The sequence below is a fragment of the Embleya sp. AB8 genome (genome assembly GCF_049739465.1).
Taxonomy (GTDB): domain Bacteria; phylum Actinomycetota; class Actinomycetes; order Streptomycetales; family Streptomycetaceae; genus Embleya.
Map to the genome: position 1 here is coordinate 1 of NZ_JBMHHY010000033.1, position 115,343 is coordinate 115,343.

Annotated in this window: 75 protein-coding genes and 5 pseudogenes (1 of these 80 running past the window's edge); 56 read left to right on the forward strand and 24 right to left on the reverse strand. The window is 71.4% G+C overall.

The window, feature by feature from the left end; all coding sequences use genetic code 11:
- From ABIA38_RS37330 to ABIA38_RS37350, 5 genes are all read left to right on the forward strand, one after another.
- A partial coding sequence (locus ABIA38_RS37330) for a non-ribosomal peptide synthetase (protein ID WP_424643421.1) occupies positions 1-2,916 on the forward strand: 2,916 nt, incomplete at its 5' end.
- Complete coding sequence (locus tag ABIA38_RS37335; RefSeq protein WP_424643422.1) at positions 2,913-7,901, forward strand: amino acid adenylation domain-containing protein; 4,989 nt, start codon at positions 2,913-2,915, stop codon at positions 7,899-7,901. The genes ABIA38_RS37330 and ABIA38_RS37335, both read left to right, overlap by 4 nt.
- Before the next feature lie 55 nt (positions 7,902-7,956).
- Positions 7,957-8,691, forward strand: a complete 735-nt coding sequence (locus tag ABIA38_RS37340) for a thioesterase II family protein (RefSeq protein ID WP_424643423.1) — start codon at positions 7,957-7,959, stop codon at positions 8,689-8,691.
- A 199-nt stretch (positions 8,692-8,890) separates the two neighbouring features.
- Positions 8,891-9,829, forward strand: coding sequence for an ATP-binding cassette domain-containing protein (locus ABIA38_RS37345; protein ID WP_424643424.1), 939 nt, complete (start codon positions 8,891-8,893; stop codon positions 9,827-9,829).
- Positions 9,826-10,587 (forward strand): ABC transporter permease, encoded by a 762-nt coding sequence (locus ABIA38_RS37350; RefSeq protein WP_424643425.1) that lies wholly within the window; start codon positions 9,826-9,828, stop codon positions 10,585-10,587. Before ABIA38_RS37345 ends, ABIA38_RS37350 begins: the two co-directional genes overlap by 4 nt.
- On the opposite strand, the gene ABIA38_RS37355 is transcribed toward ABIA38_RS37350, so the two are convergent.
- Positions 10,571-13,714, reverse strand: coding sequence for a BTAD domain-containing putative transcriptional regulator (locus ABIA38_RS37355; RefSeq protein WP_424643426.1), 3,144 nt, complete (start codon positions 13,712-13,714; stop codon positions 10,571-10,573). The two genes, ABIA38_RS37350 and ABIA38_RS37355, sit on opposite strands and share 17 nt — an antisense overlap.
- A gap of 379 nt (positions 13,715-14,093) precedes the next feature.
- On the opposite strand from ABIA38_RS37355, the gene ABIA38_RS37360 reads away from it, so the two are divergent.
- The gene (locus ABIA38_RS37360) at positions 14,094-15,332 is read left to right on the forward strand and encodes a cytochrome P450 family protein (RefSeq protein WP_424643427.1); all 1,239 of its coding nucleotides are present in this window, start codon (positions 14,094-14,096) and stop codon (positions 15,330-15,332) included.
- 1,175 nt (positions 15,333-16,507) lie between these two features.
- The gene (locus ABIA38_RS37365; RefSeq protein ID WP_424643428.1) at positions 16,508-17,434 is read left to right on the forward strand and encodes a phytanoyl-CoA dioxygenase family protein; all 927 of its coding nucleotides are present in this window, start codon (positions 16,508-16,510) and stop codon (positions 17,432-17,434) included.
- 761 nt (positions 17,435-18,195) lie between these two features.
- On the opposite strand, the gene ABIA38_RS37370 is transcribed toward ABIA38_RS37365, so the two are convergent.
- Positions 18,196-19,104, reverse strand: coding sequence for a putative nonproteinogenic amino acid hydroxylase (locus tag ABIA38_RS37370; RefSeq protein WP_424643429.1), 909 nt, complete (start codon positions 19,102-19,104; stop codon positions 18,196-18,198).
- 480 nt (positions 19,105-19,584) lie between these two features.
- Between ABIA38_RS37370 and ABIA38_RS37375 the strand changes: the two genes are divergently transcribed.
- The 11 genes and pseudogenes from ABIA38_RS37375 (at position 19,585) to ABIA38_RS37425 (ending at position 46,066) form a co-directional block, all read left to right on the forward strand.
- A complete protein-coding gene (locus tag ABIA38_RS37375) occupies positions 19,585-19,851 on the forward strand; it encodes a phosphopantetheine-binding protein (RefSeq protein WP_424643430.1) in 267 nt (88 codons plus the stop codon).
- Positions 19,848-21,095: a cytochrome P450 gene (locus ABIA38_RS37380; protein WP_424643431.1), complete on the forward strand. Its 1,248-nt coding sequence runs from the start codon at positions 19,848-19,850 to the stop codon at positions 21,093-21,095. The genes ABIA38_RS37375 and ABIA38_RS37380 overlap by 4 nt, the downstream gene beginning before the upstream one ends.
- On the forward strand, positions 21,092-21,829 hold the full coding sequence (locus ABIA38_RS37385) for a thioesterase II family protein (protein ID WP_424643432.1): 738 nt from the start codon (positions 21,092-21,094) through the stop codon (positions 21,827-21,829). The genes ABIA38_RS37380 and ABIA38_RS37385 overlap by 4 nt, the downstream gene beginning before the upstream one ends.
- 52 nt (positions 21,830-21,881) lie before the next feature.
- Complete coding sequence (locus ABIA38_RS37390) at positions 21,882-24,986, forward strand: type I polyketide synthase (protein ID WP_424643433.1); 3,105 nt, start codon at positions 21,882-21,884, stop codon at positions 24,984-24,986.
- Between the two features lie 45 nt (positions 24,987-25,031).
- Positions 25,032-30,641 (forward strand): annotated as a pseudogene (locus ABIA38_RS37395) (SDR family NAD(P)-dependent oxidoreductase); the annotation flags it as partial.
- Between the two features lie 9 nt (positions 30,642-30,650).
- Complete coding sequence (locus tag ABIA38_RS37400) at positions 30,651-37,250, forward strand: SDR family NAD(P)-dependent oxidoreductase (RefSeq protein ID WP_424643434.1); 6,600 nt, start codon at positions 30,651-30,653, stop codon at positions 37,248-37,250.
- Between the two features lie 2 nt (positions 37,251-37,252).
- On the forward strand, positions 37,253-40,375 hold the full coding sequence (locus tag ABIA38_RS37405) for a type I polyketide synthase (RefSeq protein WP_424643435.1): 3,123 nt from the start codon (positions 37,253-37,255) through the stop codon (positions 40,373-40,375).
- Between the two features lie 178 nt (positions 40,376-40,553).
- On the forward strand, positions 40,554-43,802 hold the full coding sequence (locus ABIA38_RS37410) for a non-ribosomal peptide synthetase (RefSeq protein WP_424643436.1): 3,249 nt from the start codon (positions 40,554-40,556) through the stop codon (positions 43,800-43,802).
- Positions 43,803-43,852: 50 nt separating this feature from the next.
- Positions 43,853-44,614 carry a thioesterase II family protein gene (locus ABIA38_RS37415; RefSeq protein WP_424643437.1) on the forward strand — a complete coding sequence of 254 codons (762 nt, stop codon included), beginning with the start codon at positions 43,853-43,855 and terminating at the stop codon, positions 44,612-44,614.
- 258 nt (positions 44,615-44,872) lie between these two features.
- A complete protein-coding gene (locus ABIA38_RS37420) occupies positions 44,873-45,130 on the forward strand; it encodes a hypothetical protein (RefSeq protein WP_424643438.1) in 258 nt (85 codons plus the stop codon).
- Positions 45,131-45,202: 72 nt separating this feature from the next.
- Positions 45,203-46,066, forward strand: coding sequence for a DUF4097 family beta strand repeat-containing protein (locus tag ABIA38_RS37425; RefSeq protein WP_424643439.1), 864 nt, complete (start codon positions 45,203-45,205; stop codon positions 46,064-46,066).
- A gap of 57 nt (positions 46,067-46,123) precedes the next feature.
- On the opposite strand, the gene ABIA38_RS37430 is transcribed toward ABIA38_RS37425, so the two are convergent.
- Positions 46,124-46,636, reverse strand: a complete 513-nt coding sequence (locus ABIA38_RS37430) for a hypothetical protein (protein WP_424643440.1) — start codon at positions 46,634-46,636, stop codon at positions 46,124-46,126.
- 895 nt (positions 46,637-47,531) lie between these two features.
- Here ABIA38_RS37430 and ABIA38_RS37435 point away from each other — a divergent pair.
- Together ABIA38_RS37435 and ABIA38_RS37440 are read left to right on the forward strand one after the other, a co-directional pair.
- Positions 47,532-48,326, forward strand: coding sequence for a phytanoyl-CoA dioxygenase family protein (locus ABIA38_RS37435; protein ID WP_424643441.1), 795 nt, complete (start codon positions 47,532-47,534; stop codon positions 48,324-48,326).
- A gap of 88 nt (positions 48,327-48,414) precedes the next feature.
- A pseudogene (locus ABIA38_RS37440) lies at positions 48,415-48,855 on the forward strand (DUF6309 family protein); the annotation flags it as partial.
- 57 nt (positions 48,856-48,912) lie between these two features.
- On the opposite strand, the gene ABIA38_RS37445 reads toward ABIA38_RS37440, so the two are convergent.
- Positions 48,913-49,659 (reverse strand): SDR family oxidoreductase, encoded by a 747-nt coding sequence (locus ABIA38_RS37445; RefSeq protein WP_424643442.1) that lies wholly within the window; start codon positions 49,657-49,659, stop codon positions 48,913-48,915.
- A gap of 112 nt (positions 49,660-49,771) precedes the next feature.
- Here ABIA38_RS37445 and ABIA38_RS37450 point away from each other — a divergent pair, with 112 nt between their 5' ends.
- Together ABIA38_RS37450 and ABIA38_RS37455 are read left to right on the forward strand one after the other, a co-directional pair.
- Positions 49,772-51,115 carry an aspartate aminotransferase family protein gene (locus tag ABIA38_RS37450; protein WP_424643443.1) on the forward strand — a complete coding sequence of 448 codons (1,344 nt, stop codon included), beginning with the start codon at positions 49,772-49,774 and terminating at the stop codon, positions 51,113-51,115.
- A gap of 161 nt (positions 51,116-51,276) precedes the next feature.
- A complete protein-coding gene (locus tag ABIA38_RS37455; protein ID WP_424643444.1) occupies positions 51,277-52,626 on the forward strand; it encodes a VWA domain-containing protein in 1,350 nt (449 codons plus the stop codon).
- A 66-nt stretch (positions 52,627-52,692) separates the two neighbouring features.
- Here the strand turns inward: ABIA38_RS37455 and ABIA38_RS37460 are convergent, their stop codons facing one another.
- From ABIA38_RS37460 to ABIA38_RS37470, 3 genes are all read right to left on the reverse strand, one after another.
- Positions 52,693-54,465 (reverse strand): caspase, EACC1-associated type, encoded by a 1,773-nt coding sequence (locus ABIA38_RS37460; protein ID WP_424643445.1) that lies wholly within the window; start codon positions 54,463-54,465, stop codon positions 52,693-52,695.
- On the reverse strand, positions 54,462-54,824 hold the full coding sequence (locus ABIA38_RS37465) for an effector-associated constant component EACC1 (protein ID WP_424643446.1): 363 nt from the start codon (positions 54,822-54,824) through the stop codon (positions 54,462-54,464). The genes ABIA38_RS37460 and ABIA38_RS37465 overlap by 4 nt, the downstream gene beginning before the upstream one ends.
- Positions 54,825-54,930: 106 nt before the next feature.
- Entirely contained in the window at positions 54,931-55,356 is a 426-nt protein-coding gene (locus ABIA38_RS37470) for a RidA family protein (RefSeq protein WP_424643447.1), read from the reverse strand.
- Between the two features lie 173 nt (positions 55,357-55,529).
- Between ABIA38_RS37470 and ABIA38_RS37475 the strand changes: the two genes are divergently transcribed.
- Positions 55,530-57,878 carry a terpene synthase family protein gene (locus ABIA38_RS37475; protein WP_424643448.1) on the forward strand — a complete coding sequence of 783 codons (2,349 nt, stop codon included), beginning with the start codon at positions 55,530-55,532 and terminating at the stop codon, positions 57,876-57,878.
- A gap of 651 nt (positions 57,879-58,529) precedes the next feature.
- Here the strand turns inward: ABIA38_RS37475 and ABIA38_RS37480 are convergent.
- The 4 genes from ABIA38_RS37480 to ABIA38_RS37495 are packed head-to-tail and all read right to left on the reverse strand — an operon-like array spanning position 58,530 to position 62,704.
- Complete coding sequence (locus tag ABIA38_RS37480) at positions 58,530-59,147, reverse strand: GTP-binding protein (RefSeq protein WP_424643449.1); 618 nt, start codon at positions 59,145-59,147, stop codon at positions 58,530-58,532.
- Entirely contained in the window at positions 59,128-59,574 is a 447-nt protein-coding gene (locus ABIA38_RS37485; protein WP_424643450.1) for a DUF742 domain-containing protein, read from the reverse strand. Before ABIA38_RS37485 ends, ABIA38_RS37480 begins: the two co-directional genes overlap by 20 nt.
- The gene (locus ABIA38_RS37490) at positions 59,571-60,026 is read right to left on the reverse strand and encodes a roadblock/LC7 domain-containing protein (RefSeq protein WP_424643451.1); all 456 of its coding nucleotides are present in this window, start codon (positions 60,024-60,026) and stop codon (positions 59,571-59,573) included. Before ABIA38_RS37490 ends, ABIA38_RS37485 begins: the two co-directional genes overlap by 4 nt.
- A complete protein-coding gene (locus ABIA38_RS37495; RefSeq protein WP_424643452.1) occupies positions 60,023-62,704 on the reverse strand; it encodes a nitrate- and nitrite sensing domain-containing protein in 2,682 nt (893 codons plus the stop codon). The genes ABIA38_RS37490 and ABIA38_RS37495 overlap by 4 nt, the downstream gene beginning before the upstream one ends.
- Positions 62,705-62,913: 209 nt before the next feature.
- Here ABIA38_RS37495 and ABIA38_RS37500 point away from each other — a divergent pair, with 209 nt between their 5' ends.
- The 5 genes from ABIA38_RS37500 to ABIA38_RS37520 all read left to right on the forward strand — a co-directional run bounded on the left by ABIA38_RS37500 (position 62,914) and on the right by ABIA38_RS37520 (position 66,849).
- Entirely contained in the window at positions 62,914-64,113 is a 1,200-nt protein-coding gene (locus ABIA38_RS37500) for a helix-turn-helix domain-containing protein (RefSeq protein WP_424643453.1), read from the forward strand.
- 106 nt (positions 64,114-64,219) lie between these two features.
- The gene (locus tag ABIA38_RS37505; protein ID WP_424643454.1) at positions 64,220-64,441 is read left to right on the forward strand and encodes a hypothetical protein; all 222 of its coding nucleotides are present in this window, start codon (positions 64,220-64,222) and stop codon (positions 64,439-64,441) included.
- A gap of 43 nt (positions 64,442-64,484) precedes the next feature.
- Positions 64,485-64,847 carry a DUF2203 domain-containing protein gene (locus tag ABIA38_RS37510; RefSeq protein ID WP_424643455.1) on the forward strand — a complete coding sequence of 121 codons (363 nt, stop codon included), beginning with the start codon at positions 64,485-64,487 and terminating at the stop codon, positions 64,845-64,847.
- 122 nt (positions 64,848-64,969) lie between these two features.
- Entirely contained in the window at positions 64,970-66,055 is a 1,086-nt protein-coding gene (locus ABIA38_RS37515) for a WD40/YVTN/BNR-like repeat-containing protein (RefSeq protein WP_424643456.1), read from the forward strand.
- A gap of 131 nt (positions 66,056-66,186) precedes the next feature.
- Complete coding sequence (locus tag ABIA38_RS37520; RefSeq protein WP_424643457.1) at positions 66,187-66,849, forward strand: HAD family hydrolase; 663 nt, start codon at positions 66,187-66,189, stop codon at positions 66,847-66,849.
- A gap of 46 nt (positions 66,850-66,895) precedes the next feature.
- Here the strand turns inward: ABIA38_RS37520 and ABIA38_RS37525 are convergent, their stop codons facing one another.
- On the reverse strand, positions 66,896-67,891 hold the full coding sequence (locus ABIA38_RS37525) for an aldo/keto reductase (protein ID WP_424643458.1): 996 nt from the start codon (positions 67,889-67,891) through the stop codon (positions 66,896-66,898).
- Positions 67,892-68,161: 270 nt separating this feature from the next.
- Between ABIA38_RS37525 and ABIA38_RS37530 the strand changes: the two are divergent.
- A pseudogene (locus ABIA38_RS37530) lies at positions 68,162-68,602 on the forward strand (MFS transporter); the annotation flags it as partial.
- Here the strand turns inward: ABIA38_RS37530 and ABIA38_RS37535 are convergent.
- Entirely contained in the window at positions 68,551-68,838 is a 288-nt protein-coding gene (locus ABIA38_RS37535; protein ID WP_424643459.1) for a zinc ribbon domain-containing protein, read from the reverse strand. The pseudogene ABIA38_RS37530 and the gene ABIA38_RS37535 sit on opposite strands and share 52 nt — an antisense overlap.
- A 56-nt stretch (positions 68,839-68,894) precedes the next feature.
- Here ABIA38_RS37535 and ABIA38_RS37540 point away from each other — a divergent pair, with 56 nt between their 5' ends.
- Positions 68,895-69,203, forward strand: coding sequence for a hypothetical protein (locus tag ABIA38_RS37540; protein WP_424643460.1), 309 nt, complete (start codon positions 68,895-68,897; stop codon positions 69,201-69,203).
- 79 nt (positions 69,204-69,282) lie between these two features.
- Here ABIA38_RS37540 and ABIA38_RS37545 read toward each other — a convergent pair whose 3' ends face one another.
- Positions 69,283-69,861: a DivIVA domain-containing protein gene (locus tag ABIA38_RS37545; RefSeq protein WP_424643461.1), complete on the reverse strand. Its 579-nt coding sequence runs from the start codon at positions 69,859-69,861 to the stop codon at positions 69,283-69,285.
- Positions 69,862-70,100: 239 nt separating this feature from the next.
- Between ABIA38_RS37545 and ABIA38_RS37550 the strand changes: the two genes are divergently transcribed.
- The 4 genes from ABIA38_RS37550 (at position 70,101) to ABIA38_RS37565 (ending at position 84,587) form a co-directional block, all read left to right on the forward strand.
- Complete coding sequence (locus ABIA38_RS37550; RefSeq protein WP_424643462.1) at positions 70,101-71,270, forward strand: Dyp-type peroxidase; 1,170 nt, start codon at positions 70,101-70,103, stop codon at positions 71,268-71,270.
- Complete coding sequence (locus tag ABIA38_RS37555; RefSeq protein ID WP_424643463.1) at positions 71,267-72,067, forward strand: family 1 encapsulin nanocompartment shell protein; 801 nt, start codon at positions 71,267-71,269, stop codon at positions 72,065-72,067. The genes ABIA38_RS37550 and ABIA38_RS37555 overlap by 4 nt, the downstream gene beginning before the upstream one ends.
- A 558-nt stretch (positions 72,068-72,625) precedes the next feature.
- The gene (locus ABIA38_RS37560; protein WP_424643464.1) at positions 72,626-84,094 is read left to right on the forward strand and encodes a LamG-like jellyroll fold domain-containing protein; all 11,469 of its coding nucleotides are present in this window, start codon (positions 72,626-72,628) and stop codon (positions 84,092-84,094) included.
- On the forward strand, positions 84,072-84,587 hold the full coding sequence (locus ABIA38_RS37565; protein WP_424643465.1) for a hypothetical protein: 516 nt from the start codon (positions 84,072-84,074) through the stop codon (positions 84,585-84,587). Before ABIA38_RS37560 ends, ABIA38_RS37565 begins: the two co-directional genes overlap by 23 nt.
- Positions 84,588-84,746: 159 nt before the next feature.
- Here ABIA38_RS37565 and ABIA38_RS37570 read toward each other — a convergent pair whose 3' ends face one another.
- Positions 84,747-85,538 (reverse strand): GNAT family N-acetyltransferase, encoded by a 792-nt coding sequence (locus tag ABIA38_RS37570; RefSeq protein ID WP_424643466.1) that lies wholly within the window; start codon positions 85,536-85,538, stop codon positions 84,747-84,749.
- Between the two features lie 221 nt (positions 85,539-85,759).
- On the opposite strand from ABIA38_RS37570, the pseudogene ABIA38_RS37575 reads away from it, so the two are divergent.
- The 5 genes and pseudogenes from ABIA38_RS37575 to ABIA38_RS37595 form a co-directional block, all read left to right on the forward strand.
- A pseudogene (locus ABIA38_RS37575) lies at positions 85,760-85,983 on the forward strand (aldehyde dehydrogenase family protein); the annotation flags it as partial.
- Positions 85,939-86,502: pseudogene (locus ABIA38_RS37580) on the forward strand (aldehyde dehydrogenase family protein); the annotation flags it as partial. The pseudogenes ABIA38_RS37575 and ABIA38_RS37580, both read left to right, overlap by 45 nt.
- A 232-nt stretch (positions 86,503-86,734) precedes the next feature.
- A complete protein-coding gene (locus ABIA38_RS37585) occupies positions 86,735-87,529 on the forward strand; it encodes a hypothetical protein (RefSeq protein WP_424643467.1) in 795 nt (264 codons plus the stop codon).
- Positions 87,526-88,212, forward strand: coding sequence for a hypothetical protein (locus ABIA38_RS37590; RefSeq protein WP_424643508.1), 687 nt, complete (start codon positions 87,526-87,528; stop codon positions 88,210-88,212). The genes ABIA38_RS37585 and ABIA38_RS37590 overlap by 4 nt, the downstream gene beginning before the upstream one ends.
- 397 nt (positions 88,213-88,609) lie before the next feature.
- Complete coding sequence (locus tag ABIA38_RS37595; protein WP_424643468.1) at positions 88,610-89,005, forward strand: ATP-binding protein; 396 nt, start codon at positions 88,610-88,612, stop codon at positions 89,003-89,005.
- A gap of 103 nt (positions 89,006-89,108) precedes the next feature.
- Here ABIA38_RS37595 and ABIA38_RS37600 read toward each other — a convergent pair whose 3' ends face one another.
- Complete coding sequence (locus ABIA38_RS37600) at positions 89,109-89,945, reverse strand: undecaprenyl-diphosphate phosphatase (protein ID WP_424643506.1); 837 nt, start codon at positions 89,943-89,945, stop codon at positions 89,109-89,111.
- Between the two features lie 247 nt (positions 89,946-90,192).
- On the opposite strand from ABIA38_RS37600, the gene ABIA38_RS37605 reads away from it, so the two are divergent.
- From ABIA38_RS37605 to ABIA38_RS37620, 4 genes are all read left to right on the forward strand, one after another.
- On the forward strand, positions 90,193-90,678 hold the full coding sequence (locus ABIA38_RS37605; protein WP_424643469.1) for a GntR family transcriptional regulator: 486 nt from the start codon (positions 90,193-90,195) through the stop codon (positions 90,676-90,678).
- A complete protein-coding gene (locus tag ABIA38_RS37610; RefSeq protein ID WP_424643470.1) occupies positions 90,675-91,709 on the forward strand; it encodes an ABC transporter ATP-binding protein in 1,035 nt (344 codons plus the stop codon). Before ABIA38_RS37605 ends, ABIA38_RS37610 begins: the two co-directional genes overlap by 4 nt.
- The gene (locus ABIA38_RS37615; RefSeq protein WP_424643471.1) at positions 91,706-92,662 is read left to right on the forward strand and encodes an ABC transporter permease subunit; all 957 of its coding nucleotides are present in this window, start codon (positions 91,706-91,708) and stop codon (positions 92,660-92,662) included. The genes ABIA38_RS37610 and ABIA38_RS37615 overlap by 4 nt, the downstream gene beginning before the upstream one ends.
- 335 nt (positions 92,663-92,997) lie before the next feature.
- Entirely contained in the window at positions 92,998-93,708 is a 711-nt protein-coding gene (locus ABIA38_RS37620; RefSeq protein ID WP_424643472.1) for an alpha/beta fold hydrolase, read from the forward strand.
- Between the two features lie 117 nt (positions 93,709-93,825).
- Here ABIA38_RS37620 and ABIA38_RS37625 read toward each other — a convergent pair whose 3' ends face one another.
- A complete protein-coding gene (locus tag ABIA38_RS37625) occupies positions 93,826-94,362 on the reverse strand; it encodes a hypothetical protein (protein ID WP_424643473.1) in 537 nt (178 codons plus the stop codon).
- Between the two features lie 298 nt (positions 94,363-94,660).
- On the opposite strand from ABIA38_RS37625, the gene ABIA38_RS37630 reads away from it, so the two are divergent.
- Positions 94,661-95,092 (forward strand): DUF3995 domain-containing protein, encoded by a 432-nt coding sequence (locus tag ABIA38_RS37630; RefSeq protein ID WP_424643474.1) that lies wholly within the window; start codon positions 94,661-94,663, stop codon positions 95,090-95,092.
- Positions 95,089-95,493 carry a VOC family protein gene (locus ABIA38_RS37635; protein WP_424643475.1) on the forward strand — a complete coding sequence of 135 codons (405 nt, stop codon included), beginning with the start codon at positions 95,089-95,091 and terminating at the stop codon, positions 95,491-95,493. Before ABIA38_RS37630 ends, ABIA38_RS37635 begins: the two co-directional genes overlap by 4 nt.
- A gap of 107 nt (positions 95,494-95,600) precedes the next feature.
- Here the strand turns inward: ABIA38_RS37635 and ABIA38_RS37640 are convergent, their stop codons facing one another.
- The gene (locus ABIA38_RS37640) at positions 95,601-96,365 is read right to left on the reverse strand and encodes a ZIP family metal transporter (RefSeq protein ID WP_424643476.1); all 765 of its coding nucleotides are present in this window, start codon (positions 96,363-96,365) and stop codon (positions 95,601-95,603) included.
- 572 nt (positions 96,366-96,937) lie between these two features.
- On the opposite strand from ABIA38_RS37640, the gene ABIA38_RS37645 reads away from it, so the two are divergent.
- From ABIA38_RS37645 to ABIA38_RS37655, 3 genes are all read left to right on the forward strand, one after another.
- Positions 96,938-97,144, forward strand: a complete 207-nt coding sequence (locus tag ABIA38_RS37645) for a hypothetical protein (RefSeq protein ID WP_424643477.1) — start codon at positions 96,938-96,940, stop codon at positions 97,142-97,144.
- Between the two features lie 296 nt (positions 97,145-97,440).
- Positions 97,441-99,528, forward strand: a complete 2,088-nt coding sequence (locus tag ABIA38_RS37650) for a hypothetical protein (protein ID WP_424643478.1) — start codon at positions 97,441-97,443, stop codon at positions 99,526-99,528.
- A gap of 84 nt (positions 99,529-99,612) precedes the next feature.
- Positions 99,613-100,086: a cupin domain-containing protein gene (locus ABIA38_RS37655; RefSeq protein ID WP_424643479.1), complete on the forward strand. Its 474-nt coding sequence runs from the start codon at positions 99,613-99,615 to the stop codon at positions 100,084-100,086.
- 94 nt (positions 100,087-100,180) lie between these two features.
- Here ABIA38_RS37655 and ABIA38_RS37660 read toward each other — a convergent pair whose 3' ends face one another.
- The gene (locus ABIA38_RS37660) at positions 100,181-100,723 is read right to left on the reverse strand and encodes a CGNR zinc finger domain-containing protein (protein WP_424643480.1); all 543 of its coding nucleotides are present in this window, start codon (positions 100,721-100,723) and stop codon (positions 100,181-100,183) included.
- A 239-nt stretch (positions 100,724-100,962) separates the two neighbouring features.
- On the opposite strand from ABIA38_RS37660, the gene ABIA38_RS37665 reads away from it, so the two are divergent.
- On the forward strand, positions 100,963-101,781 hold the full coding sequence (locus ABIA38_RS37665; RefSeq protein WP_424643481.1) for a DMT family transporter: 819 nt from the start codon (positions 100,963-100,965) through the stop codon (positions 101,779-101,781).
- 23 nt (positions 101,782-101,804) lie between these two features.
- On the opposite strand, the gene ABIA38_RS37670 is transcribed toward ABIA38_RS37665, so the two are convergent.
- The 3 genes from ABIA38_RS37670 to pip form a co-directional block, all read right to left on the reverse strand.
- Positions 101,805-102,587, reverse strand: a complete 783-nt coding sequence (locus ABIA38_RS37670) for an alpha/beta fold hydrolase (protein WP_424643482.1) — start codon at positions 102,585-102,587, stop codon at positions 101,805-101,807.
- Positions 102,588-102,649: 62 nt separating this feature from the next.
- Positions 102,650-102,781, reverse strand: coding sequence for a hypothetical protein (locus tag ABIA38_RS37675; RefSeq protein WP_424643483.1), 132 nt, complete (start codon positions 102,779-102,781; stop codon positions 102,650-102,652).
- Positions 102,778-103,605, reverse strand: a complete 828-nt coding sequence (pip, locus tag ABIA38_RS37680) for a prolyl aminopeptidase (protein WP_424643484.1) — start codon at positions 103,603-103,605, stop codon at positions 102,778-102,780. Before pip ends, ABIA38_RS37675 begins: the two co-directional genes overlap by 4 nt.
- 360 nt (positions 103,606-103,965) lie before the next feature.
- Between pip and ABIA38_RS37685 the strand changes: the two genes are divergently transcribed.
- The gene (locus tag ABIA38_RS37685; RefSeq protein ID WP_424643485.1) at positions 103,966-106,047 is read left to right on the forward strand and encodes a restriction endonuclease; all 2,082 of its coding nucleotides are present in this window, start codon (positions 103,966-103,968) and stop codon (positions 106,045-106,047) included.
- Between the two features lie 214 nt (positions 106,048-106,261).
- Positions 106,262-108,499, forward strand: a complete 2,238-nt coding sequence (locus ABIA38_RS37690; RefSeq protein WP_424643486.1) for a primosomal protein N' — start codon at positions 106,262-106,264, stop codon at positions 108,497-108,499.
- Between the two features lie 430 nt (positions 108,500-108,929).
- Here the strand turns inward: ABIA38_RS37690 and ABIA38_RS37695 are convergent, their stop codons facing one another.
- Both ABIA38_RS37695 and ABIA38_RS37700 read right to left on the reverse strand, forming a co-directional pair.
- Positions 108,930-110,174, reverse strand: a complete 1,245-nt coding sequence (locus ABIA38_RS37695; protein WP_424643487.1) for a hypothetical protein — start codon at positions 110,172-110,174, stop codon at positions 108,930-108,932.
- Positions 110,171-110,779 carry an RNA polymerase sigma factor gene (locus ABIA38_RS37700; protein ID WP_424643488.1) on the reverse strand — a complete coding sequence of 203 codons (609 nt, stop codon included), beginning with the start codon at positions 110,777-110,779 and terminating at the stop codon, positions 110,171-110,173. Before ABIA38_RS37700 ends, ABIA38_RS37695 begins: the two co-directional genes overlap by 4 nt.
- A gap of 144 nt (positions 110,780-110,923) precedes the next feature.
- Between ABIA38_RS37700 and def the strand changes: the two genes are divergently transcribed.
- From def to ABIA38_RS37725, 5 genes are all read left to right on the forward strand, one after another.
- A complete protein-coding gene (gene def, locus ABIA38_RS37705; protein ID WP_424643489.1) occupies positions 110,924-111,469 on the forward strand; it encodes a peptide deformylase in 546 nt (181 codons plus the stop codon).
- Between the two features lie 6 nt (positions 111,470-111,475).
- On the forward strand, positions 111,476-112,408 hold the full coding sequence (gene fmt / locus ABIA38_RS37710) for a methionyl-tRNA formyltransferase (RefSeq protein WP_424643490.1): 933 nt from the start codon (positions 111,476-111,478) through the stop codon (positions 112,406-112,408).
- 5 nt (positions 112,409-112,413) lie between these two features.
- The gene (locus ABIA38_RS37715; protein WP_424643491.1) at positions 112,414-113,808 is read left to right on the forward strand and encodes an RsmB/NOP family class I SAM-dependent RNA methyltransferase; all 1,395 of its coding nucleotides are present in this window, start codon (positions 112,414-112,416) and stop codon (positions 113,806-113,808) included.
- Between the two features lie 229 nt (positions 113,809-114,037).
- Positions 114,038-114,739: a hypothetical protein gene (locus tag ABIA38_RS37720; RefSeq protein ID WP_424643492.1), complete on the forward strand. Its 702-nt coding sequence runs from the start codon at positions 114,038-114,040 to the stop codon at positions 114,737-114,739.
- Between the two features lie 144 nt (positions 114,740-114,883).
- Positions 114,884-115,343, forward strand: partial view of a class I SAM-dependent methyltransferase gene (locus ABIA38_RS37725; protein ID WP_424643493.1) — the 5' portion only. 314 nt of this gene lie beyond the right edge of the window; the window shows 460 of its 774 coding nt (coding positions 1-460); the start codon lies at positions 114,884-114,886; its stop codon lies off the right edge, out of view.

Sequence of the window (115,343 nt, forward strand, 5' to 3'; positions counted from 1 at the left end):
GAGACGGCGACCCTGCCCTGGCGGTACCTGGACCTGACCGCGGCCGACGAGGCGGAACGCACCGACACCTTCGAGCGATTCCTCGAACAGGACCGCGCCACCCACTTCCACGCCGACACCCCACCACTGATCCGCCTGGCCCTCGCCGTCCTCGAACCCGACCGGCCCGAACTCGTGCTGACCACGCACCATGCGCTGTTCGACGGCTGGTCCACCCCAGTGCTGATGCGGGACCTGCTGCTGCTCTACGCCGCCGACGGCGATCCGGCCGGGCTGCCCGCGACCCGCGACTACGGCGAGTTCCTCACCTGGCTCGTCCGGCAGGACCGGGACGAGGCGGCCCGGGCATGGGCGGCCGAACTCGACGGGATCGAGGCGCCGACCCTGCTTGCACCCGACGCGGCGGGCGCGGACGACGAGGGTCGCGATCAGGTCGACATCGTGCTCCCGCCCGACGAGGCGCGTGAACTCACCCGGCGGGCCGCCGAGTTGGGCATCACCGCCAACACCCTGGTGCAGGGCGCCTGGGCGCTGCTGCTCGGTCGGCTCACCGGCCGCCAGGACGTGGTGTTCGGCACCACCGTCTCCGGGCGCCCGCCCACCGTGACGGATGTCGAGTCGATGGTCGGGATGTTCATCAACACCCTTCCCGTACGCGTCGCATACGCGCCCGGCGACACCGTCGCCGAGGTCCTCACCCGGCTGCAGAGCCGGCAGGCCGGCCTGGTCGAGCACCACTACCACGGGCTCGCGGAGATCCAACAGTCCGTCGGCCTGCAGCCGCTCTTCGACACGCTGGTCGTCTTCGAGTCGTACCCGATCGACCGGGAGGGCCTCAGCGCCGCCACGGACGCTGCGGACGGGATCGCCTACACCGGCCTGCGCCCGTCCGCGGGCAACCACTACCCGCTGTGCCTGATGGCGGCGGCCGATCCGGACCTCCAGCTCGTCATCCAGTACGCGCCGAGTGCCTTCGACCGGGACACCGTGGAGATGTACGCGGCCCGCCTGGTCCGCATCCTGCGGCAGCTGGCGGCCGGCCCCGAGCTGCGGGTCGCGCAGGTCGACATCCTGGAGCCGGCCGAACGCGGCCGACTCCTCGCCGACTTCGCCGACCCGGCGGTCCCGCCCCGGGACGCCACGCTCACCGGGCTCGTCGAGGCACAGGTGGCGCGGACCCCGGACGCGGTCGCGGTGATCGCCGCCGGCGAGTCGCTCACGTACGCCGAACTGGACGCCCGCGCCGAGCGGCTCGCGGTCGAGCTGGCCGGGCGCGGGGTGGGCCCGGAGATCGTGGTCGGCGTGGTCCTGCCACGCACGGTGAATGCGGCCGTGGCCCTCCTGGGCGTGCTCAAGGCGGGCGGGGCCTACCTGCCCGTCGACCCCGCCTACGCCGGCGCCCGGCTCCCGTACATCCTTCCCGGCGCCCGGCCCCACCTGGTCCTGACCGACGCCGACACCCGCACCGTCCTGCCCGCCACGGACATCCCCGTCCTCGTCCTCGACGACCTCGACCTGCGGGCCGGTGGCACCGATGCCGCAGTGGCCGCGGCCCGGCCGACGGCCGGCCCCGGGAACCTCGCCTCCATCGTCTACACCTCCGGCTCCACCGGCGTGCCCAAGGGCGTGGGCATCACTCATGCCACCGTGGTCAACGCCGTCGGCGCCCTGGTCGCGCACGCCGGCATGGGGTCCGGCCGGCGGGTACTGCTCGCCGCCTCGATCGGCTTCGACGTCGCCACCTTCGAGCTGTTCTCCGCGCTCACCACGGGCGGCAGCGTCGAGATCGTCCGGGACGTGCTGGCGCTGGTCGAGCGCGACACCTGGGACGTCGACGTGATCTGCTCGGTGCCGTCGGCCTTCGCCGAACTGGTCGACCAACTCGGCGACCGCATCCGGCCCACGGCACTGAACATCTCCGGGGAGGTGTTGACCCCGGCGCTGGCGCAGCGGGTACGCGCGCGTTGGCCGCAGGCCCGGGTGATCAACAGCTACGGTCCCAGCGAGACCTTCTACGCCACCGGCCATCTCCTGGACCCCGACCGGCCCTACGCCGACGGGGTGCCCATCGGCCGCCCCTTCCCCGGCGTGCGCTCCTACATCCTCGGCCCCGACCTGACCCTGTTGCCCCAGGGCACGCCCGGCGAGCTGTATCTGGCCGGCGCCGGACGCGGCTACCACCGCCAGGCCGGGATGACCGCCGAGCGCTTCGTCCCCGACCCGTACGGGCCGTCCGGCTCGCGCATGTACCGCAGCGGCGATCTCGCCCGGCTCACTCCCGAGGGCGAGTTGCAACACCTGGGCCGGATCGACACCCAGGTCAAGATCCGCGGCTACCGCGTCGAACCCGGCGAGGTCGAGGCCGCGCTGACCGCCCATCCGCAGATCGCCCAGGCCGCGGTGGTGACCCGGCAGGCCGGCGACACCCGCTACCTCGCCGCCTACCTCGTCCCGGCCGACGGCGAGAGCGCCCCGGGCGCGGCCGAATTGCAGGTCCACCTGGCCGAGCGGCTGCCCGAGTACATGGTCCCCGCCGCCTATGTACCGCTCGACCGGCTGCCCCTGTCGCCCAACGGCAAGCTCGACCACAAGGCCCTGCCCGCTCCCGACCTCACCCCCAGCACCCCCTTCCGGGCGCCGCGCACCGCCCGCGAGGAGGGCTTGGCCAAGCTGTTCGCCGAGGTGATCGGGGTGGAACGGGTCGGCATCGACGACGGCTTCTTCGCGCTCGGCGGACACTCCCTGCTTGCCACCCGGTTGATCAGCCGGGCCCGCGCCGAGTTGGGGATCGAGATACCCATCCGCAAGATCTTCGACCTGCCGACGGTGGCCGGGCTCGCCTCGTGGTCGGAGGAGTCGGCCGTTCCCCTTCGCCCCACTCTCCGCAGGATGAACGCAGAGGAGCAAAACCGGTGATTCCGCTTTCGTTCGCACAGCGCCGCATGTGGCTCACGCATCAACTGGAGGGAGGGGCGGAGACCTACAACATCTCCCCGGCGCTCCGGCTGACCGGAACACTGGACCGGGACGCGCTCGTGGCGGCGATCCGCGATGTGGTCGACCGGCACGAGATCCTACGGACCACATACGTCCCGGACGACGACGGCGAGCCCCAGCCGCGGATCCTGCCGTCGGCGCAGGCGTCGGTGCCGGTGCCCTTGGTCGAGGTGGCGCCCGAGGACCTGGCCGCGGCGGTCGACGGGTTCATCGCGCACCGGTTCGACCTGTCGGCCGAACTCCCCTTCCGGGCAAGCCTGTTCCGCTGCTCGCCGGAGGAACACGTACTGGTCCTGCTGGTCCACCACATCGCCTCGGACGGCGCGTCCGGCGCGCCGATGGCCCGGGACCTGGCCGCCGCCTACACCGCCCGCCGGGAGGGTCGGGAGCCGGGGTGGGCGCCGTTGCCCGTGCAGTACAAGGACTACGCGATGTGGCAGCGCGAGTTGCTCGGCGACCTGGCCGACCCGGGGAGTCTGATCGCGGCGCAGGCCGAGTACTGGCGCGCGGAACTGGCCGAGGTGCCGCAGCCGCTGAACCTGCCGCTGGACCGCCCGCGACCCGCGAAACGTAATTCGCAGGGCGACGTGGTCGACCTCGTGGTGGAGCCGAAGGTGGCGGCCGGGGTGCAGCGGTTGGCCGACGAGCGCGGGATGACCACCGCGATGGTCCTGCAGGCCGCGCTGGGCGTGCTGCTGAGCAAGCTGGGCGGCGGGGACGATGTGACCATCGGCGGTCCGATCGCCGGGCGCACCGACGAGGCGCTGGCCGACCTGGTCGGGTTCTTCGTCAACACCCAGGTGTTGCGGGTGGACCTCTCCGGCGACCCGTCGTTCACCGACCTGCTGGCCCGGGTGCGGGAGAAGGCGCTGACCGCCTACGAGCACCAGGACGTACCGTTCGAGACGCTGGTCGAGTTGATCAACCCGGACCGCTCCACGGCATACCAGCCGCTGTTCCAGGTGATGCTCGCCTGGCAGAACTTCGAGCGACAGGACTTCGAACTCCCCGGACTCAAGGTGGAGTTCGAGCAGTACCTCACGCAGACCTCGGTGGCCGACCTGATCCTGTTCTTCGGTACGGACGACTCGGGGGCGCTGCGCGGCGACCTCCAGTACGCGACCCAGCTGTTCGACCGGGAGACGGCCGAGGCCATCGCCGCTCGGTTCGCGCGTGTGCTGGAGCAGTTGGTCGCCGACCCGCAGGCGCCGGTCGGCGCGGTCGAGGTGTTGTCGGAGGACGAGCGGGACCGGTTGTTGCGCGGGGTCAACGACACCGCACATCCGGTGGCCGCGGACACCCTGCCGGGCGCGTTCGAGGCGCAGGTGGCGCGCGACCCCGACCGGATCGCGCTGATCGGCGAGCAGGAGACGCTGACCTACCGGGAACTCGACCGGCGGGCCAACCGATTGGCGCACTGGCTGATCGAACAGGGCGCCGGCGCCGAGCAGTTGGTCGGCGTGCGGATCCCGCGTTCGGTGGACCTGGTGGTGGCGATCTACGCGGTGATCAAGGCCGGTGCGGCCTACCTGCCGATCGACACCGAGCTGCCCGAGGACCGGGTACGGCACATGCTCGACAGCGCCGAGCCGCTGCTGGTGCTCGACGAGGACCTGCCCGACGTCTCCGCGTACCCGTCGACGAACCCGGAGCGGGTGCTCTCGCCGGACAATGCCGCGTACGTCATCTACACCTCGGGTTCCACGGGCGGCCCCAAGGGCGTGCAGGTGACGCACCGGTCGATCATGAACCGACTGGCCTGGGGCCTGGCGCACTTCGAGGACACCGCCGAGGACCGGGTGTTGTTGAGTTCGTCGGCGAGTTTCGACGCGTCGATGCCGGAGCTGTTCGCGTTGCTGCAGATCGGCGGCGCCACGGTGATCGCCCGCCCGGACGGGCCCCGGGACCCCGTCTACCTGGCCGAGGTGATCCGGCGCGAGCGGGTGACCAGCGTCTTCCTCGTGCCCTCCCTGCTGGCGGCGTTCATCGCCGAACCCGCCGCGAAGCAGTGCGACACGCTGCGCCGGCTCGAGATCGCGGCCGAGGTGTTCCCGCCCGAGCTGGCCAACAAGACCGTCGGCTTCTTTCCCGACTGCGCCGTGTACAACCTGTACGGCCCCACCGAGGCGACGGTCGAGGTCACCGCCTGGCAGCACGCACCGGGCCTGGATCGGGTGCCGATCGGCGCGCCGATCTGGAACACGCAGGTGTACATCCTCGACGCGGCGCTGCGCCCGGTCCCGCCGGGGGTGGCCGGTGAGTTGTACGTCGCCGGTGCCGGGCTGGCGCGGGGCTACCTCGGGCAGCCCGCGCTGACCGCAAACCGGTTCGTGGCCTGCCCGTTCGGCCCCGCCGGGGCGCGGATGTACCGCACCGGGGACCTGGTGCGGTTGGACAAGGAGGGCCAGGTCGAGTACCTCGGCCGGTCCGACTTCCAGGTCAAGGTCCGCGGATTCCGGATCGAGTTGGGCGAGATCGAGCAGGTGCTCGCCGGGCATTCCGGCGTGGCGCAGGCCGCGGTCGTGGTGCGCGAGGACCAGAAGGGCGACAAGCGCCTGGTGGCGTATGTGGTGCCCGATCCGAATGCCGTGGTGGCCGATGTCGACGCGCACGTGGACGAGTGGCGCCGGATCGCCGACGCGGGTGACGCCGAATCCGCCGACGAGGCGTGGGGCGAGGACTTCCGGCTGTGGAAGTCGGCGTACGACGGCGAGCCGATTCCGCCGGAGCAGTTGCGGGAGTGGCGGGATGCGGCGGTGGCGCAGGTGTTGCGGTTCGCGCCGCGGCGGGTGTTGGAGATCGGTGTGGGTTCCGGTCTGCTGCTCGCGAGGATCGTCGGCGAGGTCGAGGAGTACTGGGGCACCGACCTCTCGGCCACGGTGGTGGAGCGGGTCCGGGCGCAGGTGGAGCGGGCCGGCCACGGCGACCGGGTGCGGCTGAGCGTGCAGCCGGCCGACGACGTCTCCGGACTGCCCCGAGGCGGCTTCGACACCGTCGTCCTCAACTCGGTGGCGCAGTACTTCCCGAGCGTCGAATACCTGGACCGGGTGCTGGGTCGGGCCGTGGAACTCCTCGCGCCGGGCGGGCGGTTGATCGTCGGCGACGTCCGCAACGCCACGACGCTGCGGCTGTTGCTGACCGCGGTGGAGCGTGCGGCGCAGCCGCAGGCCTCGCGCGAGGAGGTACGCGCGTCGGTGGAGCAGGCGCTGCTCGCCGAGCGGGAGTTGGTGGTCGCTCCAGAGTGGTTCGCGGAGTGGGCGGCGGACCGTTCGGTCGGGGTGGACATCCGGTTGAAGCCCGGTCGGGCGCACAACGAGCTGACCCGGCACCGCTACGAAGTCGTCCTGCACAAGGAACCGGCCGACGTGCTCGACCTGGCCGGCGTGCCGGCGGTGCCGTGGGGCCGCGAGGTGTCCGACCTGGCCGGCCTGGCCGGTGTCGTGGACCGCGCGGGCGGCACACCGGTACGGGTGAGCGGGATACCCAACGCACGCCTCGTGGCGGAGGCCACCGCGGCGACCTCCACCGGTGTGTTGGGCAAGGCCGGGCCCTCGCGTGGGCCGCTCGACCCGGAGGAGCTCGCCGGATGGGCCCGGCAGCAGGGCCGGGACGTGGTGCTCACCTGGTCGGGCCAGGCCGCCCACGGCTTCGACGCGGTGCTGCTGCCCGAACAGCGGGCCGTCTCCGGCGGGTTCGTGCCCGGCGCGCCGGCCGGGCGGACCCGGGCGAACAGCCCCGCTCTGGCCAAGGCGATCGAGCCGCTGCTGGCCGAGCTGCCCGAGTACCTGCGCGAGCGCCTGCCGGACTACATGGTCCCGGCCGTGCTGGTGCCGCTCTCGGAGTTTCCGTTGACCGCGGGCGGCAAGCTGGACCGGCGGGCGCTGCCGGCGGAGCGCACGGGCACCGTCGTGCGCGGCGGGGAGCCGCGCAACGCCCATGAAGAGAAGCTGTGTTCCTTCTTCGCCGAGCTGCTCGGCCTGGATCGGGTCGGCATCGAGGACAACTTCTTCGTGCTCGGCGGGCATTCGCTCCTGGCCACCCGGCTCAGCGCGCGCATCCGCAAGCATTTCGGCGTGGACATGCCGCTGCGGACGATCATCCAGTACCCGACGGTGGCCGAGTTGGGCGCGCTGGTGCTCGTCGGCGGCATTCCCGACGAGCATGTCGACGCGTTCGACGTGGTGCTGCCGTTGAACCGGGACCCGGGTACGGGCAAGCCGCCGGTGTGGTTCTTCCACGGCGGGGGCGGCCTCGGCTGGGCGTTCTTCACCTTCGCGCCCTACCTGGACCGGCCCGCCTACTCCCTGCAGTCCCGCGGCTCCAACGGCACGGAACCGGTGGCCGGGTCCATCGAGGAGATGGTCGAGGACTACATCGCCCAGATCCTCAAGGTTCAGCCGGAAGGGCCCTACCATCTGATCGGCTGGTCCTTCGGCGGCCCGATCTCGCACGCCGTCGCGGACGCGCTGGACCGCCGCGGGCACGAGATCGCCTTCGTCGCCGTCCTGGACTCGCAACCGGCGAACTCCCTTCCGGGGAACGGGTTCCGGGAAGTGGCCAACCGGGGGCCGGTGATGTACCGGGCGGATATCGAGGAAGTCTTCGGCCAGTTCATGAACACCGCCAACATGGACAGCTTCCTGGAGAACATGTCGCGGGTGGGCGCCAACAACCTGGCCACGATGGGTGTCTTCGAATCGCCGGTCTACCGCGGTGATCTGCTGTACTTCAACGCGAAGTTGGACAAGGACGAGGGTGTGTCGTACGGGCCCGACTGGCGCCGGCACGTGCTCGGCGCCATCGAGTCGTACGACCTGGACGCCACGCACCACGACCTGCACATGCCCAAACCCGCGGCCCAGATCATGAACGTCATCGTCCGCAAGCTGGCGGAGCGGGAGTGACGGGGATCGACCCTCACGCAACGGACCATCGAATGGATGATTGGGGTTGGTCGGGGTGACAACACCCGGCAAGTCCGCGGCAGACCGGGAACGGACCGCGCTGTTGTGCGTGCCGTTCGCCGGAGCAGGACCTTCGTTCTTCCACCCGTGGCGGGATCTGTCCGCCGGCCGGTGGCGGGTGCTCTCGGTCGAACTGCCCGGCCGGGAGCGGCGGATCATGGAGACGCCGTACCGGAACGTGGTCGAGGCGGCCAAGAACTCGATCGACGACATCGTTGCGGAGCTCGGCGCGGGGACGCGGACCGTGCTGTTCGGGCACAGCCTGGGCGCGGTGCTCGCGTACGAGCTGGTGCACCTGCTGAGCGCGCGCGAGATACCCGTCGAGCGGCTGGTCGTCAGCGGTTCGCCGGGGCCGTGGACCCGGCGCGAGCGCCGGGCCACCGGGCTCCAGGACGAGGAATTCCTGGCCCGGGTCGAGGAGTTCGCCGGGTTCAGGCACGAGGCGCTGGATCACCCGGAGATGCGTGAACTGATCCTGCCGGTGCTGCAGGCCGACTGCGAGATGCACGAGAACTACGTACCGAGCACCGACGAACCCGTATCGGTGCCGATCACCTCGCTGCGCGGCGACCACGACGGCCTGGTCACCGCGGCGGAGGCTCGGCAGTGGCGGGACGCGACCACGGGTGAATTCGGCTACACGGAGTTCCCGGGCGATCACATGTACCTGGTCGATCGTGGCCGGGAGGTGCTGGAGGTGATCGAGACGGCATCCGCCCGCGATCGCTAGCGGTCACCGGGTGGATCCGCCGGGTGTTCGGGCCGCGGTGGTGAGAGGGCGTCCGCCTCGGCGGACGCCCTCTTCCGGTGAGGTGCCCCCGACCAGCGGCGATGTGTCGGAACGCGGTGTCAGAAGCGCGACAGGCCGGTGTCAGATCCGGTGCGGACCGTGACAGACCGGTGTCAGGCCCGGTGAGGAGAGTGAAGGCATGAAGAGTTCCGCGATTGCAGTTTCCGGACTGCGCAAGAAGTACGGCGACAAAGTCGTGCTCGACGGCATCGACTTCGATGTGGCCGCAGGATCGGTCTTCTCCATGCTCGGCCCGAACGGGGCGGGCAAGACGACCGCGGTGAACATCCTGGCGACCTTGCTGAAAGCCGACGCCGGGACGGTGCGCGTGGCCGGACACGACGTGGCGACCCAGACCAAGCAGGTGCGCGCGGCCATCGGCGTGACCGGCCAGTTCGCCGCGGTGGACGAGCTGCTGTCGGGCCGGGAGAACCTGCAGCTGATGGCCGACCTCAGGCGGGTGCGTGGTGGTGACCGGTTGGTCGCCCGGCTCCTGGAGCGGTTCGACCTGGTGGAGTCGGCGGACAAGTACGCGTCGACCTACTCCGGCGGTATGCGCCGCAAGCTGGACCTGGCGATGACGCTGGTCGGCAACCCGCAGGTGATCTTCCTGGACGAGCCGACCACGGGCCTCGACGTGCGCAGCAGGCGCACGATGTGGGCGATCGTCCGCGAGCTGGTGGCCGAGGGCACCACGATCTTCCTGACCACCCAGTACCTCGACGAAGCCGACCAGCTCGCGGACCAGCTCGTGGTGCTCGACCAGGGCCACCTGGTCGCCCAGGGCACCCCCGAGGAGCTCAAGCGTCGGATCCCCGGTACCCACGTCCGGCTCCGTTTCGCCGAGCCCGAGGAATTCGACACGGCGGCACGGGTGTTGCCGGGCGCCACGAAGGGCGACCAGGAGTTCACCCTGCGGGTGCCCAGCGACGGTGAATCCAAGTCGCTGCGGGCCCTGTTGGACCGGCTCGACGAACACCGGATCAACGCCCAGGAGTTCTCCGTCCACACCCCGGACCTGGACGATGTCTTCCTCGCCCTGACCGGGCGCACGAGCACGGAGGCGACGGCGGAATGAGCAGCGTTACCACGGCCATGGCCGATTCGATGATCATGTTGCGCCGCAACCTGAAGCACACCGTGCGCAGCCCGCTCGTGTTGTTCAACGCGATCCTGTTCCCGATCGTGCTCATGCTGATGTTCGTCAAGGTGCTCGGCGGCGGCTTCGACGTCGGCGTGCCCTACATCGACTACGCGACGCCGGGGATGCTCGTGATGGCCGTCAGCTACGGCCTTGGGTCCACCGCGACGGCCGTGAACGACGACATGACCAAGGGCATCATCAATCGATTCAAGACCATGGACATATCCCGCGGTGCGGTACTGACCGGGCACGTCATCGTCACCACGGTGCGCTGCCTGTTCGCCATCGGGGCGATCATCGGGGTCGCCTTCGCGATGGGCTTCGACCCGTCCGCGAGCGCCCTCGACTGGGTCGGCGTGTTCGGTCTCGTCGTGCTGCTGTGCTTCGGGGCCAGCTGGCTCACCGTGGGCATGGGCCTGGCCGCCAAGAGTGTGGAGTCGGCGGGTCTGGGCACCGTGCCGCTGATCATGCTGCCCTTCCTGAGCAGCGCGATCGTGCCCGCGGACACGATGGGCGCCGGCGTCAAGCAGTTCGCCCAGTACCAGCCCTTCACCCCGATCATCGAGACGTTGCGCGGGCTGCTGGCGGACGACGTCTCGCACGGCAAGGCGGTGGCGGCCGTCGCCTGGTGCGTCGGGCTCGCCCTCGTCGGGTACGTGTGGTCGGTCTCCACGTTCAAGAAGCGAGCGTGACCGCGATCAGCTGAGGCCAGCCGATCCGTGTCCCCTCCCGAGCCGCCTCGGCGAACCGCGCGTCGCCGAGGCGGCGCCGCGCGGTCTGCTCGATCCGAGCCACATCCGGGTGGGACCGGTCCTGCAGGCCGCGCACGCCCGCGCTCGCCGCGAGCAACCGCGCGGCCTGCTCGTACTCCTCGCGCCGCAGGGCCAGATCCGCGACCCCGACGAGCACCTGCGCGATCAGCGGCGCGTGCCCCGCCTCGGCCGCCGCCGCGCAGGCCGCCGCGCGATGCCCCCGCGCCTCGTCGAGGTCGTCGGCGAGATAGCCGAGCAGGTCGTGGGTCACCGCGCGGATGTTGGCCCGCTCCGCTTCGTCGCCCAACATGGCCGTCGCGACACCGAGTTGCCGGCGCGCCTCCTCGGCATCGCCGCCCCACCGGGCGAGTTCCGCCTTCGCCAGGGCCAGTTCGGCCAGCGCGTCCGACCAGGTGACCCGCTCCGCGCAGCGCTGCGCCTCGGCGACGGCCGCCCGGCTGGCCTCCGGATCGCCCAACAGCCAGTACAGCTGCGCCTGCCGCGACCGCAACGGAATGACGTCCTCGATGGCGCCCACCTCGGTCACCACCGCGATCGCCTGCTCGTAGTACTCACACGCACCGGCGAACTCGCCGCGCACCGCGATCCGGTCCGCCAGCTCGCGCAGCGCGAACGAGATCCCGAACCGCTCGCCGAGCGCCCGGAATTCGGCGAGCGCCATCTCCAGGTACGCGTCCACGTCCCGCCCGTCCTGGCCGAGCATGATGCGCATCTTGCCCAGGTGCAGCCGGGCCAGTGCGCGCACCCAGGGGTCCTCGTCGTCGAGCAGGGGCTCGAACGCGGGCAGGAACGCGTCGGGCGCCTGCAACATACGTTCCAGCGGGGCGACGAACCCGAGCACCGGATGCCGGCTCCGGCCGCGCAGGCTGAATCGGTACGCCTTGTGGATCCACTCCGCGGCCTGGTGCTCGTCGCCACTGCGCCCGGAGCTGACGAACATCACGACCAGGGCGTACACCGTGGCCCGGGCCTCGTCGGTCACCTCGCCGGGCGTGCGGGTGGCCGCGGTGATCAGCTCCATGCCCTCGGCCTTGTGCCCGCCCAGCCACCAGTACCAGCCGGCGCCCGCCGCGAGCCGCATCGCGGCCTGCGCCTCGCCCGCCGCGAGCGCGCCGCGCATCGCCGAACCGATGTTGTCGTGCTCGGCCCCGAGCGTGGCGAGCCAGTCCAACTGCTCGGCACGGCGCAGATGCGGCTCCGCGGTCTCGGCGAGTTCGGTGAAGTACGCGAGATGCGCCCGGCGGGTCAGGTCCGTCTGCCCGGCCTCGGCGAGCCGGTGCCCGGCGTACTCCTTGATCGTTCCGCTCATCCGATAGCGCGGGGCGCCGGCGCCGTCGGCGAGCAGCAGCGACTTCTCGGTCAGCGCGGTGAGCAGTTCGAGCACCTGCTCCTGCCCGACCGCATCACCCGCGCAGACCCGTTCGGCCGCTTCCAGGCTCGCCCCGCCGGCGAACACCGAGAGCCTGCGCAGCACCATCCGCTCGGCGCCGGTGAGCAGTTCCCAGCTCCAGTCGACCACCGCGCGCAGCGTCTTGTGCCGCGGCAGCGCGGTCCGGCTGCCGCCGGTCAGCAGCCGGAACCGGTCGTCGAGCCGGGTGGCGAGCTGATCGATGGACATCGTGCGCAAGCGGGCCGCGGCCAGTTCGATCGCCAGCGGCATCCCGTCCAGCGCCCGGCACACGCGCGCCATCGTCGCCAACGTGTGCGCGTCGATCGCCAGATCCGGGCGCACTGCCCCGGCCCGGTCGCGCAGCAGCTGGACGGCGGGGGCGAGCGCGATCTCGCGCGGGCCCGCGTTCCCCTGCGGCAGGGCCAGCGGCTCGACCGGCCACAGCGCCTCCCCGGTGATGCCCAGCGGTTCCCGACTGGTCGCCAGGATCCGCAACCCCCGGCACTCCCCGAGCACCCGGTGGGCGAACACCGCCGCCGACTCGATCACATGCTCGCAGTTGTCCAGGATCAGCAGCGCCTCCCGCTCGCGGATCGCGGCGATCAGCCGGTCCGTCAGCTCCGCGTTCGGGGACCCGCCGAGCAGCGCGTCGCGCAGGCCCAGCGCGGCGAGCGCGGCCTGCGCCACGTCGCCGTCCGCGCCGATGGCGGCGAGCTCCACCAACCGGGCCCCGTCGGGCAGGTCGCCGAGCAGCGTGCGCGCGGTCTCGGTGGCCAACCGGGTCTTGCCCGAGCCGCCCGGCCCGATCAAGGTGGTGAGCCGGTGCTCGGCGACGAGTTCGCGGACCGCGGCGACATCGGCGCCCCTGCCGACGAAGGTGGTCAACTCGGCGCGCAGGTTGCTCTTGTGGCTCTCCTCGCGCCGCCCCAGTTCGCCCCGCAGCAGCGCGACATGCAACGCGGCCAACTCCGGTGAGGGGTCGACGCCCAGCGCGTCGGCCAGGGCCTCCCTGGCGCGCTGGTACACCAGCAGTGCCTCGCTGTCGCGACCGGCCGCGACCAGGGCGCGCATCAGCGCGGCGACCAGCCGCTCCCGCAGCGGGTGTGCGGCCACCAGATCGGTCAGCTCGGTGACCATCTTCGTACCCCGCCCGAGTGTGATCTCCGCGTCGATCCGCTCCTCGGTGGCGGTCAGGCGCAACCCCTCGAGCCGCTGGACCGCGGCGTCGAACGCGGCACTGTCGCGCAGACCGACGTCCTGCATGGCCGCGCCCCGCCACAACTCCAGGGCCTCGCGCAACAGCCGCACCCGCGCGGCGGCGTCGTCGGCGTGGGCCGGGCCCTTGACGAGGCGTTCGAATCGCACGGCGTCGACGGCGTCGGGTTCCACCGTCAACCGGTAGCCGTCCGTGCGCCCCTCGACCACCCCGTCCGGCAGTGCCTTGCGCAGCCGGGAGACCAGGCGCTGCAGGGCGTTCGTCGCGCCGGGAGGCGGCCACTCCCCCCAGATCCAGTCGACGAGCGACGCCTTCGGAACCAGATGACCCGGCCTGAGCGCCAGGGCGACCAGCAATCCGCGCAGCCGCGCACCCGGCACATCGACCAAATCGCCGGTGTCCGTGCGAACCTCGAATGGACCCAGCATCCCGATCTGCATTGGCAGAGTTTGTCATGGGCGTTCCGGAGCGGGCCAACTCGTCGATGTGCCGCGGGATGACGTGGTGATATCGCGGACGAACCGGCGTCGGTGGCCGGCCCGGACGGCCCGCGCGGGGCGAGCGGGATACCGAGAGCCACCCGCACACCCGCCGGCCATGGCCGAGAGGTGTCGAAAACTGGCGTCACCCCTACTCGCGTCCGCGGCGTTGGCGGAAAATTGTCCCGCCGCCGGGACGAGCTTCGTCGCCGCCGGCCGCACGGGTTTCGCCGGCCACGCGGCAAATGCTTCGAACGCCACCGCACTTGCCTGCTCGGCGACAACGGCATCGGATACCGCCCGGGCGACCGTTCGCCACGCATGTCGAGGAGACGAAGATATGGCTGAGCCGATCGTTACCCTGACGAATCGAGAATTCACGGACGACCCCATCGGCGCGTACGCGCGCCTGCGGGAGAAGTCTCCGCTCGTTCGCGTCGGGTTTCCCGGTGGGCCTCCGGTTTGGCTGATCACGCGCAACGAGGAGACGAAGGCGGCGCTGAGCGATCCGCGGCTCGTCGTGGCCTACAGCAACGTGCCCGGCCATCGCGGGCCGAGCGTGGTGGACCTGATGGTCGAGACGCTCGATCTGCCGGACGAGTTCCGGGACTACGTCGCGGCCAACATGATGATCCTGGACGGCGAGGCGCACGCTCGACAGCGTCGCCTGGTGACGCCCGCGTTCACCGCCCGGCGGATCAAGGAGATGCGGCCCCGCATCGAAGCGATCTCCGCCCGGCTCATCGAGACGCTGGCCCGCAAGGGATCCGGCGACCTCATCGAGGAGTACTCCTCGCCGTTGACCGGCACCGTCATCTGCGAACTCATCGGCATCGACGAGGCCGATCAGCCGCAGATCCGGAAGTGGATGACCGAATACGCCGACGCCGGCAACGGCGGCGACCTCGAGACGAGCGCCCGAGGCATCTTCGAGTACACCAAGAAGCTCATCGAGCGGCGCCGGGCCGAGCCCAGGGACGACATGATCTCCGCCCTGGTGCACTCGCGCGACGAGGACGGGGACCGGCTCACCGAAGCCGAGATCATCTCGGCGGTGCTTTTGGTGGTGAACAACGGGCACCACTCCACGTCCCACTTCATTCCGAACGCGGTGCTCGCCCTCTTCGACAACCCGGATCAACTGGCCCTGCTGCGCGCCAGGCCGGACGCGTTGCCGCACGCGATCGACGAGTTGATGCGCGTGGCGAACCCCGTCCCGACCGCCGGACCGCGGTACGCGACCGAGGACATGGAGTTCGCCGGCTTCCCGATCTGCAAGGGCGAAGCGCTGACCAGCTCCCTGTTGTCCGCCAATTACGACCCACGCGTCTTCCCCGAGCCCGAACGGTGCGATGTGGAGCGGGTGTTGCCGCGTGGGGAAAGCCATCTCGCGTTCGGTGCGGGACCGCACTACTGCCCCGGCGCGGCGCTGGCCAACCTCGAAGGCGAGATAGCCCTCGATCACCTGTTGCTCCGGCGCGACAGCCTGGAAATCACGGTCGACCGGGCCGACTTGAGGTACACCGAAGTCAGCCCCGGCGGTGCCCGGCTGCTCGACGCACTTCCGGTGCGCCTGTGAGGAGCTGACCGCCGACCCGTCCGGGCGGCCCTCGAACGTTTCGGGTTCGAGGGCCACCCGGACGAGTACGCGACCCCGCCGAGCCGCACCCGACCCGGCCGCGCCGGCCTCAGGGACGCGCGACCTCGGCCGGCCACTTTCCGCCGCTATCTGCGCCTCCGGGTCCTCGATGAATCCTTTTGTGCGGCCGTATTGGAAAAACGTGCGGCGCACCTGCTCCGGCGGTGGACCGATCTCCTTTGTGAGATAGTCTCTGAACGCCCGGAGATGACGCGGCAGATCCTCGACGTCGTAGCAGCCCTCGAATGGGCGGCCCGTCGAGAACGAGACGGCTTCCGGATATCTTCCGGCCGGCTCGTTGAGCAACGTCATGGATGTGGGCGCGGGATCGTCGACCGACGCGGGTAAATCGGTAATGCTCAATCGGGTCCGTACCGGTTGTCTGGCCATGGTCGCGTCATCCTCATCCGCCGGACAACTCGGCCCGAGCCGATGCCGGCCAGGCAAGGCAGTGCTCCGTGCGGGCTGTTGTGGAGCCACGGCTCGCACAGCGGCGGACCCGAATCAGCCGGCGTTGGTGGCCCGCGTCGACCAGCACCCGATACGGGCGCTCAAATGTTGCCATGTCGGCGGCCCACGCAATACATCCGAGGTCGAAGTCGCGGCAGCGCCTCGCCCGCGCGCCGGGTTGCCCGGGAGGAATTCCCCGAGGCCGAGAACGTCGTGTGGTCCGGGGTCGGCCGAGGTGCGCCCGGAAGTGTCCCGTCGACGGGACAGTCGGCTTCCTCGGCCGTCGCGCTCGGGGACGATTGACACCCTCCGGCCCGGCGGACAGAGTATTGGATTGCCGGGGAACCGCGAAAAGGCCCGGGGCGTGCTGCTGCGATTGGCCGGCGTGAACGGCCCCACGGATCGTTGTCGGGCGTGAGCGTCGATCCGTATTCGCAGACGAGCCACCGAATTCGCGTCTACCGGGAGTAGCACCGTGTCGCGCGCCGGCTGCCCGGCCGAAACCGGCTGCGCATCAGGGGGCGATGTCGCGTCGACACCCCGGTTCGACCACCTCTACGTGTCCGGGGCCGAACTCCGGGAGCCGGCCGACGTTACCCCGCGGCGGCTCCACGAACTCGTTCCACACGGCAAGCAATACCTGACAGCTGAGTAGGAGCAGACGCATGAACACAATTGGCGATGGCGTTCTGGAGAAGGCCGCGGCGGAATTCGCGGAGCAGGGCTTCTCCATCATCCGTAACGTCGTGCCACCGGATGTCGTGGCCGAGGCGCGCGCCCACGTCGACTGGCTCACCCGTAAGTACCCGGATCTGCGTCCCGAGCACTTCCACCACCCGCTGATCCGCAACGACGCCTTCTGGGCGCGTCTGGTCTCGGACCCCCGTCTGGTGGACATCGCGGAGTTCTTCCTCGGCCCGGATGTGGCATGCTTCACCGCCCACTACATCTGCAAGCCCCCGCACACCGGACACCCGGTGTTGTGGCACCAGGACGGCGCCTACTGGACGCTGACCCCGATGAACGCGCTGACGGTGTGGCTGGCCGTCGACGAGAGCACGACAGAGAACGGCTGCCTGCGGATGATCCCCGGCAGCCACGAACTGCCGCTGCACAAACCGTCGGTCCGCACGGACAAGCCCAACATGCTGTTCTCCGCCGCCGACGAGGCGCTCGTACGGGAGTGGGCGGACGACCGCGGCATCGTGGACATCGAACTCCAGCCGGGCGACGTCTCGATCCATCACCCCCATCTGCTGCACTGCTCGGAGCCGAACACCTCCGCCAAGCGCCGTTGCGGCCTCGACATCGGCTACATCTCGACGACCACGCGCATCCACAGTGACGGGCTCTACCTCGACCCGCTGCTGGTCCGCGGCGCCGACACCACCGGCCTGAACAACTACCGCCCGTTCCCCGCCTACCAGGAGGGCGAGACGATTCCCTTCGCCGGGCAGGACGAGTGGAGCGACCAGGTGGCGGCCCTCAACGAGGCGCTGCCGCCGAGTTCCCGAGAGCTTTCCCAGGAGAGCCCGATCGAGACGACTCGGCACATGATCGACCGTCTGCGTGAAGGCACCGCGAAGCGCTGATCCCAGCCGCACCGGCCGATGGCGCGTCGCTCACGTGCGGCGGGCCGTCGGCCGACCGACGGCGCGGCTCGGCCGTGGTGGCACACGAGCGGAACGTATGCGGCCCGGGACTCGACGGGCGGGCCGGCCGGGACGAACGCCGGGCGGGCGGCGTGCGGCCGGCGGGCCGGCTCGAGTCCGGGCCGACGACCAGGTCGGGAGCGCCCTCGCGCCGATCCTCGACCTGCGTCAACCTCCGTATCACGGAGGGAACTCGGCGCGCGGTGGGCGCCGTTGCGGCGCCTGCGGCGCGGCCCGGCCGGACGGCGTCCGGGATCGTGGTCCGAGAGGTGCGTCCGGTCGGTGGCACGGCGACGAAGTATGCGCCTCGGCCACATCCGACCCGTGGCGGGCGGCGCGCTCCAGGCGCGCACGGCGTTCGAGTCGCTCGACGAACTTCCCCGCCGGCCGGGGGAGTTACGGGTGGATCCGGGACGTGACACTGCAACGGCAGGGCGGCCGGCTGGAACCGCGCCGGCAGGTCGCATCGGTCACACGGGGGCACCACGTGCTCCCGGGGACGGTGCGCGACGACGTGACTCCGCCATGGGCCCGGCGGTCACACCACTCGCTACCGGCCGAACCGCCGGGCCGACGCGCGCGGGTGCCGCCGTGCGGGTGCGCGGGCGGGTGTCGGACGAGCCGGCGCGCTCGGCCGGACGGCGCGAGCCGGCTCGCCGGGCCCGGCCCGGATCCGCGGTCCGCTGGCCGGCCGCGGCCCCTCACCAGTCGAACGCCTCCCCGTCGACCCGCTTCTCGATGCAGTACGTGCGGAAGGCCTGGGCGGTCGCGACCATGTCGGGGTTCCCGGTGCGTCGCACGGCCGCCAGGTACCAGTCGAACGCGGCGGTGATGTGCGCGCGCCGCTCGAAGTGCAGCTCGGCGAATCGACGGAAGTCCGCCCGCATGGTCGCCGGCGTCATGTTCCGCCCGGAGTCGATGAGTTCCTCGAGTTCCGCCTCGGTCGCCTCGGGCCGGTCCATGATGCGGATCGGCTCGGTCGCGGGAATGTCGTTGCGGATCGCGATGGGCTCTTCGGCGTCCGAGAAGTCGAGACACAGGGAGAGCCGGGCAGTCCCCGAGGAACTGCGCGCGGCATGCGGGTCGGTCGTGTGTATCTTCCACACCTCGCCGCGACGGATGTGATAGACGAACTCGTTCTCGGAATGCAGGGATTCCTCGCTCGTGCGCAAGGGAATCTGCAACCTGGTGCCCGGCTCGGCGAATTCGAGAAAGTCCACGTGCGGGAGGATGATTCCGTCGCGCAGGCTGAAGATGCGCACCCACTGCAACCGGTCCAGCGGAAAATTGTCGGTGACCAGGGACATGATGCCCGGCAGCTGCCGGCCCAGTTCGGTGAGGGTCAGTCGGCCGTCGTGGGGGCGGAAGGCGGTGTCGGAATCGGCGCCGCTGCCGTTGGCCAGTACATGGCCCGACCACGACCCGAAGGTGAAGGCATCATATTCGCCGCCGTATTCGTGGCGGTCCACGACGGACAGCTCGGAATCCAGGTCGTACGAGTCGATGGGCAGCACCGCAAGCCGTTGCGACTTAAGCAAGGAAATCCCCTTCAACACATGATTGTTCGACGCACCCGGAAACCACTGGGCGCTCCTCCCGATCGTCACCATAAATCTCCGCAGATGCGATGGCAATGACGGGCCACCGGCGCGGCGATTCGGTTCGGCATGATCCCGTACCCGGTCCCGCGCCGGCCATCGGTCGAGCTCATCGTTGTCCTGTCGGCGGGACAACCGGTGCTCGGCACGGTGTCCGTACCGGCATCCCTTGCCCGGGGTTTCCCCGGCGATTTACCTTGGCGTCGCGATGGATCCCGGGTGCGGGTATCGAGTGCGTGATCAATGCCCGGGTCGGCGGCGGACGTTCCGCGAGCGGCGGGCCCGCCTGCGGCCGACGCGGCAATATGCTGCGGTCGACGACCAGGCCGGCCCGGCGCCGGCCGGCGAACTCCGTGAACACCCGGACGTCTCTTTCCGAGACGGCACGATTTCCATCGGTACCAGGATTTGTCCCGCGGGCGGGACGAAGGAAGGAAATGGCTGGCAATGGAATCGTCGCCGCAGGTCCACCCGCGAGGTGGACGGGACGAGGTGTCGGAGCGACAAGCCGCGCCGTCGAGTACACCGGGGTCCCTGATAAACGAGATCTCGGCACTGTGGGGGGAATATCTCGACGGTCGTGAGGTCGGCGCGGACGACGACTTCTTCGCGATCGGTGGCAATTCGCTGATCGGGATCAAGATCATCGATCGGGTGTCCCGGGACTACGGCGTCGACCTGTCCGTGCGCGCCTTCTACCTGGCGCAGACCCCCGCCCGGGTCGCCGAGCTGATCGAGCAGGGGAGGGCCCGGCCGTGAGGTTGACGCCGGGTGCCGGGGGCGACGTCGACCTGGACCGGGTCGACCTGTTCGACCTGGACCTGTACACCTCCGGCGATCCGCACCCGATCTGGGACGTGATGCGGGTGAAGGCGCCGCTGCACCACCAGTTCCTCCCGGACGGCCGCGAGTTCTGGTCGGTGACCCGCTACGACGACGTCTGCCGGGTACTCGGCGATCACCGGGAGTTCACCTCGGAACGCGGCACGGTGGTCACCCACCTCGGGGAGGACGACGTCGCGGCGGGCAAGCTGATGACGTCCACCGACCCGCCGCGGCACACCCAGGTCCGCAGGGCGATCGGCGCCAAACTGACCGCGCGGGCGGTGGCGCCCTGGGAGGACCGGATCCGGCAGTCGATCGTGCGCTTCCTCGAACCGGCGCTCGACGGCGGCACGTTCGACCTGGCCGAGAAGGCGCACCGGCTCCCGATGATGGTCGCGGGTCCGCTCCTGGGGATCCCGGAGCGGGACTGGGACGAGCTGGTACAGCTGACCGCGATGGTGACGGCCCCCTCGGACCCGCACTTCCAACACGGCAGCCAGGCCGCGACGCTGGCCATCTCCCACCACGAACTCGTCACCTACGTCACCGAGTGGGTCAAACAGCGCCGGTCGGCCGGCGGCGAGGACGGGAGCCTGCTCGACCACCTGATGAGCGTCCGCGCGGGCGACGCGCCGCTGACCGACGAGGAGATCGCCCTCGACGGCTACAGCATCCTGCTGGGCGCCAACGTGACGACGCCGCACACCGTTTCCGGCACGGTACTCGCGCTGATCGAGCGGCCCGAGCAGTTCGAGAAGGCGCAGGCCGACCCCTCGCTGGTGCCGTCCCTGGCCGAGGAGGGGCTGCGCTGGACCTCGGCCGCGTGCAACTTCATGCGGTACGCGGTGGCCGACACCGAGATCGGCGGGGGCACGGTCCCCGCCGGCGGCGCGGTCGTCGCCTGGATCGGCTCCGCCAACCGCGACGAGTCCCAGTTCACCGATCCGCACCGGTTCGACATCACCCGGCGGGAGAACCGCCATGTCGCATTCGGGTTCGGGCCGCACTACTGCATCGGGGGACCGCTGGCCCGGTTGACCCTGCGCGTCTTCTTCGAGGAACTGCTCCAGCGGTTCGCGTCGATCGAGCTCGCCGGCGAACCGCAACACCTGCGGTCGTTCTTCATCGCCGGGATGACCCACCTGCCCATCGTTGCCCAGAAACGAAAGACGCCATGACCTCCGGCTCCACCACCGCCACGTCGCCATGGTTCGTCCGGCCGCAGTCCGGCGAGTACCCCGCCCGGATCTTCTGCTTCTCCTACTCCGGGTCCGGGGCCTCGGCCTTCAGCGCCTGGCCGGCCGCGATCGACGACGTCGAGGTCTGCCCGGTGCAGTTCCCCGGCCGGGAGAACCGGTTGGCGGAACCGCACTACGGCACCTACGAGAACCTCGCCGCCGCCCTGGTCGAACCCCTGCTGCCGCGACTGGACCGGCCGTTCGCGTTCTTCGGGCACTGCGCGGGTGCCCTGCCCGCGTTCGAGACCGTGCTCCGGCTCGCCGAAGCGGGCCTGCCGGAACCGGCGTGCCTGTTCGTGTCCGGCCAGCCCGCGCCGCACGACGCCGCGGCCGACCGGATGCTCACCATGACCGAGGCCGAACTGCGCGCGGAGGTGCAGTCGTTCATCCGCGGCCGGGGGATCGAACCACGGCCGGACATGGTCGACATGGGCCTGGCCGTGCTGCTGCGTGACCACGCCGCCGCGGTCGCGTACCGGCGGACCGAGCCGGTTCCGGTGCGCTGCCCCATCGTCGTCCTGCACTGGCGGGACGACCCCGACGTGCGCCTCGACCTGCTGGAGGGATGGCGGCAGTACGCGGACTCGGTCGACATCCGGGTCGTCGACGGCGGCCACCACGACTTCATGAACGCGCCGGACGAGCTGCTGAAGCTGTTGACCTCTTGGCGGTGAAAGCGGCGCGGCCGGTAGGAGCCGTGCGCCCAGGCAACCGGAAGGGATTCGAATGAGTGGCGCAGCCACCGATATTGCCGTCATCGGGATGTCGTGCCGCTTTCCCGGAGTGCACGACCCGGGGGAGTTCTGGCGTCTGTTGGTGGATGGCGAGTCGACCGTCGGCACGTTTCCCGAGCGACGGGCGGTCGACACCGAACGCTCGTCCCACCCGGACGCGGCCACCGTGAACGCGGGTTCGTTCCTCGACGCCATCGACGGGTTCGACGCGGAGTTCTTCGGCACGGGTGCGGCGGAGGCGACCGCCATGGACCCGGTCCAGCGGCTGGGGTTGGAACTCGCCTGGGAGGCCGTCGAGGACGCCCGGGTGCCGGCGTCCGCGCTCGCCGGCCGCGAGATCGATGTCGTGGTCGGCGCCGCGCCCTCCGGATACGAGCTGCTGCGCAAGCTGTCCGGCAGCGACCGGGACGACCACTACGCCGCGCTCGGCTCGAGCGGCGCGTTGATCGCGAACCGGATCTCCGGCCTGTTCGACGTCCGCGGGATGAGCTTCTGCGCGGACTCGGGCCAATCCTCGTCACTCGTGTCGTTGGCGCTGGCCTGCGAGCGGATCCGCGGCGGCGCGGTCGACATGTCGATCGTCGGCGGCGTGCACTTGATCGCCGACCCGGAGGCCGGACTCGGCCTGGCGAATCTGGGCGCGCTGTCTCCCGACGGCCGCTGCTTCACCTTCGACGCACGGGCCAGTGGCTTCGTGCGCGGCGAGGGCGGGGCGTTCGTCCTGCTCAAGCGGCTCGATCTGGCCGTCGACGATGGTGATCACATCTACGCGGTGGTGCGCGGCTGGAGCGTCGGCAGCGCCGGCGCCGCCACCCGGATGCCGGATCCCAGCCCCGCCGCGCAGGCGGCAACCGTACTGTCCGCTCTCGAACGCGCGGCTGTCGCGTTCGACGGTGTCGACTACGTCGAGGCCCATGGCACCGGCACCCGACTCGGCGATCCGGCCGAGATATCCGGTCTGCGCGAGGTGTTCCGGGAAACCGGCCGCAGTCGCCCCCTGGTGATCGGCTCGGTCAAGACGAACGTCGGGCACCTGGAACCGGCCGCGGGCATCGTCGGCTTCGTCAAGGCCGCGCTCTGCGTGGACCGCGCGCGGCTGGTGCCGAGTCTGAACTTCCGGTCACCGAACCCCGCCATCCCGGACTTCGCGGCGGACTTCGAGGTGCTCACGACCGCCCGGCCCTGGCCGAGCGCGCCGGGCCGACCGCGGCGGGCCGGCGTGTCGGCGTTCGGCATGGGCGGCACGAACGTGCACGTGATCCTCGAACAGGCACCCGAGGTGCGCACCGACACCCCGGCCGCCGATGCGGGCCCCGCCCCCACGTCCGAGGTGCTGCCGTGGCTGTTGTCGGCGCGGTCGGAGCCGGCATTGCGCGAGCAGGCCGCGCGGTTGCGCGATCTCGTGGCCGCGGACACGGCGCCGTCGGCGGCCGACGTGGGGTACTCGCTGCTTTCCACCCGGTCGTTGTTCGAGCACCGGGCAGTGGTGCTGGGCGGCGACCCCGCCCAGTCGCGGGCCGGCCTGGAAGTGCTGGCGGCGGGTGGGAATTCGGCGCGGGTGCTGCGCGGAGTGGCCGCGGGTTCGGCCGGTCCGGTCGTCTTCGTGTTCCCCGGCCAGGGCTCGCAGTGGGTGGGCATGGGCCGGCAGCTGTACGCGGAGTCGGCGGTCTTCGCACGCGGAATCGACGACTGCGCACGGGCGTTGGCGCCGTGGGTGGACTGGTCGCTGTCGGATGTGCTGACCGGTGCGGAGTCGGCCGCGGCGCTGGACCGGGTGGACGTGGTCCAGCCCGCGTTGTTCGCGGTGATGGTGTCGTTGGCGCGGGTGTGGCGATCCCTCGGCGTGGTCCCGGACGCCGTGGTGGGCCACTCGCAGGGCGAGATCGCCGCGGCGTGCGTGTCGGGCGCGCTCTCGCTGGAGGATGCGGCCCGGGTCGTGGCCGTGCGCAGCCGGGCCCTGGTCGAGCTGGCCGGCTCGGGCGGGATGAGCGCGGTGTCCGCGTCTCCCGAATGGGTTCGGGACCGGTTGCGACAGTGGTCCGGGCGGCTGTCCACGGCAGCGGTCAACGGGCCGACGTCGGTGGTGATCTCCGGGGAGGACGAGGCGCTGGACCGGTTCGCCGCGCTGGCGGCCGACGACGGTGTCCGGGTGCGCCGGATCAAAGTGGACTACGCGTCGCACTCGCACCACGTCGAACGGATCCGGGCTCGGCTGCTCGCGGCCACCTCGGGTCTCGCGCCGCGGAAGTCGGACGTGGAGTTCCACTCCACGGTCACCGGAGGACTGCTCGAGACACACGTACTCGACGGCTCGTACTGGTACGACAACCTGAGCTCGACGGTGCGTTTCGGCGAGGTCGTCGAGCACCTGATGCGGGATCGCGGTGGGGTGTTCGTGGAGGTCAGCCCACATCCGGTGCTGGAGGTGGCGATGGCCGAGACCGCCGACGCGCTGGCGGTCTCGCCACTGGTGGTGGGCACCCTGCACCGGGACGACGGGAGCGCGGGCAAGGTCCTGGCGTCGCTGGCCGAGCTGCACGTACGTGGTGTGCCGGTGGACTGGGCGGCGGTGTTCGCCGCGTACCGGCCGCGCCGGATCGACCTGCCGACCTATCCGTTCCAACGGCGGCGCTACTGGCTGACCGCACCCGAGGACACCGCCGGCACCGACCCGGGGTCCGGCGCGCGGGCGAGTGGACCGGGCCCGAACACCGGTGCGGCGGGCCTGGATTCGGAAGCGTCGGTGCTCGATCTCGTGTGTGCCGAAACGGCCGCGACGCTGGGCGTGGGCGACCCGGATCCCACCGGCGCCGAGCTCGCGGCGAGGTCGACCGAGACCTTCAAGGACCTGGGCTTCGACTCCTCGATGGCGGTGCGGCTGCGCAATCGGCTCACCGCGGCGGCCGGAGTGCGGCTCTCGGCCACCGTCGCGTTCACCTACCCCACTCCGCGCAAGCTCGCTCGACACATCTTCTCCCTCCTGGAGCCGGAGCCGGAACCGGAATTGCCGGACGCCCCGGGAGCGGCCGAGGAGACGACTGCGGAGAGCCGCAGCGACGACGATTTGTACGCCTTGATCGACCGCGGATACGTGTAGCAACACCGTTCGTCCAAGCAACAGTTGGGGGAGGCCTTGGTGGAGGACGTCGACAAGCTCCGGTCGTACCTGCGACGCGCGGTCGGCGATGCGCAGACCCTGCGCGAGCGGGTGCGCGAGCTGGAGGAGTCCGCTCGCGAGCCGATCGCGGTCGTGGGCATGGGGTGTCGTTTCCCGGGTGGGGTCGGCTCCCCCGAAGGACTGTGGGACGTGGTGTCCGGCGGCGTGGACACGATGGGCGACTTCCCGTCGGATCGTGGGTGGGACGTCGAGGCGCTCTACGACCCGGACCCCGAGGCGCACGGGAAGACGTACACCCGCTCCGGTGGATTCCTGCTCGATCTCGCGGAGTTCGACGCACCGTTCTTCGGGATCAGTCCGCGCGAGGCGCTGGCGATGGATCCCCAGCAGCGGTTGATGCTGGAGACCTCGTGGGAGGCGCTGGAACGGGCCGGGATCGACCCGACCGGGTTGCGCGGTTCGACGACCGGGGTGTTCACCGGGATCTACGCGGTCGACTACGGCCCGCGGATGGGCGGCGGGGCGGCCGGCGAGGTGGAGGGTTTCGCGATCGCGGGGACGTACACCAGCGTGGCCTCGGGCCGGGTGGCGTACGTACTGGGCCTGGAAGGTCCCGCGGTGTCCGTGGACACCGCGTGCTCGTCGTCGCTGGTCGCCGTCCACCAGGCGGTGCGGTCCCTGCGGTCCGGGGAGTGCGCGCTGGCACTGGCCGGTGGGGTGTCGGCGCTGCCGAGTCCGGGGTTGTTCGTGGAAGTCGCCCGGCAGCGGGGGTTGTCGGCCGACGGGCGGTGCAAGTCGTTCGCGGAGACGGCCGACGGAACCGGCTGGGGCGAGGGCGCGGGCGTCCTGGTCCTGGAACGGTTGTCGGACGCGCGCCGCAACGGGCGGCGGATCCTGGCGGTGATCCGGGGCTCGGCGATCAACCAGGACGGCGCGTCCAACGGGTTGACCGCGCCGAGCGAACTGGCGCAACGACGGGTCATCCGCGCCGCCGTGGCCGACGCCGGGCTGTCGCTCGGCGAGGTGGACGCGGTGGAGGCGCATGGCACCGGTACGAAGCTGGGCGACCCGATCGAGGCGGAGGCGCTGCTTGCCACCTACGGGCAGGACCGGGACCCCGGCCGCCCGCTGTGGCTGGGCTCGTTGAAGTCGAACATCGGCCACACACAGGCCGCCGCGGGTGTCGGCGGGATGATCAAGATGATCATGGCGCTGCGCAACGGGGTGTTGCCCAAGACGTTGCACGTGGACCGCCCGACCCCGCATGTCGACTGGTCGACGGGGGCGGTGGAGTTGCTGACGGAGGCCCGCGAGTGGCCCGGCGCGGCGGAGCGGCCCCGGCGCGCGGGCGTGTCGTCCTTCGGAGTCAGCGGCACCAACGCGCACCTCATCCTCGAGGAGGCACCCGAGGCCCCCGAGGCGGCGCAGGTCCTGGCCGGCCCGGCGGCGGACTCCGCCGGCGGTCGGGTCGCCGACGGCCTCCCCGGGGCGGTGCCGTGGGTGTTGTCGGCGCGGTCGGCGGAGGCACTGCGGGAGCAGGCCCGGCGACTGCGGGACGGCGTGGCCGCCGATCCGGAGCTGCCGATCGTGGGGGTGGGGCATGCGCTGGTGGCCACCCGATCGGTGTTCGAGCACCGCCAGGTGGTGATCGGCGCGGACCGGGATGCGCTGCTCGCCGGCCTGACCGCCGTGGCCGAGGGGACCAGGCCGCCCGCCGGGGTGGTTTCCGGTATCGCGAAGCCGGTCGGCAAGACGGTGTTCGTGTTCCCCGGTCAGGGGTCGCAATGGGTGGGCATGGGGCGGGAGTTGTACGCGTCGAGCCCGGTCTTCGCCGAGCGGCTGCGCGAATGCGCGACCGCGCTGGAGCCGTGGGTGTCCTGGTCGTTGATCGACACCGTATGCGGCGGGCCGGAGTCGGCGGACCTGGAGCGGATCGAGGTCGTCCAGCCGGTGCTGTTCGCGGTGATGGTGTCGCTGGCGCGGGTGTGGGGTTCGCTGGGGGTGACCCCGGACGCGGTGATCGGCCACTCCCAGGGGGAGATCGCCGCGGCCTGCGTCGCCGGCGCGCTGACCCTGGCCGATGGGGCCAAGATCGTGGCCCTGCGCTCCCGACTGCTGGCCACGACCACCCAGAACGGCGGCATGGCCGGGATCGTGGCACCGCAGGCCCGGGTACGCGAACTGCTGGAGCCGTGGCAGTCGCGGGTCGCGGTCGCCGCGATCAACGGACCGTACTCGACGACCGTCGCGGGCGAGGCCTCGGCGGTCCGGGAACTGGTCGCGGTCTGCGAGGCCGAGGGCATTCGGGCGCGCTGGATCCCGGCGAGTGTGCCCGGACACTCGCCGCTGATGGACCGGTTCGAGGGCCCGCTTCGGGACCTGCTGGGCCCGATCACCCCGGGGTCCTCGCCGGTGGCGTTCCACTCGACGGTGACCGGTGGGCGGCTCGACACCACGGAACTGGACGCGGCCTACTGGTTCCGCAACATGCGGGAACCGGTGCAATTCGAAATCGCGATGCGGAGCCTCCTCGATGCGGGGTACGGCACGTTCGTCGAGGCCAGTCCGCACCCGCTGCTCACGATCAACATCCAGGACATGCTCGACTCCACCCCCGATATCGGCGGCGTGGTGGTGGGTTCGTTGCGCCGGGGCGACGGCGGGCCGGCGCGCTTGTACCGGTCGGCGGCCGAGGCCTTCGTGGCGGGCGTCGCGGTGTCGTGGCGGACGGTGTTCCCCGATCGGCCCGACCGGTGGGTCGAGTTGCCCACGTACGCCTTCCAGCGACAGCGCTACTGGCTGAACACACCCACCGAGGGCGGCACCGAGAGCACCTCGGACCACCCGCTCCTGGACGCCGTGATCGATCTGCCCGACGACGGGGAGCGCGGTGCGGTGGCGGGCAGCGGGCGGCTGTCGGTGCAGCGCCACCCGTGGCTCGCCGACCACGTGGTGCACGGCGCCGTACTGGTGCCGGCCACGGTGTTCGTGGAGCTGGCGATGTGGGCGGCGGGCAAGGTGGGCTGCGACGTCGTCGAGGAACTCACCCTGGAATCCCCGTTGGTGTTGTCCCGGACGGCCGATCGGGAGATCCGCGTCGTGGTCGACGGCAAGCGGGTGGTCACCGTGTACTCACGGGGTGCGGGCGAACCCGAGTGGGCGCGGAACGCCGTCGGCGTGGTCGGATCCGACACCGGTGGCACCCGTCGCGACGACGACCTCCTCGAGTGGCCTCCCGCCGGCGCGGTCGGCGTGCCCGTGGCGGACGAGTACGCCAGGTTGGCCGCCCTCGGGTTCGGCCACGGGCCGCTGTTCCGCGGACTGAAGCAGGTCTGGCGTCGCGACGAAGCCCTGTTCGCGGAGCTGGAGTTGCCCGCGCCCGACGGCACGGATCGGGGCCGGTTCCGGATCCATCCGGCGTTGCTCAACGCCGCGTTGTTGCCGATCGGCCTGGGGCGGATCGTGGACAACTCCCGACCCGAGGGCTGGCTGCCGCTGCGCTGGACCGGGATCCGGCTGCCCGCCGCCGAGCCGACCGGATTGCGCGTCCGGCTCATACCCGCCGGGGAGAACACGCTGTCCGTGGCCATCGCGGACCGGTACGGAGCACCCGTCGGCGGCGTCGATTCGTTGAGTCTGCGGCCCGCCGACGTGGAGAAGTTGACCGAGCTGAGCTTCGACCACCAGGACTCGCTGTTCCGGGTGGACTGGGTTCCCCTCGCGGTCCCATCCGGGCCGGCGGCGGGCCGGTACGCGGTGCTGGGCGCGCCCGAGGAGTTCACCGCGTCCCCCATACCGACCGAGGCGGTCTTCGCCGACCTCGACCAACTCGCAGCTGCCGGCCGGGCGATACCCCCGCTCGTCATCGCCGGCATCGACCGGGCGGGCGCGGATGTCGGCGACACCCCCGCCGTGGCCGAGCGCAACCTCCACCGGGTGCTGCGCTGGACGCAGGGCTGGCTGGCCGACGACCGGTTCGCCGAGTCGCGCCTGGTCATCGTGACGCGGGCGGCGATCCACGACGACCAGGTTCCGCACACCGACCCCGCGGCGGCCGCGATCTGGGGATTCGTACGCACCGCGCAGACCGAGAACCCGGGCCGGTTCACGCTCGTGGACACCGACGGCCGGCCCGCGTCGTGGGCCTGCCTCCCGGCGGCGGCCGAAACCGGAGAACCGCAGTTCAAGATCCGGGGCGGCGTGGTGACCACCCCTCAACTGGCCCGCGTGCCCGGCCGGTCCGCCGGTCGCGAGCCGTTCGGCGCGGTGGCGGACGGTTCGGCGCCGGCCTCCGGGACGGTGCTGATCACGGGCGGTACCAGCGGCCTGGGGGCGATGTTGGCCCGGCATCTGGTGGCCCGGCACGGGGTGCGTCGGTTGTTGTTGACCAGTAGGCGGGGGCCGGCGGCTCCGGCGGCGGCCGCACTGCGCGCGGAGATGACCGCGGCGGGGGCCCGGGTCGAGATCGTGGCCTGCGATGTCACCAGCCGCGAGGCGGTCGCCGAGCTGATCGCCGCGGTGCCGGACGAGCACCCGCTGACCGCGGTGATCCACTGCGCGGGTGTCCTGGACGACGGGGTCGTCGAGGCGTTGACCGAGGAGCGCCTGGACTCGGTCCTGGCGCCGAAGGTGCGCGGCGCCTGGCATCTGCACGAGCTGACCAGGCACCTGGGCCTGTCCGCGTTCGTCCTGTTCTCCTCGATCGCGAGTGTGCTCGGCACGGCGGGACAGGCCAACTACGCGGCGGCCAACGCGTTCCTCAACGGGCTCGCGGAAGCCCGCCGGGCCGCCGGGCCGACCGCCGTCTCGTTGTGCTGGGGCTACTGGGCGGAGCGCACCGAGATGGGCGCCGACCTCGGCGCGGCGGACATCGTGCGCCTGCAACGACAGGGTGTGCGGCCGATGGCCTCGCCCGAGGGCCTCGCGCTGTTCGACGCGGCGATCTCGCGGGACGAACCGGTACTGGTGCCCGCGCGGCTGGATCTGCGGGCGCCGGGCGCGTCGCCGGCCGGCCGGCCGGGTTCGCCGCTCCTGCGCCGTCTGCTCGGGACACCCGCCGAACCCGGCGGCCCGGCGAGCGCGGGTTCGGAGGCCGGCGACGGCACGATCGCCCAGCGGGTGCGGTCGTTGCCCCGGGCCGATGCCGAGGCGCTGCTCCTCGATGCCGTGCGGGCGCAGACCGCGATCGTGCTCGGCCTCGCCGACACCACGAAGGTCGGTCCCACGGTGGCTTTCCGCGATCTGGGCATCGATTCGCTGATGGCGCTGGAGTTGCGGAACAAGCTCGCGGCGGTGACCGGCTCGAAGTTGTCCGCGACGCTCGCGTTCGACCACCCGAACCCGACCGCCCTCGCCCGGTTCCTGAACGCCGGTATCCACCCCGACGCCGGTGCCGACCCGGAAACCGCGGCCGATCTCCTGGCCAAGGAGATCGAAGGACTGGGCGCTCGGCTGGAGGAGACGTTCCTCGAGCTCGGGGCGCGGGACAAGGCCTCGATTTCCGCGCTGCTGGGCGAACTGCAGGGCCGAGTCCGGTCGATGGTGAGCGATGGATCGCCGGTCGGCATCGTCGACCGGATCAGTTCGGCCTCAGCCGGCGAGCTTTTCTCGCTGCTGGACAAAGAGCTCGGCTAGGGGAGAGCGATGACGAACGACAACAGCGCCGATGTGCTGGACTACCTCAAGCGGACCTCGATCGAGCTGCTCGACACCCGCCGGCGGTTGCGGGAGCTGACCGAGGCCGCCGCCGAGCCCATCGCGATCGTGGGTGTCGCCTGCCGCTACCCGGGTGGGGTGACGTCGCCGGAGGCGTTGTGGGAGCTGGTGCGCGCGGGCGGGGACGCGATGTCCGAGTTCCCGGACGACCGCTACTGGGACCTGGCGGCGCTGTCCGACCCGGATCCGGATCGGCCGGGCACCTGCTACTCGCGCTTCGGTGGGTTCCTGCACGACGCGGGTGATTTCGACGCCGAGTTCTTCGGGATCAACCCCCGCGAGGCGCTGGCCGCCGACCCGCAACAACGGTTGCTCCTGGAGACCTCGTGGGAGTCCCTGGAACGAGCCGGTATCGATCCGCACACCCTGCGCGGCAGCGACACCGGCGTCTTCGCCGGTGTCGCCTACTTCGGGTACGGCAACCACTTCTTCACCCCGGAGACCATCTCGGGCTACGCGCAGACCGGTTCGCTGTTGAGCGTGGCCTCGGGTCGGGTGGCGTACTCGCTGGGTCTGGAGGGCCCGGCGGTGTCGACCGACACCGCGTGCTCGTCGTCGCTGGTGGCCGTGCATCAGGCGGTGCAGTCGTTGCGGCAGGACGAATGCGCGCTGGCCCTGGCCGGGGGCGTCACCGTGATGGCGACGTCGCAGGTGCTCCGGGAGATGTCGCGGCAGCGCGGCCTGGCGGAGGACGGGCGCTGCAAGGCGTTCGCGGACGCTGCGGACGGCACCGGCTTCGCCGAGGGCGCGGGCGTGCTCGTCCTGGAACGGTTGTCGGCGGCCCGGCGCAACGGGCGGCGGATCCTGGCGGTGATCCGGGGCTCGGCGATCAACCAGGACGGCGCCTCCAACGGGCTGACCGCGCCGAACGGACCGGCCCAACAGCGGGTGATCCGGGCGGCGTTGGCGAACTCCCGGGTGGCGGCGGGCGAGGTGGACGTGGTGGAGGCGCACGGGACCGGGACCACGCTCGGCGATCCGATCGAGGCGCAGGCGCTCCTTGCCACCTACGGGCAGGACCGCGACCCCGACCACCCGCTGTGGCTCGGGTCGTTGAAGTCGAACATCGGCCACACCCAGGCGGCGGCGGGCGTCGGCGGCATGATCAAGATGATCATGGCGCTGCGCAACGGGGTGTTGCCCAAGACGTTGCACGTGGACCGCCCGTCGACGCACGTGGACTGGTCGGCGGGGGCGGTGGAGTTGCTGACCGAGGCCCGCGCGTGGCCCGCTGCGCCGGGCCGGCCCCGGCGGGCCGGGGTGTCCGCCTTCGGCGCCAGTGGCACCAACGCGCACCTGATCCTGGAGGAGGCGCCCGAGCCGGAGCCGGCGCCCGACGCCGCCGATCGGGTGCCGGGCGTTGCCGGGGGATTGGTGCCGTGGGTGGTGTCGGCGCGGTCGGCCGGGGCGCTGCGGGCGCAGGCGGCGAGCTTGCGCGAGTTCGCCGCCGCCGATCCGGGCCTGGATGTCGCCGACGTCGGCTGGTCGTTGGCGTCGAGCCGGGCGCGGTTCGAGCATCGTGCGGTGGTGCTGGGCCGGGATCGGGACGAGTTGCTGAGCGGTCTGGCGACGTTGCGCGACGGCGCGGAGTCCGCCGCGGTGGTGCGCGGAATCGCCGAGGAACCGGGCGGCGTGGCCTTCATGTTCCCCGGGCAGGGGACACCGTGGGCCGGTGCGGCGCGGCAGTTGTACGACACCTTCCCCGTCTTCGCGCGCAGCCTCGACGAGACCTGTGCCCACTTCGACGCGCACCTTCCCTTCGCCCTGAAGCCCCTGCTGCTGTCCGACGAGCCCGCCGAGGGCCGAGCCGATCGAACGGACATCGCCCAGCCGGCGCTGTTCGCCCTGCAGGTCGCCCGGTACCGGCTGCTGACCCGGTACGGCCGGCCGCCGACCCACCTGATCGGCCACTCGATCGGCGAGATCGCCGCCGCCCATGTCTCCGGAGTCCTCGACCCGGACGCCGCGACCAGACTGGTCGCCGCTCGCGGACGGGCCATGCAGACGGTCGGCGAGCGCGGCGCGATGCTGGCGGTACGCGCCTCGGAAGCCGATGTGCGCGCCCTGCTTGGCGGCTACGACCGCGTGGGGATCGCCGCGATCAACGGCCCGGAGTCGGTGGTGGTCTCCGGCGCCCGCGACGAGGTACACGAACTCCGGGACCGGCTCGTCGCCGACGGCACGTCGGCGAAGCTGCTCGACGTCGGTCATGCGTTCCACTCCCCGCTGATGGACCCGATCCTGGCCGAGTTCGCGGCTTCGATCGGCGAACTCCCGGCCGGCCGACCGTCGATCCCGGTCGTCTCGACCAGGCTGGGCCGCGAGGCCACGCTCTCGGAGTTGACGTCCGTCGCGCACTGGGTGAGCCATGTCCGCGAACCCGTCCGGTTCTTCGACGCGGTGCAGTGCGCCCGTACGGCCGGGGTGAAGACCTTCCTCGACGTGGGGCCGGGCGCGACCCTGGCGAGCATCACCAAGGAGGCCTTCGCCGCCGAGGGGGTGGCCGACGCGGTGGTGTTGTCCTCGTCCCGGCGGGGTCGCGGGGCGGTGGAGACGCTGATCGGCGCACTGGCCCAGGCGCACGTGCGGGGCGACGTGGTGGACTGGGGCGCCCTGTTCGGGGCGCGCCGGCGGGTGGACCTGCCGACCTACGCGTTCCAACGGCAGCGCTACTGGCTGGACTTCCTGGCCGGGACGGGGTCGGCGGACGTGGCCTCCGCCGGTCTCGCGGCTTCGGCACACCCGCTCCTGGGCGCCGTCCTTGAGCACCCCGGCACCGACGAGGTGGTGTTCACCGACCTGTGGTCGCTGCGGACCCACGCCTGGTTGGCCGATCACGCCGTGTTCGGCGCGGTCGTGGTGCCGGCCACGGCTTACCTCGATCTGGCCCTGTCCGTGGGCGACTTCGTCGGGTGCGCCGCGATCGGGGAACTCTCCCTGGAAGTTCCCTTGGTGCTGCCCGACTCGGGCGACGTGCAGGTGCGGGTGGTCGTCGGCGCGGCGGACGAGGCGGGACACCGCGCCCTGGATGTGTACTCGCGCCCCGGCCCGGCGGAACCGGCGGTGGGCGAGCGCACGGTGGGCGGCTGGACCCGGCACGCGACGGGGAGTCTGGCCCCGAGTACACGGCGGCCGGCCGGGCGGACCGAGGACGCGCCGGCACCGGCCGCGTGGCCACCGGCCGGGGCGCGGCGGCTCGACATCGACGATCTCTACGACACCTTCGCGGACGCGGGCTTCGTCTACGGTCCGACCTTCCGCGGGCTGCGCGAAGTGTGGCGGCACGGTGCCGACCTCTTCGCGCTGGCCGGCCTGCCGGCGGCAGCCGAGGGCTCGACCGGCGGCGGGTTCGCCCTGCATCCGGCGCTGATCGACACCGCGCTGCACGCCGTGGTGGCCGGCGGTGTCCTCGAGGTGGCCGGCGACCGGGGCTGGATGCCCTTCTCGTGGTCCGGGGTGGATCGCGTCGCGGAGTGCGGCCCGACCGTGCGGGTGCGGATCTCCCCGGCCGGCGAGCACGCCGTGGCGGTGGCGATCGCCGACGAGCACGGCCGCGAGATCGCGCACGTCGCGGCGTTGACCTTCCGACCGGCCCAGGCCGAGCAACTGCGGTCGGCGCGCGGCGGGCCCGAACAATCGTTGTTCGAACTGGACTGGCGACCGGTCCGGCCGAGCGAGCCGGAAACCCACCACGGACCGTGGGCCGTGCTCGGCGCGCAGCCCGGCCTGGCCGCTCGACTCACCGAAGTGGGCGGCGAGAGCGCCGTGTTCCACGCGTCCCTGGCCGATGTCCTTGCCGGCGACGTACCCCGCCACCTCGTCCTGTGCCTGGACGACCTCGTCGTTGCCGACCCCGATCTGCTCGCCGAGGTCGGCGGTACCGACGCGCGCGTGTTGGATTGGGTGCAGCGCTTCCTCGCCGAGGAGCGGTTCGCCGAATCCACGCTGGTGGTGCTCACCCGCCTGGCCCTGGACACCGGCGGCGGGGAGCGCGTGGAAAGCCTCCCCGGCGCGTCCGTATGGGGCCTGATCCGCTCCGCCCAGACCGAGCATCCCGGCAGATTCCGGCTGGTGGACGTCGACGACGCGGACACCTCGTGGGCCCGCTTCCCGGATGTGCTGGCCCTCGGCGAAGCCCAACTGGCCCTGCGCGGCGGCGCGTACCTCGTCCCCCGGATGACGCCGACCGCACTCGCGAACAACCGGATCGAGCCGCCGGCCGTCGGCGCCCACCGGCTGGGCATCCCGAACAAGGGGACGCTGGAGAACCTGACCTGGGTGCCCTGCCCCGAGGTCGAGGAGCCGCTGACCAGTGGGCAGGTGCGGATCTCCGTGCACGCCGCCGGGCTCAACTTCCGCGATGTCACGATCGCCCTGGGACTGGTGGAGCGAACCGCCCTCGATGCCGGGATCGGCGGCGAGGGCGCCGGCACCGTGCTGGCGGTGGCGGACGACGTGACCGAACTCGCGCCGGGCGACCGGGTGATGGGCATCTTCCCCGGCGCCTTCGGCCGGGTGGCGGTGGCGGATCACCGCCTGCTCAGGCCCATCCCCGACGGGTGGAGCTACGCCGAGGCGGCGTCCGTACCGGGCGCCTACCTCACCGCCTACTACGCGCTCTTCCACCTGAAGCAGTTGGAGAAGGGGCAACGTATCCTCATCCACGCCGCGGCGGGCGGCGTCGGGATGGCCGCCGTGCAACTGGCGCAACACGTCGGCGCCGAGATCTACGGCACCGCGAGCCCGACCAAGTGGCCCACCCTGCGCGGCATGGGACTGGACGACGAGCACCTGGCCTCGTCGCGGGATCTGGACTTCGCGGCGAAGTTCCTGGATGCCTCCGGCGGTCGCGGCGTGGACGTCGTGCTGAACTCGCTCGCGCACACCTTCGTCGACGCCTCGCTGACGCTGCTCCCCGAGGGCGGGAGCTTCATCGAGATGGGGAAGACGGACATCCGCGACCCCCGACAGGTGGCGGCCGATCATCCCGGGGTCGACTATCAGGCCTTCGACCTCTACGAGGCGGGCCTGGACCTGATCAACGAGATGTTCCGGGCCGTCATGGAGCTGTTCGCCGACGGGCGGGTACGCCCGAACCCGATCTCGGTCCGGCACATCCGCGACGCGCGGGCCACGTTCCGCGAGATGAGCCAGGGCCGGCACATCGGCAAGCTGGTCTTCGACCTCGGCGACGGCTTCGGCGGCGGGACGGTGCTGGTCACCGGCGGGACCGGGGGCGTGGGTTCGCTGGTGGCGCGGCACCTGGTCACCGAACACGGGGTGCGGAGCCTGGTGTTGGCGAGCCGTCGGGGTATGGCGGCCGACGGAGCCGCCGAACTGGTGCACGATCTGGAGGGGGCGGGCGCGGCCGTTCGGGTCGTGGCGTGCGATGTCGCGGACCGGGCCGCGGTGGCGGACCTGCTCGCGGACCTGCCCCGGGAGTATCCACTGACCGCGGTCGTGCACGCGGCGGGTGTGCTCGCGGACGGCACGGTCGAGTCGCTGACCGCGGAGAGCCTCGACCGGGTGCTGGGCGCCAAGGTCGGCGGCGCGATCAACCTGCACGAGCTGACCGGGGAACACACCCTGACGGCGTTCATTCTCTTCTCCGCCCTCGCGGGCACGCTCGGCACCGGAGGGCAGGCCAACTACGCCGCGGCGAACGGGTTCCTGGACGGCCTGGCGGCCCGGCGCCGGGCGTCCGGCCTGGTCGGTACCTCGCTGTGCTGGGGCTGGTGGGAGCAGCGCAGCGGGATGACCGAGGACCTGGACCTGGTCGACCTCTCCCGGATCCGGCGGATGGGCGTCGCCGAGATGCCGACAGCCGAGGCACTGGCCCTGTTCGACGCGGCGTACACGATCGACAAGCCGGTCCTCATCCCGGCCCGGGTGGACCTCTCCGCGCTGCGACACCGCACCGCCGACGAGGTGCCGCTCATCCTGCGCGACCTGGTCGAGAACGGCCGTCCATCGCGGAAGAGGACGACCACGACCGGGGACGGCGGCCCGCTCGACCTGCCCGCCCGGCTGGCCGGCCTGGCCGCGGGCGAGGCGGAGGCGGTCGTCCTGGACTGGATCCGCGACCAGGTCGCGATCGTGCTGGGACACCCGGCCGGCACGGTCGTCGACGCCGACCAGGCGTTCACCCACCTCGGCTTCGACTCGCTGACCTCGGTCGAACTGTGCAACCGGCTGGCGTCCGCGACCGCCCTGCGCCTGCCGTCCACGCTGGTCTTCAGCTACCCGACACCACGCGAGCTGGGTCGACACATCTTCGACCTGCTGCGTCCCGCGGCGCGCTCGGAATCGGCGGCGGGCGAGGGCGAGGACGCGCAGATCCGCGAGGCATTGCGCACCGTGTCGATCGACAGGTTGCGCGACGCGGGCCTGCTGGAGTCGGTGCTCGCGTGCGCCGACCCGTCCGGGTCGGCCGCCGACGAGCCGGTGCCGGGCGCGGACGCGGCGGAACTGGCGGCCCTGGACCTGGCAGCACTCGTCGACCTGGCTCTGGATGAGAGGGGCAAGTGACCATGAACAACTCCGCGGACGGCACGGCGGATGGCGGGGATCGGGTCGCGCGGGCGCTTCGCACGCTGTTGGAGGAGCGCGACCGCCTCCGGCAGGAGAACGACGCCCTCAAGGCCGCCCGGGTCGAGCCGATCGCCGTGGTGGCCATGGCGTGCCGCTACCCGGGAGGCGTGTCCTCGCCCGAGGGGCTGTGGGACATGGTCCGCGGCGGCGTGGACGCGGTGGGCGAGTTCCCGGGGGACCGAGGGTGGCGGGACCTGTACGACCCGGATCCCGACACGGTCGGCGCCTCGTATGTGCGGCACGCGGGATTCCTGACCGACGTGGCCGACTTCGACGCGGACTTCTTCGGTATCAGTCCGCGTGAGGCGTTGGCGATCGATCCGCAGCAGCGCCTGTTGTTGCAGACCTCGTGGGAGGTCTTCGAGCGGGCGGGCATCGTGCCCGCCGAGGTGCGCGGGACCGACGTCGGGGTCTTCACCGGGGTGAGCTCGTCCGAGTACGGCTCGCGCTTCCTGGAGGGGGGCAGGCCCGAGTTGGAGGGCTACCTGATGCACGGGAGCGCGCCGAGCGTCGCGTCCGGCCGGGTGGCCTACGAGCTGGGGTTGACCGGGGCGGCGGTGAGCGTGGACACGGCGTGTTCGTCCTCGCTGGTGGCCCTGCACCTGGCGGTGCAGTCGTTGCGGTCGGGGGAGTGCTCGCTCGCATTGGCGGGCGGGGCGTCGGTGATGTCGACGCCCGCGATCTTCGTGGAGTTCTCCCGACAGCGCGGGTTGTCGGCCGACGGCCGGTGCAAGTCCTTCGCGGACGGCGCGGACGGGACCGGCTGGGCCGAGGGGGTCGGGGTGCTGCTCCTGGAGCGGTTGTCCGACGCCCGCCGCAACGGCCACCCGGTGCTGGCCGTCGTACGCGGCAGCGCGGTGAACCAGGACGGCGCCAGCAACGGGCTGACCGCCCCCAACGGCCGCGCCCAGGAGAAGGTGATCCGCCGGGCACTGGCGAACGCGGGTGTCACGGCGGCCGAGGTGGACGCGGTCGAGGCGCACGGCACCGGAACCGTATTGGGGGACCCCATCGAGGTGGGCGCCCTGCTGGCCACCTACGGGCCGGACCGGGTCGAGGACCGACCGCTGTGGCTGGGGTCGATGAAGTCGAACATCGGCCACGCCCAGGCCGCCGCCGGCGTCGCCGGGGTGATCAAGATGGTGCTGGCCATGCGCCACGGCTTCCTGCCCAAGACGTTGCACGTGGATACCCCCTCACGGCACGTGGACTGGTCCACCGGCGCGATCGAACTCCTGGTGGAGGGGCGCGAGTGGACCCGGGCGGACGGTCCGCGCCGGGCCGGGGTGTCCTCGTTCGGGGTCAGCGGCACCAACGCGCATGTGATCCTGGAGGAGGAACCGCCGCCGCCGGCACGGCCGGACGAGCGCGGTCCGCACTCGGGCGTGGTCGGCGGACTGGTGCCGTGGCTGGTGTCCGGGAAGAGCGCCGCGGCCGTGCAGCGGCAGGCGGGCCGGCTGTGCGAGTTCGCCGCGGCCGAGTCGGGCGCCGACGTCGCCGACGTCGGCTGGTCGTTGGTGTCGAGCCGGTCGCGGTTCGAGCATCGTGCGGTGGTGCTGGGCCGGGATCGGGACGAACTGCTGAGCGGCCTGGCGTCGTTGCGCGACGGCGCGGAATCCGCCGCGGTGTTGCGCGGTGTCGCCGGGGACCTCGGCGGGGTCGTCTTCATGTTCCCGGGACAGGGCTCGCAGTGGGTCGGCATGGGCCGGCAACTGTACGACGCCTTCCCGGTCTTCGCGCGGACCCTGGACGAATGCGCCGCCGCGTTGGCCGAGTGGGTCGACTGGTCGCTGCTGGATGTGGTGCGCGGTACGGCCGGGGCACCGACCCTGGACCGGGTGGACGTGGTGCAGCCGGCGTTGTTCTCGGTGATGGTGTCCATGGCCGCGCTGTGGCGGTCCTGGGGCGTGGCACCGGCCGCGGTGGTGGGGCACAGCCAGGGCGAGATCGCCGCCGCTTACGTGTGCGGCGCGTTGTCGCTGCGCGACGCCGCCCGGATCGTCGCGCTGCGCAGCCAGGCCCTGGTGGGTCTGATCGGGCACGGCGGGATGGCGTCGGTTGTGGAGTCCGCGGATCTCGTCTCGGCACGGCTGACTCCGTGGCACGACCGGGTGAGCGTCGCCGTGGTCAACGGACCCCGCTCGGTGGTGGTTTCCGGGGAACCGGACGCACTGGACGAATTCGTCGAGAAGATGACCGCCGAAGGTGTTCAGGCCCGGCGCATATCCGTCGACTACGCCTCGCATTCACCCCAGGTGACCCGGGTCCGCGACCAGGTGATCGGCGCATTGTCCGAGGTGCGCCCGAAAACGTCGACACTGCCCTTCTATTCGACCCTGCACGGCGAAAAAATCGATACCGCGCGGCTGAACGGCGAATACTGGTACACGAATCTGCGGGAAAAGGTGCTCTTCGAATCCGCCGTCCGGCGGTTGGTCGACGACGGCTTCCGGACGTTCATCGAGATGAGCCCGCACCCCGTGCTGACCGTCCCGGTGCAGGAGATGGTCGAGGACCTGGACGACGCGCTGGTTCTGTCGTCGTCCCGCCGGGATCGGGGCGAAGTGGCCTCCGTGGTCGGCTCGTTGGCCCAATTGTCGGTGCGCGGCGGGGCGGTGGACTGGAGTGCCCTGTTCGGCGCGCGCCGGCGGGTGGAGCTGCCGACGTACGCGTTCCAGCGGCAGCGCTACTGGCTGAACTCCGCACCCGTGGCGGTGACGACCGAGGCGCCCGCCACAGACCCGCTCGTCGACGACGACCCCTCGGACCTCCTGCCGGACCGGCTCGCCGGCCTCTCCGCCGGTGACGCGCAGGCGCTGGTCCTGGACCACGTGCTGGCCAAGGTCGCCGTCGTGCTCGGCCACGCCTCCGGTGAAACCATCGACCCCGACCAGGAGTTCCGCAACATCGGCTTCGACTCGCTGCTGTCGGTGGAACTGAGCAAGCGCCTGGCCGCGACGACCGGCCTCAAACTGAGGGCGAACGTGGCGCTGCGGCACCCGACTCCGAGACTGATCGCCGGCCACATCGTGTCCTCGATGGCCGACCTCGGTCCGCGGTGAACGCACCGGGCTCCGGGCCCCATTTCGCCCCGCGGGAGCGTCCCGTCGGCGGGACACCGCCCGTTCGACCGCGGCCGGCCTGTCCCGGCACCCCGTTGTCTTGACCGGCTGATCCACTTCCGTGAGGGTGGAGGTGGTCCGCGAATTCCTCAGGTCCCCGGGCCTGTTTGCTGAGGGGATGATCCCTGTGCGTTCGTTCGGTGCGTCGTCGGCGCATAAAGGATTGTGGCTGGCGCAGAAAATGAATCCCGACACACTGAACCATGCGCTGAGCATGTGGGACGTGGCCGGTGAACTGGACGCGGCGGTCCTGGAATCCGCATTTCGGCACGTGCTGGGCGAGGCGGAAGTGCTGCGCGTCAATTTTGTCGACGACGGTGGCGGACTGCGCCTGGTGCCCCGCGAACCGGAGGACTGGCAGCCGTTCTTCCTGGATTTCGGCACCGCGGCCGATCCCGAGCAGGCGGCCCGCGAAGCGCTGGCCGACCTGCTGAAGCAGCCGTTCGACCTGGAGCGCGAACTGCTGATCCGGCTGGGCGTGGTCAAACTCGGGGCGGCCCGCTCGCTCGTGGTGATCGCCTACCACCACCTCGTCTCGGACGGGTACGGCGCCGGCGGCCTGCTCTCGCGTCGCCTCGCCGAGGTGTACACCGCGCTGGTGCGGGGCGGGGACGTACCGGAGTTGGCACACCCGTGGGATGCCGAGTCGTTCGCGACCGAGGCGGCGGAGTACGGCGCCGCCGAGAAGTTCACCGAGGACACCGAGTTCTGGCGCGACTACCTGGCCGATGCCCCGGCACCCGCACAGGTGCCGCGCGTCGCCATGTCCGACGCGACCCGGTCCGCGCTCGCCGAACCGCTGAGCAGCGTCGACCGCTGGGGGCAACTGGCCGACTCCATCGGCATGGTGAGCCGAACGCTGACCGTCCCGCGCGCCGACGCGGACACCTGGACCGAGACCGCGAAGTCCATGGGCGTGTGGATGTCGTCGATGCTGACCGCCGCCGCGGCGGTGTACTTCCGACACCGCTGCGATCGCCCGGAGTTCCTGCTCTCGCTGGCCGTGGCCAACCGGGTCGGGGCGGCGAGCCACACGCCCGGCCTGGCGGTGAACGTGGTGCCGGTGCGGGTGAAGGTTCCGCTCGGCGCGACCTTCACCGAGGTCGCCGACGCGGTGGTGGACGAGACGTACGAGATCTTCGGTCGGACCACCTGCCACTACTCGGACATCCAACGTGCGAGCGGAACCGTGCTGAGCGGTCGCGGCAGCTTCGGTGCGGTGATGAACGTCGTCGAGTTCGCGGAGCAACTCCACTTCGCCGACAGCCCGGCGAGCTACCTCGGCGGGACCACCGGGGCCTTCGACGAACTGTCGATCGGCGTCTACACCGACGGGAGCGCCGACAGCGACCTGTATGTCCGGCTCGACGCCCCCGCGGGCCTGTACTCCGGCGCGGAGTTGCGCCTCATCGGCGCGGAGCTGATCGCCTACATCCAGGCCGTGACCGCCGATCCGCACCTGCCGGTCGGTGCGCTGGACGTGCTGGGCGGTGTCGAGCGGGACCGGGTGCTCGCCGCGCCGAACGACACGGAGGCGCCGCTGCCGGGGTCGACGGTTCCGGAGTTGTTCGCCCGCCGGGTGGCGGCGGCTCCCGACGCCGTCGCGGTGGTGTCTGGGGACTCGGCGCTCTCGTACCGGGAACTGGACGAGCGCTCGACCCGGGTCGCCGAGGCCTTGCGCCGGCGACGGGTCGGCCCCGAGGCGGTGGTGGCGGTGGCGCTGCCCCGATCGGTGGACCTGGTCGTCGCCCTGCTGGGCGTGGTGAAGGCGGGCGGCGCGTATCTGCCGGTCGACCCGACGCTCCCGGCGGGGCGGATGACCTCGGTGGCCGGCGACGCCTCGGTGTGCGCGCTGCTCACCGATGCCGCGACGGCCGAGGGGCTCTCCGCCGATCCGGACGTGCCGACGATCCGGTTCGACAACCTCGGGTCGGACCCCGCCGACGCGGCCGGCGACGGTGCGACGGACGTCGCGGTCCCGGTGCGGCCGGACGGCCTGTTGGCCGTGTTGTACGGTTCCGGATCGGCCGGTACGGCCGCGGGGGTCGCGGTGACACACCGGAACCTGGAGCGGCTCGTCCTGGACCGCCACTGGCAGGACGGCGGTCGCGGCCCGGTGTTGTGGCACTCGCCGTACACGTTCGATGCGTTCGCCCTCGAGGTGTGGGCGCCGCTGCTGAACGGTGGCCGGGTGGTGGTGGCTCCGCCCGGGAGTTCGGCCGTCGACGCGCTCGCCGACGCGCGGGCGACGAACGAGGTGTCCGCGGTGTGGTTGTCCGCGGGCCGGTTCTCCGCGATCGCGGCGGAACACCCGGAGAGCCTGGCCGGGTTGCGCGAGGTGTGGACGGGCGGTGACCGGGTGTCCACGGCCGCGCTGCGCCGGGTTCGCGAGGCCTGCCCCGAGTTGACGATCGTCACCGGCCACGGCCCGACGGAGACGACCGGGTTCGCCGCCGGCCGGCGCCTGACGGCGGACGAACCGGCGTACCCCGCGGGCGCGCTCGGCGACCCGATGGACCACACCGCCCTGTACGTGCTCGGGCCGGGACTGGCGCCGGTCCCCGTCGGCGTGGCCGGGGAGTTGTACGTGGCCGGGCCCGGTGTCGCGCGCGGCTACGTCGGGCGCCCCGGGCCGACCGCCGAGCGGTTCGTGGCCTGCCCCTTCGGCCCGCCCGGCGGGCTCATGCACCGGACCGGGGACCGGGTGCGGTGGGCCGGCGACGGCGGGCTCGAGTATGTGGGCCGTACCGACACCCGGTTCGAGATACGCGGCGTGCGGATCGAGGCCGCCGAGGTCGAGGAAGTCCTGTCCGAACACCCCGGATCGGCCCACGCGGTGGTCGTGGTCGGGACCGACGACGCCGGCCGGCAGCGGCTGGTGGCCTACGTGGTCCCGGCGGCCGGCGGCGATTCCGGGACCGACCTCTCGGCCGAGGAACTGCGCCGGTTCGCCGCGGCACGGCTGCCGGAGTTCCTGGTGCCGTCGATGTTCGTGGTGCTGGAGCGGCTGCCGCTGACCGTCGGCGGACGGGTGGACCGGGCGTCGCTGCCGGCACCCGAGTTCGACGGCGGGACCTACCGGGCACCACGCGACCGCACCGAGCGTGTACTTGCCGAAGCATTCGCCGACGTACTCGAACTCGACCGGGTGGTGGGCATCGACGAGGACTTCTTCGACCTCGGTGGGAACTCGCTGCGGGCGATCCGGCTGGTCGGCCTGATCCGGGCGGAATTGAAGCTCGAGGTGTCCATCCGCACCCTGTTCGCGGCGCGCACCATCATCGGCTTGTCCGACATGTCGGGGAACCTCACCCAGTCGAGCAGGCCGGCTCTGCGCAGGAGGACACAGGACGGCCGGGCCCTCTGAGCGCCGTCCGTTCGCAACATGCCGCCGGTGTGCGGAAAGGGGATTCTCGAATGGCGAGTCCGATGGAAGAGCAGTGGGTGCGCCGCTTCCGCGACGACGACCGGTGTGCGACGAAGCTGATCTGCTTCCCGCATGCCGGCGGCTCGGCGAGCGCGTACCGCACCTGGCCGATGGGACTGCCTTCGGACGTCGGTGTGCTCGCCGTTCGCTACCCGGGCCGGGAGGACCGGTTCGGCGATCCGTTCCCGTCCGGCCTGGAAGCCCTCGCGGACGACATCGCCGACGCGTTCGCCGACTTGGCACGGCATCGGGTGGTGCTGTTCGGGCACAGCATGGGCGCTTCGGTGGCGCACGAGGTGGCGCTGCGCTTCCAGAAGCGGGGGTGCCCGCCGGCCGCGTTGTGCGTGTCCGGCCGACGTCCGCCGCATGCGCTGGAGGGCCTGCGCAAACACTTCGGCACGGACGAGGAGATCATCGCGGACGTCGTGCGCTTCGACGAGACCCGTGCGCCGGTCTTCGCGGACCCCGGCCTGCGGGAGGTCGTGCTTCCCGCGGTCCGCGCGGACTACCGGTTGGTGGACGACTATTCCGGCGGCCACCGGCCTCCGCTCGACTGCCCGGTGTACGGCTACACCGGTGACCACGATTCCGAGGTGACCCCGGAACAGATGCACGGCTGGGCGGACACGACGAACGACGCCTTCCGGCTCCTGGTGTTGCCCGGTGGGCACTTCTACCTCAGCGCCGAGGAGCAGGCACTGCTGGCGGACCTGCGGAACGTACTGGGTCACCGCACCGCAGGGGGCGCCTGAGGACGCTCGGCTCCGATCGCTCGCAGCGCGGCGATACCTCCATCGCCACCGAGCCAACCAATAGGTTGCCTCGCTGGGTGAACTCGCTGGGTGAACCAGGTCGTGACCCCGCCGACCGCTTCGCCACTTCGCCGCCGCGCCGACGTTTGCGTGGCGTTCCGGACTTGGTGACATGCTTGGTCGGCCGCGGGGCTCCGGTGGCACCGGCCGGATTGCCGCAGCTTGTGATGGCGCAATGGGTTGCGCCATAATGGCGCCATGGATGTAAGTCCCTTCGTGGACAGACCCGGGCGCGAGTTCGCCGCACCCGCTCGGACCGACGGCGCGGATGCCGCCGCGGACGAGATCGACCGCGACCCCGCCCCGGGCGCCGTCGAACTTCGCCACGAACGGCGTTCGGTGCACACGTGGTCGGACCGGGTGCTCCCCGCCGCGATGCGGCACGACCGCGCTCGCGGCGCCGCCGATCGGCACGGCAGACGAACCCGGCGGCACCCCACCGCCCGGGTACGTTGAACGAACCGGACCGTCGCCTCACCCACCCCGCCATGAGGGGACGTCCGTCGGAAATGATGCGAAGGGACAGCCATGCCTGTTTTCGATACACCCGAGCCGATCCACGTCACGCTCGACATCCATGTCGGCGACGTGCGGATCACCGCCGAGGACCGGACCGACACCGTCGTCGAGGTACGGCCGTCCGACGAGACCAACGCCTCGGACGTGAAGGCGTTCGAGCAGACGAGCGTCGAGTACGCCGACGGCGTACTGGTGGTCAAGGCGCCGAAGCCGCCGGTACCGGAAATGCTCTTCTCCCGGCGGACTCGTTCGGTGGACGTGTCGATCGTGCTGCCCGTCGGCTCGCACGTGAAAGGTGAAGCGGCAATGGGGGACCTGCGCTGTTCCGGCCGCCTCGGGGAGTGCACGTTCAAGACCACCACCGCGAACGTCCATCTCGCCCACGTCGGTCCGTTGCGCCTGCGCACGTCGGGCCACATCACCGTGGGCCGGGTCGACGGCGACGCCGAGGTCAGCACCGGCACCGGGCGGATCCGGGTCGGCGAGATCGACGGCGCGGTCAAGGTCAAGAACTCCAACGGCAACATCGAAATCGGCAAGGTCACCGGCGATGTGCACGCCCGCGCCTCCAACGGCGACATCTCCCTCGACCACGCGCTGGGTCTCAGTACCGACGCCAAGACCGCCAACGGCAGCATCCGGATCGGAGAGGTGACCCGTGGCACGGTCGTGCTTCGGACCGCGACCGGTGACCTGGAGATCGGTATCGGCGCGGACCGCCCGGCGAAGCTGGATCTGACCACCGGACACGGGCGGGTGCACAACATGCTGGAACCTGCCGACGACTCGCCCGACAAGCCGATGTCGTTCGAGGAATCGATCGAGGTGCGGGCGCGGACGTCCTACGGAGACATCACGATCCACCGCAGCTGAGGTGCCGTGTTCCGGCCCGCAGGGCCGGACACCGGGCGGGGGTGGGGCCTCGGTCGGCTATCGCACCCAGCCGTTGAACTGCTGCTTGCCACGCGAAGTTCGCCTGCTGTTGGTCAACGCCGCCGCGGCGGCTCGGACCATCCACGCGTTGACCGAGATGCCCTGCCGGGACGCGGCCTCCTCGATCTCTTCCTTCATCGCCTGCGGCGGCCGGAAGTTGATGCGAGCCGTGGCGCCGCTCGTGGCACCACCGAGCGCTCCGGTCGACCAGTCGCTTGCCGCGTCACCGGTCTCATCCGCGGTGTCCCCGGCGGAGTTGTCCTCGCTCGGGGGCGGAGTCACCACAAAACTCGGGTCCATCCCGCGCAGGCGCAGGTCCACCGAGCCGGGGGCCAGGTCCCGAGTGATCTCGTCGGCCGCGGCCGACAGAACCTTGAGCAACGTGAGCCGTACGGCCGACTCCAGCGGAGCGACGAGTCGCTCGGCAACCGCGCGGGTCTCGGCATCTCCTGCCGCAGAGGCGGTGATCAGCTCCTCGCGCAGCGCCTCGACGTGCTCCCGTAGTTCCATGAATCCATCATGGCACAGTGATTGCGCCGCACGGCGCCTGCTCGACCCGACATTCCCGCGCGACCCCTTTGTCCAGGTGAAACGCGTGATGTTCGATCGCCCGACGGCACTCGTCCGCAGCCCACCACACCACCGACCACAGGCGACTCCGGACCCCCCTCGCCACGACGGCACAACATGGCGCCACAATGGCGCAGCCCCACCAAGCACCCACCAACGCCCGCCTCCGGCACCCCGCCCGCCACCCCGCACCCCCATCGCGCGCCCGCTATCGCGAGGCCCGCATTGGGCGGCCTCCGCCAGGCGCCTCACCGGGCGAGGCCCGCCAGGCACCCACGCCACCCGCCCTTCAACACGTGGCCTCCGCTACGCCCTCCGTCGTGCGGCTTCCGCCACGCGGCCCCACCACGGACCCCATCGCGCGGCCCCGCCACGCACCTCCACCCCCGCACCCACGCCACCCGCCCCCAACACGCGGCCTCCGCCACGCCCTCTGTCGCGCGGCTTCCGCCACGCGGCCCCACCCCGCACCCCCATCGCGCGGCCCCGCCACGCAGCCCCACCCCCGGACCCCGCAACACGCGGCGCCCGCCACGCACCTCCACCCCCGCACCCCGCCACGCGCGCCCACCCCCGCACCCGCGCCGCGCACCCTCCACCCGCCTCCGCCCCGCGGCCCGGTCGGCGTCGATCCCGGTCGCCCGGGGAAATGATCCGGCCAATCTGCCGTGTGTGTGCATGGATGTGCGTGCCGATGGATATTGCTCGTATCGGTTCGATCACGCTCCGTTTTTCTGTCGGCCATGTACCTGTCACCCGGTAAATGCGAGGCGGTATTCCGCTTTTCCGGGTGGGCCGACGCGCCGCGCACGAGTGACATGGGGGGAATCTTCGTATGCGGGAAATGCCGGTCCGGTCCGTTGACACACGTCGAATCGACGGATTCGCCGAGCACGGGTATCTGCTGTTGCCGGGCTTTCTGCCCAGGGATTTGGTGACCCGCCTGGAAGGCGAGGTGGATCGGTGGGTGGATTCCGGGCTGCGTGCGCGGTCGATCGCGGCGAGCCTGAATCCCGGGCAGCCGGCGCCGCCGCCGGTGGTCGAGATAGAACTGCCCGCGCACGGCGAACTGGTCGCCCACCCGCCGCTGTTGGACCTGGTCGGCGAACTGATGGGCACCGACTTCGTGTTCCACCACCTGCACAGCGACCGCCGCCCCGCGGGCGCCGAGGGCAAGGCCTGGCATCACGACTACGAGCAACGCCCGCAGCGCGACCGCACCCACACGATGATCCACACGCTGCACTACCTCGGCGGCCTGGACGCCTCCGTCGGTGGCCTGGCCGTACTCCCCGGCTCGCACCGCGAGGTCGCCGACAAGGACGCGTGGGCCCACCTGGGCACCGCCGAACTGCCCGGCGAGGTGCTGATCGACGACCTGCCGCCCGGCTCGACCGTGGTCCTGCACTCGGCCCTGTTCCACGCCCGCCGCCCCGGCCCGGGCGCCGGCGGTCGGCCGCGCTACATGGTGGACGGCTCGTACGGCCAGTGCGGCACCCGCTGGCCGCCGGTGAAGCCGTACTGGCGACACGTGCTCGGTCGGGCCCGGGAACTGGGCCTGGACCGCGGCGAGCACGGACACCGCCCCGAACTCTTCGCGGACCGCCACTTCACCCCCTACCCGGCCTGAGCCCGCGACCCCGATCGAGCATGGCCGGCCCGGGGCCGTCACCGAATGGATCCGATACTTGAAGGTTCTCGAAATCGTGCCCTTCGAGGTGGTCTTCGACCGCTTCCGGCACGACCACCCCACCGATCGCGAGTTCCCGGAGAACAGCAACGCCGAGGGCGAGGAACTGCTGCGCCTGGCCGACGCGTTGCCCGGCGACTGGTTGCGCATCGAGCTGGACCGGGCCGCGCTGCTCGACATCATCCTGCCCTGGCACCTGGGCGAGGGCGGCGAGTTCGAGCTGGTGCCGCCGAGCGGGCTCACCGTCGCGGCGGCCGTCCGCCGGTTGCGCGCCACGCGCGAGCGGTACGCGCGGACCAACCCGGTCTGCGCGGACAAGCTCGCCTGGCACCTGGACACGCCGATGACCCCGCTGTACCTGTCCACCCACGCGGTCGAGACGATCGACTACGCAGGTCTGGCCGTACGGGACGGGCTCGTGCACCTGGACGGACTGCATCGCATGCTCGCCTGGGAACTGTACGGCCGGCTCGTCGGAGGCACCCGCGTCCAGGCGTATCTGGGCGGCGCGGAGCCCGAATCCGGGTCAGCCGCGCCCGATGTACGGCATCGCGCTCGGGATCACCGTCACCGACTGCACGTTGACCCCCAGCGGCAGCGCGGCCATCGCGACGACCATGTCCGCGACGTGTCCGACGTCCATGGTCGGCTCGACCCGCAACGAACCGTCGGCCTGCCGGACGGCCGGCTGCGGGCGGTCGACCGGGGTGACGTTGCCGATGTCGATCTGCCCGCAGGCGATGTCGTGCGGCCGACCGTCCAGCGCGAGCGACCTGGTCAGCCCGGCGACGGCGTGCTTGGCGGCGGTGAAGGCGATCGAGTCCGGGCGCGGCACGTGCGCCGAGGGGGCGCCGTTGTTGATGATCCGGCCGCCGCGCGGGCGTTGCTCCCGCATGATCCGGAACGCGGCCCGCGAGCACAGGAAGGTGCCGGTGGCGATCGAGTCGAGCACGCGGTGCCAGTCGTGGAGTTCGACATCCTCGGTGGGCACGTACGGCATCGTGTCGGCGGCGTTGTTGAAGAGCAGGTCGACCCGGCCGAACCGGTCCACGACGGCGGCGAACAGCCGGTCCACCGCGTCCGCGTCGGTGATGTCGGTGGGGACCGGCAGGGCGAACCCGGAACGGATCCCGGCCAGCGCCGCGGTCTCCTCCAGGTTGACCTTGCGCCGACCGACCAGGGCGACCGACCAGCCCCGGTCGATCAGGGCGAGGGCGCACGCGCGGCCGACGCCGCTGCCGGCGCCGGTGACCACGGCGATCTTCTCGATCATGGGTGACCCCTCGGAATTCGGTGCGGACGGTTCGAACCGTCCCGGCTGATTTCACGGTGGCGGTATGGAGAGAAACCCTGCGTAGTGTCCCTGGTGGGTGTCAAGAGTGAAGGTGGCGTATTCCGTGATCTCGGCCGAGTCGACCGAAACCAGCCGGGTCCTTTTCGACCGGGCCCGACGTTCCCTGGCGGGCGGAACGGCTTCCTCCGCACGCGCCACGAGTACCGGCCCCTATCCCTATCCGCTCTATATCGCGCGCGGCGCGGGTGCGCACATCTGGGACGTGGACGGGAACGAATATGTCGACTACCTGATCTCGTACGGCTGCGCGGTGATCGGGCACGCCAATCCGGCGATCGCCGCGGCGGTGACCGACGTACTGGCCACCGGCACCATGTTCGGCGCGGGCACGGTGACCGAGATCGAACTGGCGGAAACCATGCGGTCGATGATCCCGTGCGCCGACCTGGTCCGGTTCGCCAACTCCGGATCCGAGGCGATCCAGGGCGCGATCCGAGCCGCGCGCGGCTTCACCGGACGGGATCTGGTGCTCAAGTTCGAGGGGCACTACCACGGCTGGGCGGACACCCTCGCGGTCTCCAACCGGCCCACCGCCGCCGAGGCCGGCCCCTACGCGCGCCCGCACCCGCATCCACACTCCCCGGGCATCCCGGCGAGCGTGCTCGGCGACGTGGTGGTCTGCCCGTGGAACGACGCAGCCGTGCTGCGCGAGGTGCTGGACGCGCATCGGGGCCTGATCGCCGCGGTGATCTGCGAGCCGATCGTGGCGAACAACGCGTGCACGATGCCGCTGCCCGGATACCTGGAGACACTGCGCGAGGAGTGCACCCGGCGTGGGATCGTGCTGATCTTCGACGAGGTGTGCACCGGCTTCCGCACCGGACCGGGCGGTGCCCAGGGGTTGTTCGGCGTGGTGCCCGACCTCGCCGTCTACGCCAAGGCGTTGGGCGGCGGCCTGCCGATCGCGGCGTTCGTCGGACGCCGGGACATCATGCGCGAGGTCGGCGCGAACCGGATCAAGCACGGTGGCACGTACAACGGTTCGCCGCTGTGCGCGGCCGGCGCGCTGGTCACCCTGCGCGAACTCGGCGACCCGGCCGTGCTCGACCGCATCGATACGGCGGGCAAGCGAGTGATGGAGGCGATCCGCCGGGCCGCGAAGGACCACGGAATCCCGTGCGTGGTCCAGGGGGTCGGGGCGATGTTCCAGGTGGTCTTCTCGGCCGACGGTGTGCCGACGCGCAACTATCGGGACCTGGCCACGAGCGACGACGCGCGCTACGCGCTGTTCCGGCACGCGTTGTTGGAGCGCGGAGTCCACGTCAACGCGGTCGGTTCGGCCTGCTGGTTCGTCTCCGCGGCACTCACCGACGACGACGTGTCGGCCGCGTGCACGGCCGTCGAGGCGGCGTTCGTCCTGCTCGCGGGGGTATGACGGACCGGTGCCGGGAATGTGGGGGATCCCTTCGGCTGTTCGAGGGGTCGTCGGGGTGTCGTACGCGCGGGTCGCCCACAGGTCGACCGGGCCCATGACTAGCCTTACGTAACCGTCCTGATGATCGGGACGGCGTCCCTCACACAGGTAAGGATTCGCCGATGGGTTTGAGGAGTCTGCTGCGCAACGTCTTTCGTTCGCGGGCGTCCCGCGAGGCGGCGGAGACACCCGAGACGACGGACGCGGCCTCCGAGCCGACCGAACTTCGCGCCGTGCCGGCCGAGTCCCCGGCCGGCATGCCGAAGTCGGTCGCCGAAGCGGAGCCGGCGGCCCCGGTCGAGCCGGCCGCGCGGGTCGAGCCGGCCACGCGGCCCGAACCCGAGGCGCGGCCGGAGCCGGTCGTCGTGCCCGAACAGGCGGCGGCTCGGGAGCCGGTGGTGATCCCGGAGTCCCGGGCGGAGTCCGCCGGGACGGAGGCCGGGCCGACGCCGATTCCCGTACCGGCGCAGGCAGTCGCGACGCCCGTCGAGGCGGAGCCGGCGGAGGGGGGAACCGCGCCCGAGGGCACGGCGATCGCCGCCGAGGTGCCGGCGGCGGAGCCGGTGTCGGCGTCGGCGGACTCGGACTCGGTGTCGGTGTCGGAACGGGAGTCGGCTGCCGCCTCGGCTGCGGCCTCGGCTGCGGCTTCGGTGGCCGATGTCGCGGCCGATGTCGAGTCGTTCGGGGTCGCCGAGGCAACTCCCGCGCCCGCCGCTCCCGCGCCGACCGCCGTCGCCGTGGTGCCGCCGGCCCGGGCGAAGGAGGCCGCGCCCACGACCGGGGGTCGTACCGAGGCGGCGGTCGCGGCGGTGGCCAAGGTCGGGCTCGCCGGTCGCAGCGTCGCGGTCTACCTGGTCCTGGACCGTTCCGGCTCGATGCGCTCCTACTACAAGGACGGCACGGTCCAGCACCTGGCCGACCAGACGCTCGCGCTGTCCGCGCAGCTCGGCGAGGCCACCGTGCCGCTGGTGTTCTTCTCCACCGACATCGACGGCGTGGCCGACCTGGAGCCGGGCAACCAGGCCGGCCGGATCGAGGAACTGCACGGCTCCTACGGGCACATGGGCCGGACCAACTACCACTGGGCGATCGCCCGGGTGGTCGAGCACTACCGCGCGTCGGGCAGTACCGACCCGGCGCTGGTGATCTTCCAGACCGACGGCGCGCCGACCAGCAAGCCGGCCGCCGCGAAGGCGCTGTGCGACGCGGCCGGACTGCCGATCTTCTGGCAGTTCCTCGGCTTCGGCGACCCCGAGTCCAAGGGCTTCGACTTCCTGCGCAAGCTGGACGAGATCACCGTGCCGGAGCAGCGTGTGGTGGACAACGCGGGCTTCTTCCACGCCGGCCGGGACCCGCGCGCACTCTCCGACGCGGAGCTGTACGACCAACTCCTCCTGGAGTTCCCGGAATGGCTGGGCGAGGCGGTTGCGGCGGGCGTCATCAAGGCCGACACGGTCGACGCGCTGGTGTAGCAGTGTTGCCGGATCACGCCCGACGGTCGGCCGGATGGCCGACCGTCGGGCGTTTTTGACGTCGGGTCAGGAACCGCCGGGCAGCGGAAGCAGCATGCTGACCACGGCACCGGTGGCTTGGGCGAGGGCCACGTCCAGGACGTGGGCGGAGTCGAGGAGTTGGTCGTCGCCCCGGGGCGGTGCGTAGGTGTGGTGGAGGAAGTCGTACGAATGGCCGAGCAGGACCCGCTCGGTGATTTCGTCCCGGCTCGGTATGTGGCCGTGGGCGAGCGTCAGGCACCCGAAGGGGGATTCCAGGGCCAGGGCCAGCGCGCCATGTACCGGACTTCCGGACTCCGGCAGGTGATTGCGCAGGCGCAGGTACGCGGTTCCGCCGCCGGGCAGGACGCCGTGCTCGAGAGCGGCGGTGGCGATCGCGATGCCCTTGCGGACCGAGGCGACCCGGGCCTCGGCGAGGATGGGCTCCGGCGAGCACACCTGGATCTCCACGGCGCCGACCCGGGACACGATCCGCCACTTGTCGCCCGACCCGATGCCGGCGGTCACCGTTCCGCCCGGCCCGAGTCGACCGAATGCGCGGGCCACGGCGACTCCGACCTCTCGATCGGTTGCCGTTTTCACGAGTGCCACGACCTGGCTGTACGACTCCATCCGCATGGCCGAGGCGCGCAGCGACTCCCGGGCCGCGTCCACCTGTCGTACCAGGTCCCGGGCCAGTGGCACCGGGCCGAGCACGCCCTGCTCGACCAACTCCCGGCAGCGGAACGCCATCGCGGCGGCGAGGATCACCGCGGTCGAGATCCCGTCGTGTGCCTCCTCGGCGACACGTTCCGTCAACCGGGTGGCAATCCGGGCACCCGGGTGCTGCCATGGTTCCAGTTCGTCCCAAAGCCGGCCGAGATACCAGGCGCTCGGCACCCTGCGGCCGGGGCCGTAGTGCTGCCTGACCCGCATGGCCACCTCGGCGAACCCGTCGACGAGCTTGCCGGTGTCCGCCCGGTCCGGTTGGTTCGTCTCCGGAGCCGGAGCCGGAGCCGGAGCCGGAGCCGGAGCCGGAGCCGGAGCCGGAGCCGTCCCCGGACCCGGACCCGGACCCGGCACCCGCGCCGCGTTCCGCAGCACACAGATCCGGGCCGCCGTGTTGCGATTGCTCTGCTGCGGCAGTTCCCGGCCCCGGGCCGCCAACCGCCGGTGCAGCGCCAGATACAGCGACCCCATGTCGACGAACTCCGAGTCGTCGTCGACGCCCTCGGTGATCAGGCCGATCAACTCACCCGTGAACGCCGTGAATTCCTCGTCCGGCGGAGCCGCCGCCCGGCGGGTCTCCGCCGTCGCGGTGAGCACACTCGTGCCCGCCACCGCGACCTGGTCCGCCCGGTCCGCCCCGCTCATCGCGCCCGCGAGCGCCCGACCGCTCCAACAGCAGTCCAGGATCAGCACCTTGCGCGGCGCCCGGGTGGACGGATCGCGCAACACCCGCCGCACGTCGTCGAAGCGCAGCGCGGTGTACATCCGGTCCGGGCGCGTATCCGGCAGCGCGAGATGGAACGAGTCGTCGAGGTGGTCCACCAGGCCGTGCCCGGCGAAGTACACGAGCAGCGTGTCCGTGGCCTCGGCCGCCGCGCGCGACAGCGCGTCCAGCACCTCGCCCGCCGAGCCGGGCTGCTCGACCACCACGCAGTGCCCGGCCGGCAGGCCCCAGTGGCGCGGATCGCCGAGCAGTCGGCTCAGCTCGGCCAGGTTGCGGCGTACGCCCGGGAGGTCCTCCAGGGCCGCGTAGGTGTGCGTGCCCACCAGCACCGCCCGCGACGCCCCCGGATCGGCCAGGCGCAGCGTCACGCAGCGTCCCCGGGCTCCTCCAGGGCGCGCACGGCCCGCACGACGTCTTCCTCCGCGGCCCCCGACAGGACCACCTCCGTGTCGCCGCGCCGGATCACGATGTCCGGTGCGCCGGGCCCACCCAGCGGCGCGCGCGAGCGACGCCAGCCGGCGATTGCCACCAACAGGCCGCCGAGCGCGATCCCGTTGCTCAGCACCACGTTGACCAGCTCCAGGGAGACGCCCATCGCGCCCACCGTGTCGTCCTCCGCGTAGCTGATCGCCACCCCGCCGCGCAGGTCCGGATCCATCGCCAACCATCGTTGCAACGCCGCGACTTCGCCGCCTTCGTCGCCGACCACGCCGACCTGTACGAGCACGTGCCGCCACCCTTCGGGAACCGTCGGGGGCCCGCGCGTGGCGGGCCGACCTGCCCGGCCATGATGCCGGCATCGGCCGGTCCGCTGCGGCCCGCCGGCGGGACGGTCAGTCGGTGGCCTCGGCCGGCTCGGCGACCAGCGCGAATGCTTCGACCTCGAGCAGCAGTTCCGGCCGGACCAGCGCGCCCACCTGCATGGCGGAACTGGCGGGCAGCCGCTCGGGGTCGATGAACTCGTTCCGGGCCACCCGCACGGCGGACAGGTCGCGGATGTCGGTGAGGAAGTAGGTCAGCTTGATCACGTCCTCGAAGGTCGCGCCCGCCGCGGCCAGGCAGCGCCGCAGGTTCTCGAACACCTGCCGGGCCTGTGCGCCGGCGTCGCCCTCACCGACCAATTCGCCGTGCTCGTCCAACGCGATCTGTCCGGAAACGGCGATCAGCCGGCCGCTGCCGGTGACCACGTGGGTGTAGCCCCGGGCCGGCTGCACGCCCTCGGGCGCCGGGATGTGGGTGAGTCGATTCGTTGTCGTCATGCGCCCATCCTCCGGCACCCGCCCAGCGCCGGACGCGCCGGTGTATATGCCGAGGAAACAAGATCGTTAAGCCTGCGCCGGCCGGTTTCACCAGATCGAGCGAGAACCGGCGCGAGGTGCGAGCCAACCGCGCCGCGGGACCTACCGTGTCCCTGGCGAAAGGGGCGCATCGAATGTCACAACCCTTCGAACTCCCGCAGTTCTACGTGCCGTACCCGGCACGACTGAATCCCCATCTCGACGGCGCACGCGAGCACTCCAAGGCGTGGGCCCGGCGGATGCGGATGATCGAGGGCTCGGACATCTGGGACGAGCACGACTTCGACTCGCACGACTACGCGCTGCTGTGCGCGTACACCCACCCCGACTGCACCGGCCCGCAACTCGACCTGGTCACCGACTGGTACGTGTGGGTCTTCTTCTTCGACGACCACTTCCTGGACGTCTTCAAACGCACCCACGACATGGCCGGTGCCAAGGCATATCTGGCCCGGCTGCGCGCGTTCATGCCGGTCGAGCCCGGTGTCGAGACCCCGGAGCCGACCAACCAGGTCGAGGAGGGCCTGGCCGACCTGTGGGCGCGGACCGTGCCGAGCATGTCGCAGGACTGGCGCGAGCGGTTCGCGCGGAGCACCCAGGCGCTGCTCGAAGAGTCGATGTGGGAACTGGCCAACATCAACGACGGCCGGGTGGCCAACCCCGTCGAGTACATCGAGATGCGCCGCAAGGTGGGCGGCGCGCCGTGGTCGGCCAACCTGGTGGAGTACGCGGCGAACGCCGAGGTGCCCGCGGTGATCGCCGCCTCGCGGCCGATGCGGGTGCTTCGGGACACCTTCTCCGACGGCGTACATCTGCGCAACGACCTGTTCTCCTACCAGCGCGAGGTGGAGCAGGAAGGGGAGAACGCCAACGCCATCCTGGTCTTCGAGAAGTTCCTGGGCTGCACCACGCAGGAGGCGGCCGAGGCGGTCAACGAACTGCTCACCTCGCGGCTGCACCAGTTCGAGCACACCACGTTCACCGAACTGCCGCCGCTGTTCCTGGAACACCGACTGGATCCGCAGTCCTGCATCGACGTGACGGCCTACGTCAAGGGCCTGCAGGACTGGCAGTCCGGCGGGCATGAGTGGCACATGCGCTCCAGTCGGTATATGAACGGCGCGGTCGGTGGGCCGCAAACACCCGCAGTGCCCGGGGTGTTGGCCGGGCCGATGGGCATCGGCACCTCCGCCGCGCGCATTCTGCCGGGCCTGGTGGCCGGGCTGAGCAGCGGACTGCGCGGGTACACGCATGTCCCGTTCCAGCCGGTCGAGCCGTACCGGATCCCGGACTTCTACCTGCCGTTCGAACCGCGACTGAACCCGCACCTGGACGCCGCCCGGGAGAACATCGTCGAGTGGGGGCGCCGGATGGGCATCCTCGACGAGGGCATCTGGGACGAGCGGGCGCTGCGCGACTTCGATCTGCCGCTGTGCGCGGCAGGCATCGCGCCGGACGCGTCGCCCGAGCAACTCGACGTCGCGTCGGGGTGGTTGGCTTGGGGCACCTACGCCGACGACGCCTACCCGATCGTGTTCGGGCGCACGCTCGACCAGGTCGGCGCGAAGGTGTACACCGAGCGACTGAAGACGCTGATGCCGATCGAGGGGGAGACCGCGCCGACGCCGACGGACGCGATGGAGCACGGCCTGGCCGACCTGTGGGCGCGCACCACCGAGGTGATGCCGCCCGAATCGCGGCGCAAGTTCCGGCGCACCATCGAGGGCATGCTGGACAGTTGGCTGTGGGAGCTGGCCAACATGGCGCAGAACCGGATCCCGGACCCGGTCGACTACATCGAGATGCGGCGCAAGACGTTCGGCTCCGATCTGACGATGAGTCTGTCCCGGCTGGCACACGGCGACGTGGTGCCCGAACAGGCGTATCACTCACGGGCCGTGCGGGCGATGGAGAACTCGGCGGCCGACTTCGGCTGGCTGCTCAACGACGTGTTCTCCTACCGCAAGGAGATCGAGGTCGAGGGGGAGCTGCACAACATGCTCCTCGTCGTACAGAACTTCTTCGGCTGCGACTTCGCTCGGGCGCTGGCCGTCGTGGACGACCTGATGACCTCGCGGATGCGCGAGTTCGAGCGGGTGGTGGCGGGTGAACTGCCGGCCATGTATGACGACTTGGCACTGAGTGCGGCGGCCCGGGCGGCGCTGGACGGGTATGCCGCGGCGCTCGGGGACTGGAACGCGGCGATCCTGAAGTGGCATCAGGAGTGCAAGCGCTACGCGGAGCCGAGGGCGCTGGTGCCGTTGCCGTGGCAGCTCGTGGGGGAGGGGGCCGCGCCGCCCGGGCCGACCGCGCCGCCCGGGCTGCCGGTGGGGGTCGGCGCGGGTGGACAGGCGGTGCGGTCGGGGGCGGCGCGGGTGCCGGTCGAGCCGGCGATGGTTCCTCGCGTGCGCTATGGGCCGAGCGGGTTTGGGACTTCGGCCGCGCGGGTGGCCGGCGTGCGGGGTGGGGTTGCGGTGCGGTGACCTCAAACGCCGGTCGGGCTGATTGATTTGGTTTGGTCGGGATCCGGGTCGGGTTGCGGTGTGTTGGGCCGAGCCCTGGGGTGACCTCAAACGCCGGTCGGGCTGGATTTTGCCCGGTCGGCGTTCGAGGCGCGGCTGCGGTGCGTTCCCCTGCGACCCGCCCGACACGCGACCGCCGACCTGCCCGACGCGGCGACCCGCGCCCGCGCAACCTGCCGACCCCTGACGCGTCGACGCACCGACCCGCGACCCGCGACACGTCGACCTGGCAGGCGCACCGACCCGTGGGACCCGCGGTGCCTCCGACGGGCCGACCCGCCCGACGAGCTGAGCCGCGTCCGCGTGATCTGCCCAGCACACCGACCGGTGCGACCCGCGAGGCGTCGACCTGCTCGACACACCGACCCGCGCGACTCGCGACCCCTACTCGCGCGACCCTCGGCGCGCAGACCTGCCCGACCCGCGCCGCTCCGACCCGCCCGACGTACCGACTGGCGTGACCCGCGACCGCCGGGGCGTCGACCCGCCCGGCGCACCGACCCGCGTGGCTCGCGACCCGCGCTCGCGCGAACCCCGACCCGCCGACTCGCTTGACGCGCGCCCGCCCGAACCGCGCCCGCGCGACCCGCCGACCAGCGACGTCTGGTGGTTTTATACGCCGGCTGGGCTCTCCGCCGTTCGGTCGGTGTGGGTTGTGAGTGGGGCGGTTGTCAGGTGGTCGACCAGGGCCAATAGGACGTCGCGGCCGGAGGAGCGGACGCGTACGTCGCAGGGGAGGATCGGTACCGTCGGGTCCAGGTCCAGGGCGTCGCGGACTTCGGCGACCGTGTATTCCACGGCCGCGTCGAAGCGGTTGATCGCCACGACGAACGGGATGCCGCGTCGTTCGAAGAAGTCGATGCTGCCGAAGCCGGCCTCCAGTCGCCGGGTGTCCACCAGGACGATCGCCCCGAGCGCGCCGATCGCCAGGTCGTGCCACAACGACCAGAACCGCTCCTGGCCGGGTGCCCCGAACAGATAGAGGACCAACTCCTCGGACAGCGTGATCCGCCCGAAGTCGAGCGCGACCGTGGTCCGGGACTTGGCCTCGACCCCGACGGTGTCGTCCACCCCGACGCCGGCCTCGGTCATCGTCTCCTCGGTGTGCAGCGGCGGCACCTCGCTGACGGTGCCGACCAGGGTGGTCTTGCCGACCCCGAAGCCGCCCGCGATCAGGATCTTGACCGCCGCCGCGTGCTCGGGCAGCCGGTCAGAGCCGAAGGAGACCATCACGTACCTTTTTCAACAGGGCCGGATCGGGGGTTCGAGCCAGGGCCAGCGGGGCGCGCACGGTCACCAGGCCGTCGCGGAGCAGGTCGTCGACGAGCACCTTGGTGATGCTCACCGGCAGATCGATCAGGGCCGCCACCTCGGCGACGGCCTGCGGCTCCCGGCACAGCTCCAGGATTCGCTGATGCTCGGGTTGCCGGCCGCGCCCGTCCCGGGGCTTCCGGCGCGCCGCCGAGGACGCCTCGTCGGCAGCGGACCCGGATCCGGTGGCGCGGACCGGCGGTTCGTCCGGCGGGACCGTGGTGATCAGGGTGATCAGGGTCAGGTCGGCGTCGCGCACCGCCTTGGTCCGGCCTCGGGTGAGGGTGTACGGCCGGACCAGCGGGCCGGCGTTCTCGTCCCAGGACTGATCCCAGCGCGAACTCACGCCCGATCACCGGCCCGTTCGCCGGCGTCGCCGCGTGGCCGGGTACCCAGATATTCGCCGACCTTCTTCACCAGCATGTTCATCTCGAACGCGACCACGCCGACGTCCGCGCTCTGTTCGGCCAGTACGGCCAGATGCGCGCTCGGCCCGGCGGCGGTCAGGAAGAGGAAGGCATCGTCCATCTCGACCAGCGTCTGGCGCACCGGGCCACCCGCGAAGCCGCGACCGATGCTGCGTGCCAGGCTCTGCAATCCGGCGGCGGCGGCGGCGAGTTGCTCGGCGTCGTCGCGTGGGATCGTCTCGGACCGGCTGATCAGCAGCCCGTCCTCGGACAACACGATCGCGTGCCGGGTCTGGTGCACGCGCTTGACCAGGTCGGTCAACAACCAGTCCAGGCGACTGTCGGTAGCGGTGGTGGCCGTGCCGCCGGCGAGATCGTGCGTGTTCGTCATGACGGTTCCCCAGGGTGCGTGGTGCTTCCGGCGGCGGGGCGTGGGCCCGGTGTGGGCTCCGTCCCGGTTCCGGGTTCGGTCTCGATCGCGGTCTCGGGCTCGTCGCCGGCCGCGCTCGGTTCGGTGGCCTCGCGCGCTCGTTGGCTCGCGAACCGGAACGAGGACAAGGTAGCCGCAGCTTCTCGCGGTGAGGAGGGCTTCGGGCCGGTTCGATCCGCGCTCTCGCTCGCGGTGGTCGGCTCGCCACGCAGCGGCATCGGCAGGTTGCGTTGCCGGACCCGACGCGGCAGCGCCCGACGGCCGTCGGGGGTGGTCTCCTCGGCGGCGACCCCGCTCGCCGATGCCGAAGCCGATGCAGCGGTTGGAACCGAAGCAGATGCCGACGCCGACGCCGACGCGGACGCCGAACCCCGAGCCGGGGTCGAGGCCGGCTCCGAGTCGACGGCTCCGACGGCTTCCACGGCTTCCACGGGTTCCGCGAGTTCGCCGGGTTCGGCCGTCTCGCCCGACTCGCCCGCCGCCACCGGCACCCGATCCAGCGATCGCACCACCGGCTCCGGGTGCGGCCTGCCCGGCGCCGCCGAGTCGCCGGCCGAGCCCTCCTCGTGTGCCGTGTCCGCCGCCGCCTCGGTCTCCGACCCGGTGGTCAGCGCCCGCTCGAACGGCGCCGCCGACTCGGCCGGTTCGTCCGGTGCGTCGCCGTCGCGGCTGATCAGTTCCTCGGGGAGGAAGACGATCGCCAACGTCCCGCCGTAAGGCGACGCCCGCAACGTCACCCCGACGCCGAGTCGATCCGCCAACTGCGCGACCACGAACAGGCCCATCCGCACATCGTCGGCCAGGGCGATCACATCGAAGCTGACCGGCACCGCCAACTGCCGGTTGGCCGCCACGTATTCGGCCTCCGACATGCCGAGCCCGCGGTCCTCGATCTCGATCGCCAGGCCCTTGGCCGCGGACACCGCCCGCACGTGTACGGGAGTGTCCGGCGGGGAGAACGTCGTGGCGTTCTCCACGAGTTCGGCCAGCAGATGGATCACCCCGCCGACGGCCGGGCCGGACAGCCGCTGGTCCGGATCGCAGTAGACCTCGACCCGGTGGTAGTCCTCCACCTCGCCGATCGCCCCGCGCACCACGTCGACCACCCGCACCGGGCGACTCCAGCGCCGGCCCGGCCGGTTGCCGGTGAGCACCACGAGGTTCTCCTCGTAGCGGCGCAACCGGGTGGCCAGATGGTCGATGGTGAACAGCTCGCGCAGCAGCTCGGGATCCTGATGCCGACGCTCCATCGCGTCCAGTTCACCGATCTGCCGGTTGACCAACGACTGGGTGCGCAGCGCCGTGTTGACGAAGACCTTGGTGAACCCCTCACGCTGGTGCGCCAGTTGTACCGCGCCGTCCAGAGCCGCGCGCTGCGCCGCGTTGAACGCGGTGGCCACCTGACCGATCTCGTCCCCGCTCGTCGGCACGTCCGGCGCCTCGACCGCGAGGTCCACCCGCTCGCCGCGCTGCAAGCGCTCGAGCACCGCGGGCAGTCGTTCGGTGCCCAACTCCACGGTCTCGTCCCGCAGTCGGAACAGCCGGCGGCGCACCGACCGGGTCACCCACCAGCACAGCAGCGCGCCGATCAGCACGAAGCCGAGGCCGATCGCGCTGAGCAGGTAGACCTGGTTCCACGAGTCCGAGGTGGCCGCGTCGCCGGCGGCGAACACCTGGTCCACCCGGGCGAAGTCGAACGCCGACGCGGGCAGCGCGAGCTGGTCCAACGTCTCGCGCCACTTGGCGAGTTCGGGGGGCAGCGCCACCCCGGCGCCGGCCCGCTGATCCCTCGGGGCGTCCAGCGCCTCGATGATCGCGTTCTCCATCCCGACCAACTCGCGCCAGGCCGGGGTTTCGGTGAGCGCGACGTAGGTCGGGCGCAGCGGTGCGGGCAGGAACGGCTCGATCTCGTCGTCGAGGGTGTGCCGACGTACGCCGACGTTCTGCGCGAACGCGGCGAAGTCCGGCTGGGTGAACCGGCCGCCGGGCTGGGCGAAGCTGACCGTGGTGTCCTCCTGCGCCAGCGCCTCGCCGGCCCGGAACTGGATGACCAGGAACTGGCCCGCGAAGGTGACGTCGGTGTCGGAGGTCTCGGCCAACGCCTGGACCATCGAGATCTGGTTGGCGACCTGCTTCGTGTACCAGCCCAACCAGCGATCCCGCCCGCCGGCTCCGGTCGCGTCCACCTGCCGTCGCACGTCGGCGAGTTGCCCCAGTTCGGGAGTCACCTGGTGGGCCCGGCGCACCACGTGCCCCGGTGTCTCGCGCGCCCCGCTGTTCGCGAAGGCGACGAACAGCCGCACCGCCTCGTCGGTCTTCACCCGCTGGGCCCGCAACGCCTCGGTCGAGGCCGGCGCCGGTTTGCCCATCCACGCCGCGGTCAGCCGCCGTTCCAGTTGCAGCGCCACCATCGCGTTGTAGCTGGGGGTGCCGGCCCGCTCGGCCACCGAGACCTCGTTGTCCAGGCCGCTCGCGTGGTCCGCGAGTCGATAACTGGCGATCCCCCACAGGGCGATCATCGCCACCGACGGCACCACGGTCAGCAACACGAGCAGGGTCCGGATGGACGGCGTCCGACCCGAACGCGGGGACGCCGCTCCGGTCCGGCCGGCGCCGGGGGCGCGCAACAGTTTTCTCATCGACTCTCCCGCAAGGGCAACCCGGCCCGAAGTGCGGTTGCCGCGACCCGGCCGAAGCTACCGGTGCGGCACCAGGCAGAATCCACGCACTCCGCGTGGGGAACTTCCGCCCGTGCGGTACATACGGCGCAGATCGACGATCGTGCGGCGGCGTCGTGCGGTTCCGTCACCGGGCGCGCATCAGGCAATACCCAAAGGAGCGGCCCGACATGCACACGGTGGGTGGAATCGGCCGGCGAATCGCCTACTGGCGTACGCGTCGTGGCCTGACCCAGGTCGAATTCGGCCGACTGATGGGCCGATCCGTGCGCTGGGTCGAGGACGTGGAGGCGGGCCACCGGCAGGCCGACCCGAGGTTGTCCGTACTGGTCCGGGCCGCGGGCGTGTTGCACATCGGGATCGAGCGACTGCTGCCCGTCGAGTCGGGCCGTGCGCAGCCCGAACACGATCCGCTCGGCGCGGTCCGGGCCGCGCTGCGCCGGGCCGACACCGCGCCCGCCGCCCCCGGACCCGCGCCCGATCTGGGGCCGCTGCGCCGGGAGTTGGCATATGGCTGGACCGCGTACGCGGCCGCCGACTACGGCTGCCTGGACCGGGTGGTGCCGCCGGTGTTGGCGGCGACGGCGGGGGCGGGCGTAGCGGGCGTCGGCGGCGGGGGCGAGGTGTCCGAGCCGGCCGCGGTGCGCTCGGCCGCGCTCGCCCTGACCGCCGCCGTGGCCGACGTGTTCGGGGACGACGACCTGGCCTGGCGCGCCGCCGACCGGGCGGTCACCTCGGCCGCGCGCAGCGGCGACGTGGTGGTGCTGGCCCGGGCCGCACACCGGCTGACCGCGGCCATGGTGGGTCACGAAGGCGCGGGTCCCGCGGCCGAGTTCGCGCTGGGCGTCGAGGCGGACCTGGCCTGCGTGTTGACCGCGCGCGGGCCCGCCGGGCGGGCGGCGCTGCGCACCCTGCGGCTGGGCGCGGCGCTGGCCACCGCCCGCCTCGGCGACCGCCCCGGCACGCGCGACCTCCTCGAGGCGGCCGAGCGGGCCGATCCGGGGGCGATCCAGGTGCCACTGCACCGGGTCACCGCACACGTGCTGCTCGGCGAGTACACCCGGGCCATCGCGGGCCGCTTCACCCCGGCCGGCCTGGCCGTACTCCCGCGCGGCCGGCAGGCCCGCCATCTGATCGACCTCGCCCGCGCCCTGGTCGCGGTCGGCCGGCGCGGCGAGGCGGTCACCGCGCTGCTCGACGCGGAGGCCGCCGCCGCCCAGGAGATCCGCTGCCGGCCGCCGAACCGCCGTTTCGTCCAGGAGCTGTTGCGCCTGGACTCCGCCGACGGCGACGAGTCGCGGCTACGCGCGCTGGCGGCCCGGTGCGGCGCAAATGGGTGGACGCGGCCGGAGCGGGCATGGATCATGTAGGGCTGCACGTCCGGCGCGCGCCGGCTTGCCCGCCGCCTGCGCTCGCCCTGTTCGTCCCGCTTGCCCCAGTCGTTTTGGCCGGACCACGAACCACCCGGGAGTCGCCGTGATCACGATCATCTGTTTCGCCGTCGGACTGCTCCTGCTGGTCGTGGGGATCACGGTCAAGCTGGGCAAGCGCGGGAGCGGACGCACCACGAACCACGAGGGGCAGCTGATCGAGCGCGACCGCACCAGCCGCGCACAAGCCTCCGGCGGCATCTTCGGGGTGCACGCCAACCACAGCATGTTCCCCGGCGTCCAGGAGAACAACAAGCACTTCAGCTGACGTGCCCGGTTCGCCCGGCGGCGGACATGGGAGGGTGTGACCCATGGGTCTGTTCACGGTGGACGAGGCACGCGAGGAGTTGGCCCGGCTGTTGCCGGTGCTCGACGAACTGGTCACCGTGCGGGCCGACGCGGCGGAGCTGACCGCCGCGCTGGAACGCGGCGGACCCCGGTCCGAGCTGGGCGGGCTGCCCGAACTCAAGGGCATGCAGGCCCGACTCGACGACCTGATGACCCAGGTCCAGCGCACCGGCGCCGAACTCAAGGGCTTCGCCCCGCTGCTCGTCGACTTCCCGGCCGACCTGGACGGCGTACCGGTGCTGCTGTGTTGGTTGGAGGGCGACCGGCGGCTCGACTGGTACCACCGGACCGACCTGGGCTTCGCGGGCCGCCGGCCACTGCCGTAGGCAGTCGCCCGCGGAGGCCGCGTTTCGGGTGACCACGAAGGGCGACAAGAGCGTCGAATCGGGCGAATGCCCGCTCGGCCGCGTAGCGTGCCACGGGTACGGAACGCTGCCTGGAGGTCACCGTGACGAATTCCGTCCTGCTCGCCGTCGGCACCCGCAAGGGCCTGTGGATCGGCCGTTCGCGCGACGACGCACCCTGGGAGTTCACCGGACCGCACCATCCGATGACCGGCGTCTACTCGGTGGCGATCGACACCCGAGGGCCCGCGCCGCGGGTGATGGCCGGTGTCGTGAACGAGCACTTCGGCCCGATCGTGGTCACCAGCGACGACCTCGGCGCCACCTGGCGCGAGCCCGACCTGGGCCGAATCGGCTTCCCGGCGGACGCCGGCGCCTCGGTCGAGCGGGTCTGGCAACTGGTCCCCGGCGCCCGCTCCGAACCCGACGTGGTCTACGCCGGCGTCGAACCCTCCGCGCTGTTCCGCTCCGTCGACGGCGGGCGCTCGTTCGAACTGGTCCGCGGCCTGTGGGAGCACCCGCACCGGCCGAACTGGGGAGCCGGCTTCGGCGGCCAGGCGATCCACACGGTGCTCCCGCATCCCACCGACCCGAAGCGGATCATCGTCGCGATGTCGACGGGCGGGGTATACGTCACCGAGGACGGCGGGACCACCTGGCACCCGTCCAACACCGGGATCCACGTGACGTTCCAGCCCGACGAATACCCCGAATACGGGCAGTGTGTACACAAGGTGGCCCGGCATCCGGACCACCCCGACCGGCTGTTCCTGCAAAACCACCACGGCGTCTACCGCAGCGACGACGCGGGCGCGACGTGGGAATCGATCGCCGCCGGGCTGCCCGCCGACTTCGGCTTCACGATCGTGGTCCACCCGCACCACCCGGACACCGTCTACGTGGTCCCGCTCATCGCCGACGCGATGCGCTTCCCGATCGACGGCCGCTGCCGCGTCTACCGCAGCGAGGACGCGGGCAAGTCCTGGACCGCGCTGGGCGACGGACTGCCCGACCACTTCTGGACGGCCGTGATGCGCGACGCGATGTGCACGGACGACGCCGAGGATGCCGGCCTGTACTTCGGCTCGCGCAGCGGCGAGATCTACCGCGGCCGGCACGGCGGCGAGCACTGGGAGCGCATCGCCCAGCACCTCCCCGACGTACTCTCCCTGCGCGCCGCGGTGATCTGAGCACGGAAATCACCGGGCGGGCGTCCGGGTTCGCACACGTTCATGTGCGCGCAACCCCGTTTTGGCACGGTGCTCACGTCGGGCTGAGAAGGTCGTGACGTCCTTGCTCCACGCCTTCGAAACGAGTCAGCGTGTCCGCCGTATCGCCTGCCGCCGTGTTGTTCGACATGGACGGGACCCTCGTCGACACCGAGCAGTTGTGGTGGGACGCGGTCGCGGACGTGGCCGGCCGGGTCGGCTACACGTTGGGCGAGACGGACGCGGCGGACGTGGTCGGGCACGCGATCGGGCACACCGCGACCTACCTGCACACGGTCGTGGCCGAGGCGCCGTGCGTGCACGAGCTGACGGACGCGCTGGACGCGGCGTTCATGGCCCGGGTCGAGGGCCGGATCGAGCCGCTGCCGGGGGTCGTCGCGCTGCTCGACGGCCTGGCCGCCGCCGGGGTGCCGCTGGCGATCGTGTCGGCGTCGCCGCGCCGGGTCGTGGACCTGGTGCGGGACGCGTTGGGGTCGGCCCGGTTCGCGGTCACCGTCGCCGCCGAGGACGTGGCGCGGACCAAGCCCGACCCCGCCCCTTATCTGGCCGCGGCGACCGCGCTCGGGGTCGAGCCGAGCGCGTGCGTCGCGGTCGAGGACACCATCGTCGGCATCACCTCGGCGGAGGCCGCCGGATGCGCGGTGCTGGCGGTGTCCCCGGCGATCCACCCGGCCCCCGGCCGCCGGGTGGTCGCCTCCCTCGCCTTGATCGAACCGGCGGACCTGCTGGGCGACTTGCTGATCCCACAGGTCTGAGCACGGACCCGGGCACCGACCCGAGCCCCACCCGAGCACGATCGGGTCAGCCGAGCCCCGCACAGAGCCGGTCGATCTCGGTGATCTCCTCGGCAGTCAGACCCGGTTGGCCGACCGCCGACAGGTTCTGTTCCAACTGCCGTACGCTGCTGGCCCCGACGATCACCGACACCACCCGCTCGTCGCGCAGGATCCAGGTCAGCGCGAGCTGGGCGAGGGTCTGATCCCGGTCCCGGGCCAGTTGGTTCAGCGCACGCAGCAGGGTCAGCCGCTGCTCGGTCAGCTCCTCCCGGGTCAGGAAGTGACCCACCGCCATCCGCGAGTCGGCCGGCACACCGTCGAGGTAACGGTCCGTCAACAACCCCTGGGCCAGCGGCGAATAGGCGATCAACGCGGTCCCGGTCTCGCCCACCGCGTCGAGCACGCCGCGCTCCGGCTCGCGGTCCAGGATCGAATAGGCCGACTGGTTGAGCAGCACCGGCGTACCGAGCTCGCGCAGGATCGCCACCGCCCGGCGATGCTCCTGCGGACCGTAGTTGGAGATCCCCGCATACAGCGCCCGTCCGGACCGCACGGCCGCGTCCAGCGCGCCCATCGTCTCCTCCAGCGGAGTATCCGGGTCGTAGCGGTGCGAGTAGAACACGTCGACGTAGTCGAGCCCCATCCGGCCCAGCGACTGGTCCAGGCTGGCCAACAGATACTTGCGCGAGCCGCCGTTGCCGTACGGGCCCGGCCACATGTCCCAGCCGGCCTTCGTCGCGATGAACAACTCGTCGCGATACGGCCGGAAGTCGGCCCGGTAGTGCGTCCCGAAATTGGCCTCGGCCGAGCCGTACGGCGGCCCGTAGTTGTTCGCCAGGTCGAAGTGCGTCACCCCCAGGTCGAACGCCCGGCGCAACACCGCCCGCTGTACCTCCAGCGGTTGGGTGTCGCCGAAGTTGTGCCACAACCCGAGCGACACGGCGGGCAACTGCACCCCGCTGCGCCCGGCCCGGCGGTAACGCATCGATTGGTAACGGTCGTCTGCGGCAGAGTGGATCATGCCCCACATCCTCGCCCATCCTCGCCCATCCGCGCCGCCGCCCGCCGCCGCGCACCGTCCTGGAAATCCGCGCGATCCGCTTTTCGCGCACGCTCGGTGACCGGCGCGGCCGGGCCGTTACGAACCCTTGACACCCCCAAAACGCCCCCATAAGGTCCACATCATTCTTTGGCAGGAACAGACGAAGACCACCTGTCGGTGGCTTCGCTGTGCCCTCCTACGCGTTTGCGCTCGCGTGTCGCCGACCGGTCCCTTTCCGAGGACGGGCACATGGCACACCAGCAGAGCGTCAGAGGCGTCAAGGACGTCGTCGCGCTCATCGACCGACAGGGGAGAATCTCCGGTCGGGCCAAGGTCATCTGGTTCCTCGTGTTCGGGGGACTCTTCCTCGACGCGTACTCCAACGCCGCGCTCGGGGCCGGCCTCGCGCCGATGACCAAGCAGATGGAGCTGAGCAGCACCCAGGTCTCCATCCTCACCGCCACCGCGCCGGCCCTGGCGATCCTGTTCAACCCGATCGGCGGCTGGCCGGCCACCAGGATCGGCCGGGTGCCCCCGCTGCTCCTGGCCAAGCTGTTCGCGCTGGCCGGCGCGGTGCTCGCGGCCACCGCCGACGATTTCACCGTGGTCTGGCTCGGCCGGGTCCTGGTCGGCATCGCCTACGGGATCGACTTCGCGGTGGCGATGGCACTGCTCGCCGAGTACACGCCCAAGTCGCTGCGCTGCAGCGGCTTGGGGCCGTCGACGGTCCAACACGCGTGGCAGGTCTGCGAGGTGGGCACGAACCGCCCCACGATCCCCACATGTCTGCCGTATCGGGCGGCCTTCTCCTCCAGCATGCGTCGGAACGTGCCCCACGACGCGTCGTGCACGCTCTTCGCCAGGCGAGTACGGGCCAGGCCGCGCACACAGAGGTCCTCCAGGAAGAGCGCTTGGTTATCGCGCACCAACCTCGTGCGGCGGCGCGGACGTCGCGATCGAGGCGGTCGGCAGCGCGCGCGTGGTGGCGGACTGCCTGGCCGCGGTGGACCGGGGCGGGCGGGTGGTCTCGGTGGGGCTGCCCGCGCCGGGACGGATGTTGGACGCGGTGCCGGCGCTGGCGTTCGCGGGGGAGGGCAAGTCGCTGCTCGGGTCGTATATGGGCGACGCGGTGCCGCGCCGGGACGTCCCGCGCCATCTGGCCCTGTGGTGGGCCGGGCTGATGCCGGTCGAGCAACTGCACACCGGGACGGTCACGCTGGACGGGCTCAACGAGGCGATGGAGGCGCCGGCGAGCGGGGCGGCGATCCGGCAGGTGATCCGGCCGGGGTAGCCGGCCGGGGTAGCCGGCCGCGTCGGGCCGTTCGCCGCCGTTCCGGGCGGATGGCCCGTACCGCCGGCGGCCTTCGCGGTCACTTCGTCGTGTCGTCCGGGCGGCGGCGGACCAGCAGGTCGGCCACCCGGGCCCGCCACGCGTCCACCTCGGTGCGGTCGTAGCCGCGCCGGGCGACCTCGAAGCGGTCGGCCAACACCTCCTCGGGGGACAGTCGGACCCGGCCGCGCAGTGCCTCGTCGACCCGGGCCACCAGGACGTCGACCTCGTCCCGGCCGTAGCCGCGCCGGACCGACTCGAAGCGCTCCTGCGGCGGACGCAGCGTGATCGCCTTCACCTCGGCCTCGGCGCGCGCCTCGGCGAACCGGTCGACCGGGCCGGGGGCATCCGTCGGTTCCGGGCCGGCGGTTGCTCCCCACCCGCCGCCGGCCCGGGCGGCCAACCGCGCCTCGATCTCGTCCAGGGCCGCGTCCACCTCGTCCTCGTCGTACCCCTCGCGCAGCCGCACCGTGGTGAACCGCTGCTCGCGTACCTGAGCCGGCGTCAGCGGCGCCGGCGCGGTGCCGTCCAGGGTGTCGCGTACCCGGGCCAGGAAGGTGTCCACGTCCTCGATTGCGTACCCCTCACGCAGCCGCGTCCGAGTGAAAACCCAGTCCATCCCAGCCCCCAAGTGCTCGCTGCCCCACCCGTTCGGTCCCGCCCGGGAAGGCTACAACCGAGGCATCCACCGGCATGCGGCCGGCGCCGGGCAAGATCGAATCGGGCCGATCAGGTTTGCCGGCGGCGTGATCCGTCGATGGTGCACACACCGCACGCGGTCGGCGACGGTCGAGCCGCGCACCGTCGCCGCGCCGCCGGCGGCACCGTCGTCGGCCAGTCGACCAGGAGCCACGCACCATGAGCCAACCTCGGGAGACCGCTCCGGTGGAGCCGCCCCGGCCACAGTCGATCCTGGGCCTGCCGGCCACGTCGGCGATGTTCCTGGTGCTGACCATCGATCCGGATCCGGCGGCCGCGGCGACCGTCCGGGACCTGCTCGCCGACCTGTCGGGACTGCGCCGATCGGTGGGATTCCGGCTCCCGGACGACGAGTTGAGGTGTGTGGTCGGGATCGGCTCGGCGGCGTGGGATCGGCTGTTCGAGGGACCTCGGCCGGCCGAGCTGCATGCGTTCAAGGAACTGGTCGGCGCCAAGCACCGGGCCGTGTCCACCCCGGGCGACCTGCTGCTGCATCTGCGCGCCCGGCGGATGGACCTGTGCTTCGAACTGGCCACCGTGCTGACCGACCGGCTGGCCGGCGCGGCGACGGTGGTCGACGAGGTGCACGGCTTCCGCTACTTCGACCAGCGGGACCTGCTCGGCTTCGTCGACGGTACGGAAAACCCGGAGGGTCGGGACGCGTTCGAGGCGATCACGGTCACCGCCGAGGACGATCCGCGGTTTGCGGGGGCGAGCTACGTGATCGTCCAGAAGTACCTGCACGACCTGCGCGCGTGGCACGCACTGCCCGTGGCGGCGCAGGAGAAGGTGATCGGCCGCACCAAGCTGTCCGATCTCGAACTCCCGGACGCCGTCAAGCCGATCGACTCGCACGTGGCACTGAACACGATCACCGATGCGGACGGCACCGAGCGCGACATCGTCCGCGACAACATGCCGTTCGGGACGGTGGGCAGCGGCGAGTTCGGCACGTACTTCATCGGCTACTCCGGCACGCCGAGCGTCACCGAACAAATGCTGGAGAACATGTTCATCGGCCGGCCGGCGGGCACCCACGACCGGATCCTCGACTTCTCGACGGCGGTCACGGGCGGCTTGTTCTTCGTACCGACGCTGGACTTCCTGGAGAGCCTCCCGGACGCGCCCGGCGCGACGGTCGCCGCGGCGCAGCCCACCTCGCAGCCCACCTCGCAGCCCACCTCGGAGCCCATCCCGGAGCCCACCTCGGCGCCACCCCCGCAGCCCGCCCCCGACGGCTCGCTCGGCATCGGCGCGCTCACGGCCGACGGCAAACCTCCTTCCCTCGACCTCGTTTCCACCCCCGAGACCAGGAGCCCGATCCGATGAACAACCTCCACCGGGAACTCGCCCCCGTCGCCGCCGCCGCGTGGACCGACCTGGAGGACGAGGCCAGGCGCACCTTCAAGCAGCACGTCGCGGGCCGCCGGGTCGTGGACGTGACCGGCCCGGACGGCAGCGCGGCGGCCGGTGTCGGTACCGGCCACCTGACCACGCTCGCGTCACCGGCCGACGGAGTCCTGGCGCGCGGCCGGGACTTCCGGCCGCTGATCGAACTGCGCGTCCCGTTCACCGTGGACCGCGCCGCGGTGGACGCGGTCGAGCGCGGTGCCAAGGACGCGGACTGGCAGCCGGTCAAGGACGCGGCGCGCAAGATGGCCTTCACCGAGGACCGGCTGATCTTCGAGGGCTACCCGGCCGCGTCGATCGAGGGCATCCGCGCGGCGTCCACGAACCCGCCGCCGACCCTGCCGGTGGACGTACGCGAATACCCCGACGCGGTCAGCCGAGCGCTGACCGAACTACGCCTGGCCGGCGTCAACGGCCCCTACCAACTCGTCCTCGGCCCCGAGGCGTACACCGCGGTCAACGAGGCGGCCGACCACGGCTACCCGATCCGCCAACACCTGACCCGAATCCTCGGCGGCGAACCGATCTGGGCCCCGGCCATCGACGGCGCCTTCGTCCTCACCACCAGGGGCGGCGACTACGAACTCCGCCTGGGCCAGGACCTGTCCATCGGCTACCTCTCCCACGACGACTCCCGAATCCACCTGTACTTCCAGGAAACCCTGACCTTCCTGATGTACACGGGCGAGGCGGCAATCGGCTTCACCCGGCCGTAGCGTTCGCCGCTCCGGCGACGCATGAGATCGTCGAAAAGTTGTACGGATTTGCTATGACGTGAATCATCTATCGACTTATAAGTAAATACATTGCCCGACTGCTCTGCCGGCCATTTGGATATGCGCCTGTCATATCTCATTTCCCGGGGGAGCAGTCCTGTGCTCGGTGGGCTGTTGTGGCTGCGTGCGCAGCGTCCGACCGCGATCGTCGCCGCTTTGGCGATGACCGCGGGTCTCACTGTCGGTGGGGCCACAGCAGTGGCCGCCGCAACCGGTTCCGGGGCGAGGTATGGCAAGCCGAGCCAGGAATGGGGGTCGGCGGCCGGCCGGTCGCACCGGGCCGACACATCCCGGACGCGGGCGGCAGGGGATGCCGCCGGGCGCCCGGCGGGCCGTGCCCCCGGGGAACTCGGCCCGGATCAGGGGCCGTTGGCTCCGGCTCCGGTCGAGTCCACCCCGGAACGCCCGCTCGCCGGCGCCGGGACGCAGCCCGTGCAGTCGGCGCCGCAAGGCAACGGGACCACGATCGAGGCCGCTTCGGCGCAACCGCCGAAACCCGTGGGAGGTTCGTCCTTCGACGAGCGGACCAGTCGTGAGGTGCCGGCGGAACGTGACTCACACACCAGCGTCTACGAGAACGTCGACGGCAGTCGCACGCTCAAGGTCTCCGAAGACCCGGTGAACTACCGCCTCCCGGACGGCACGTGGACGAAGGTCGACGACACCCTCTCGCCGATGGGCGGCAATCCGACCAACCCGGACTGGTGGCGTACCCGGGCCGCCGCAAACCCCGTGGACGTCGCCACGAAGGCGGACGCCACTCGGCTGGCGACCCTGCACGCCGGCAATGGGACGAGCGTCGGCTTCGGCCTGGACGGCGCGACCCCGACGGTCGGCCGCACCGCCGCGGACAGCATCACCTTCACCGGCGCCCGGCCCCAGTCGGATGTCAACCTGAAGGCGGGCGACGGCCAGATCAAGGAAACGATCCTGCTCAACTCGCCCGCGGCGCCGGACACCTGGGACTTCCCGTTGCACCTGGCCGGGCTGACCCCGAGCCTGGACGAGAACGGCAACGTCGTGCTGACCGGCGCCTCGGGCGCGGTCCAGGCGATGATTCCGCACGGTTGGATGATGGACTCCGCCGTTGCCCCCGCCTCCGACGAGGGGGCCACGTCGGGTGGGGTGACCTATGAACTCCTTGCGCAGGCCGACGGCAGCCGGGTGCTGCGGGTCAGGCTCGACCGTGCCTGGTTGAATGCGCCGGGACGGGTGTACCCGGTCAAGGTCGACCCGACGGTCACGGTGACTCCGGCCTCGAACTCGGTGAGCATCGTCCAGGGCCGCAACTTCTTCCAGACCGACGTCTACCGCCTCGGCTACAACTGTGACAGCGGCTGCGCGAACGCGGCGATCCTGCTCAACACCTCGGCGGTCTCCGGGCAGTTGCAAAACAACACGATCACCGGTGCCCGGCTCTCGCTGTGGAACGTGCACTCGTGGGACTGCCAGCCATCGCGCGCGGTAACCGTGCACGGCAACACCGGTTCGTGGAACCCGAGTTCGGTGCGCTGGCCGGGTCCGTCCCACGGTCTGGCCCTGGGCTCCGCGACATTTGCGCTCGGTAACGAGGCGCGCGGCTGCAAGGACGGCTGGGCCGATATCGACCTGGGATCCGGCGGTCGTGACCTGATCCAGGGTTGGGTCACCGGCGCGGCGAACAACGGTCTGACCGTGCGCACCGCCGAAGGCGACCCGAAGACCTGGAAGAAGTTCGACACCGCGCCCAACGGTGGCGTCAAGCTCGACATCGACTACACGCCCTACCGTGCCGCGTACAAGTTCAACAACCTCGTGCGCGAGGTGACCGCCACCCAGGACGGCATCGCCAGTGTGACCGTCACCAACAACGGCGCCGTGGGTTGGACCAAGGGCATCCACTCGCTGCACTACCGGCTGTTCAACGCGAGTGGTGCCGAGTTGAACACCGTGGCCTGGACCCAACTGCCCAACGACGTGCCGCCGGGGCAGTCGGTGACACTGAACGCGACCATCGCCAAACTGCCTCCGGGCACGTACACGCTCGCGTGGGACATGGATGCCACCAACACGCGCAAGTTCTCCCAGATGGGGGTGCCGCCCCTGCCGATGGCGCTCGGCACGGCCAACAAGTGGCCGGTCATCACCTCGATGACCCCCGGCAACGGCTATGAATCCGACACCACGACCCCGACGTTCACCGTCGCGGGCAATGACCCGGACAACTGGCCGCGGCCGTCGCTCGACTACTACTTCGAGGTCTGCACGGTCGACGGCCAGGACTACCGGAAGGACTGCAAGAACACGCCCTGGCAGACTTCCTCGTCGTTCACGGTCCCGCCGAGTTGGGGCCTGGTCAAGGGCGGCAAGTACGCCTGGTACGCCTATATCGGCGACGGCGAGAGTCCGTCGGTGCGGCCCAATCCGGCCGTGTTCACCATTCCCAACCGCCCGCCGGCCGTCGACACCGCGTGGCCGCCGAGTGGCTACACGTTCTCGACGCTGACCCCGATGCTGCATGTGACCGGGCACGACCGGGACGCCTGGCCGGCAAACCAGCCGCTGCGCTACAAGTTCGAGGTCTGCGAGGTCGACGGCGCGAACACGCGCAAGGATTGCCACACTTCCGATTGGCAGCCGAGTTCGCCCTGGACGGTGCCCAAGGAATGGAACCTGACCTGGGGCAAGACCTACGCGTGGTACGGCACGGTGGGCGACGCCGGCGGCGCCGACGGCACCTTCGCGCGGGCCGCCATCTTCTCGACCCAGGTGCCGCAGCCGGCGATCACCAGCCACCTCGCGGCGGGTTCGGCGGGCAAGGAGTTCAACGAGCAGGTCGGCAACTACACGACGGCAGCCACCGACGCGTCGGTGAGCGCGGTCGGGCCCGACCTGACGGTGTCGCGCACGTACAACTCGCTCGACCCGCGCACCGATACAGCGTTCGGCGCCGGCTGGGCGTCTCGCTGGGACATGCGCGTGATCCCGGACAACGATGGTTCGGGCAACGTCGTGGTGGTGCTCGCGACCGGCGGGCAGACGCGCTTCGGCCGCAACGCGGACGGCAGCTACGCGGCGCCCTCCGGCGGCTTCGCGACGTTCACTGCGGTGGCGGGCGGCGGCTGGCAACTTGCCGACAAGTCCGGTACTCGACAGGTCTTCGACGCGGCGGGTCGGCTGGTCTCGGTCGCCGACTACGCGGGCCGCACGCAGCAGATCACGTATGGCTCGGACGGCCGGATCGCGCGGGCCACGGACGTCACCTCGGGCCGCCATCTGAGCTTCACCTGGACCGGCGCCCACGTCACCCAGGCCGGCACGAACCCGATCGATGCGACAACGCCGGGCCCGGTGTGGACGTACGGCTACGACGGTGACCGGTTGACCAGCGTATGCCCGCCCGTCTCCGGTGGTACCGGACCGGCCGCGGCCTGCACGCGCTACGACTACACCACCGGATCGCACTACCGCTCCGTCGTGATGGACGCCAACCCGCGTTCCTACTGGCGGCTGGGCGACGCGGGCCCGACCACGACGGCAGCCGACAGCGTGCCCACCGCGACGGTGCGTGAGGGCGCCGAGTACCGCAATGTGACGCTCGGTCAAGCCGGCGCGCTCGCCGGATCCCCGGATCAGGCGGCCGGGTTCGACGGCACCTCGTCGTACGTGCGACTGCCTGCGGACATCGTGGGCAAGTCGACCTTCCTCAGCGTCGAGATGTGGTTCAAGACCACCCGCTCGGGAGTGCTGTTCAGTCAACAGACCCGTGCGATCGACGACCCGGCAGGTGTCGGTGGGGAGTTCAACCCCGCGCTGTACATCGATGGCAACGGCAAGCTGCGCGGGCGCTTCCTGACCCGGGGCGCGACGCCGGACCCGATCGCATCCGCGGATGCGGTCACGGACGACCGGTGGCACCACGCGGTCCTGTCCGCGACCGGAACGGCACAGACGCTCTACCTCGACGGCCGACCTGCGGGTACTCTCCCCGGCGAGGTCTACCACCCGGCCGGCAGCAACACCATCGTCGGCGCGGGCTTCGCGCAGGGCGTGCCGCAGTCGCCCGGTGCGATCGGCTACTTTGCCGGGACGATCGACGATGTCGCCCTGTACGAGCGGCCGTTGGGCGCCACGGGCGCGGCCGAACACTACGCCGCGCGGGCCGTCGCGAGTCAGTTGACCAAGGTCACTCTGCCGTCCGGCCGGACCCACGCGGACATCGCCTACGACGCTCGCACCGATCGGGTCACCCAGGTCACCGACGCCAACGGCGGTGCATGGAAGTTGTCGCAGCCGACCTACGCCGCGTCCTCGGCCGCCTACGCGAGCGCGATCGTCGCGTCCGCGCCGGTCGGCTATTACCGACTGGGCGAGCAGGGCGGGACCACCGCGCGTAACGCGTCGGGCGGAGCCGACCCCGGTACCTATCACGAGGTGGTGCCCGGACGGGCCGGCGCGTTCGCCGGCGGTGACGATACGGCGGTCGAACTCAACGGCACCACGTCCTACGTCGAATTGCCGCAGAACCTGCTGCGGACGAAGTCCCGACTCTCCATCGAGCTGTGGTTCAAGACCGACAAACCGGGAGTGATCGTCGGGCATCAGTCCAATGCGATCGACGATCCGGCGGGAGTCGGCGGAAACTTCACTCCCGCGATCTACGTCGACTCCAACGGCAGACTCCGCGGCAAGTTCGTCCAGGCCGATGCTCCGGGGCAGACCCCGGTCGCCTCCGCCCAGTCGGTCACCGACAGTCGTTGGCACCACGCCGTACTGACCGCCGACGGGACCGTGCACACGCTCTACCTGGACGGTGTCAAGGCAGGCAGCGTCAACGGCGGGGTCAACCATGAGGCCTCGAGTCGGGTATACCTCGGTGCCGGGTTCGCCGCCGGCTGGCCCGAATCCCCGGGTGCTGTCAGCCACTTCGACGGATCGATCGACGAGGTCGCCGTGTACGACCGGGCGATCGACGCCGCGGCGGTGGCGGAACACTTCGCCGCCCGGGGCGCGGTGGTGCCCAGCGCCGCGCCGGCGTATCGAGCGGCAGTGACCTCGTCCGGACCATGGTCGTACTACCGACTCGACGAGACCTCCGGCGCGCAGGTCGACTCGCAGCAGGGTGCCAGGGGGACCTACGGGGCGGGCCGCGCGGTGTCCACCGTGGGTACCGGCGAAGGCGTCGCCGACGGCGACGGTTCCGCGATCTTCAACGGCACCAAGTCCTATATCGAGTTGCCGCAGGGACTGGTGCACGGCTCGTCCCAGGCCACCATCGAGTTGTCCTTCCGGACCTCGAAGCCGGGGGTATTGTTCGGCTACCAGTCCGCCGGGATCGATGAACCGCAGACGACTTACACTCCCGCCCTGTACGTCGATACGGACGGGAAGCTGAGAGGCAAGTTCTTCACCACGAGCGGCGCGGCGCTGCCGCAGATCGTCACCGAGTCGTCGGTGAACGACGACAACTGGCACCACGTCGTGCTCACCACCGACGGCATGATCCACACGCTCTATCTCGACGGCGTCGCGGCGGGCACGATCAGCGGCGCGGTGTTTCACGAGAAGAGCCTGCGCAGCTTCATCGGCGCGGGCACCACGCTCGCGTACGAGAAGGCGCCGGCCGGTTCCGGCTTCTTCGACGGGCAGATCGACGAGGTCGCCGTCTACCGTAAGACGCTGGACGCGGCCACCGCCGCCGCCCATGCCGCGGCGGCGGGCAGCCCGGCGGCGGACTACCGCAAGCGGATCCTGGCGGCCGGCCCGACCGGATACTGGCCACTGACCGCCACCGACAGCGGCACCGCGCCGATCGACCTGGTGCCGGGACCGGCCACCGACGCGGCCGGATCCTGGAACATCCAGCAGGGTGTCGTCGGAGCGTTCGGAGCCGGCGGCAACCGGGCGGCCGGCTTCGACGGCACCTCGTCGCACATCCGACTGCCCAAGGACCAACTGACGGGCGTGCCACAGTTCACCGCCGAACTGTGGTTCCAGGCCCAGGGTTCGGGGGTGCTGATGGGCTACTCCACCCAGGACCTGCCGTATTCGAATGCCGACACCCCGGCGACACCCATGCTCTATGTGGGCACCGACGGCCAGTTGCGCGGCGGCATCTGGAACGGCGCTCCCGCGCCGATCACTTCGCCGGAATCGGTACTCGACGGCCGCTGGCACCACGTCGCGCTGAGCGTGGACGTCCCGGGCAAGACCCAGAAGCTCTATCTGGACGGAAACCTCGTCGGAACCCCGACGGACGCGTCCTCTCCCACCGTCGACCCCTACATCACCATCGGCGCCGGGCCGGTGAACAACCTGGCCTGGCCGGCCAAGCCGACCGACGTCCGCGGCTACTTCAAGGGCAGCATCGACGAGGTCGCGATCTACCACCAGGCGCTCACCGCCGACACTGTCGGCCGACACTACGCGAGCGGCTCCGCCGCCGACGCTGCCGCGCTGACCACCACGACCACGGTCACCGACCCGAACAACCGTCAGGAGCGGCGTACCTACGACGCGTTCCGCGGTCGGGCGCTGAACGTCACCGACGTCGAGGGCGCCACCACGACCTACGGCTACGACAGCGGCGGCTTCCGACACACCGTCACCGACGCCAACGGCAACTCGGTGATCAGCGGGCACGACGCGCGCGGCAACGAGATATCGCGCACTACCTGCCGGACCGCGACCCAGTGCTGGACGGGGTATCAGGAGTTCCATCTGAACAAGGACAATCCGCTCGACCCACGCAACGACCAACTCGTCGCGGTCCGCGACCCGCGCTCGGCGGACGCGACGGACAACACCTACAAGACCACGTACGCGTACACCACCACCGGCCACCCCAGCGGCGAGACGCGACCCGACGGGTCGACCACCCAGCGCGCCTACACCACCGGGACCGAGGCGGCGGTCGGCGGCGGCACGGTACCGGCCGGTCTGCTCGCCTCGACCACGCAACCCGGCGACCGGGTGACCATGTTCGCCTACTATGCCAACGGCGACCTCGCGGCGACGACCGACCCGGTGGGCCTGATCACTCGTCAGAGCTATGACGGGCTGGGGCGGAAAATCGCCACCACCGAGGTCTCGGACACTGCCCCGGGCGGTGTGACCACGACCACGGGCTACGACTACGCGTCGCGGCCGACGACCGCGACCGGGCCGGGCGTACGCAACGAGATCACCGGTGTCACCCACACGACACGCGGTACCACGGTCTACGACGTCGACGGCCGGGTGGTCGAGGAATCGACCGCCGACACGACCGGCGGCGACGCGACCCGGACCAACATCTACACCTACGACGCCAAGGGCCGTCCCGAAACCGCGATCGACCCCGAGGGCGGAGTGACCCGCACCGGCTACGACGCCTTCGGGCGGCTGGTATCCAGGGTCGACGCGGTGGGTGGCGAGATCCGCTACTCCTATACGCCGGGAGGGCAGCCGGCCGAGACCGTACTGGTCGGCTGGGACGGTGACCCTTCGGGGACACCGCGCGACCTGGTGGTGCAGTCCCGGGCCTACGACCCGGGCGGGCGGCTCGCGTCCGTGACGGACGCGATGGGCGCGACGACCTCGTATACGTACTACGACGACGACACCAAGGCCGAGACGATCGCGCGGGCTGTCCGCCAGTCCGACGGCTCGACGCGGGACATCGTGCTGGAGCGGCTCGGCTACGACGGCGCGGGCAACGTGGCCCGGAGCATCACCGGCGGGACCACGATCACCGAGTTCTCCTACGACGCGCAGAGCCGTCCGGTGCGGACGGTCCTGGATCCCGGGGGGCTGAGCCGGGAGAGTTCGATGGTCTACGACACGGCCGGCTTCGTTGCCCGGACACTGCGCGCCGGCGCGGGCATCACCATGCCCGAGGCCACCGACTTCACCTACGACAAGGCCGGTCGGGTTCTGCGGCAGACCGCGCACAACGAGACGGGTTCGCCGCGCGCCGACGACGTGCTGGTCAGCACCTGGAAGCGGGACCAGCGTGGGCTTGTTCTGGAGGAGGTCTCGCCCAACGGCAACGCGGCGGGAGCGACCCCGAGCGCCTACGCCGTCACGCACACATATGACGTACTCGGCCGCGAGATCTCGACGGCGTCCCCCTCCGTGGAGGTCACGGTGGGCGGCTCGACGCCGACGACCACGCGCCCGACCACCAGGGTCGGCTACAACACCTTCGGCGAGCCGACCGTCTCCCGAGACGCCAACGGCCGGGTCACCACCAGCGTGACCGACCGCACCGGCCGAACCACCGCGACCACGCTGCCTTCGTACACACCCCCGGGCGCGACCCAGGCGATCGTCGCCACCTCGCAGGTCCGCTACGACAAGGCGGGCCGGGCCATCGAGTCGACCGACCCGCTGGGCCGAACCAGCAAGGTGCGCTACGACCGGATGGGCAACGTCGTCGAACAGACGGCCCCCGAAGCACCCACCACGCAGAGCGCGTTGCTGAAACCGGACCCTGCCCAAGGGCCGCTGCAGCAGCAGACCTTCGCCGACGCCCCGCCCAAGCCCGCCACTTGGCGCCACACCTACGACGCCAACGGCCGCCGCCTGGCCACGGTGGACCCGGAGGGTGCCCGCACCGAGGCGACCTACGACCAACTCGGCCGTCAACTCACCAGCACCCAGGTCGAACGTTTCCCGACGGCGAACAACTTCACCACGACGATGACGTACGACGACGCGGGCCGCGTGGTGGCGACGACGTCGCCGACGGGGCGCCACATGTACCAGGACTACAACCCTGCAGGGCAACCGACGCGCCGATGGGGCGACACCGACGAGATCACCACCGATTACGACGGGATGGGGCGCCAGGTCCGGACGTACGACGGGCAGGGCCGAGGCAACCGATGGGCGTACAGTCCGCTGGGCCGAGTGGACGCCGTCGAGGACATCGTCATGCGATACAACGGCTCCGTCCTGAACGAAGTCTCCCTGCGCACGTTGTCCCACACCTACGATGCGAACGGCGATCAGGTCTCGACATCGACGCCGGCCGGTGGTCGTACCGACTTGGCCTACGACGCCGCCGGTCGCCTGATCCGGCAGACCGAGAAGGTCGACGCCACCGGTTCGATCACGACCTCGTTCGGCTACGACGGCATGGGCAACCGCACCCGATTCACGGATGGCAAGGGCAACTCCACCATCTACACCCACACTTCGTGGGACCAGCCCGAGAGCGTGATCGAACCGGCCACCACGGCCCACCCGAACCTCGCGGACCGAACCTGGACCACCACCTACGACGCGACCGGACAGGCCACGAGCCAGTCGGCACCTGGGGGAGTGCGCTCCGACAACAAGTACGACCACCTGGGTCGCCTGGTCGAGCAGACCGGAAGCGGGGCCGAAGCCACCACCGACAAGCGGGTGTTCGGCTATGACGACGCCGGACGACCGACCAGGGCGCAGACCGTCGGTCAGCTGACCACGAAGTCGTCGAACACGTACACCTACAACGATCGCGGCCTGCTGCTGACTGCCACCGGTACTTCCGCCAATTCGCACTACACCTGGAACGCGGAAGGTCAACTGACCGAACGTACCGACGCCACAGGCACTGCCCGCTTCAGCTACAACGCGCAGGGTCGGGCCCACCTCACCACCGATCCGCAGACGGGTTACACGGTCGAGTACGGCTACGACGGATCCGGCAACGTGACCGGCCAGACCTTCTGGGACCACTGGCCCGAGATCGAGTGGCCGGCTCCGGCCCCGGCGCGAAACATGGTGGCCCGGTCGGCCATGCAGCACGATCGTCAATTCACCTATGACGACCTGGGTCGGCTGACGTCCGACGAGCTGCGCGGCCGAGACGACCTACCGAGGCAGTCCACGTCGTACACCTACGATGCCGACGACCACATGACGGGCAAGGACGACTCCGCCACGGGTGGCCGCAAGAACACCTATACCTACGACCTGGCCGGTCGCCTCACCCAATGGAACGACGGCACCACCGTCACCCCCTACACGTGGGACGCCGCCGGCAACCGCACCACGGCCGGTACCAAGACGGCCACCTACGACGAGCGCAACCGCCTGCTCACGGCGGGGGACACCAGCTACGGCTACACCCCACGCGGCACCCGGTCCACGATCACCGTCCCCGGCCTGACCAAGTCGATGCAGTTCGACGCGTTCGAGCAACTCGCCCAGGACAGCGCTGCCTACGGCTACGACGCCCAGGGCCGAATGATCACCCGCGACGGCAAGTCCGGCTTCGCCTACGACGGCATGACCAACAACCTCGTGGCCGACGGCACCACGAAGTTCACCAGGGGCGCCGCCGGCGACCTGATCGCCACCGGCAACGGCACCACCGGCACCCTTGCCCTCACCGACCAACACGGCGACGTCACCGCGGCGATCGACCCGACCACGCTCAACCGCACGGCCTTCACTACCTACGACCCCTTCGGCCAGGTCACCGCCCAATCCGGCCCGAAGCCCGGCCTCGGGTACCAGGGCGCCTGGACCGACCCCACCACCGGCCAGGTCAACATGGCCGCAAGATGGTACGACCCAGCCGGCGGCGGCTTCGACTCCCGAGACACCTGGACCCTGGATCCGAGGCCATCCGGCAATGCAAACCGATACGCCTATGGCGGCGGGAATCCGTTGACCAACAGCGACCCGTCCGGTCACTGCGTGTGGGATGCCTGCGTTGCCGAGGGTTCGGCTGTCTATTGGGCGGCAGCCGGAGCTCTGGCTGTAGGTGCTGCCTGTATGGCGAAATGCCAGTCGTGGGCACAAGGATTGGCCGACGGATTGTCGAACGCCTGGTCTGGCGCTCAAAGTCTTGGGTCAAAGATCAAAAACAAGTGGAACTCATGGAGCGGAAGCAGTGGAGTAACAGCCGCCGGCGGCGCTTTGGCCTGGTGGGTGACCCACCCGACCACGGCCAGCAGTGCGGCCTCCAGTTCCGCAGCCGCCGGTACGCGCGCGGCCGACCTCAACGCATGGGCATGCCGAACCTACGGTGCCTGCGGATCCAGTGGCGGCGGCCCCGGCAAGGGCCCCGGTGCCGGCCCGGGAACCGGTGGCGCCGGCCCGGGCGGTCGTTGTGCAATCGGATGCCGAGGCGGAAAGGGTAAGGGCCCCGGTGGCAAGGGCCCTGGGGGCAAGTCCCCCATCAAGCCCAAGCCGAAGCCCCCACATCGCCCGACGGCTCCCAAGAACCGTCCGCCGACCTCCGCGACTCCGGTCGTTGACCCGCTGATTGCGATCATCAAGGGTGCTCTGGACGGCACTCGAGTATTCGATACGTTGCAGAGCACCACCAATGCGCAGCGCGAGCCCGTGTATAGCCCAGATCAGGTGGCGCAGGATGAACATTCGCTCGAAATGTTGAAATCCTTTTTCCCGGGAGAATCGATTGATACGGATATGGGGTTTGGGGATTCCGGCGCCGATATCAATCGACGGAGAACCAGAAACGAATGCCAACGTGACCTGCCGTCGAAGGAAGCCGGGTACTTCTATGCGCCCATGACGAGATTCGGTCCCGATGCCGAGGATTGCCGAGCGACCGGAGCAGTCGCCATAATTGACGGGGACGATGTACGGACGGGCTTGGATCGGCGGGACCCGAAATGGAAGCCTGCCGGCTACTCGACCCTACCTGTAGGGAATCGAGCAGCTCTTCATCTCATTGCAGATAATGCGGGAGGGGCAAATTACACGCTACGTAATTTTGTTGCCGGATATCAGTATCCTGCTAACGCCCCAGATATGTCGGGTCTTGAGCGAGACATTCAGAATGCGGCAACGGGAGGTCAGGTGGTCTCTGTCGGAGTTCTCCCCGTTTATGGAGATCCGACCCGCCATGCCGGAGTTCCGGATCGGATCCGGATGGTTGCCTATGGCAGTGGAGGATATGCCTTGAATTGTACCGTTTATAATCGCCCACAGGGTGGATATGACTGCACGCAAAGGACATCAGGTGGATCTCTCTCGCGTCCTTAGTGAACCGCGGCTGAATCACGATGTCGAATTCGATTGGCATGATTTCGAGAGTGAATTCGAAATCGACCTTCCGTTCGGCTATAAGAATTTTATTTCCGCTTATGGTCCCTGTGTGATCAGCGATACGTTGATGCTGTTTCATCCCAGGGCGCCAGAAGCAGATGACAGTCTAAGTCTGCGGTGGAAAACCCGAACCGTTTCTGCCCTGTATGCGCAGACCGAGCCGTCTCTCGTGCCATACAAGATCTTTCCCATGGAGGGCGGGGTGTTTCCGATTGGGCATACGACCTTGGGAAATCAGATATTCTTGCGTCCCAGGGCGCACGGACTCGGTGAAGGCTGGTCGGTCCTAGTCGACTGGGGCGGTGCATGGCTCGACTACCAGATGGGGTTTGAAGAATTCCTCCCCAATGCGCTGAGTGGAGACGTTCATTTCTTTCACGAGTCCGTTCTCGAAGACCCGTCCTATGAGCTGGTAGGTCGCGTGCAGTGATTTCGATGAAGCTGGCCTGCTCCAGTCGTCGCAAACCTACGGATCCGGGGCTTCCAAGGCGCCGACCTGAGGCCCGTCGAGTTCACAATTGGCGATGGTCCAAGATCGCTGATGCGTAGTGCCGAACAGGATGACTGCGCCGAATCCGACGAGCGTAAATCAGGTGGGTGTCGTTTGGAGTTGGATTTGGGTTTCTGATCCCTCGAAGCCCAGGGATTTGTAGAGGTTTATGGCCAGGTAGGTGGGGTCGGCGACGATTACCAGGGTGCTTACCTGCCAGTGGGCCCTCGCGTGTTGGGCTGCCGTGTGGACCAATGTGGTGGCCAGGCCCTGGTTGCGGTGGGTTGGGTGGGTGGTGACCGTTTGGTAGCGGGCCAGGCCCTGGCCGTTGGTGAACAGGCCCAGGCCGGCGCGGAGTTCGCCGTCCTGGAAGGCGCCGAACCAGGCGCCGTGGCCGCGGGACTGGAGGTCGCGGAGGCCGGCCAGGCGGGCGCGGGCGAACTCGCGGTAGGCGGCGGGGTCGGCGCCCGGGTTGGTGGCTTCGCTGAGGGCCAGGGCCTGGGCCCAGTCCGCGTCGGATTCGGCGATCCGGAACGTGGCCGTGGTGTTCGGGCGCGGCGGTGGGTCGAGGGCCTCGGCGGTCAGGACCGTGCTGCGTTCGATGTCCAGCTGTGCGGCGGCCAGGTCGTCCGGGTCGCCCGTCGCGCCGTCCGTGCCGTCCACGCCGAGCGCGACGTGGCTCGCGTCGGGGAATTCGCGGCGGAAGGTGTCCACCCACCCGGCTGCGCCGCCGGGGGCCGGGGGCGCGGCCAGGAGCAGGTAATTGCCCCAGTGGAAGGTGGGGTTGGTCGGCGTGCGCACGACCAGGTAGCCGTCCCGCCGCTCGATGTCGCTGCCGTGCAGGGCCAGCAGCATCAGGTCGGTGCGGAAACCCAGTGAGGTCACGTTCATCGCGCTACCTCATCACACCGGGCGGGCACCTTCCACTGAGTAAGAGGATTGCGTGCGCCGGCGGCGATTTCATAGCAGCATCCCGGGCGTATTCGACCCGTCGACCCGTCGACCCGACGACCCGACGAGACGACGAGACGACGAGACGACGAGACGACGAACTCTCGAACAGGCCCGCCGCGTTCGTCCCACCGCGCGGCCGATCGCCCTGGCGGACGCGCATGTTGCCGGCCGCCGACACCTGGACCGGACACATCTTCGACGGGCGTTGGATACCCGACGCGGGCGGGACGTACGAGGCCGTCGAACCCGCCACCGGCAGCGTGCTCGGGGTGCTCGGCGCGGCCGATCCCGCCGACGTCGCCCGGGCCGCCACCGGTGCCGCCGCGGCGCAGGGCGACTGGGCGGCCCGGCCGTACGACGAGCGGGCCGCCGTACTGCGCCGCGCCGGGCTGCTGTTCGAGCGGCACGCCGAGGAGATCGAGGGCCGGCTGGTCCGCGAGGCCCCGCGCGCCAGGACGTCGCGCTCGGCCCGATCATCGACGAACGCCGGTTGCGCCGGATCGACACGCTGGTCCGGGACACTGTCGCGGCGGGCGCCCGACTTGCCGCCGGTGGCACGCACGAGGGGCTGTTCCATCGGCCCACCGTGCCGGCCGACGTGCGGCCGACGATGCCCGCGTACGCCGACGAGGTGTTCGGACCGGTCGCCCCCGTCGTACCGTTCGGCAGCGTCGACGAGGCGATCGTGCCGGCCCGGGACAGCCAGTACGGGTTGTCCCTCGGCATCCTGGGCGAGGTCGGCCTGGCGATGCGGGTCGCCGACTCCGTACCCACCGGCCTGGTACACATCAACGACCAGACCGTCAACGACGAGGCGGTCGCGCCGTTCGGCGGCCAGGCCGCGTCCGGTACGGGGTCCAGGTTCGGCGGGCCCGGGGCCAACCTGGACGCGTTCACCGAGACCCAGTGGGTGAGCGTACGCGGGGAGATCGCGCCGCACCCCTTCCGAGTCGGTTCCGGAGCCGTCGGTTCCGGCGCCCAAACCCCGCCGTGCCCGGCCGACCTGCGGCGTCCCGGGCACCGCCGCGTCGAGTCGAACCCCGGCGTCCCGGGCGCCCGCCGTGCCGATCGCGTCGAACCCCGGCGATGTGGCAGGCTCGTGGGCCTACGCTCCGCGATCCGAAAGCAGGACCATGTCCGGCACGAACCACCTCGCCCAGGCCGACCAAGCAGTACGCGAGGGGCGCATGGACGCCGCCGTCAAGCTGTACCTCGAAGCCGCCGACGCCGGCGCGCCCGAAGCCCGCCGCAAGGCCGGCGAGCTGATGTTCGCCGGCGGCGACGAGGCCGCCGAGGCGATCCTGCGCGAGGCGCTGGCCGAGGGCGACGTCGAGGCCGTGGACGCGCTCAGCGAACTGCTCGAGGTCACCGGTCGGCCGGACGCCGCCGTCGACCTGCTGATCGACCGGCACCGGCTGGGCGAGACGCGGTGGGCGCTGCCGATCGCCAACCTGCTCGCCGACGCGCTCGACGAGCCCGAGGCGGCCGAGCGCTGGTACACCTCGGCGATCGAGGCCGGCGACCCCGACGCGCCGAACGACTTCGCCGCCTTCCTCCAGGACTTCGACCGCGCCGCCGAGGCCGAGGCGTTGCTGCGCCCGGCGGCGGAGGGCGGCGACGAGTTCGCGATGGCCAACCTCGGCCGGCTGCTGCTCAACGGCGACGCCGTCGACGACGGCATCGCGTGGCTGACGCGCGCGGTCGAGGCGGGCCAGGAGGACGCGCTGATCGACCTCGGCGACGCCGAACTCGACGCGGGTCGCCTCGACGCCGCGCGCGAACACATCCGCCGCGCCCTCGACGCCGGCATCGACGGCTCGCGCCTGCTGTACGCACACCTCCTCGACCGCGAGGGCGCGGACACGAGCGAGATCGAGGCGGCCTATCGCGCCGCGGTCGAGGCGGGCGACGTGGAGGTCGAGGAATGAGGCGCGCGGCGCTCGCGGCGAGCGTGTCCGTGACCGTGGCCGCGCTGATCGCCGTCACCGGGTGCGGCCCCGAGGACACCAAGGACGCCAACGCCGACCCGTCGGCACCACCGGCGGCCACCCACTCGGCCCGGCCCGGCGAGATCCGCGACCAGAAGGCGCACGTCTCCTACGTCCTGCCCCAGGGCTGGTACGCCAAGCCGCCCGACGCCGTCGTGGGCCTGTACTCCTCGGTCGCCTCCACCGCCGACCCGAAATCGGCCGACCCGGGATCCGCCGATCCGAAATCCGCCGACGCCACGGCCAAGCCCTCGGCCGACCCGAACCACCCGCTCGCGACGTTCATGGTCGGCGTGGTGGACACCAAGGCGTACGTGACCGGCAAGCAGCGCACGATGCCCGAGACGGCGGAGACCGTCGGCCGGGCCCAACTGGAACTGATCTACCCGGCCAAGGCCCAGGACGCGGTCCGCTCCAGCGAGGCGGCGCGCCTGGACGGTCGTAATGCGTGGCTGATGGACATCGAGTGCACGCCCGAGGACAAGAACGTGGCCCCGTTCCGCCTCCGGGTCACCGTGATCGACACCGGCACGGTGCCGATCTACCTGCTGTCCTCGGCACCGAGCAGCGCCACCGAACGCTTCGGCGAAATCGAGTCGATCGAGCGCTCGATCCGGTTCTGACGTGTGGTCGGCGGCGCGTGGCGGGCGGGTCGAATCGTCGCGCCACGCGCCGCTCGATCCGTCCCGCACCGTCGCGCCACGCGCTGCTCGATCCGTCCCGTACCGTCACTCGGGTGGCCGCGACCTGGGCATTCGGTGAACTCCCGGGGTGTGATGGCTGGTTGGTGGGGAAGGCGAGGGTTGTCCGGTCCGCCGCGCGGTTTTCTTTGCCAAGCGATCCGCCCGGAAAGGGCTCGGATTCGGTAACTTCCAAGTGGTCCCCCGATCTTGCCGCGGTTCCTACCAGATCCCGGCCGGTCGGCGACCGATAATCGCAGTTCGGGCCCGTTTCCAAGGTGTATTCGATCACGGTGCTATCGACAGCCCGACCGAAGCCCGACCGACCGGAGGGGGAGACGTGGCCACCACCGTGTCCAGGACACGCTCGACCGTGCGGCTCGCAGCCAAGCCGCAGACCGTCTCCGCCGCCCGCGCGCATGTGCGGCGCTTCTGCGAGCGGGTCGGGTTCGAGTCCGACGACCCGGTCCGAGTCACCTCCGAACTGGCCTCGAACGCCGTCGAACACGCCGGGGACTACGGCGACTACGAGGTATCCGCGTCGTTGCACGGCCGGGTCCTGTGGGTCGAGGTACTGGACTGCCTGCCGTGTTCGTTGCCGTCCCCCGTCGACGTATTGGAGGACGCCGAGGCCGGCCGCGGCCTGCTCGTGGTCGCCGCGCTCACCCACCGCTTCAGGGTCGAACTGCGCAGCAGCGGCCGCAAGGCGGTGTGTGCCGGGTTCGAGGCGGACTGACCCGACCGGTTCGCGGGTGGTCCGGGTGGCGGAGGGCCGCTCGGGCCCGGCCTCGGCGTGAACCGCCGAGCACGGTGTGTCGAGCGGCCCTGGACGACGGGACCTACTTCGCCGCGCCCGCGGTGGGTTCGATGACGCCGGCCCCGACCAGGCCGAGTACGACCAGGCCCAGGGTCACCCGGTAGGCCACGAAGATGGTGAAGCTGTGGGTGCTGATGTACTTCAGGAACCACGCGATCGCCGCGTAGCCGACCACGAACGCCACCACCGTGGCGGTGATCGTGGGCCCCCACGCCGGTGCCGGACCCTCGCCGATCTTGAACAGTTCCAACCCGCCCGACGCCAGCACCGCCGGGATGGCCAACAGGAACGAGTACCGCGCGGCGACCTCACGCCGGTAACCCATCAGCAGGCCGGCCGTGACCGTACCGCCCGAGCGCGAGACGCCGGGGATCAGCGCGAGCGACTGGGCGAAGCCGTAGGTCAGCGACTCCTTGCCGTTGAGCTTTTCCATGCCCCGGTTGTTCAGCGCGATCCGGTCCGCGACCAGCAGGATCAGGCCGAACACGAGCAGCGTCGTGCCGATCAGCCGCAGGTCGCGGAAGGTGGTCTCGATGGTGTGTTGGAACGCCAGGCCCAGCACGCCGATCGGCACTGTGCCGATGATGATGTACCAACCCATGCGCGCGTCCAACTCGCCGCGCAGGGAGGGCGTGTACAGGGACTTCACCCAGGTGCCGACGATGTTGCCGATGTCCTTGCGGAAGAAGATCAGGACGGCGGTCTCCGTCCCGATCTGGGTCACGGCGGTGAACGCCGAGCCCGGGTCCTCCCAGCCGGCGAACGCCGACACGATGCGCAGATGTGCGCTGGAGGAGATCGGCAGGAACTCGGTGAGCCCTTGGACCAAGCCGAGCACGACGGCCTCGAACCAACCGATCACCGGACGACTCCGAGGCACGAAATAGCTATGTGGATCATGCCGGTCACGGTAGCGGCGGCTCAAGGTGTGTCAGGTGGACACCACATGTCCGCACACGGACGGAACGGTAACGGGGGTGACGTCGGGGCGGGGTCGCGGGCGGCGGTGGGTTCGGTGATCGAGTCGGTGGTGGGTTCGTTGCTCGTTGACCCCCGCACGCTCACCGCCTACCTTTACTATCATCATAGTAGAACGGGGAAGCCGGATGTTGAAGCTGCGCCTGGACGGCGCGACCGGAGTGCCGCCCTATCTGCAGATCGTGCAGCAGGTCCGGCAGGCGCTCCTGCTCGGATACCTGCACGTCGGGGACCGTCTGCCGACGGTCAAGGAGGCGGTCGCCGAACTCGCGATCAATCCGAACACGGTGGTCAAGGCATACCGGCAACTGGAACACGAGGGGTTGGTCTCGGCCCGCCCCGGCCAGGGCACCTTCGTGGTCGGCGACCTGACGCCCGTGCCGCCCGGCGTACACGCGGCGCTGCGGCGGTCGTTGGAACGGTGGGTGCGGGAGGCGTATACCGCCGGACTCGACGACGAGATGGTCACCGCGATGTTCGCGACGATCCGCAGTGAGGTCCGTAGCGACAGTGCGGTCCGTGGCGACGTGCGCAACAACGAGGTTGGCGACCGGGGTCGCGGCGGGGTTGGCAACAAGGTCGGCAACAAGGTCGGCAACGAGGGGGTCGCGTGAGCGGGCGGTTGGTGATCGAACCGGAGCTGGGTGGTGACGCACCGGCGCTCGAGACCGAGCGATTGGGCAAGCGGTTCGGCAAGGTCCGGGCGCTGCACGACTGTTGGTTGTCGCTGCCGTCGGGTTCGGTGATCGCGCTGGTGGGACCCAACGGTGCGGGCAAGAGCACACTGTTGCAGTTGGTGACGGCATTGTTGGAGCCGACCGAGGGCGTGGTACGGGTATTCGACGCCCCCGTACGCGCCGGCGTCGCGGCCGGGTTGGCACAGGTGGCCTTCGTCGCCCAGGACCACCCGCTCTACCGGGGCTTGACGCTCGCCGACCACCTGACGATGGGCCGCCGGCTCAACCGGCGCTGGGATCAGGCCCTGGCCGAACGGCGCTTCGCCGAACTGGACCTGCCGCTCGACCGGCGCGCCAAGGACCTCTCCGGCGGTCAGCAGGCCCAGGTCGCGCTCGCCCTCGCACTGGCCAAGCGCGCGCCGCTGTTGGTTCTCGACGAGCCGCTGGCGAGCCTGGACCCGTTGGCCCGGCGGGAGTTCATGGGCACGGTGATGGCGGCGGTGGCGGAGGACGGCCTGACCGTACTGATGTCCTCACACGTGGTCGCCGAACTGGAACGGGTCAGCGACTGGCTCGTGGTCCTGTCCCACGGCCGGGTGCGCCTGTCCGGTCCGGTGGACGAACTGCTCTCCTCGCACCGCGTACTCACCGGCCCGCGCACCGAACTCGCCTCCGCCGTACCGGGGATAGTGCGCCAGGAACACGCCGACCGACACAGCACACTGCTGGTGCGTACGACGGCCGATCAGCCCGAGTTCCATCCGGCGTGGCAATCGCGCTCGCTGGGCGTCGAGGAACTGGTCCTGGCCTACCTCGAACTCCCGGAGTCGGCGACGGAGTTCGTCTCGGGATCGGCACGCGCGGCAACGGCCGCCGAAGCGGGGCGAGTTCCGGCCGAGCCGAGCCCCCTGCGGCTGGAGAGCCCCGCTTCGCCCACCGATCTGCCGACCGAAACGAGCCCCCGATGATCTGGCTGACGTGGCGTCAACATCGGATCCAGGCGCTGGGCGCGATCGGGTTGTTCATCCTGGCGGGCGTACTCCTCAGGATGCACGGCCAGTCCCTGCACGACGAATACTGGCAGAACGTGTCCGACGGCTGCCTGAGTGCCAACCCCTCGGCCGGTTGCGACAACACGTTCAGGTCGTACCTGAACCGCGTCGCCGAGGCCGAAAAGCTGATCACCTGGGTCAATGTGGTCCCGGGCCTGATCGGCGCGGTGGTCGGAGCCACGCTGCTCGGCCCGGAGTACGAGAACGGCACCTGGCGTCTGGTCTGGACCCAGGGCGTGACTCGGACCCGCTGGCTGGTCACCAAGTCGGCGCTGATCGTGGCCGGGACGGTGATCTTCACCGGCGCGATGTCGTGGCTGTTCACGTGGTACCGCGAACCCATGGACAAGGTGATCGCCAACGGCCGCTTCGCCGCCCAGGCATTCGACACCGAGGGCCTGTCGCTGACCGCGTACACCCTCTTCGCGCTGGCCCTCGGTACCCTGGCCGGCCTGCTGATCCGCCGGACCGTCACGGCGATCGTGGTCACCGTCGTGGTGTTCCTCGCGGTCCGGCTCCCGGCCGAGAGCTACCTCCGGCCGCACTACCAGGCCCCGCTCACGCGCAGCGGGTCGATTACCGAAGCGTTGGACGGCAGGGTCCGCCGGGACTGGTCCCTCTCCAACGGCTGGCTCGACGCCACGGGTCGCCACCTCAGCCGCGACGAATACCGCAACATCGCCAATGCGTACCCGGACCGGAAGGGCTTCCCCGAGTACCTCCAGAGCAAGGGCATCCGCTGGTGGGACAGCTACCAACCGGGCGATCGCTTCTGGCACTTCCAGATCATCGAGGCATCGCTGTACGTCGGCTTGGCAGTCGTACTGACGGCGGCCACGATCTGGCGGTTGCGGCGACGGGCGATCTGAGGACGACGGGCGCGGCGGGGGTGGTCGCGAGGGCGGCGGGCCGGAAGGCCACAGACCCCAACCCGGGGCCCGCGGCCTTCCGGGCCCGGATGCCGCCGAGTCCGCCGAGTCCGCCGAGTCCGCCGAGTCCGCCGAGTCCGCCGAGGACGGTACGGCCGCCGACGGCCGACGCCTGAGCCGGCGACGAAGGCCACGATCCCGGTTCGTTACGCGGAAGGCTTGTGCTGGGGGCGGAATCTGCTGGTGGCGGAAACGGGCGGTTGGGGGCGATTGTTGTGCGGATCATGGGAGGAGGCCGCTTGCGCGGTGGGGTGCTCACGGGGAGGGGTCCGCGGGTGAGGGTGGTCTATGTGCACGGTGCCTGCGTGGCGGATGCCGCGTGGTGGTGGCATCGGATGGTGGAGCCGCTCGCGGTGCAATGGCTGGATACCGATGTGGTCGAACTGACCAGTGCCGGTGCGGACGTTGGCGCGCTCGGGGATTTTCACGACGATGTCGCGGCGACGCGTGCCGTGCTCGAACGCGGTGACCGGCCGACCATCGTGGTTGCCCATTCCTACGGCGGCATGGTCGCCACGGAGGCCGCCGCCGGTTTGGCGTCGGTGCGACGTCTGGTCTACGTCGCGTCGGTGATGCCCGAACCCGGGGAGACGTTGGGGCAGTTCGTCGGGGATGTACCCGCGCCGTGGATGGAGGAGGTGCGGGGCGGCGGCACGGTTTCGGTGCGGACCGAGGCCGCCGCCGAGGTGCTGCTTCAAGATTGCGAGGACGATGCGATCGTCGCCGAGGCGGTGTCTCGGCTGGTACCACAATCGTCGGCCGTGTTCGGACAGGCTCCGGCAGCGGCCGCGTGGCGGAACGTGCCGTCCACGTACGTGGTCTGTACCGAGGACCGCGCCGTACCGGCCGCCTGGCAGCGGGAGCGCGCCGCTCGGGCCCACCGGGTGATCGAGATCCCGACGGGCCACCACCCCTTCCTGAGCCGTCCGGAGCTGTTCGCGGATCTGCTCGGCTGCTTGGTTTCGGTGGCCTGGGCGACGAGGTAGGGGCGACTCTCCGGTCCCGCTTCGATGGATGCCGACTGCTCCGGACGACGGGGGCCGCCCCTGCGACGGCGTCCCCGTTGCGCCGCGCCGCCCGCTCCGCCCCTCGTCGGTGGTCGGTTACTTGGTCGTGCCGGGGGTGTCGGGGCCCTGGGCGCGGATGCGTTCGACGGTTGCCAAGGAGTCGCGGAGGTCGGTGAGCCAGGTGTCGGTGTTGCGTTGCACGAGGCGTACGCACCAGGCCAGGGCCTCGCTGCGGCTGCGGGCGACGCCGGAGGCGACCAGCGTGTCCAGGACTTGGCGTTCGGGTTGGCGGAGGCGGGTCATGACGGGTACTGAGACGGTGGTGTAGAGGGCTCGGGTGTCGCCGCATTCGACGCCCCACGAGACCTTGCGGCCGAAGCGACGTTCGGCTTCGCGGGCCACGGCCATCCGGTCCTCGCGGGTGCGCTCGCGGAATTCGGCGATTCGGCCGTCGAGGGCGGCGTCACGTTCGTGGGTGGAGACGTCGGCGGCGAGTTCCGGTTCGGGGATGCGGCCGATGACGGTGATTTCCTCGCGGTCGACGGTCACCTCCACCAGTGCGGTGAACAGGCCCTCGGGGAGACGTCCGGTGAACCAGCCGCGTACGGCTTCCTGCTTCGTTGTTGTAATCATGTAATTCAACTTACGCCGTTGGTGAGGGATGGCAAGGGCGTCCGCCCATAGCGGAATCCGCAGGGTGCGCCCCAGGCGTCGGCGCGAGCCGGGCTGAGCCCGCCGGTCCACGCGGGCGCCGAGGCGGCCACCGGCGACTCGGCCGACGCCCGCCCCCACGCCGACGCCCGCCGATGGGCCCCGGCGCACCGGCCCGGGCCATCGCCCGCCCGCCCCGAGCTGCCATCCCGTCCGCGTGTCCGGGCCCGCGGGCGGCCCGTGCCGGAGCCGGGTGTGGGGTGGAGGTAGCTTGTGGTTCATGACCATCGAGGGTGTTGCCACGCGGGTGTCCGTCGGGAGTCTGGTCGCGCTCGCCGGGGTGCATGTTGCGTGGGGGCTGGGGTCGTCGTGGCCGTTGCCCGATCGGGAGTCGTTGGCGGACACGGTGGTCGGGCAGCCGGCCGTGCCGGGAGCGGCGGCGTGTTTCGCGGTCGCGGGGGCCTTGGGTACGGCGGCGCTGTTCGTGTCGGGACGGCCTCGGCGTCGGCCGGCGGTGGCGCGGCTCGGGGCGCTGGGGGTGGCCGGCGTACTGGGTGTCCGTGGGGCGGTCGGCCTCGCCGGGCGGACGGAGCTGCTCTCGCCGGGATCGTCCTCGACCCGGTTTCGACGACTTGATCGGCTCGTCTATTCGCCGCTGTGCCTGACCCTCGCGGCCGGGTCGGCGCTTTCGGCCGGCGGGCGGGGCCGATGAACCGGCTCGGGTTGGTCGCGGTGGTGGTGCGGGACTACGACGAGGCCATCGCGTTCTATACGCGCGCGCTCGGGTTCGACCTGCGCGAGGACACGCCGATGGACGACGGGAAACGGTGGGTCGTGGTCGCGCCGCCCGGTACGGGACCGAACGAGGCCGCCGTACTGCTCGCCCGCGCCGTGGACGACGAGCAGCGGTCCCGGGTGGGCGATCAGACCGGCGGCCGGGTCGGACTCTTCCTGTACACGGACGACTTCACCCGCGAACACGCCCGAATGCTCGCGGCCGGCGTGATCTTCGAGGAGCCGCCGCGCCGGGAGAAGTACGGGATAGTCGCCGTCTTCCGCGACCTGTACGGCAACCGCTGGGACCTGATCGAACGCACCGGCCCGATCCGCTGAGCGGTGGCGGGGTGGTGGCGGGGGAGTGGCGCGGTGGTAGCGGAGGCTCGACCGGGTCCGGGCGCCGATCGTGAGCCCCGTCGCCGAGTCCGACGCCCCGCCCACCCCTACTGGGCCAGGTCGATCACCACCCACAAAAACCCCACCCCCGTTAACGTGCACAACAGCGTCGAACCCGACGGATGTGGGCTGTGCGCCTCGGGGAGGATGTCCGAGGTGGCCAGGTAGAGCAGGAAGCCGGCGAAGAAGCCCAGGTACAGGCCGAGGGCGTGTTCGGGGATGGTGAAGGCCAGGGTGATGGCCGCGCCGACCACCGGGGCGATCGCGTCCGCGGCCAGGAGGGCGAGTGCTCGGCGGCGGTCGTTGCCGTACAGACGGGTCACCGTGTACGTGTTGAAACCGTCCGCGAAGTCGTGTGCCACCACCGCGATGGCCACCGTCGTGCCGACCGTGGTACCCGCCTGGAACGCCGCGCCGATCGCGAAGCCGTCCATCACGCTGTGCCCGACCAGTGCGGCGGCGGCCAGCAGGCCGATGCCCCGGACCCGGCCGTCCGCGCCCACCTTCGGGCCGTGGTGGTGGGCGTGTGGGGCGTACTCGCCCTCGTGACCCCGGTGGATCGCCACCGAACGTTCGATCACGTGCAGGACGAGGAAGCCGAGCACGAACATCAACAGGCCCTGCGGTACGCCGCCGAGGTGGCCGCCGGCCGCCGCCAGCGCCTCGGGGAGCAGATCGAACGCGACCACACCGAGCATCAGACCGGCCGCGAAGCCGAGTACGAGATGGCGACGATCGCCGATCCGCTGCGCCACCCATCCGCCGAGCAGCGTCATCAGGAAGGCGCCGGCGGCGACCAGTACGGCGGTCATGCCGGCGCCCGTCCGAGATCCCGAGGGTCCACCCGTGCCGGCGTCATCATTCAATCGTCGGCCGGCGCATCACCACCCGCGCCCGGTGCTGCGCCGTACGAGTGAGCGGCCGGCCGACGCCAAGTCGGTTGCCCCCGGAACGTGTTGTCCGGGCCCGCGTCGTCCGGGATCGCCGGCCGACCTGGTCGGATCTCGACGCGCCCCGTGCCTCGACCCACCACACGCGGCGACCACACGCAGCAGCGACCACGCACGGCGACCACACGCAGCGACTACGCGCGTCGTCCGTGCGCGGCGACCACGCACAGCGACCCCGCGTCCCGACCCCGCACCCCCGCCGCGCGAACGACGCGTTGCGATCACGAAATGAAATACGCGCGCCAAGCCGCGCCCGACCCCCGTACTCTGGTGCCGGCCGCCCCGACGACCCCGCCCGGCAAGCAAGCCGATGGCCGGGTCCAGGCGTGCCGTACTCCGTGACACCCAGCCGCCACGCGACTTCGGCGACCCCAAATGGCCGCATGGCGGGTGGGCGACCCATGCCAGGTACGCAACGGGGGAGAAGCGGAACGATGAACATGAACGCAGGCGACAAGGTCAAGACGAAGCAGCCCATCGACGGCTTCTTCAAGCAGTCCCTCCCGGCCGGCGCGCCGGGAATCGTGCTACGGACCACCATGCTGGGCCGCGCGGACGTGGTGTTCACGCTGCCCGGTCTGGCCGGCGGCTCCCGTACCGTCGAGGTGTCGGTCGACCCGCGCGAGCTGGTCAAGATCTGACCGATCGGCGTCCGAAGCAAATCCCGAAGCAATCCCGAACCAGATCCCGAACACACCACCGGCGTTCCCCGACACGGCCTCCGTGCCGGGGAACGCCCACGAGTACGCCCGCCCCCGCCCGCAGCCACCCCCACATTCGCGCGCCACCGCCCGCGCGCCGGCACACCGGCAACTCCCGCTCGCCACACCCCGATTCCCACCTGTCACCTCCGCTCCCCGTTCCCCTCGCGCCGCAAGCGCTGCAAGATGTCGGTGGATATTCCTGCACAGCCCTCGCCGTAGGAGTTGGAGGAATAGTGAGCCGAACCGCGCACGGCCCAGGTCCCCGTCCCCGTCCGCGTTCCCGCCGCCGACTGCCCGCCACACTCGTCGCCGGGACCGCCCTGCTGCTGGTGTTCCTGACGCCACCCGCCACCGCGCAGGCGCACGCACAGGCACAAGCACAGGTGCAGGCACCGGCGCAGGCACAGGCACACCCGAACCACCCCACCGGTACCCCCGATTGCGACCCCATCGACCCGGCCGCATGTCTTTTGCCGTTCCCGAACAACTGGTACACGGAGGCCGATCGGCACACCGAGACCGGCCGCCGGGTCGCCTTCACCGCCGCGATGATGCCGCACGGCGCCACGCCTGCCGCCTGGAATCGCAACGACGGCTTCTCGCCCGGCTCGACGCTGATCACCCGGATCCCCGGCGTCGACCTCGCCCGCAGCGGTGCCGCCCCCGTCACCGACGTCGGCTCCTCGCTCGCCCGCAACGCGCCGATCGTGATCGTCGACACCGACTCCGGCGAGCGTTGGCCCTACTGGGCCGAACTCGACGCCAACGCGAACGATCCGGCCCGCCGCGCGCTTCTGGTGCACCCGGCCCGGAACTTCGTCCCCGGCCACCACTACGTGGTCGGCCTGCGCCACCTGCGTACCGCCGACAATAGGGTGATCGCCGCGCCGGAGACGTTCGCCAAGGTGGCCGGCCGCACCCTTCCGCGCCGCGACCCGCTGGCCGCCCGGCAGGCGCAGTTGCGGCCCGTGCTGGCGCGCCTGGACCGAGCCGGCGTCGAGCCGCGCAGCCTCTACCTGGCCTGGGACTTCACCGTCGCGAGCGAACCCAACCTCACCGCGGGCATGCTTCGGATGCGCGACGAGGCGTTCGACCGACTCGGCGGCCGGGCCCCGCAGTTCACCGTCACCGGCGTCAAGAACCAGACCCCGGAGCAGGATTCGCGGATCGCCCGCGAGGTGACCGGCACCGTCACCGTACCCAGCTACCTCGACCGCCCCGGCGGCCCCACCGGCGCCAGGCTCAACCTGGGTCGGGACGGACTGCCGCGCCAATTGCCGGGCAACACCCAGCAGGCGCAGTTTCGTTGCGAGATACCGCGCGGCGCGTTCGAGACGCCGGCGCAGGCCTCGCTGTACGGACACGGCCTGCTCGGCAGCAACGACGAGGTGGGCGGCGGCAATGTCAAGGCGATGGCCGCCGAACACGACATCGTGTTCTGCGCGACCAAGTGGATCGGCATGGCGGACGAGGATCTGCCCACCGTGGCCCACGCGCTCGCCGACCTCGGCAGCTTCGGCGCGGTCCCGGACCGGACCCAACAGGGCTTCCTGAACGCGTTGTTCCTCGGTCGCCTGATGATCCACGAGGGTGGCCTCACGGCCGATCCGGCGTTTCGTACCGACAGCGGCCGGCCGTTGATCGACACCGCCAAGGGCCTGGTGTACGACGGGAACAGCCAGGGCGGCATCCTCGGCGGATCGCTGGTCGCGGTGTCCCAGGACGCCAAGCGCGGGGTGCTCGGGGTGACCGGGATGAACTACAGCGTTCTGCTCAACCGCAGTTCGGACTTCGGGCCGTACGGGCGGATCCTCGATGCCGGCTACCCGGACAAGCTCGATCAGCAGGTGGTGCTGTCGCTGTTCCAGATGTTGTGGGACCGAGGCGAGACGAACGGCTATGCGAGCGGCCTGGGTCGCCGCCCGCTGCCGGGTACGCCGCGCCACCAAGTGCTCATGCAGATCGCGTTCGGCGACCACCAGGTCTCCACGGTGACCGCCGAGACCGAGGCACGCACGATCGGCGCGCGGATCCACGAGCCCGCCATCGCACCCGGTCGCAACCCGGACCGGGTTCCCTACCGGGGAATCCGGCCGCTGCCGCGCGAGCCGTACCGGGGCTCCGCACTGGTGGTCTGGGACAGCGGTTCGCCCGCGCCGCCGGTGACCAACACGCCGCCGATCGGGCCGCAGTACGGGCACGACCCGCACTCGGATCCGCGCAACTCGCCGGTGGCCCGGCAGCAGAAGGCGATCTTCCTGGCCACCGGCCGGGTCGTCGACGTGTGCGGCGGCGCGCCGTGCACGGCTCCTGCCGGATAGTCCGCGCTCGGGTGCCGGCTCGTGTGATGGTGGGGGTTCCGGCCCGATCCGGCGTCGGAACCCCCACCGGCCGAGGGAGTGCCCATGTCCGCCGCGTCCGAGCTCGACCCCACGTCCCGTCCGCAGTCCGAGCCGCCGCACCTGGCGCAGGTGCTGGACCTCGCGCCGCATCCGGAAGGCGGCTGGTATCGCGAGACCTGGCGCACCGACGCTCGGCTGACCCCGCCCGGTTATCCGGGTGCGCGCGAGAGTGCGAGCGGCATCTATTTCCTGCTCTGTCCCGGTGAGGAATCCGTGTGGCACGTGGTCCGGTCGGCCGAGTTGTGGCTCTGGCACCGGGGCGGGCCGCTGGAGTTGCGCCTGGGCGGGGACGGTCCGGCCCCGGATGCCGAGCCGCGTCGGGTCGTACTCGGTCCGGATGTGGAGTCCGGTGAGCAGCCGCAGGTGTTGATCCCGCCGGGGGTGTGGCAGGCGGCCCGGCCGGCGGGCGGACGCGAGGTGTTGGTGTCGTGCGTGGTCTCGCCCGCGTTCGCGTTCGAGGACTTTCGGATGGGGTGAGGCGGGTGCGGTGGCGCGGGTGCGGGGCGCGCCCGCCACCGATGGCACGGTGCCGGCCGGGACGAGCGGGTTCGCGCTCCGGATCGACCCCGCGTCAGTCCGTGCGGTGGCGGGCGCGGAAGGTCGCCGCCTTCGCCCGGTTTCCGCAGCTGCGCATGTCGCACCAGCGCCGGCTGCCGTGTCGTGAGGAGTCCACGTACAGGCGCGTACAGGTCGGCGCCTCGCACTCCCTGATCCGGGCCGCGTCCGGGCCGCCGAGCAGGGCGATCGCCGAGCGGGCGACGGTGGCCAGGATCGCGGCGTGGTCGCCGGTACGGAGCACCCGGCCGGTCGCGGACAGGGTGAGGGCCACCGGGGGGCCGGTCGCGTACCGGTTGAGCGTGGCGAGGTCGTGCGGGTCGTACTCGATCGCCGCGCTGCCTGCGGACGCCAGTCGGTAGAGCGCTTCGCGCAGCTCGATCGTCGCGGCGAGCGCCGCCGCGTCCATCTCGGGCAGCACGTCCACCAGTTCGGCGGCGACCGCCCAGGACGCGAACGCGGCCGGGGTGTCGAGCAGTTCGCGCGGTGCGGTGTTCCGCTTCTGCACGGTGCCGACCAGGTCGAGGGCGACCTCGCCGCCACTGAAGGTGTACGTCACCCGGCCAGGATAACCGGATTGACAGGTTAGCGGTCGGCGCGCCATGGTGAGTAACCGGATTGGGTAGTTATTCGCTCGATGGGAAGTGGAATTCGGTGACCGTCGCACGCACCACTCGAGACGCAGACACCGCTCACGACCCACACGTCACGCCACCACCATCCCCGCCGGCCGTGCCGCCCGCCCGTGATCGGTCCGCCCGCGATCGGTCCGCCGCCGCCGGCAAGGTGATCCCGCCCGTGTTCGTGCTGCTGTGGAGCAGTGCGTTCATCGTCGGCGCGATCGGGGTGGACGCGGCGCCGCCGTTGTTGCTCACGTTCTTCCGGTTCGCGCTGGCCGGACTCCTGCTCGGCGCGTTCGCGCTGGTCGTCCGGGCGCCGTGGCCGCGCGGTCGGCGGCTCGGGCACGTCGTGGTCGCGGGACTACTGTTCCAGGCGCTCCAGTTCGGCGCGTTGTACACGGCCCTCGGGATGGGCCTGCCGGCTGCCGTGGTCGCCCTCGTGCAGGGCCTCAATCCGGTACTGATCGCGCTGCTCGCCGGCCGCTTCCTGGGCGAGCGGGTCAGCGTGCGGCAGTGGCTCGGCTTCGGGCTCGGCACGATCGGCGTGTTGCTCGCCGTCGCCGGACCCACCGACTTCCCGATCGCGGGCCTGGTCCTGGCCGTGGTCGGGCTGCTCGGGCTGAGCGTCGGCACGGTGTACCAGAAGCGCTACGTGCACGACGTGGATCTGCGGACCGGGACGGCGGTGCAGTTCCTGGTCAGCGCGCCGGTGATCGGGGTGGGTTCGCTGCTGTTCGAGACGCCGCACGTCAGCGCGTGGGGGCCGTTCGTCGGGACGCTGACCTGGATGGTGCTGATCAACTCGATCGGCGTATTCATGCTGCTCAACCTGATGTTGCGGCAGTCCTCGGCGAGCCGGGTCGGCACGTTGTTCTTCCTGACGCCGGCGGCCACGGCCGTACTCGCGTGGCTGCTGCTCGACCAGTCGTTGCGGCCGGCCACCCTCGGCGGGATCGTGCTCGGCGGCATCGGCGTATTGCTGGCGAATCGGCGCTGAGCCGGTCCCGGGTCGGAGCCGGCTCAGCCGACCACCTCCGCGACCGCCCGGGAGACCTCGGGCCAGACCGCCGAGAGCGGGTCGACCGGTTCGAAGTGGCCGATGCCGGGCAACTCGCGAAGGGGCGCTCCGGAGACCGCCGCGAAGGTGCGGCCGAGGGCGATCGGGACCTGTTCGTCGGCGTCGCCGTGCAGCAGGATCAGCCGCCGGTCGGCCGCGCCGCCGGTGGCCAGGCGGACCGGGTCCGACGCCGCGAGGGTGGCCTCGGAGCGGTCGGCGAGGAACCTGGCCGCCGCGCCGTCGTCCAGGTCGAGGGCCAGCGCCGCGTCCAGGTCCAGTACGCCGCCCAGGCTGACCACGCCGGCCAGTGGGGGAGGGGCGGGCAGTCGACCCGGGCCGCCGGCCGGGATCCGGTCGCGCAGCGCGGCCCATACCGCCAGGTGCCCGCCGGCCGAGTGGCCCAGCAGCACCACGGGCGCCGCGGCCTGCGCGCACAGCAGGTCGAGCGCGGTCGCGACGTCCTCGAACGTGCCGGGCCGGCCGCCGCCCGGCTGTCCGGTGCGGCGGTATTCCACGCTGGCCACCGCGTAGCCCTCGGCGGCCAGTGCGACGCACATCGGGTACGTGTACACGCGGTCGTGCTCGGCCCGCCAATAGCCCCCGTGCAACACCACGACGAGCGCGCGCGGTTCGTCGGCGCCGGCGGGCTGCCACAGGTCGACGACCTGGTCCGCCGCCGGGCCGTACCGCAACGTGCGATCCGGACCGGCGGCCGGGCGGGTGAGGATGTCACGTGAAGCGCTCATCCGGGCATTGTGCCCGGCGGGCCGGTCGGGCGGTGGGACCGGTCCGTCCGAATCCCGTGCGGTCAGTTCGCGAATCGGTCGGTGGCCTCGATCAGGTGGTGGGTGATGCCGGGCTCGGACGATGCGTGTCCCGCGTCGTCGACGATCACGAACCGGGCTTGCGGCCAGGCGCGATGCAGGTCGTAGGCGGTCACCGCCGGGTGCACAGGTCGTACCGGCCCTGCACGATCACCCCGGGGATGTCGCGCAACCGCCCCGCGTCGCGGATCAGTTGCCCCTCCTCGAAGAAACCGCCGTTGACCATGTAGTGGTTCTCGATCCGGGAGAACGCCAGGGCGAACTCCGGTCGCCGGTGCATCGCGACCAGGTCGGGACGGGGCAGCAGGGTGACCAGCGAGCCCTCCCAGGCGCTCCATGCGATGGCGGCCTCCTCGCGGATCTTCGGGTCCTGGTGATTGAGCCGGCGATGGAACGCGCCGATCAGATCGCCGCGTTCGTCCTCGGGGATCGGGGCGAGGTACTCCTGCCAGCGCTCCGGGAACAACATCGACGCGCCGCCCTGGTAGAACCAGGCCAGTTCGGCGCGCCGCAGGGTGAAGATCCCGCGCAGGACGAGTTCGGTGACCCGCTCCGGGTGGGTCTGCGCGTACGCCAGCGCGAGTGCGCTGCCCCAGGAGCCGCCGAAGACCAACCACCGTTCCACGCCCACGAGTTCGCGCAACTTCTCGAGGTCGGCGAGCAGATGCCAGGTGGTGTTCGTACTCAGGTCCGCGTCGAAGCGGCTGACGTGCGGTGTGCTTTGCCCGCAGCCGCGCTGATCGAACAGCAGCACGTCGTAGCGTTCGGGGTCGAATGCCCGGGCATGGTCCGGCAGACAGCCGCCGCCGGGCCCACCGTGCAGGAAGACGGCCGGTTTGGCGCCGGGAGTGCCGTAGCGCCGCCAGGCGATCGACTGGCCGTCGCCGACGTCGAGCAGGCCGTGGTCGTAGGGTTCGATGGCCGGATACATGGTGCGCATGGCATTCTCCCTGGCTCGATCCTCGTGCGCGCGGCCGTCGGTCCTGGTCAGGCGCACCACACGAAGAGAACGGACAGCGCCCAGCACATCACAACGACCGCCCACCCGTCTCGGGTCGGTCGCCGTCGGGGAGCACGATCCCTCGGTGAGGGCCCGCGGCTCGGCCTCCTCGGGCGGCAGTTCCCGCGGCGGCGGCCGGTGGTCGCGTCGAGCGGAATCCGTCGCGCGGCGCCGAACCGACGTCGACCGGTCGGCCGCCTTCGCGTCGGCCGGGCCGACACGGCAGGATGTCTTCAGCGCGGGGGGCGGACGGGTGCAGGGCGGAAGGGCGATAGCGTGGCGAGTCGGCGGAGCACCGGCGTGCTGGGGGCATGGGCCGAAGTACAGCGGCAGCAACAGCGGCAGCGTGAGGCCGAGTTGCGGGCGCGGCAGCAACAGTTGCGGGCCGACGAGCGGAGTCGGCGCGAGGCGCAGAAGGCCGCCGCCCGGGCCGACCGGGAGGCGCAGCGCGCCTACCAACAGTCCCGCGAGGTCGAAGTGGCCAGGAGGACCGCCGAGATCGAGGAGCGGGTGGCCGAGCTCCAGGGCGTGCTCGTGGCCCGGCTGAGCGAGCCGGGCTTTCGGATCGAGCGGTTGCGGGTCGCCGTGGAGCTCCCGCCGTTCCAGCCGGGCGAGTTGGCCCGGCCGATCCCGATGCCCGATCCGGCGCGCTATCTGCCGCAGCCGCCGTCCGGCCTGGGCTCGTTCGCACCCGGCGCGCAGTCGCGCTACGAGCAGGAACGTGCGCAGGGGCAGGCGCGGTACGAACACGATCTGCGCGCCGCGCAGGCCGCCGAGTACGAGCGGCAGCGGCGATACCACGAGTATCGCCGACAGTTCGACGACTGGGCCAACGGGCAGCGGGCGCTGGCCGCGCAGCGCAACGAGCAGGTCGACGACCTGGTCCGGCGGCTCGCGGCACGCGATCCGGAGGCGATCGAGGACTACTTCGAGGGTGTCCTGCTGGCCTCGCCGGACTGGCCCGAGGGCTTCTCCGATCAGTCGACGGTGGCCTTCGACGCCGCCGCGCGCCAACTCGTGGTCGACCACGAACTGCCCGGCGTGGACGTGGTGCCCGAGATCGCGCGGGTGCGCTACGTGAAGACCGACGACCAGGAGAAGGAGGTCGCGCGCACCGCGACCGACCGGCGCACGATCCACCGGGACATCCTCGCGCAGAGCGCGGTCCGGCTCCTGGCCGAGCTGTTCTTCGCCGATCACGAGGGCATCCTCGACTCGGTGGTGCTGAACGGCTTCGTCCGGGCGGTCGACCCGGCGACCGGGCGGCCCGGACAGATGTACCTGCTCACCGTCACCGCGAAGGCCCAGGAGTTCGGGCGGATCAGCCTGGACCGGGTGGACGCGGTCGCGTGCCTGGAGGCGATGGACGGCACGCTGTCCGCGCGCCCGGACCGGCCCACCCCGGTACAGCCGACCCGGCTCGCGGACAGCGTGGCCGCGACGCCGCCGCCCGCGCCCGAGCCCACGATCGTGCTGCCGGGACCCGGTGACGACGATCCCGACCTGTTCGTGATGGACCCGATCGAGTTCGAGAACCTGATCGCCGAGTTGTTCAAACGCATGGGCATGCAGGTCGCGACCACCGCGCGCAGCGGCGACCAGGGGGTGGACGTGGTCGCGGTGGACCCGGACCCGATCCGCGGCGGCACGATCGTCGTGCAGGTCAAGCGCTACCGGCACACCGTCCCACCGACCGCCGTGCGCGACCTGGCCGGCACCGTGCAGCACCACGGCGCCAACAAGGGACTCCTGGTCACCACGTCCGGATTCGGGCCCGGCAGCCACGAGTTCATCCGCAACAAACCGCTGGGCCTGGTCACCGGTCCGGAACTGGTCGGCCTGCTGGCCCAACACGGCCTGCGCGGCCGACTGGGCCCGGGCACGGGTGCGACCGCCGCCGCGCCCGGCAGCCGGGTCCTGGTCCGCCTGGCCTGGGAGCCGGGCAACGCCCCGCCGCTGGACCCCTGCGCGTTCGTCTGCCGGCGCGGCCAGGTGCTCAGCGAGGAGCACTTCGTCTTCTTCAACAACCCGGCCAGTCCGGAGGGCGCGGTCCGAATCGGCGACGGGGTGGCCTTCCTGGTCGACCTGGCCCTGCTGCCCCGAGAGGCCGACCGCCTGGTCCTGGCCGCGGCGGTGGACGAGGAACAGGCCCCGGGCCGCGACCTGACCACACTGCGCAACAGCAAACTTACCCGCCTGGACCAGGCCAACGGCCGCCCCCTCGGCGAACACCCGGTCCCGACCCGCCGCCAGGGCGAAACCGCCATGGTCCTGGGCGCCTTCGTCCGCACCGACGGCGCCTGGACCTTCTCCCCGACCACCAACGGCTTCCGCAACGGCCTGCTGGGCGTGGCGGAGTCGCATGGGGTGGAGGTGGAGTAGAGCCGGCCGCGCGACTGGCCGGGACATCCGTCGGTCGGTCACGCGGTGGACATCAGCCGAGGAAGGGCGGGACCGGCGTGGGCCCTCGGCGGCGATGTCTTCGGCGAGATTGTCGCTCGCCGGATTGTCGGCAGACGGATCATCTCCATCAAGACCATCGCTGCCCGGATCGTCCCCCCGTACCTGCGCGGATCCGTCGGACCGGTCTGCCAAGATGCCTGGTGTGGCCACGAACGATCCGAACACGAGTACCGGCGAGGACGGACAGCTCGCGCTCGGGGTCGAGGACGCGCGGCGGGCCGTTCGGGCCGCCAAGGCGCGCAAGCCCAAGGTCGATGCGCAGGCTGCGCGGCTGCCGGTGGCTCGGGTCGTGGTGGACAAGGGGCTCGTGCATCTGGATCGGCTGTTCGACTACTCGGTGCCGGCCAAGTTGGCCGACGTGGCCCAGCCCGGGGTTCGGGTTCGGGTGCGGTTCGGGGCCAAGGTCGTCGATGGGCGGCGGCGGGGCGGCGGGCTGATCGACGGGGTGATCGTCGAGCGGGTCGAGCGCAGCACGTACGGCGGGCCGCTCGCCCCGTTGGCCGGGGTCGTCTCGCCCGAGATCGTGCTCGCGCCGGCGATGATCGAGCTGGCCCGGGCGGTTGCCGATCGATACGCGGGCAGCCTCGCCGACATTGTCCAACTCGCGCTGCCGGCCCGGCACGCGCGCGCCGAGGCGGAGCCGTCGGGGCAGCCGTTGCCCCGCCCCGCGCCGCCCGCCCCCGGTCCGTGGGCGCGCTACCCTGCCGGCGCCGCGCACCTGGCCGCGCTCGCCGGCGGGGAGTCGCCGCGTACCGTGTGGACCGCGCTGCCGGGGCCCCACTGGCCGGACGAGATCGCGCGCGCGCTGGCCGCGACGCTCGCCGCCGGGCGCGGGGCACTGGCCGTCGTACCGGACGCCAAGTCCGTGGAGCGCGTGGATGCCGCGCTGACCGCCCTGCTCGGCCCCGGTCGGCATGTCGCGCTCACCGCCGGCCTGGGCCCCGAGGAGCGCTACCGGCGCTGGCTGGCGATCAATCGCGGGACGGTACGCGCGGTCGTCGGCACCCGGGCGGCGATGTTCGCGCCGGTCGTCGAACTGGGCCTGGCCCTGGTCTGGAACGACGGCGACGACTCGCACGCCGACCCCAACGCGCCCTACCCGCACGTGCGCGAGGTGCTCGCGATGCGGGCCGCGCGCGAGCACGCCGCGTTCACCGTCGGCGGGCACGCCACCACCGTCGAGGCCGCCCAGTTGGTGCGTACCGGCTGGGCCCGGCCGTTGCACGCCGACCGCCCGGCCGTGCGCGCCGCCGCGCCGCTGGTCCGTACCGTCGGCAGCGACCTGGATCTGGCCCGGGACGAGGGCGCCCGCACCGCGCGGCTGCCCAGCCTGGCCTGGGACGTGGCCCGCAACGCGCTGCGCAGCGGGCCGGTACTGGTCCAGGTCCCGCGCCGGGGCTACCTGGTCCGCACCTCGTGCCAACGCTGCCGCGAACCGGCGCGCTGCGCGCACTGCTCCGGACCGCTTCAACTGCCCTCCGGGGACGGGGTGTTGACGTGTGGCTGGTGTACGCGCCCGGCGCCGAACTGGCACTGCCGGGTGTGCGGCGGGGACCGGATCCGAGCCGGCGTGATCGGTGCGCGCCGGACCGCCGAGGAACTGGGCCGGGCCTTCCCGACCGTGCCGGTGCGTACCTCCGGGCGCGACGCGATCCTGACCACCGTGCCGGACCTGCCCGCGCTGATCATCGCCACGCCCGGCGCCGAACCGGTCGCGCCGAGCGGCTACGCGGCGGCCCTGCTCCTGGACGGCTGGGCCCTGCTCACCCGCCCCGACCTGCGCGCCGGCGAGGAGGCGCTGCGGCGCTGGCTGGACGCGGCGAGCCTGGTCCGGCCGGCGGGGGAGGGCGGCACGCTGGTCGTGGTCGCCGAGTCCACGCTGCGCCCGGTACAGGCGCTGGTGCGGTGGGACCCGCAGGGGTACGCGCTGGCCGAACTGGTCGAGCGGGCCGAACTGAACCTGCCGCCGGTGTCGCGGATGGCCTCGGTCACCGGGCCGGCCGCCGGCATCGCCGACTTCCTGGCCGTACTGCGCCTCCCGGACCGGGTGGACGTGCTGGGCCCGGTCCCGGTCGCCCCGACCGCGCCGCGCACGCCACCGCGTACGCCGCCACCCGCGAAGCCCGACCCCAGGGCCGCCGAAACCCGCGCCGAGCTCACCCGTGCCCTGTTCGGCGACACCCCACCGCCGACCCCCGCCCCGGCCTCCCGACCCGCCCCGCCCGTGCTCCACGAACGTGTCCTGCTCCGCATCGAACCGGGCCGCGGCGCGGAGTTGGCCCACGCCCTCAAAGCAGCCCAGACACTACGCCTGGCCCGAGCCGCCCCCGACCCGGTCCAGATCAGAATCGACCCACCCGACATCGGCTGACGCGTGTGCTCGGCAGGGAACCGACCACGGAACCACCGAGCAAACCCGGTGCACGCACCTGCGGCCCGTACGACCGCTGCGCCCGGTCCGGCTCCTGCGCGCCCGTCCGGCTCCCGCGCCGCGCATGGCCGACGGCTCGTGCGGGCCGGCAACGGGCCGTCGATCCAGGCCGGTTCACGGCGCCCGCGGGCTGTGCGGTCGCTGCGCCCGGTCCGGCTCCCGCGAGCCCGTCCGGCTCTTGCGCCGCGCATGGCCGACGGCTCGTGCGGGCCGGCAACGGGCCGTCGATCCAAGCTGGTTCACGCGCCCGTGGCCCGGACGGCCGCCGCGCCCCGTCCGGCTTCCGCGCCGCGCCAAGCCGACGGCTCACGCACGGCCGACGGCCCGCACCGCAGAGTCGGCAACGGGCCGTCGGGCGAGGCGGGTTCGGTTACCCCCAGTGTGTCCGGCTGCCGCACCCCTTGGTCCCCGGCGCGTCTGCGCAGCGCAGCGCGGCGTCGTCGGCCGTGCGTTCGCCGACCACCGTGCCGGCCGCGTCGTAGGCGCGGATTCGGGTCGGGGTCGGGGCCGCGGCGTTGGTGGGGACACCGGCGAACCAGATGCCGTTGCGGACCACCGCGCCCGCCGTGGTGCCGTCGGAGAGGTCCAGGACGACTCGGGCGACCGTGCCGGTGGTCCGTCCCCACCACGTGTTCGAGGAGAACAGGGTGGCTTGGGCCGGGTACTCCGACACCGGGTGGGATTCCGGGCCGTGCCGGACCTCGAACGCCCCCGCCAGCGCGCCGTCCGCCGCCGTCGGGATCGGGAACTCCGGTGCGGGGCCCGCCCCGTAGCAGACCAGCAGGCCCGGCCTGGCGGCCTTGGCCAGGACCAGCGGGCGCAGCCCACCCCTACCGTCGTCCTGCCACGCGGTGAAGTACGGCCGGTACGCCGCGTCGGGCTCGAGCATCGGCCCCGGCGATACGCCGCCCCGATCGGTCGGGGTAGCACCGCCCGGGCCACCGCTCGCCAACATCGGCCGAACCTGCCGGTCACCGGACGCCGAGGGGCCCGACGACGACGGGGGCCGGGACGCCGCCCCGGTCGACGGCGTCCCCGTCCACCACGCGGCGGTCGGCGTCCCCGGTGCCCCGGGCGGCAACGAGGTGCCCCCGGTCCCGGGCGGCAACGACGAGCCCCCGGTGCCCGGCGGCAACGACGCCGGCGTCCCGGTCCCCGACGTCCCCGGCGGCAGCGAGGCGTCCCCGCCCCCCGGCAGCGATGTCGGACCCCCGGTCGACGGCGCCGACGGCAGCCCGCTCGGCCGCGACCACCGAGGGTCTGCCCGAGTCGCCCCCGGCGGGGCGTCCGGCCCCCGCCGACCCGATGCCAAACACGTCGCGAGGGTCGCCTCCGCGACGTCCCACGGCACCGGATCGCCCGCCTTCGCCGCGTCGCGCGGCACCCCCTGGCCCGGCTCCTGCCCGCTCACCGGACCGGCCGCGGCCAGCCGCTCCGGGGCCTGCCACGGCTGCGCGATCAGCACCCCCGCCGCGCACACCGCGAGCACCGCGCCGGCCGCGATCCCGGGCAACAACGCCCGGCCGCGACCCGGTCCCTCCTCGCCGAGCATCGCGAGCAGTTCGCGCCGGCGCCGCTCGTGCCCTGGCAACCGATCCTCGTGGTACGGGCTCATCGTGCCTCCTCGATGCCTCGGAACGTGCCCGCGTGCACGCCCTCTTCGGCCAACAGGCCGCCCAACCGTTTCCGGGCCCGGTGCATCCGCGCCTTGACCGTGCCATGGGCCACGCCCAGTGCGATCGCGGCGGCTTGCTGGTCCAGGCCGCCCCATATGCACAACTCCACGACGTCGCGCTCGTGCCGAGGCAGCCGCGCCACCGAACGCCGCAGTGCCTCGGCCGCCCGTTCCTGGTCGATCCGTCGGGCCACGTCGTCCGCGTGATCGGGTACGTCCGCAGGCAGCGGTACACGCTCCGCCAGCGCCCGATAGCGCTTGAGCGCCCGCCGCCGGTTGGCCAGCGTGCGATTCGCCGTCCCGAGCAGCCACGGCAGCGCGCTGTCCCGGTCGAACGTCACCTCGGCCCGCCGCCGCCACGCGGTCAGGAACACCGCCGAGGTCAGATCCTCGGCCTCGCCGCCGTCCCCGATGCGCCGCAGCAGATGGCCGTACACCGCTCCCGCATGCCGGTCGAACACCACCGCGAACGCGTCGCGATCCCCCGTGCGGACCCGGGACCACAACACACGATCCCCGTCCTCCTGCTCCTGATCGGTCGTCACATCCGGAGAGTGTCCGTCAGTCCCGACCGGGTTGCCGAGGTCCAAGCAGGCACAGGACCGGCCGCATCCCGCCCGCTCAGTAGACTTGCCGCTCTCCGATACCGACCAGCCACCACGACCGACCACCGATGGGGGAGCACACCCGTGGCAGTCCAGCCGATCCGCCTGTTCGGCGACCCCGTCCTGCGCAGCAAGGCCGACCCGGTCACCGTGTTCGACAAGGAACTGCGTCGACTGGTCGCCGACCTCACCGACACGATGCGCGACGCGCCCGGCAGCGGCCTGGCCGCGCCGCAGATCGGCGTGGCGCTGCGGGTGTTCACCTACCAGGTGGACGGCGAGGTGGGCCACCTGATCAACCCGGACCTGGACCTGTCCGAGGACGAACAGGACGGCCCCGAGGGCTGCCTGTCGCTGCCGGGCCTGCGCTACGACACCAAACGCGCGTACGGCGTGGTCGCCAAGGGCTTCAACATGCACGGCGACCCCGTCACCATCGAGGGCACCCGACTGCTCTCGCGCTGCATCCAGCACGAGACCGACCACCTCGACGGCATCCTGTTCATCGACCGGCTCGACCGCGAACAGCGCAAGGCCGCGCTGCGTGCGCTGCGCGAGGCGGAATGGGCCGGCCAGGCCCCGCCGCAGGTCAAGTTCTCCCCCCACGGCACCTTCGGGAAGGCCCTCTAAAACCCCATGCGCCTAGTCTTCGCCGGCACCCCCGAGGTCGCCGTACCCGCACTCGAAGCCCTCCTCGACTCCCGGCACGAGGTGGTCGCGGTCGTCACCCGACCCGACGCCCCCGCCGGTCGCGGTCGCAGGCTCGTCGCCAGTCCGGTGGCCGAGCGGGCCGCCGAGGCCGGCATCGAGATCCTGCGCCCGGCCAAGCCGCGCGAACCGGAGTTCCTGGCCCGGCTCGCCGAGCTCGCCCCCGACTGTTGCCCGGTGGTCGCCTACGGCGCGCTGCTGCCCAAGGCCGCCCTGGACATCCCCGCGCACGGCTGGGTCAACCTGCACTTCTCGCTGCTGCCCGCGTGGCGCGGCGCCGCTCCCGTACAACACGCCGTACTCGCCGGCGACGACATCACCGGCGCGTGCACCTTCGAGATCGAACAGGGCCTGGACTCCGGCCCGATCTACGGCACGGTCACCGACGAGATCCGCCCCACCGACACCAGCGGCGACCTGCTGGACCGGCTCTCCCGATCCGGCGCCCGACTTCTGGTGGCGACCATGGACGGGATCGCCGACGGCAGCCTGGCGGCGCGTGCGCAACCGCTCCAGGGCATCACCCTCGCGCCCAAGCTGACCGTCGAGGACGCCCGCGTCGACTTCACCGCCCCCGCACTGCGCGTGGATCGTGTGGTGCGCGGCTGTACCCCCGCCCCCGGTGCCTGGACCACCTTCCGCGGCGAGCGCCTCAAGCTCGCCCCGGTCCGGCTGCGCGCCGGCGACACCGAACTGGCCCCCGGCGAGCTGGCGGTGGAGAAGAAGACGGTCCGAGTGGGTACCGGCAGCCATGCGGTCGAACTCACCCACGTACAGCCCCAGGGCAAACGCATGATGGCCGCCACCGACTGGGCCCGGGGCGCACACCCCGAGCCCGGTGAAACCCTCGGCACGAACTGAGCACCGTGACCAACGCCCCCGCCGCACGCCCCTACCGCCGCCCGCGTCCCGACGCCGCGCGCCTGGCCGCCTACGACGTCCTGCACGCGGTCGGCGAACGCGACGCCTACGCCAACCTGGTACTGCCCGCGCTGCTGCGCGAACGCCGGATCATCCCGCGCGACGCCGCGTTCGCCACCGAACTCGTCCACGGCACGCTGCGCCGCCAGGGCACCTACGACCAGATCGTGGCGGCCTGCACCGACCGGCCGATCAAGGAGATCGACCCGCCGGTCCTGGACGTACTCGCGCTCGGCGTGCACCAGTTGCTGAGCATGCGCACCCCGGTACACGCCGCCGTCTCGGCGACCGTGGAACTGGCCCGCGCGGTGCTCGGCGACGGCCGCGCCAAGTTCGTCAACGCGATCCTGCGCCGAGTCGCCAAGCAGGACCTGGACACCTGGCTGCGGCAGATCGCGCCGGCCTACGAGGACGACCCCGAGGGCCACCTCGCGGTGCTGCACTCGCACCCGCGCTGGATCGTCCAGGCGCTGTGGGACGCCCTGGGCGCGCGCGGAATCCCGCACGACCGGGCCGCGATGGAGGCCCTCCTCGGCGCCGACAACATCGCCCCGGTGATCTCCCTGGTGGCCCGCCCGGGCCGGGTCGAACTCGCCGAACTGTACGAGGCGGGCGCCACGCCCGGCCGCTGGTCCCCGTACGCGGCCACCCTCCCCGAGGGCGACCCCGCCGCGATCAAGGCGATCCGGGACGGCCGGGCCGCGGTCCAGGACGAGGGCAGCCAACTCGTCGCCGCGGCCCTTGCCAACGCCGAGGTCGAGGGCGCCGAGAGCCGCTGGCTCGACCTGTGCGCGGGCCCCGGCGGCAAGGCCGGCCTGCTCGCCGCGATCGCCACCGGACGCGACGTGTCGCTGCTCGCCGTCGAGCGCCGCCACCACCGCGCCCGCCTGGTCCGCAACGCGATCGGCCACCTGACCCACCATCAGGTGATCACCGCCGACGGCACCCGACCCGCCTGGCAACCGGGCAGCTTCGACCGGGTGATCGCCGACGTACCGTGCAGCGGCCTGGGCGCGCTGCGCCGCCGCCCCGAGTCGCGCTGGCGCCGCAAGCCCGAGGACATCCCCGAACTGGGCGAACTCCAGCGCGCGTTGCTCCGCACGGCGGTATCCGCGGCCCGCCCCGGCGGGGTGATCGCGTACGTCACCTGCTCGCCGCACCCGGCCGAGACACGCGTGGTGGTCGACGACATCCTGCGCGCCGGCGAGACCGAGCTGGTCGACGCCCGCCCGCTGTTCCCCGGCGTTCCCCACCTGGGTACCGGCCCGGACGTACAACTGTGGCCCCACCTGCACGGCACCGACGCGATGTACCTGGCCCTGCTGCGCCGGACGAACTGACCTTACGCGCGGGCGGGCGACGGGCGGGCGACGGGCGGGCGAACCGAATCACCCGCCCGCCCGCGCGCGATCACCCGCCCGGATGGGGTGACCGGTGGCTGAATCCTGCCCAACCGGGGCATAACGGCGAGGGCGGTCGCCACTTCGGGCTCGGCCGCACCGATCGCCCCTCGGGTCCCAGGAGTCCGCGGGGCGATCGGCAGCCGCCAGCGCAGGAGCCGCCGTACCCATGTCCACCCTCGCCCGCAGCACCCCGCGCCCCGGCCTGCTCGCCCGCACGGGGGGAGCGGTGCGCGGCGAATGGAAGCGGCTCACCTCGGTCCCGGTGCGCGAGTTGCGCGCGCACGGCCTGCGGGCGATCCCGCTGACCGTGTGCACGGTGTTGCTGACGCTCGGCTTCTGGCTGGCCTGGCGTACCGAGTGGGGCGGCGACGTGGTCCGGGTGCTGGGCGGGGTGAGCGCGGGCATCCCGCTGCCGCTGGCGCTGCTGCGCACGCCCATCTCGCTGTTCGTGCCGGCGCCGGACCTGCCGGTGTGGGGCGCGCTGATCCAGGTGCTGATCCTGTTCGGACTGGCCGAACTCGACCTGGGCGCGCGGTGGACGCTGGTGATCGCGTACGTGTCGACGCTGTGCGGCACGCTGGCCGCGCGGGTGATGGTCGGCCTCGGCCCGGACCACTTCCTGGGCCTGGACGCCCACCAGGGCGACATCATGGACACCGGCCCCTCGGCCGCGGTGGTGGGCCTGGTGGTGTGCATCGCGATGGTACGCAGGGCACCGATCCTGTTCGTCGGTGTATGGGCCCTGATGATCGCCGAGGTGGCGGTGAAGCCGAACCTCGCCGGCCGCGAACACATCGCCGCGATGACGGGAGTCACGGCCTGCACGGGCGCGTACCTGGCCTGGCAACGCCGCCGGGGCCGAGCCTGACGACGTCACACTCCACTCCACTCCACTCCGCCCCGCCTCGCCTCGGAAGCCCTTGAGAAGCCCTCTCGACATCAACTATCTTGATATCAAGAGACCAAGAAATCGAAATATCGAAATATCGAACTCCGGCGAAAGGCCGATCCCATGCCCATCGACTTCCACAGCGAGGCCAACCGGCTTACCTACGCCCGCCGCAGTGCCGGCGCGGACTGGGCGGACACGATGCGTGAGCTGGCGCGGCCGGCGGGAGCCCGGGTGGTGGACATCGGCTGTGGTGGTGGGGTGTACACGACCGCGTGGCTGGAGCTCGGCGCCGCGAGTGCGGTGGGAGTGGACTTCTCCGCCGCGATCCTGTCCGGCGCGCGCGAACGGGCCGGGGATCGGGCGGGGTTGGCGTTTCGACAGGGGGACGCCCGGGCCACCGGACTGCCGGACGACGTTGCCGACATCGTGTTCGAGCGGGCGCTGATCCATCACCTCGACGACCTCGCCGGGTGCTTTCGGGAGGCCCGCCGGCTGCTCGCGCCCGGCGGCACGCTGCTCGTCCAGGACCGCACGCCGGCCGACGTGGCCCGCCCCGGCACGCCCACCCACCTGCGCGGCT

Bases quoted from the DNA above. Each gene is read 5' to 3' on its own strand.
- ABIA38_RS37345 (WP_424643424.1), top strand. From the start codon at position 8,891: ATGAAGAGTTCCGCGATTGCAGTTTCCGGACTGCGCAAGAAGTACGGC.
- ABIA38_RS37350 (WP_424643425.1), top strand. From the start codon at position 9,826: ATGAGCAGCGTTACCACGGCCATGGCCGATTCGATGATCATGTTGCGC.
- ABIA38_RS37355 (WP_424643426.1), bottom strand. From the start codon at position 13,714: ATGCAGATCGGGATGCTGGGTCCATTCGAGGTTCGCACGGACACCGGC.
- ABIA38_RS37360 (WP_424643427.1), top strand. From the start codon at position 14,094: ATGGCTGAGCCGATCGTTACCCTGACGAATCGAGAATTCACGGACGAC.
- ABIA38_RS37365 (WP_424643428.1), top strand. From the start codon at position 16,508: ATGAACACAATTGGCGATGGCGTTCTGGAGAAGGCCGCGGCGGAATTC.
- ABIA38_RS37370 (WP_424643429.1), bottom strand. From the start codon at position 19,104: ATGGTGACGATCGGGAGGAGCGCCCAGTGGTTTCCGGGTGCGTCGAAC.
- ABIA38_RS37385 (WP_424643432.1), top strand. From the start codon at position 21,092: ATGACCTCCGGCTCCACCACCGCCACGTCGCCATGGTTCGTCCGGCCG.
- ABIA38_RS37390 (WP_424643433.1), top strand. From the start codon at position 21,882: ATGAGTGGCGCAGCCACCGATATTGCCGTCATCGGGATGTCGTGCCGC.
- ABIA38_RS37400 (WP_424643434.1), top strand. From the start codon at position 30,651: ATGACGAACGACAACAGCGCCGATGTGCTGGACTACCTCAAGCGGACC.
- ABIA38_RS37405 (WP_424643435.1), top strand. From the start codon at position 37,253: ATGAACAACTCCGCGGACGGCACGGCGGATGGCGGGGATCGGGTCGCG.
- ABIA38_RS37410 (WP_424643436.1), top strand. From the start codon at position 40,554: ATGATCCCTGTGCGTTCGTTCGGTGCGTCGTCGGCGCATAAAGGATTG.
- ABIA38_RS37415 (WP_424643437.1), top strand. From the start codon at position 43,853: ATGGCGAGTCCGATGGAAGAGCAGTGGGTGCGCCGCTTCCGCGACGAC.
- ABIA38_RS37420 (WP_424643438.1), top strand. From the start codon at position 44,873: ATGGATGTAAGTCCCTTCGTGGACAGACCCGGGCGCGAGTTCGCCGCA.
- ABIA38_RS37425 (WP_424643439.1), top strand. From the start codon at position 45,203: ATGCCTGTTTTCGATACACCCGAGCCGATCCACGTCACGCTCGACATC.
- ABIA38_RS37430 (WP_424643440.1), bottom strand. From the start codon at position 46,636: ATGGAACTACGGGAGCACGTCGAGGCGCTGCGCGAGGAGCTGATCACC.
- ABIA38_RS37435 (WP_424643441.1), top strand. From the start codon at position 47,532: ATGCGGGAAATGCCGGTCCGGTCCGTTGACACACGTCGAATCGACGGA.
- ABIA38_RS37445 (WP_424643442.1), bottom strand. From the start codon at position 49,659: ATGATCGAGAAGATCGCCGTGGTCACCGGCGCCGGCAGCGGCGTCGGC.
- ABIA38_RS37455 (WP_424643444.1), top strand. From the start codon at position 51,277: ATGGGTTTGAGGAGTCTGCTGCGCAACGTCTTTCGTTCGCGGGCGTCC.
- ABIA38_RS37470 (WP_424643447.1), bottom strand. From the start codon at position 55,356: ATGACGACAACGAATCGACTCACCCACATCCCGGCGCCCGAGGGCGTG.
- ABIA38_RS37475 (WP_424643448.1), top strand. From the start codon at position 55,530: ATGTCACAACCCTTCGAACTCCCGCAGTTCTACGTGCCGTACCCGGCA.
- ABIA38_RS37480 (WP_424643449.1), bottom strand. From the start codon at position 59,147: ATGGTCTCCTTCGGCTCTGACCGGCTGCCCGAGCACGCGGCGGCGGTC.
- ABIA38_RS37490 (WP_424643451.1), bottom strand. From the start codon at position 60,026: ATGACGAACACGCACGATCTCGCCGGCGGCACGGCCACCACCGCTACC.
- ABIA38_RS37495 (WP_424643452.1), bottom strand. From the start codon at position 62,704: ATGAGAAAACTGTTGCGCGCCCCCGGCGCCGGCCGGACCGGAGCGGCG.
- ABIA38_RS37500 (WP_424643453.1), top strand. From the start codon at position 62,914: ATGCACACGGTGGGTGGAATCGGCCGGCGAATCGCCTACTGGCGTACG.
- ABIA38_RS37510 (WP_424643455.1), top strand. From the start codon at position 64,485: ATGGGTCTGTTCACGGTGGACGAGGCACGCGAGGAGTTGGCCCGGCTG.
- ABIA38_RS37525 (WP_424643458.1), bottom strand. From the start codon at position 67,891: ATGATCCACTCTGCCGCAGACGACCGTTACCAATCGATGCGTTACCGC.
- ABIA38_RS37545 (WP_424643461.1), bottom strand. From the start codon at position 69,861: ATGGACTGGGTTTTCACTCGGACGCGGCTGCGTGAGGGGTACGCAATC.
- ABIA38_RS37550 (WP_424643462.1), top strand. From the start codon at position 70,101: ATGAGCCAACCTCGGGAGACCGCTCCGGTGGAGCCGCCCCGGCCACAG.
- ABIA38_RS37555 (WP_424643463.1), top strand. From the start codon at position 71,267: ATGAACAACCTCCACCGGGAACTCGCCCCCGTCGCCGCCGCCGCGTGG.
- ABIA38_RS37570 (WP_424643466.1), bottom strand. From the start codon at position 85,538: ATGAACGTGACCTCACTGGGTTTCCGCACCGACCTGATGCTGCTGGCC.
- ABIA38_RS37585 (WP_424643467.1), top strand. From the start codon at position 86,735: ATGTCCGGCACGAACCACCTCGCCCAGGCCGACCAAGCAGTACGCGAG.
- ABIA38_RS37590 (WP_424643508.1), top strand. From the start codon at position 87,526: ATGAGGCGCGCGGCGCTCGCGGCGAGCGTGTCCGTGACCGTGGCCGCG.
- ABIA38_RS37605 (WP_424643469.1), top strand. From the start codon at position 90,193: ATGTTGAAGCTGCGCCTGGACGGCGCGACCGGAGTGCCGCCCTATCTG.
- ABIA38_RS37615 (WP_424643471.1), top strand. From the start codon at position 91,706: ATGATCTGGCTGACGTGGCGTCAACATCGGATCCAGGCGCTGGGCGCG.
- ABIA38_RS37625 (WP_424643473.1), bottom strand. From the start codon at position 94,362: ATGATTACAACAACGAAGCAGGAAGCCGTACGCGGCTGGTTCACCGGA.
- ABIA38_RS37630 (WP_424643474.1), top strand. From the start codon at position 94,661: ATGACCATCGAGGGTGTTGCCACGCGGGTGTCCGTCGGGAGTCTGGTC.
- ABIA38_RS37635 (WP_424643475.1), top strand. From the start codon at position 95,089: ATGAACCGGCTCGGGTTGGTCGCGGTGGTGGTGCGGGACTACGACGAG.
- ABIA38_RS37640 (WP_424643476.1), bottom strand. From the start codon at position 96,365: ATGACCGCCGTACTGGTCGCCGCCGGCGCCTTCCTGATGACGCTGCTC.
- ABIA38_RS37645 (WP_424643477.1), top strand. From the start codon at position 96,938: ATGAACATGAACGCAGGCGACAAGGTCAAGACGAAGCAGCCCATCGAC.
- ABIA38_RS37655 (WP_424643479.1), top strand. From the start codon at position 99,613: ATGTCCGCCGCGTCCGAGCTCGACCCCACGTCCCGTCCGCAGTCCGAG.
- ABIA38_RS37670 (WP_424643482.1), bottom strand. From the start codon at position 102,587: ATGAGCGCTTCACGTGACATCCTCACCCGCCCGGCCGCCGGTCCGGAT.
- pip (WP_424643484.1), bottom strand. From the start codon at position 103,605: ATGCGCACCATGTATCCGGCCATCGAACCCTACGACCACGGCCTGCTC.
- ABIA38_RS37690 (WP_424643486.1), top strand. From the start codon at position 106,262: ATGCCTGGTGTGGCCACGAACGATCCGAACACGAGTACCGGCGAGGAC.
- ABIA38_RS37695 (WP_424643487.1), bottom strand. From the start codon at position 110,174: ATGAGCCCGTACCACGAGGATCGGTTGCCAGGGCACGAGCGGCGCCGG.
- fmt (WP_424643490.1), top strand. From the start codon at position 111,476: ATGCGCCTAGTCTTCGCCGGCACCCCCGAGGTCGCCGTACCCGCACTC.
- ABIA38_RS37720 (WP_424643492.1), top strand. From the start codon at position 114,038: ATGTCCACCCTCGCCCGCAGCACCCCGCGCCCCGGCCTGCTCGCCCGC.